Raw genomic sequence first — 115,343 nt, forward strand, 5'->3', positions numbered from 1 at the left:
GATGGCCCGGTGCCGGCGGGTCGGTGAAGGTCGCCGCCGGCGACTCGGCAGCCGGGTGTTCCCCGGGCAGCACCGTGGCCACCCGCCATCCCCGGCCGGACGGCCCGGCGACGAGCGAGCCGCCGAGCACCGCGACCCGCTCCCGCATCCCGGTCAGCCCGTGCCCGCCGCCGGGAACGCTTCCCGCACCGCCGTCGCCCGCCGGGGAGACGGACGGCCCGGACCGGCCGTCACGGGGCGCGGATGGAGACGGCCCGGACCGGCCGTCACCCGGCACGGAAGGAGACGGCCCGGACCGGCCGTCACCCGGCACGGAAGGAGACGGCCCGGAGCCGGCAGCGCCCGTCCGGGAGGCAGACGGCGGGGGCGCGGCGTCCGGTACGCCGCCGCCACGCCCGCCGTCGTCGGTGACCGACCAATGCAGCTCGGTCCCGCTCATCGCCACCCGCAGCTGCGCCCGGGCATCCGGCCCGGCGTGCTTGGCCACGTTCGTCAACGCCTCCTGGGTGAGCCGCAGCAGCGCCAACCCGCGGACCGCGTCCAGCCGCGCCACCGCCGGGTCGATCTCGGCCTCCACGATCACTCCGGCCGTCCGGGCGGTCTCCACCGCCCCGTCCAGGGCGGCCGGCAACGCGGACGGGTCGATCGCGGTCAGGGCGGCGTCCCCGCGTACCGCATCGGGGTCTCGCAGGACCGCGACCAGCCGCCGCAGGTCCGCCAACGCCGCCGTGCCGGTCCGGTGGACGTCGTCGAAGACCTCCGCGGCCCGCGGGTCGAGGTCCGGCAGCACGTGCCGGGCCACCCCGACCCGCAGCACCATCGACGCGACGTGGTGGGCGACGACGTCGTGCAGTTCCCGGGCGATCGCGCCGCGCTCGTCGGCGCGGGCCGCGCGGTGCTCGGACTCGCGCCGGCGTTGTTCCTCCAGCGCCCGCCGCTCGGCCTGCACGCTCACCTCGCGGGTGGTCCGCACGACGAGGCCGAGCAGGACCGGCAGGCCGAGGTTGACCGCCAGCCCGATCAGGCTCGGTGTGATCCGGCCGGGCGAGGTGGGCGGGTCGCAGATCAGGTGGACGGCGGCCACGGCGGCGGTCCCGGCCACCAGGTGGCGTGTCCGGGGCGCCCAGAGGGCCAGTTCGCCGATCGCCCAGGCGGTGCCGACCTGGTTGATCGTCGCGTCGTCGAGCCGGACCGTCGCGACCGCGAAGAGCGTGGTCTGCACCAGCAGGTTGATCGGTTGCCGGCGGTGCAGCAGCAGGGCGGAGGCGAAGGCGAGCGCCGCGAGGGCCCACTGCGGCGGCGTCGGCGGGCGTCCGGTCTGGCCGACCACGAGCAGGTAGCCCAGGCCGCTGAGGTCCAGCAGCAGCGAGCGCGTGCGGGTGTCTCGCGCGTCGAGGAACCGGGACATGGCGCTCAGCGTAGGGCCTGCGGCCGCCGGGACAGGACCGTGGCGATGCCGGCCGCGGTGGCCGCGGCCAGGGCCGCGAACGCGAGGAGGGTGGCGGCGTCCGGTCGCAGCAGCGGTTGCGCCCGCAGGGCCTGCCAGGTCAGCAGGGGCACCAGTACGCCGTACGCCAGTCCGGCCACCAGCACGAGCCGGGCCTGGGTCGCGCGGTCCACCCGGTGCCCGGCCCACCTCGCGAGGGCGTAGGCGAGCACCGGCAGCACCTGCAGCGCGTGCAGCCCGACGAAGTGCCCGATCCGCAGGTCGCCGCCGGTGGTGCTCCACCCGGTGAGCGGCATCCCGGGGCCGCCGTCCGGCACGCCGACGCTGTGCGCCCCGACGATCCCCGCGACGCCGGTCCGCCGCATGGTCATCGGGACCGCGGCCAGCATGCCCAGCAGGCAGATGAGCAGCCCGAGCCGGATGGCGTACGCGGCGGCCCGGTCCGGGATCCGCCGGCGCAGCGCGGTCACCGCGATCAGCAGGTGCGCCACGGACAGCACCATGACGGACATGCCCATGGCCGACCAGAGCGCCGCGTCGAGCGGCGTGGTCTGGTTGTAGTGGCTGGTGGTGCCGCGGGCGGCCTGGACCACGATGATCGCCAGTTCGATCACCGAGGCGCCGACGACGGTCGTCGCGGCCCGGCCGGCGAGCCGGCCCGGGCGCGGCAGCACGGACAGCAGCCAGTCCAGGGTCCAGGCGTAGAGGGCGAACGAGACGGCGAATTTGAACGGCTTGAGCCAAATCGGCGCCCCGGTCAGGACGCGTGGGTCGGTGGCCAGGCCGATGGCGGTGATGCCGGCCAGCGCGAGCGACGCCCAGGTCAGCGCGATCAGCGGCCGGCGCCGGCGAGGCGGTGCGGAGACTTCGACGGTGGTCATGTGGTCAGGTTCGCGGGCCACGGGCTGCGGATCGCCCGTCCGCCGGCCGGAGCGGTGGCCACCGGTCGGGGGCCGTCTCCTCCCGGGGTAGGAGGCGGCGCGGCGCACGGTGGCGGTGGCGCACCGCCCGGCCGCGGCTCGCGGTGACGCGGCGTGGCTAGGCTCGGGCGATGAACACGGCCGGGTTGGTGCTCGCGGCCGGTGCGGGGCGCCGGTTCGGGATGCCGAAGGCGCTGGTCCCGTACCGGAACGGGGTGCTGGTGCAGCATGCGGCCGGGACCCTGCGCCGGGCCGGATGCGCCCGGACCGTGGTGGTTCTCGGCGCGCGCGCCGCGGACGTGGTCGAGGCCGCGCCGGATCTGCCGGAGACCGTGCTGAACCCGGACTGGCCGACCGGTATGGGTTCGTCGCTGCGCGCCGGCCTGGCCGCGCTGGCCGCCGACGACAGCGTGGACGCGGCCGTGGTCCTGCTGGTCGACATGCCCGGGATCAGCGCCGAGGCGGTCCGCCGGATCACCGTGCACGCCGCGCCGGACGCGCTGGTGATGGGCGGCTACGGCGGCCGGCGCGGCCATCCGGTGCTGCTCGGGCGGGCGCACTGGCGCGGCGTCGCCGCGAGCGCGACGGGTGATCGCGGCGCCCGGGATTACCTGCGGTCCCGCGCGGTAATGGTGGTGGATGTCGGCGATGTCGCCGACGACACCGATCTGGACCGCCCGGGGGACCTCGATGCGTGACGTGCTGGCCGATCTGCTGCGCTGGTGGTCGGCCGGCGAGCCGGCCGGTCTGGCCACGGTCACCGCGACCTGGTCGAGCGCGCCCCGCCCGCCCGGCGCGGCGATGGCCGTCGGGCCGGACGGCGTGGCGGTCGGCAGCGTCTCCGGCGGGTGCGTGGAGGCCGCCGTCCACGACCTGTGCCTGGAGGTGGCCGAGACCGGGCGCAGCCGGGTCGCCCGGTTCGGCGTCGCCGACGAGCTGGCCGTCGGGGTCGGGCTGACCTGCGGCGGAACGGTCGAGCTGGCGGTCGCCCGGGTGGACCGCGAGTCGTTTCCGCGGCTGCCGCAGCTGGTGGCGGCGGTGGAGGCGGGCGAGCCGGTCGCGCTCGTGGTGGCCGGCGCGGCCGGGTTCGACGTCGTGACGGCGGCGACCGGGGATCCGGCGGCGCGGCGGATGCTCGCCGAGGGGCGTACCGGGCTGCTGCCGGACGGCCGGATGGTGGTGTCGTTCGGGCCGGCGCCGCGGATGCTGGTGTTCGGCGCCACCGAGCACGCGGCCGCGGTGGCGCGGATCGGCGGGTTCCTCGGTTACCGGGTGACCGTCTGCGACGCGCGGCCGGTGTTCGCCACCGCGCGGCGGCTCCCCGGCGCGGACGAGGTGGTGGTGGACTGGCCGCACCGGTACCTGGCCGCCGAGGCGGAGGCGGGGCGGATCGACGGCCGTACGGTGGTGTGCGTGCTCACCCACGACCCGAAGTTCGACGTGCCGGCGCTGGAGCTGGCGCTGCGCCTGGAGGTGGGTTTCGTCGGCGCGATGGGTTCCCGGCGCACGCACGAGGACCGCCTGCGGCGGCTGCGCGAGGCCGGGCTGGGCGAGGCCGAGCTGGGCCGGCTCAGCTCGCCGATCGGGCTGGACCTGGGCGCGCGCAGTCCCGAGGAGACCGCGGTGAGCATCGCGGCGGAGATCGTCGCGCGGCGGCACGGCGGCTCCGGCGCGCCGCTCTCCGGGCTGTCCGGACCGGTCCACGCCACTCACCGCGAGTAGTCGGACAGTCGCGCAAAAAAATTCTGCGGGCCGGAGCAACCTTTCCGGTCCGGGCACCCACTTGGTCTATGACAGCGTTATTCGTAATTGCATTCCGGGATGCTTTCTTAATTGATTCGGAGAGTTGACAGGAGCCATTTCCGCCAAGCAGGATCACTCCCGTTCCCCCCTCATCCCCACTTCATTTGAGGAAGGCTTCGCGTGTTCAACAATCTGCGGAAGCGGTGGCGTACCGGGCTGGTGGCGATCACGGCGCTCGGGCTGGGTATCGGCGCGATCGTCTACACGCAGGGCGCCTCGGCGGCGACCTGGCCGAGCGCCACCGGCACGGTCAAGCTGACCGCCACCAAGGCGGTCTCCGGCACCCTGGACGGGGGCCTCAAGCGCTACTACGGCAGCGGCGCGCTGGGCGGCGACTCGCAGGACGAGGGCCAGGACCCGCTGTTCACCCTGGCCGACGGCGCCACCCTGAAGAACGTCATCATCGGCTCCCCGGCCGCCGACGGCGTGCACTGCCTCGGCTCGTGCACCCTCACCAACGTGTGGTGGGAGAACGTCGGCGAGGACGCCGCGACCTTCAAGGGCGGCTCGAACGCGACCTACACGGTCAGCGGCGGCGGGGCCAAGGGCGCCGACGACAAGGTCTTCCAGCACAACGGCGGCGGCACGCTGACCATCAAGAACTTCGCGGTGGACGACTTCGGCAAGCTGTACCGCTCGTGCGGCAACTGCAAGACCCAGTACAAGCGCACGGTCGTGGTCAACGGCCTCACCGCCACGTATCCCGGCTCGTCGCTGGTCGGCATCAACGCGAACTTCGGCGACACCGCCACGCTCAGCAACATCACGATCCTGAACGACAGCAGCAGGAAGATCGCCGTCTGCGTCACCTACCGGGGCAACAAGACCGGCGCCGAGCCCACCAAGCTGGCCACCTACAAGGGCAGCACCGGCGGGGACGGCACCTCCTGCAAGTTCACCAAGGCCAACGTCACCTACAAGTGACCGGCCAGCTCACGCAGTGAGCCGATGCGGTGCGGTTCGTCGTACGGCCCGGTCCCCCACCGGTCCAGGTGAACCGCCCGCAGCCCGGCGGCCCGCGCCGCCCGCACGTCGAGATCATGCCTGTCCCCCACACTGAGCGCCTCCCCGGGCCTCAGTCCCCAGCGGGCGAGCGCCCCGCGGAACGCGCCCGGATCGGGCTTGGCCATCCCCAGATCGTCGGGAGTCCACACCGGCCCCAGATCGGCCAGGCCCATCCGGGCCAGTTTCGCTCGCTGCTGCACGGCCGAGCCGTTGGTCAGCACGGCCACCCGCAGACCGGCGCCCGCCACCGCGGCCAGCGCCACGGGCACGTCGTCGAAGGCGCGGTAGGCGTTGCGGTACTCGGTCAGGAAGCCGGCGTGGATCTCGTCGAGCCGTTCCGGGGCGTACCGGAAACCGAAATCGCGCAGCCGCCGCCGGCGCTGTTCCCGGAAATCGATCTCGCGCCGCCGCCAGGCGGCCAGATGCGTTTCGGCGATCTCGTTCCAGCGCGCGATCGTCGCCGGGTCGGCGACCATTCCGACGGTCGGCAGCCAGGCCGTCAGCGCGGCGACCACCGCCCCGTCGTGGTCACCGAGCGTGCCGTCGAGGTCGAAGAGAACGCCGCGCAACATCACGCCGGGAGAGTAGCCGCCCGGGACCGCAGGCGCCGCAGCATTCTCGCGTCGCCGAACCCGACCGCGCGGGCCGCCGCCTCCACCGTGGACCCGTGCCCGATCAGGTACTCCGCCCGCTCCACCCGCAGCAGCTGCTGGTACTGCAGCGGGGTGCGCCCGGTCGCGGCGGTGAACAGCCGGGTCAGGGTACGTTCGCTGACCCCCGCCCCGGCGGCCAGCCCGGCCAGCCGCAACGGGCCGTCGAACGACGCGTCGATCCGATCCTGCACCCGGTGCACCACGTCACTGAGGTGCGCCCGGTGCCGCAGCATCACCCCGGCCTGCTGCTCGTCGCCGTTGCGCCGGGCGTAGACCACCATCTCCCGGGCCACCCGGGCGGCCACCGCCGGGCCGTGCCGCAACGCCACCAGGTGCAACGCCAGATCGATGCCGCTGGCGATGCCCGCCGAGGTGACCACCCGGTCGTCGCTGACGTACAGGACGTCGCGGATCACCGACGACCGCGGATAGCTGCGGGCCAGCAGGTCCTGCAGGTCGTGGTGGGTGGTGCAGCGGCGGCCGTCGAGCAGACCGGCCCGGCCGAGCGCGTCCGCGCCGGCGCAGACGCTGGCCACGGTGCCGCCGGCGGCGTGGTGATCGGCGATCCGGCGCAGCGTGCCGGTCCGGAAGAAGCCGTGGCCCGCACTCCACCCCGGGACGACCACGAGATCGTCCGGGGTCAGCGCGGGCCACTCCAGGTCGGCGTGCAGCACCACGCCCTGCCAGGTGGGCACGGTCGCCGACTCGGCGACGTAGCGCAGGGTGTAGCCGGGCGCGGTGGAGAACACCTGGGCCGGGCCGGCCAGGTCCAGCAGGTGCACCTGCGGGGTGAGGACGAAGACCACCACGCTCACGATCCGCCTCAGCCCTTCTCGACCTCCGCCACGGTACGGATGGTGGCGAACCGGCCGGCCAGGGCGTACTCCGTGCGGGCCACCACGTCCGCGGCGGACAGCGTACGCGGATCGGCCAGCAACTCCTCGACGCTCCGGTCGCGCGGGGCGTCGCGGTGCGGGATCGGGAACGTGGCGGTCGCCTCCGTGACGAAGGTGACGTCGTAGCCGAGGTCGGACGCGAACCGGGCGGTCGTCTCGACGCACTGCTCGGTCCGCAGGCCGCACACCGTCACCCCGCGCACCCCGGCGACGGTCAGGCGGTGCTGCAGATCGGTGGTGGTGAACGCGTTGTGCACGGTCTTGGTCAGCACCGGCTCGCCGGCGGCCGGGGTGAGCTCGTCCATCACCCGGACGAAGCCGCGGGCCGGGTCGAAGGTGTCGCCGGTGCCGGGCTCGGCGTGCAGTACCCAGACGACCAGCCGGCCCGCCGCGCGGGCGGCGTCCACCAGCCGTCGCACGTTCGCGATCACCTCGGGGTTGTCGACGGCCCGCCACAGCGGGCGGGCCCGGAACGACTCCTGGACATCGATGACAAGCAGCGCTTCGGTCATGTCCCCATCGAACGCGTCCCGGGCCGGCCGGAACAGGCATCATCCGGCCCGCTGCCGGAACGATCCGGTCACCGTGGCCCGCCGCCCGGTCGGGGCCGGGAGCGCAGCCGCGGAGCCGGCGTCAGCGCCGGCTCGCGCGCCGCGCCGAACGCCGCAGCGCCCGCTCGACGAGCCGGTCCACCTCGGCCCGCTGCGGCTCGCCCGGAGTCACCATCGATCCCCAGCCCTGCGCCGCGTAGACCGGGTGCGGGAACCAGCGGCCGGCGGCGGCGAAGTCGATGCCGTCGCGGTGGGCCGCGAACTCTTCCGGACCGTACCCGAACAGCTCGCGGAACCCGGCGCGGCCCAGCTCCACGTTGAGCCGGAAGACGCCGGGCCGGTCCAGGCCGGAGCGCTCGTCGAAGCCGGGCACGTCCTGCACGACGATCGTGGCGAACGGGCGCATCCGCTCCGCACCGGCGAAGTAGAACCGGTCGCCCCAGCTTTGCTCCGGCGCCCCGGTGTCCGGGCCGGCGATCAGCTCGGACACCCCGGGCAGGCGCCGGATCCGTTCGGCGAGCGCATCCACCGGGTCCGGCGTCATCGGCGGGACGTGCAGGATCGCGTCGCAGCCGGCCACCGTCTCCGCGTCGAGCGGGGACCGGCCCCGCTCGGCGGGCACGCCGGTGCGCACGCGCGGCGCGCCGCCCAGCACGCGGGGCAGCCGGGCGGCGTCGAACAGCGCCGGCTCGGCGGGCGACGCGGCGGTCAGCCGGCCCTCGAACGTGAAGGCGGCCGCACCGTCGTCGAGACTGCCCAGGATCACCGCGTACCGCCCGGCCAGCACCTCGCCCAGGATCGCGCCGGGGCCGGGGCACCGCAGAGGGGTGCCGGCCGGCGAGCGGCGGCCCGGGTCGCGTCGCAGGCGCCGGTTGTGCGCGAAGACCAGCGTCGGGCCACGGCCGGCCTCGGCGGCGGCGATGTCCACCAGGTTCGCGGCCATCAGGGCGTCCCGGACCCCGACCATCCCCGCGCCGGGCGCCGGATCGGCGGCGGGCGGCGCTGCCGGCGGGGCGAAGCCGTGGAAGGTGAGCCGCTCGGCGGCCGGCAGGCCGGCATTGTGGGTACGCATCCACGCGATCAGCTCGCGGTCGGCCGGCAGCGCGCCCGGGCCGTGACCGAAGCCGTCCCCGGGCGGGGGCGCGCCGCCGGCGACATGGTCGTCGACCGCCAGCGCGGCGGTCCGGTCGGACTCCACGGCGATCGACCGGAAGCCGGCCGCGACCAGCTCCTGGAAGACGCGGTTGCGCAGCAGCCGGAACGCCGGCTCGGCATGGCCGGGCTCACCGAGGGCGAGCAGTCGCGGCGTGCCGTGCGCCGCAAGGAAAGCGGAAAGCATGACCTCGACCGTATCGTTGAACCGCCCTGTGAAAGTTGTGCCGAGGAGTGGCTGGACATACATGCGGAAGTCTCAAACCACTCGATACCGGCCGGTGGACCTCGCCCGGCGGCACTGCCGCTCCGCCCAGGCGATCCGCAACTACGAGCGCGACGGCGTCATCCCACCGGCGTGGCGCACCGCGACGGGCTATCGCGCCTACGGCGAACGGCACATGGTCGCGGTGGGCGCTTTCCTCGCGCTCGCCGACGCGTACGGCCACGCCCCGGCCGGCGTGATCATGCGGGCCGTGCTCGGCGGCGACCCGGACACCGCCTTCGCCACCATCGACGCCGGCCACACCCGCCTGTCCCGGGACCGGGAGACGCTCACCGCCGTCGAGGCCGCCGCGGGTTTCCTGCGCGCGCCCGCCCGGGGCGCCCCGGCGCAGCGCCCGCTCCCGGTCGGCGCGCTCGCCCACCGGCTCGGCGTCACCCCCGCCACGCTGCGCAAGTGGGAACGGGCCGGGATTCTGGTACCGGCCCGCGACCGGGCCACCCACCAGCGCGTCTACACCGCCGACGACATCCGCGACGCCGACCTGGCGCACCTGCTGCGTCGCGGCGGGTACGGTCTGCCGTACATCGCCACGGTGCTCCACCAGGTGCGCGGCGCGGGCGGACCGGAGCCGCTGGCCGCGTCCCTGACCGAGTGGCGGTCCCGCCTGCGGGCCCGGGGGCACGCGATGCTCACCGCGGCGGCCCGCCTCGCCGAGTTCCTGGCCCTCCCCGAGGAGCCGCCGGAGGCCGCACAGGAAGCCGCCCCGCCCGTGGGGGTCCGGGCGGGGCGGCTTGGCATCATCCGCGATCAGTGCGGGTGATCCCGATAGCTGCCGGTGTAGTACGCACCGACCTGCTCCCGGTACATGGCCGTCTCGAAGGTGTCCTTGTCGTACTCCGGGGACGCCTTGATCTGGTCCTTCGTCCGGTCCACATAGACCTTGCGACCGGCCTGGTCGACGTTCTGCACCGTGCCGGCGGGCAGCAGCACCTTGCGGCCGAAGATCCACGGCCCGGTGTCCACCACCAGATATGCGCTACCGACGTCGTAACTGGCCTGGTCCACCGAGCCGATGTGCCCATCGATCGCCTCGACCCGGTAACCGACCAGGTCCACGCCGATGCGCCCGGCCTCGTCGACCACGTCGCCATCGGCCGGCACGACGGTGCCGGTCAGGCTCGCCGGATCGCGCCAGGACCACGGAGTGAACGGCGTAGGTTGCATCACGGCCTCCTCGAAATCGATGAAATCGCCGCTGCCCTCTTCGCTACCCGCTCGCCCGGCAGTCCAACCACGACCGGCACATCCGGGCCGTGACCTGCGTCCGGGCGCGGCACCGGCGGCGGGGGGAAGCCGTCCCGGCCGGGAGGCGGCGGTCAACCGGCGCCGCCGGCCGGGAGGCAGCGGTCAACCGGCGCCGCCGGCCGGGAGGCAGCGGTCAACCAGCGCCGCCGGCCGGGAGGCCGCGGTCAACCGGCGCCGCCGCCCGGGAGCGTGCCGGTCAGCGGTTGATGTCGCCTCCGGTCAGGGCGGCCAGATCGGCGCGGGTCGGGGCCCCCTCGCAGTCGCCCGGCACGGTGACCGCGAAGGCGCCCGCGGCGATCGCGGTCCGCAGGCGCTGGGCGGGCGGCGCGCCGGCCAGCCGCTCGGCGAGGTAGCCCGCGACGAAGGCGTCACCGGCGCCCACCGGGTCGATCGCCGTCACCGGCAGGGCCGGGACGGTCAGCCGCTCGCCGCCGATCGCCGCGACGCAGCCGCGGGCGCCGTCCTTGACGATCACCTCGGCCGGGCCCAGCCCGGCCAGGGCGCCGACCGGGTCGGCGGCGTCCAGGAAGACCGCCGCCTCGTCCGGGCCGGCGAACACGATGTCGGCGCGGGCGACCAGATCCCGCAGCACCGGGGCGGCGTCGAAGCGGGACCACAGCTTGCTGCGGTAGTTGACGTCGACCGAGACCGGCACCCCGGCCGCCCGGGCCGCCTCCACCGCGGCGAAGACGGCCGCCCGGGCCGAGTCGCCCAGCGCCGGCGTGATGCCGGTGACATGCACGATCCCGGCCGACTCCAGTTCGGCCGGCGGCAGGTCGGCCGGGGTCAGCCGGGAACCGGCGCTGCCCGCCCGGTGGTAGTCGGCGTGGATGAACTGGGCGGACCGCCGATAGCGGAGCATCAGGCCGGTCGGGGCCTCGTCCGGGACGGCGATCACCCGTACGCCGCAGGAGCGCAACCGGCCCGCGATCAGCGACCCGGTGGAATCCGGACCGAGGCGGCCCAGCCAGGTGGCGTCCCCACCCAGACGGGCGACGCCGACCGCGACGTTGCTCTCCGCGCCGCCGACGGCCAGGGTGAAACCGCGGGCCCGCTCCAGGGGGCCGATCCCCTCGGCGACGAAGATCCCCATCGCCTCGCCGAAGGTGAAGAGGCCGCCGGAACCGGCGCGCTCCTCCGAGGCGGCAGGCGGTCGCGATCCCGCGGAACCCGCGACGGGCGGCGGGACGGCGGGACCGGCGGTGGCGGGCGCGGTCATGACCGCGCGAAGGCGACCGCGTCGAGCGCCCGCTTCGCCCGTGCCGCCAGGGCGGTGAGGCTGCCGCCGGTGGCGGCGTCGCCGATCAGCGGCCCGCCCAGGCCGACCGCGGCCGCGCCGGCACGGAGCCAGTCGGTGATGTCGTCGAGGCCGATGCCGCCGGTCGGCAGGATGCGGACGTCCGGAAGCGGGCCGCGCAGATCCTTCAGGTACCCCGGCCGGAGCCCTCCGGCCGGGAAGAGCTTCACCAGCGGGGCACCGGCCAGGTGCGCGCGGTACACCTCCGTCGGCGTGTACGCCCCCGGATAGCACGGCACGCTCTGCCCGGCCAGGGTGTCGAGCACCGGCGAGACCAGGAACGCCGCGCCCGCGTCGACGGCGGCCCGGGCGTCGTCCGGGGTGAGCACGGTGCCGGCGCCGATGACCGTGCCGGCCGGGAGTTGCCGGCGCAGGCCGGCGATCGCGTCGATGGCGCCCTTCGAGGTCAGGGTGACCTCCAGGGCGGTGATGCCGGCCGACACGAGCACGTCGGCGACGGCGGAGAACCCGCCCGCGGTGGGGGCGCGCAGGATGGCCACGAGGCCGCTCCCGACGATGGCGGCGGAGACGGGGTCGAGTGGGGCACGATGATCGGTCACGCCTTCGATCCTGCCCGATACGTTGCCGCCGGGACCAGAGCCGGGGATCAGCTCCAGATCCGGGCGGAAAGCGCATTCCTACCGCTCGCGGTCGGCGCCGGTCAGCGCCGCCCCGTTCACTGCCGCTCGCGGTCGGCGTCCGTCACCGCCGCCCCGTTCACTGCCGCTCGCCGTCGGCGCCGGTCAGCGCCGGCCCGTTCACTGCCGCTCGCGGTCGGGGCCGGTCAGCGCGGTCCCGTTCTCCGTGGCGCGGACCGCCCAGCGCGGCAGCCGCCGTGCCCGGCCGTTCGCGTTGTGCGACACCGGCGGCGGGGTGTCCTCGATGCCCAGCTCCTCGCGGATCGCCGCCTCGAACTGCTGCATGACCAGCGGCACCTGGGCCAGCAGCTCGCGGAAGTGGGTCTCCGGGCGGACGCCGGCGACTCCGGCCGGGTTCATCGGGCCGTGCAGGCGTTCCAGCTGCAGGTGCACGGCGAGGGCGGCGCTGCGCACCGGCCCGGAGGCGAGCAGCCGCACCGGCATCAGCGCCGGGCCGACCTCGTCGATGTACGCCAGCACGCTCGGCGGCTTCTCCCCGCTCTCGAAGGTCGCCCGCAGCCGTACGATGGCCCGCTCGAATGCGGACAGCAGCTGCACGTAGGCGCCCCGGCGCTCCTCGTACCACCGGCGGGTGCGCCGCCGGCGGCTCAGCAGATCGCGGCTACGGGCGGCGGCGAACTGCGCGGCCGCAGCGCCGGCCAGGGCGAACACGGCGGCCACGAGGGGCAGGCCCCACCACGGGATCTGAGACACCCGCCTACCGTATCGAGCTTGCGGCGGGCGGTCTGTCAACCACTCCCGCCGCCACCGGTGGTGATCCAGGCGTCGGCCACCCGACCCGATCCGGGGTCGGCGTTCGCCGCGTACCAGCGGAGATGACCGACTCCGTGGCGGCGGGCCTGGAGCTGCCGCCGGGCGGGGTGTCGATGGTCGCGCCGCGATCGCGGCCGATGATCCGGGTCCGGGCGCTGTCCACGTCGATGCCGACCCGCCGGCCCGGCGGATCCTGGCCCGGCAGTGCGGCACGGCGGAGGCGCTCACGCTGCGCGACTACGGGCCGGCCGGGGCCACGCGCCCGGCCGGCCTCCCGGGCCGCTCCTAGGCCGAGCGCAGGCAGAGGTCGAACGGCTGCCCGGCCGGGTCGAGCAGCACCCGCCAGCGCTCCGGGTGCGGCTGCCCGGCCGGCTTGGTGGCGCCCAGGGTCAGCGCCTGCTGCTCGGCCTTGTCCAGGTCGTCGACGTAGAAGTCGAGGTGGTAACGCTTCGGGGCGGCCTCGGCGGGCCAGCCGGGCCCGGCGTACCCGGGCACCCGGCCCCACCCGAGGCTGGTCGCGCCGTCGCCGATCATCGCGTAGTCGCCGTCGGCGTGCAGCACCTCCCAGCCCAGCACGGCCGCGTAGAAGCGGGCCTGCGCCGACGGGTCGGCGGCGTCCATGTTCAGCATCGCGAGAGTGGCGAATCCAGTCATGGACCCCATCCTGCCGCCGGAGACTGACACCTACCGGCAGGAATGAACGGCGTCCACCGGCAGGATCGGATGGCCGCCTACCGGTCGGGATGAACGGCGGGGCGCGCGGCATCCACCGGCCGGCGCTCAGGACAGGTAGGCCAGACCGTCGACGATCACGCCGGAGCGCCCGGCGGTGCCCTCGGGCTGGATCCGTACGGTGTGCCGCCCGGCGTCGGCCCACGCCCGGGTCCAGACGACGCGGCGGTAGAGCGGGCTGGTCGCGCGGGTGTCGGCGTACCCCTGGAAAGCGCCGTCGACGTAGATCCTGATCCGGCCGGAGGTCGCCGTGCGACCCACCACGAGGGCCGCGGAGCGGCCGGTGAAGGTCCAGCTCAGCGCCGAGCGCGTGGAGGTGGCGCGGGCGGCGGCGCCGCCCAGGTGGCCGACCCCCGGCCGGGCCCGCCAGCTCCCGGTCCGCGTTGCCGCGGTCTCCTGCAGGATCCTCGGGGTACGGGTGAACGACGCCGCCCGCCGGTTCCCGGCGTGATCGGTCGCGGCCACCGTCCAGGTGCTGGGCCGGCCCACCGGGACCGGGCCGCCCAGGCTGCGCACGGCGCCGGCGAGCACCGCCCGGCTCGCGCCGGTGACCTCGACGAGGTGCAGACCGGCCGGGTCGGTGGCGGCCCAGCTGAGCCGGACCGGCGCGGTGGAACCGACGGTGCCGGCGGTGAGGGCGGCCCGCGGGAGCGCGGTGAAGTCCGGCGGGGTCACGTCCGCGACCACCGGCACGGTGGTGGTGGCGGTGCGCCGGGACAGGTGCACCGCCCGCACCGCGACGGTGTGCGGGCCGGGGCGCAGCCGGAGCCGGCCGAGCCGGGTCCAGTTGGCCCGGGACAGGACGAGCCGGCCGTCCACGTAGATGTCGAACCGGTCGATCATGCGGGTCGGGGTGGTCAGGTCCCAGAGCGGCACGAGCGGACCCCGGGTCCAGTACCGGCCGGACCACAGCCGGGCACCGGAGATCCGCCGCAGGCGCAGCCCCGCCGGGGCCGCGCCGGCCACCCGGCGGATGACCGCGAGCTGGGCGTAGAAGGTGTCACCGGGGCACTCGGTCAGCCCGGCGTCGCGGTGCCCGGAGATCCGGTTGAGCAGCACCCGGCGGCCGGCCGCGAACCTGGGGCCGCCGCCCGAGGCCAGCACGACGCGCCCGGCGGGCGCCCGGCCGGCGCCGCCGAGCTTGTACGCCGCCAGCTGCGCCACCGACAGCCGGGCCGCCGCGGGGACCGGCGCCGACCGGTAGTCCCCGATCACCGCGACCGAGCTGGCGTTGGTGTTGAAGCCCAGGGTGTGCGCGCCGAGCACGTTGCGGTCCACCCCGCCGCGGCGCCCCTCGAAGATCGTTCCGCACCTGTCGACCAGGAAGTTGTAGCCGACGTCGTTCCAGCCCTTGCTCCGCACCTGGTACGCCTGGATGCCCCGGACGATGCTGGCCGAGCTGCGGCAGCTGTAGTCGTTGCCGGTCGCGGTGTGGTGCACGAAGAACACCTCGGTGGCGCCGGTGTAGCCGGGCGGCCCCGTGACGATGCGCTCGTCGGCGCCCCACGCCGACCGGGTCAGCATCCGCGGCACCGGCCGTACCGGGAGCGGCGCCGCGCCGGCCCGGCCCGGCCGCTGCAGCGCGGCGGGCGCCATCCGCGTGCGCGGCCGCTCCGGCGAGTCCGGGTTGATCAGGTCGACCCGCAGCCCGGCCGGCAGCTCACCGTCCCCGCCGACCACCCGGGCCTGCACGCCGTCCGAGGGCCCGACCCAGAGCGGGTCGCTCGCGCCCCGCACCCGCGCGCCCTCGGCGCCGCCGGACTCGTCCGGCGCGTCGGTCTCCAGGACCCGCCACGGTGTCCAGTCGTGGGTGCCCGCCGCGCGGGTGCGCACCTGGATGGTCCCGGCCGCCGCCGCTGCCGGGTCGTCCCAGGTGACGCCGACCAGGCTGAACCGTGCGGTGTCGCGTTCGGGCAGCTCGACGCGGTGGCCGTCGGCCGCGGCCACGAGCCGCACGCCGCCCGGGGCGGTCAGCGGGAAGGTCTGGAGCAGCGGTTCGTCGTGGGCCGGGGCGAGGCCGATGGCGGCCAGCGTGACCGCCGGGGTGGCGGCGACCATGGCGGTGACGAGACGGTTCCGGCGCATGCACAACTCCCCAGCCGCCGGAGGAAGGGGTCATTTCGGTAGTTAACCGGCGACCTTCTGTCACCTTGCCGGGGCCGGAAGGGACATGTGGGGTGTTTTGTGAAATAAGCTCTGTTTTATTGATTGGTCAGCCAGATCGCGGCGTTCAAGGCGGTGGCGAAGGTGACCCACACCCAGTACGGCAGCAGCAGCGCGGCCGCACCCCGGGACACCGGGCGGAAACGCCACACGGTCATCCCGATCATCACCCAGAGGATCACGATGTCGGCCAGCGCGAGGCCGTATCGCCCGAGTCCGAAGAAGATCGGGGTCCACAGCGCGTTCAGGAGGAGCTGCGCGGCGTACCAGTTGAGCGGGGTGGACCAGCCGGTCCGCCGCCAGACCAGCCAGCCGCTCACCGCGATCATCGCGTAGAGCACCGTCCAGACCGGCCCGAACACCGCCGACGGCGGCGCCCAGGACGGGCGGTCCAGACTCCGGTACTCCCCGGCGGTGCCGGCCACGCCGAGAACGCCGATCAGCGCGGCGGCGGCGACCGCCGCCGCGAACCCGGCCAGTGCCCACCACGGCGCGAGCGGGCGGTGCGGCGCCACATGACTGCTCATCGGCCTCCCTTACCCGCGGCGGCCCCGGCTCAACCCGGCCGGCGTCCGGTCCCACCCGGCGCCGCCGCGGCGTGGTTTGCCGCCGCGAAGCCGTGGGGTACAGGGTCGCCCGCCCCATCCCCACGGTTTCGAGGAGCATCCATGTCCATCCAGGGAGTGTTCTATCTGATCGCGGTGATCCTGCTGGTGCTGGCGGCGCTGCCGATCGCCACCCGCGGGATCAGCCTGGCCCTGCTCGGCGCGGCGTTCGCGCTGCTCGGGTACTCCTGGGACACCATCACCGGCTGAGCCTGCGCCGGTAGACGACGGCCTGCCAGGGGGCGAGCGTCAGCGACTCGGGCGTCGCCCCCGGCAGGTTGGTCAGCAGCAGCTCGGCGCCGGCCCAGGCGGCCGCGTCGTCGATCTGCGCCGGCGCCGTCTCGCCGGAGAAGTTGCCGATCACCAGCAGCTCGGTGTCGCCGAGGCGGCGGGTGAACGCGTAGAGCCGCTCGTCGTGCGGCAGCAGCATGGTGAAATCGCCGTCCACCACGGCCGGCTCGGTGTGCCGCAGCTCGATCAGCCGCCGGTAGTAGTGGAACACCGAGTCCGGGTCGCTCCGCTGCGCGGCCGCGTTGATCTCCCGGTAGTTCGGGTTGACCGCCAGCCACGGGGTGCCGGTGGTGAAACCGGCCTGCGGCGAGTCGTCCCACTGCATCGGGGTACGGGCGTTGTCCCGCCCCCGCGCGCGCAGCACGGTCAACACCTCCTCGGCGGTACGCCCCTCCAGCTCCACCGCCTGCCGGTACTGCCCGAGCGCCTCGATGTCCCGGAAGTCCTCGATGCCGCCGAACGGGTGGTTGGTCATCCCGAGCTCCTCGCCCTGGTACACGTACGGCGTGCCGCGGTGCAGGTGGAGCACGGTGCCGAGCATCGTGGCCGAGGCCACCCGGTGACGCGGGGAGTCGTCGCCGTAGCGGGAGACCACCCGCGGCTGGTCGTGGTTGTTCCAGTAGAGGCTGTTCCACCCGACCTCGGCGAGACCGGCCTGCCAGCGGCCCAGGATCGCCTTGAGGTCGGTCAGCCGCAGCGGCTGCAGGCGCCACGGGTCCGGTCCCCGGTCCACCCAGACGTGGTCGAACTGGAAGACCATGTCGACCTCGCGCCGCCGCGGGTCGGTGTGCCGCCGCGCCTCCTCCACGGTCACGCCGGGCATCTCACCGACGGTCAGCAGCCCCTCCCGGCCGGCGAAGACCTCGCGGTGCATCTCCTGCAGGAACTCGTGCAGGCGCGGGCCGCCGACGAAACCGGCGGAGCCGTCGGCGTACGCGGCGCCGGCCGGCAACCGGCCGTCGACCAGCGGCGTGACCTTGGAGATCATGTTGATCACGTCCATCCGGAAGCCGTCCACGCCGCGGTCCAGCCACCACCGCATCATCGCGTAGACGGCCTGGCGGACCTCCACGTTCTCCCAGTTCAGGTCCGGTTGCTTGCGGGAGAACAGGTGCAGGTAGTACTCGCCGGTCTTCTCGTCGTACTCCCAGGCGGGGCCGCCGAAGACGGAGCCCCAGTTGGTCGGCTCGGCGCCCGGCGTGCCCGGTTCCATGCCCTCGCGGGCCGGCCGCCACCAGTACCAGTCGCGCTTCGGGTCGTCCTTCGACGAGCGGCTCTGGACGAACCACGGGTGCTCGTCCGAGCTGTGGTTCACCACCAGGTCCATGATCAGCTTCATGCCCCGGGCGTGCACCCCGGCGAGCAGCTCGTCGAACGTCTCCAGGGTGCCGAACATCGGCTCGATGTCCTGATAGTCGGTGATGTCGTAACCGTTGTCGTCCTGCGGCGAGGGATAGATCGGCGACAGCCACAGCACGTCCACGCCCAGTTCGGCGAGATGGTCGAGGTGGTCGATGACGCCGCGCAGATCACCCATCCCGTCGCCGTCCGAGTCCGCGAAGCTTCGCGGGTAGATCTGGTAGACGACCGCCTTCTTCCACCACGAATCCGTCATTCCTCTTCTCTAACACGAGAACGCCGTCGGTAACCGGGAGGCATACTGTCCACGTGTTTATTACCGGAAAATGGCTTTTGTCATGAAGGTGGCGCTGCTGGGGCCGATCGCCTGGCGCACCCCGCCGCTGCACTACGGCCCGTGGGAGCTGATCACCAGCCTGCTCGCCGAGGGCCTGACCGCGCGCGGCGTCGACGTCACCCTCTTCGCCACCCTGGACTCGGTCACCACGGCCACCCTCGACGGCGTCGCGGCGACCGGGTACGAGGAGAGCGAGGCCATCGACGGCCGGGTGTGGGAGGCGTTGCACGTCAGTCACGCGCTGGCCCGCGCGAGCGAGTTCGACCTGGTCCACAACCACCTGGACTGGCTGCCGCTGGCCTTCTCCACGCACTGCGCGGCCCCGCTGCTCACCACCGTGCACGGCTTCTCCGGGCCGCACATCCTGCCGGCCTACCGCCGGGCCGACTCGCATTACGTGTCCATCTCCGACAGCGACCGCTCGCCCGATCTGGACTATGTGGCCACCGTGCACCACGGCGTGGACCTCAGCGGCCTGCCGTTCCACCCGGACGGCGGGGACGACCTCGTCCTGTTCGGCCGGATCCACCCGGACAAGGGCACCGACCTGGCCATCGAGATCGCCCGCCGGGCCGGGCGCCGGCTGGTGATGTGCGGCATCGTCCAGGACCGCCGGTTCTTCACCGAGCGGGTGGAGCCGCTCATCGACGGCGACCGGGTGGTCTACCTGGGATCGGTCGGACCGGACGAGCGCGGGACGATCCTCGGCTCGGGCGCCGCGCTGCTGCACCCGATCCGATTCGCCGAGCCCTTCGGACTCTCCGTGGTGGAGTCTATGGCGTGCGGGACGCCGGTTGTGGCGTACCGGAAAGGGTCCATGCCGGAGGTCGTCGACGAGGGGGTGACCGGCCGCCTGGTGGACTCGGTCGACGAGGCGGTGGCCGCGGTCGGACGGATCGCGGACATCGACCGGGCCGCCTGCTCGGCGCGCGCCCGGGAACGCTTCTCCGCGGCGCGGATGGTGGACCAATACCTGGAGATCTACCGAAAAATCGTCAGGTAAACACTAGATCTTGTTAACGTCGCAATGTGAATTGCGCGTTATTCGGGACATTCCCGGAACGCCTTTACGCCCTTCATGCGCGGAGCCCGTCATCACGTCCGCGCGCGGAGTCCGCGCTGCGGAGAGGCAGCCGGCCCAGGAGAGAAAGGCCTGACATGCCCGCGACATACGGGTTTCTGAGTACATATCCACCCACTCAATGCGGTTTGGCGACTTTCAATGCGGCCCTGGCCACCCACCTGAGCGCCGCGACGCCCGGCGCCCGGGGATCGGGCGTGGTGCGCCTGCTCGCCGGGGACGCCGCCGGCGGCGGGATCGCGCTCGACCGGGCCGCCCCGCGGGTGGTGCACACCTGGCACACCGGCGTGCCCGGCGGCTGGCCCGGCGCCGCCGCCGCGCTCAACCGCTTCGACGTGGCGATCATCCAGCACGAGTACGGGATCTACCCGGGCGACGCCGGCGCCGAGGTGCTGCCGGTGCTGCGCACGCTCCAGGTGCCCAGCATCGTGGTCCTGCACACCGTGCTGGCCAACCCGGACCAGCTGCAACGCGCGGTGCTGGAGCAGATCGCCGACCTCGCCGACGCCGTGGTGACCATGACCGACACCGCGCGCCGCCGCCTGACCAAGAACTACGCGGTCGACGCCCGCAAGGTGTCGGTGATCCCGCACGGGGCCGCCAGCCACACCGGGGCCCCGCGCGCCGGCCGCGCCCGGCCGCACCTGCTCACCTGGGGCCTGCTCGGCCCGGGCAAGGGCATCGAGTGGGCGCTGCGCTGCCTGGCGCTGCTCCAGGACCGGCAGCCGGCACCGGTCTACACGGTCGCCGGGCGGACCCACCCGAAGGTCCTCGAACAGCAGGGCGACACCTACCGCGACAGCCTCCAGGCGCTGGCCGCGCAGCTGGGCGTGGCCGACACGGTGCGCTGGCTGGACGCCTACCTGGAGCCGGACGAGCTGTCCCGGCTGATCCGGTCGGCGGACGCGGTGCTGCTGCCGTACGACTCGACCGAGCAGGTCACCTCGGGTGTGCTGATCGAGGCGGTGGCCGCCGGGGTGCCGGTGGTGGCGACCGAGTTCCCGCACGCCGTGGAACTGCTCGCCGACGGGCCGGGACTGCTCGTGCCGCACCAGGACCCGGAGGCGATGGCCCTGGCGCTACGCCACGTGCTGGCCGAGCCGGGCCGGGCGGGGCGGCTGGCCGGGATCACCGGCGGCCCGACCCTGCGCTGGCCGGCGGTGGCCGCCCGGTACCAGGCCTTGGCCGCCCGCCTGCTGGCCGCCCGCGCCGCGGTCACCCCGGTCGCCCCGCTCGCCACGGCCACGATTCCGGCATGAGGGGCGCGATGGACCGCATCGTCGACGGCGCGCCGGGGGCGGCGGCATGAGCCTCTCGCTGCGGCTGATCCCGCCACCGATCCGGCTCGCCGACGTGCCCGAACCGCGCTTCGACCACGTGCTCCGGCTCTCCGACGACACCGGCCTGCTGGAGCACGCCCGGACCGCGATAGCGCGGCGCGAGCACGGCTACTGCGTCGACGACGTCGCCCGGGGCCTGCTGGTCGTCAGCCGGGAGCCGCAGCCGGCGCCGGCGGTGCTGCGGGCCGCCGAGCGGTACCTGGCCTTCCTCACCCATGCGCAGGACGCCGACGGCGCCTTCCGCAACCGGATGAGCTACGACCGGTGCTGGCGCGACGAGCCGTCGCTGGGCGACTGGTGGGGCCGGGCGCTGTGGGGCCTGGGCACCGCCGCCGCCCGCGGCAGCGCCGGCTGGATCCGGCGGGAGGCGGCGTACGCCTTCCGCCTGGGCGCCCGCCGGCGCTCCCCCTGGCCCCGGGCGATGGCCTTCGCCGGCCTGGGCGCGGCCGAGGTGCTGCGGGCCGAGCCACGCGACCGCTGCGCCGCCGACCTGCTCGCCGACGCGGCCACCGTGATCGGGCTGCCCGGCTCGGACCCGGAGTGGGTGTGGCCGGAGCCGGAGCTGACCTACGCCAACCCGGCGCTGGCCGAGGTGGTCATCGCGGCCGGCGACCTGCTCGGCGACGAGGCGCTGCTGGGCGACGGCCTGCGGATGCTCGACTGGCTCTGCGGCATGCAGGAGCACCACGGTCACCTGTCCTGCGTGCCGGTCGGCGGCTGGCGTCCCGGTGTGCCGAAGCACCGGCACGACCAGCAGCCGATCGAGGCGGCGGCCACCGCGGACGCCTGCGCCACGGCCGCGGCGCTCACCGGCGACGAGCGCTGGGACGCCGCGCTGTTCCAGGCGATCACGTGGTTCCTGGGCGACAACGACACCGGAACGGTGATGTACGACAGTGAGTCAGGCGGTTGTTATGACGGGTTGACGGCCGATGGTCCTAATCTGAACCAAGGAGCCGAATCCACTCTCGCGCTCGTCTCCACGCTGCAGCACGCCCGCACGCTGGCGAGCCGGAGCGCGACCCGACCGTCAGGTGGCTTGGCGTGACAGCAACCCTGAGCACCACCGACATCACCCGTCACCACCTCACCATGGCGCCGGACGCCCGGCGCGTGGTGATCAAGCTGTTCGTGCCCGGTGAGGACGCTCTCGCCACCCACAACCGCGCCTCCTGCCTGATCGAACGGGTGCTGCAGCTCGACGAGAGCGACACCGTCGAGCTGCTGGCCGAGGTGGTGGAACGCTTCTCCGGGCGGCACCACGACATCCTGGCCACCTTCCAGCACAACTACGAGCTGGTGCAGCACCGGGTGCCACCGGAGATCGAGCTGTCGCCGTCGGCGCGGACGCTGATCGGGGCGTACTTCAGCCACGAGTTCTCGGTGGAGGCGGCGGCGCTGTGCAACCCGTCGATCGTGCCGCACCCCGACCAGAGCGACCTGGGCCCGGGCGAGCTGCGGGCGGCGCTGAGCCTGCGGCAGATCGGCGAGGGGCACATCTCGTCGATCGGCTTCTGCAGCGTGGTGCTCGGGCCCGGCCCGGCGATCCGGCTGGAGGAGCGGGACGGGCCGCTCGCGATCGGCCACCGGGTCGGCGCCAAGCACATGAAGCACCAGCTGTCCGCCGCGCTCGGCGACGAGGACATCGACAACGAGTGCTCGGCGTACATCCTCAACGCCCTGCCGGACCGCTACGACGACCAGGAGTTCGAGGACATCCTCAGCCAGCTGCCGCGCGAGCTGCTGGGCCGGCCGACCACCCCGCTCACGCTGGACCCGATCCGGCGCATCGTCGGCGACGACTACGCGGTCACCTTCCCGGCCACCATGCCGCTGCACCAGCGGGTGCTGTGGCCGGCCACCCCGAGCGAGAGCCGGGGCATGGAGGACGCCCGGTTCGTGCAGGTGATCGACCCGGACGGGCGGCCGGCGTACCAGGCGACCTACACCGCGTACGACGGGGTCAACATCGCCGGGCGGGTGATCTACAGCCGCGACCTGCGGCACTTCGAGATGACCGCGCTGCACGGGCCGGCCGCCAGGAACAAGGGCATGGCGCTGTTCCCGCGCTACGTCGGGGGCCGGAAGATGGCGCTCTGCCGCTCCGACGGCGAGACGCTGGGCCTGGCCGTCCGCGACGAGCACCACCGCTGGCAGACGGCCGGTCCGCTGCTCGTGCCGCACCGCGGCTGGGACCTGATCCAGGTCGGCAACTGCGGCTCACCGATCGAGACCGAGGCCGGATGGCTGGTGCTCACCCACGGCGTCGGGCCGATGCGGCGGTACGCGATCGGCGCCATGCTGCTCGACCTGGAGCACCCGGAGCGGGTCATCGCCGATCTGCCGCACGGCCTGATCGAGCCGGACGAGATCGAGCGGGAGGGGTACGTCCCGAACGTGCTCTACTCCTGCGGCGCGATGGTGCACGACGGACGGTTCTGGCTGCCGTACGCCTCCAGCGACGTACGGATCGGTTTCGCCAGCGTGCCGCTCGACCGCCTGCTGCAGCGCATGGTCCCGGTCGACCGCTAGACCGGTTCCGGCACGTCGCCCGCCACGACCCAGATGGTCAGCACGGCCAGGAAGTCGCCGCGGGCGCCGGCCGCCTCCACGTGGGCCAGCCACTCGTCACGCAGGCCCGGCGGGGTCCGCCAGGCGTCCTCCGGCACCCGCGGGTTGACCATCGGCAGCACCACGGCGGCCGAGTCCGGGGTGCCGAACAGGCACGTCACCGGGATGGTGGCCAGACCGGTCAGCCCGGCCGCGACGAGGCGGCGCCGCAGGGTCCGCCCCATGTCGCGCTGCGGCGGCGTGAAACGGCTCCCGACGTACGACAGCACCGTGTCGCGCAGCGCGGCCGGCACCCCGTCGAAGGCCAGCGAGTCCCAGTCGGTGTCGATCAGGCAGATCCGCCCGCCCGGCCGGGTCACCCGGCACAGCTCGCCGATCGCCCGGTCCGGGTCGTCCACGTGCTGCAGCACCCGCTCGCACCACACCCCGTCGACACTGCGGTCGGGCAGGTCCAGCGCGCAGACGTCGCCGGTGAGGTAGCGCACGTTGCTGTCGTCGTGCCGCCGGACCGCGTCCGCGGTGACCGCCGCGGAGAGGTCCAGGGCGATCACGTCGCCGCGCGGTCCCACCTCGGCGGCCAGCCGGCGGGCCACCTCCCCGCTGCCGGAGCCCGCGTCGAGCAGCCGCGCCCCGAGCGCCGGGCGCAGGGCGTCGAACCCGGCCCGGCGGACCCGCCGGATCTCCGGGTGCCGGCCCATCTCGGTCAGCGCGGCAAGCACCATCTCGGACATCTGTGTCGGCAGTCCGTCGATGTCGGAGAACGGCGTACGTTCCTTCTGCGCGGGTTCCATGCCGCGATTGTTCTCCTGGCGCACACCGATCCGCCCCGTGCCGGTCATCCATCCGACAGGGGGCTCCACCTGCTTTTCTGGTGATCCGCTCCAGTACCGTGAGGCCCTTGTGAGCAAGGAGCGCGCGTTGACCACACCACATCGGCCGGAGCCGCCCGCCCCCGCGGCGCCGGCCTGGGTCACCTGGCCGATCCGGGCCGTCGCGCTGGTCGTGGTGCTGCCCGTCCAACTGTTGTGGACGGCCGCCGGCGCGGTCGGCCGGCACGTGCTCGTGCCGGTCGGCCGGGCGCTGGGCTGGCTGCTGCGGACCTTCGTGATCGCGCCGCTGCTCTGGCTGCTCCGGCAGGTCCTGCAGTGGGTGGTCTTCCCGCTGCGGCACGCGCTGCGCTGGCTCGGCGGGGCGCTGCTCGCCGCGGCCGCCTGGGTGCTGCGGATGCTGCTGCGCCTGCTGCTGCGGCCGGTCGGGACGGTGGTCGTGGCGGTGCTGGTGTTCCTCGGCCGGTGGGTGCTGCGGCCGGTCGGACAGGCGGTGTACCGGTGGCTGCTGACGCCGCTCGTCGCGGCGATCGGCTGGGCGCTGCACGTGTCGTACCGGTGGATCCTGACCCCGCTGGGACACGCGATCGGATGGTCGCTGCGGGCGGCGTACCGGGCGATCCTGCGGCCGACCGGCCGCGCCGTCGCCGGGGCGGTACGCGCCGTCCACCGCTGGGTCCTCCTCCCCGGCGGCACGGCCCTCGTCTGGGCGTCCCGGGTCGTCCACCGCCACCTGCTACGGCCGGCCGGTCTGGCGCTCGCCGCCGTCTGGCGGCACACGTTCGGCGCGCTGGTGCGCGGCGTCGGCGCCGCCGGCCGCTGGGCGCGCGACGAGGTGCTGCGCCCGGCCGGTCTGCTGGTGCGCGCCGCGCTCGGGCTGCGCCGCTGATACCACAATCGGTGACTCGGCGTCATGCGGTCGTCATCACAAGCGACGACCGGGTGCACCCGCAACAGAGCCGCAATCGATGTGAAAAACTTCCGGCATGATCGAGCAGGTGCGGTTCGGGCTGGTGGGATACGGCGGCGGCGGACGGAACTTCCACGCCCCGCTGATCTCGTCCGCTCCGAACATCGAGTTCGTCGGCGTGGTCACCACCTCCCAGGAGCGCCGCAAACTCCTTGCGGAGCGGCTTCCCGGCGTCGCGAGCTACGACTCGATCGCCGCGCTCGCCGCCGACGGGGTGCGGGCGGTCGCCATCTCCACCCCCGCGTCCACGCACGCCGACCTGGCTCGCGAGGCCATCCGGCTGGGCCTGGCCGTGGTCGTCGACAAGCCGTTCACGCTGGACGCCCCGACCGCCCGGGAACTGGTCAGGACCGCCGAGGCGGCCGGCGTCCCGCTGACCGTCTACCAGAACCGGCGCTGGGACTCCGACTTCCTGACCATCGGCAAGCTGGTCGGGAACGGCTCGCTCGGCACGATCCGCCGCTTCGAGTCGCGCATCGAGCGCTGGGCGCCGGACCGGCTGCCGCCCGCGGCCGGCGGCGGCACCCTGCTGGACTTCGGCGCCCACCTGGTCGACCAGGCGCTGCAGCTGCACGGCCCGGCGCAGCGCGTCTACGCCGAGATGCGCGGCGACGGCGAGCTCGACGACGACTTCTTCCTCGCCATGCACCACCTCAGCGGCGTCGAGTCGCACCTGTGGGGCAGCTGGCGGCAGGCCGGGCCGGGCCCGCGTTTCCGCGTCAGCGGCACCGCCGGCACGTTCATCTCGCCCGAGCTCGACGGCCAGGAGGAGCTGCTCAAGGCCGGCAAGACCCCGGCCCAGCTGGGCGAGCGCTGGGGCATCGAACCCGAGCACCGCTGGGGCCACCTGTTCCGCGGCGCCACCGGCGCGCCGGTGGAGAGCTGCCGCGGCCGCTGGGACTCGTTCTACCCCGCGTTCGCCGACGCCGTCCTCGGCAACGGCCCGCTCCCGGTGGACCCGTGGGACACCGTCCGCGCCATGGAGGTGCTGGACGCCGCCCGGGTCAGCGCCACCACCGGCCGTTCGGTCACCCTCTGAGCCACCCGCGGTCACCGGCACACCGGTCCGCGCGAGCGGGGGGCGGCAGGCGATCTCCCGCCGCCCCAGGCCCGCGGCGCGGGCCGCGCGCCCCACGCGGGGACGCGGCGCGGTGCGCACCTCATGCGGGGACGCGGCGCGGTGCGCGCCCCACGCGGGGACGCGGCGCGCTCCCTCGCACGCCCCGACGTGACCCGTGAGGCGCGGCGCGGGCGCGCGAGATGACGATCCCGGTCAGGGCCGGCGGGGGTGGACCGTCTCGTCCACCACGCGGGCGGTGGCGAGCACGTCGGCGAAGGCGTCCGGGGACAGCTCCAGGCCGCCCGGGATCCAGGTGATCCCGGGGCTGCCGGGCTCGGTCATGGCCAGCAGGATCTCGTCCGGGCCCAGGCCCGCCGAGCGCAAGGCCCGCAGCTCGCGCGGGTTGACGCCGGGCGGCAGCGGGCCGTTGCCCAGATCGGTGCCGTAGCGGACCTTCCCGCCGTGGCCGATGAAGCGGCGCAGGTTGCCGATCGCGACGTCGCGGGCCGGGTCCGGCTCGCCCCAGCCGTGAATGTCCAGGGTGCTGATCCAGGTCATCCGGCCGGCGCACGCGCGGACCAGGGCATCCGGCAGCGGTTCCGTCCACGGGGTGTGCGCCAGCAGGTCGGCTCCGGCCTCGAAGGCCGCGGCCACGGTGCCGGTGCCCTCGGCGTGCACGACCACCGGCAGGCCGGCGGCGTGCGCCGCGTCGACCAGCGCACGCAGCGTCGGCTGCGGCAGCATCGGGCTGCCGGCGTGCGCGGTCACCTTGATCAGGGAGGCGCCGGCGGACCGTGCGGCGGCCACCGCGGCGGCGGCGCCGGCCGCCGAGGTGACCTCCCGCCAGCTGCCGGCCGGCGCCCACGGGCGGTCGCTGGGGTAACCGCCCGGGCTGGTCAGGAACGGACCCGCGTACCGGATCCGGGGCAGCCGCGAATCGGGCTGCGCGGCTCGGGCCGCCAGCTCGGCCAGGGCCTGCGGCACACCCCCGAGATCCCACACCGCGGCGATCCCGCCGGCCCGGACCGCGCCCAGGTCGGCCAGCGCCGCGTGCACGTGCGCGTCGACCAGGCCGGGCAGCAGCGTGCCCGGGAAGCGGCGGGTGCCATCCGCCGGGGCCATCTCCGCCGGAACCGGTTTGGCCAGGCCGTCCACGCCGATCCGGAGGGCCACGCCGGTGCGGAGCCGGCCGCCCCACCAGATCGAGTCGGCCCGCAGCCAGCCGATCCGCCGGTCCGTGCGCGGGTCGGGCACCTCGGTGACGGTCGGACGGGGTTCGCCGTCGCGCGGGGTCCGGGCCGTACGGGCGAAGCAGGTCTCTCCCCCGCAGCCCGCACCGCCGCAGGAACGCGGCGGCAGACCATCCGCCCCGGCCTCCGGCGAGGAGCTCGCACAGGCCCGCGGGTCCGCTTCGCCGCCGGCCTCCGCCGGGGACGACGCGGCGGACTCCCCGACCGGCGAGCACGATGCGGCGGACTCCCCGACCGGCGAGCACGATGCGGCGGACTCCCCGACCGGCGAGCGCGGTGGGGCGGACTCCCCGACCGGCGGGCGCGGTGTGGCGGGCGGGGTCGTCACGGCTGCTTCCCGGCGAGGTCACGGAGGACGGCGAGACCCCGGTAGACCTCGGTGAAGCTGGTGCTCAGCGGCGCCGGGCCGATGCGCAGACCGTCCGGGCGGCGGTAGTCCGGGATCACCCCGCTGTCCCACAGCGGCTCCAGCAGCTGCTCGAAACCGGCCCGGCGCAGCGTCACGTGCCCGCCGCGCCGGCGCGGTTCCCGCGGGCTGACCACCTCGACGCCCAGGGGCGCCAGCCACTCGTCGGCGAGGTCCAGCACGAAGTCGGTGAGCAGCAGCGACTTGGCGCGCACCGCCTCGATCCCGGCCTCGGCGAGCATGTCCAGATTGGCGTGCATGGGCACCATCGCCAGGATCGGCGGGGTGCCGCTGAGCAGCGCCCGCGCGCCGGGGGCCGCCTCGTAGCCGGGGCCCATCTCGAACGCGGCCCGGTGCCCCATCCAGCCCTGGATCGGCTGGCGCAGCTCGCCCTGCAGCTCGCGGCGCAGGTACGCGAACGCCGGCGCGCCGGGCCCGCCGTTGAGATACTTGTACGAGCATCCGACGGCCAGGTCCACGCCCCACTCGTCGAGCCGGATCGGCACCGAGCCGACCGAGTGGCACAGGTCCCACAGGGTCAGCGCCCCGGCGGCGTGCGCGATCCGGTTGATCTCGGGCACGTCGGCTAGCCAGCCGGAGCGATACGCCACGTGCGAGAACAGCACCAGCGCGGTGTCGGAGTCGACCGCCGCGGCGACCTGCTCCGGGTGCACGCCGGTGACCGGGTCGGTCTCGATCCACACCAGGGTGAGGCCGCGTTCGGCGGCGATGCCCTCCAGGACGTACCGGTCGGTGGGGAAGTTGTCGGTGTCCAGGACCACCTTGCGCCGGTCCGGGCGGGCGTCGACGGCGGCCCGGGCCAGTTTGTAGAGCAGCACCGTGGTGGAGTCGGCGACCACCGTCTGGCCGGCCGCCGCACCGAGCGCGACCGCGCCGAGCCGGTCGCCGAGGGTGAGCGGCCAGTCCAGCCAGCCGTCGGTCCAGCCGCGGATCAGCCGGCCGCCCCACTGGCCGCGGACGAAGTCGTCGATCAGCTCGGCGGTCGAGCGCAGCGGGCGGCCCAGCGAGTTGCCGTCCAGGTAGGAGACCGCCGAGGTGGGCACGAACCGGGCACGGAACGGCGCCAGCGGGTCGGCCGCGTCCAGGTCGGTGGCGCGGGCCAGGAGCGCGTCGCTCAACGGGGGACTCCGATCTCGGTGCGTACGGCGTACAGCTCGGGGAAGAATGTCAGATCGAGAGCCGCCTTGAGGAAGCCGACCCCGCTGGAGCCGCCGGTGCCGCGCTTGAAGCCGATGGTCCGTTCCACGGTCTTGAGGTGCCGGAACCGCCAGAGCTGGAAGTTCTCCTCCAGGTCCACCAGCTCCTCACACGCCTCGTAGGCCTCCCAGTGCTGCTCGGCCTGCTCGTAGATGGCCTGGAAGACGCCGACCAGTTCCGGGTGGTACTCGTACGCCTCGGTGATGTCGCGCTGCAGGACGTCGGCCGGCACCGGATGCCCGCGGCGGGCCAGGTAGTGCAGGAACTCGTCGTAGACGCTCGGCGTGCCGAGCAGTTCCTCGAGCAGCCGGCGGGCGGCCGGCTGGTCGTCGAAGATCTGCAGCATCCGGCGGTCCTTGTTGCCGAGCAGGAACTCGACCGCGCGGTACTGGTACGACTGGAATCCCGACGAGGTGCCCAGGAAGCTGCGGAACTGCGCGTACTCGGTCGGGGTGAGGGTGGCCAGCACCGACCACTGCTCGGTCAGGGTGCGCTGGATGTGCTTGACCCGGGCCAGCCCCTTGAGCGCGGGTTTGAGCTCGTCCTTGGCCAGATGGTGCAGCACCGCACGGAGCTCGTGGATGACCAGTTTCAGCCACAGCTCGGATGTCTGGTGCTGCAGGATGAAAAGGAGCTCGTCGTGGTGCTCGGGGACGCTCACCGGGTGCTGAGCGCCGAGGATGTCGTCCAGGCGCAGGTACTCGCCGTAGGAGAGATTGACCTTGAAGTCCCGGACGATGCCGTCCTCCAACGGCCGCTGTGCCGACATTGGTGACCACCCACTCCCTGCGTCGCTTCGTCGCGTCGCTCCCGGCACAGGAGATCACACCGGCTCAGAGGGCCCCCAGTACACCCAACGGCCGTCGTGCCGGACGAATCTGCTGAGCTCGTCCAGCACGCCCGGCGTGCCGCCGTCCCGGTAGTGCGCGCGAAACGCGACGGTACCCTCGGCGTCGAAGAGACCGCCACCGGTGCGCTCCAGCACCTCCAGGCGTACCCAGCGCAGGCCGGGATCACTCGTGATCTCGGCGGGGCGGGTCCGCGGGTGCCAGGTGGCCAGCAGGTAGTCGGAGCGGTCCAGGGCGTACGCGCTGAAGCGCGACCGCATCAGGGCTTCCGGGTCCGGCGCCGGGACGCCGCCGTGCAGGGGTCCGCAACATTGCGCGTACGCCGCCGACCCGCACGGGCACGCCTTCGCGCGGGATGCTTTCTTGCCAGCCATGCCGGACAGTCTTCCTCAGCCGGCCTGCTGCTCCACCACGATCCCGCTGATCACCTTCTGGCAGCGGTCGAGCTCCTCGATCAGCCCCTGCATCTCCTCGATCGCCTCGACCGCGTTCTGCGTGTCGGTGCGGATGCCGCCGACCTGGGCGCCGATCTCGTTGGTCGCGGTGGCGGTCTCGTTCGCCAGGTCCTTGACCTCGCTGGCCACCACGGCGAAGCCGCGGCCCGCCTCGCCGGCCCGGGCCGCCTCGATGGTGGCGTTGAGCGCCAGCAGGTTGGTCTGCTTGGCGATGGTGGCGATCAGCTGGACGACCTTGCCGATCTCGGTGCTGCTCGCCTCCAGCCGCTGGATCACCTGCACCGCGGTCTCCGCGGCGCGGACCGCGGCCTGGGTGGCGGTGGCCATGTCGTTGCTGACGTTGGCCAGCCGGTGCACCGAGTCGCGCTGCCGCTCCTGCGCCGACCGGTCGTCCTGCCCGCCGCCGGGCGACCAGCCGTCGTTCTGCTCCCAGTCGGTCATGTCGCGCCGCGCCCCTTCTTACCGGTAGCTCCCAACATCCCACCCGCTCCACCGGTCGCGGGGCGTTTTGCCTGATCTCGCTCCGCCGCGGCGCCGTGCCGGCGGGCGCCGCGGACCGGCTGGCCACGGACCGCGCGGACGGCCGGAGCCGGTATCGGCGCCGCGGCATCGATCAGCAAATACTGTCATCGCTTCCAGTCCGTACCGCATATTGCAGTTCGGTTTTTGCACAAGCCTGACGTACGCTTCCACCGTGACCAAACGACTTGCCGAGGTGGCGAAGAAGGCCGGGGTCAGTGAGGCGACCGTCAGCCGGGTGCTCAACGGGCGCAGCGGGGTCTCCGAGGCCACCCGCGCCTCGGTGCTCACCGCCCTCGACGTGCTGGGCTACGAGCGCCCGACCAAGCTCCGCGGCGAGCGCGGCCGGCTGGTCGGTCTGGTGCTCCCCGAGCTGCAGAACCCGATCTTCCCGGCGCTCGCCGAGGTGGTGACCGCCTCGCTGGCCCAGCGCGGCTTCACCCCGGCGCTGTGCGCCCGGACCATCGGCGGCGTCCCCGAGTCGGACTATGTCGAGATGCTGCTCGACCACCAGGTGTCCGGGGTGATCTTCGCCGGCGGGGCGTACGCGCTGGCCGACGCCTCGCACGAGCACTACCGCCGGCTCACCGACCGCGGCCTGCCCGTGGTGCTGGTCAACGCCGGCGTCGACGAGCTGGGCTTTCCCCGGGTCTCGACGGACGACGCGGTCGCCGTCGAGCAGGCGTACGGTCATCTGCGCTCGCTCGGCCACGAGCGGATCGGCATGGTGCTCGGCCCGGAGGGGCACATCCCGTCGCGCCGCAAGCTGACCGCGATGATCCAGGCCGCGGGCTGGTCCGACGACGCGCTGGTGGAGCGCTCCAGCTTCTCCATGGAGGGCGCCCGGGTGGCCGCGAGCAAGCTGATCGAGCGCGGCACGACCGGCATCATCTGCGCCAGCGACGTGCTGGCGCTGGGTGCGATCCGCGCCGCGCGCCGGCTGGGCCGCGCCGTGCCGGGCGACGTGTCGGTGGTCGGCTTCGACGACTCGGCGTTCATGACCTGCACCGACCCGCCGCTGACCACGGTCCGGCAGCCGATCGAGACGATGGGCCAGGCGGCGGTGGACCTGCTGGTCAGCCAGATCGAGGAGGCCGGAGTGCTGCGCGACGAGCTGCTCTTCGAGCCGGAGCTGGTGGTCCGGGGATCGACCGGGCCCGCGCCCCGATAACCGGCCCGGAAACGGCCGTCGACCGCGCCCGCGGTCGGCGGCCGTTTTTTCGTGCCCACGGAACGGGTGAAGAACGGCGAACCCGTACGAATCGCTTGCCTGTCGAGATCTGCCGTACTGAAGTCGCGTCTTTTCAAAGAACGATCGCAACCTTGCGCATATGGGTCGCGCTCGATACGGTGACTCCACTCACAGAGCCGGTCACCGCGCGGAGGCTCTGCGACCCCATGCCGAGCACCGCCGGCGACGGACCGGTGACGAATACCCGGATCGGCGAAGGCCTTGGAGAACCGTTCCCGAAGGGAAGGACAGATGTCCGTACCGCAATACCGGAAGGTCGCGGCGGTCGCGCTCGCGGCCGGGCTGGGGCTCAGCCTCGCGGCCTGCTCCACCAAGAGCGACGACCCGGGGGCCGACGCCGGCGGCAAGGTCACCATCACGGTCGACTGCCAGCCGGTCGGCGCCGAGAAGGACCTGCTGAAGAACTGGAACTCCGACGTCGCGGCGTTCCAGCGGGAGAACCCCGACATCACGATCAAGAGCGTCAGCGTCGGCCAGCAGTGCAACAACCCGCCGGACTTCACCGCCCGCCTCGCCGGCGGCACCATGACCGACGTCTTCTACGGCTACATGACCGACCTGCAGCAGGTGCTCGACTCCGGCCGGGCGATGGACATCACCCCCTACGCGACCACGGAGAACGTGCCCACCTGGGACAGCATCGACCCGGCGCTCAAAGAGGTCTTCACCGACGGCGGGAAGGTCTACGGCATCCCGGTGAAGAACTACTCGATGGGCCTGGTCTACAACAGGACGCTGTTCGCGAAGGCCGGCCTCGACGCGGACCGGCCGCCGAAGACCTGGGCCGAGGTCCGCACCGCGGCGAAGAAGATCGCCGCTGCCGGCCCGGGGGTCGCCGGCTACGCGGAGTACAGCGCCGGCAACACCGGCGGCTGGCACTTCACCGCCGAGCTCTACTCGCAGGGCGGCCAGGTGCTGACCGAGGACGGCAGGCGGGCCGACTTCAACAACCCGATGGGCCGGCAGGTCCTGCAGAACCTCAAGGACATGCGGTACACCGACGACAGCATGGGCAGCCGCCAGCTGTTGCAGTGGGGTGACCTGCTGACCAGCGCCGCCGCCGGCAAGGTCGGCATGTTCATCGGCGCGCCGGACACCACCCAGGCGATCGTCAGCCAGTTCAAGGGCAGGTACCAGGACTGGGCGGTGGCCCCGCTGCCCGGTCAGGACGGCCCGGCCAAGGCCACGCTGGGCGGCGGCGAAGGTTACTTCTTCAAGAAGGACCTCACCCCGGAGCAGGTCCGGGCCGGCCTGAAGTGGATCGCCTACGAGAAGCTGACGGTCGGCAAGGGCCAGTTCGACTACGTCCGGGCCAAGCCGCAGAACTACCCGGTCGGCCTGCCCCAGCCGCTGCTGTTCGCGCCCGGCAGCCAGGCGCAGCGGCAGGAGATCGAGTTGCGCAAGGCCAACGCGAACGTGCCGGTCGAGAACTTCGCGCTCTTCGAGGCCAACCAGCTGCCGATCAAGGGCGAGCCGCGCAACGCGCAGGCGATCTACGCGGTGCTCGACGCGGCGATGTCGGGTGTGCTGACCGACCCGAAGGCCGACATCGGCGCGCTGCTGGCGACCGCCGAGAAGAAGGTCAACCAGCTCCTGGCGTCCGGTAGCTGAGCCCACGGGCGGGGGCCGGCGGCCCGGCCCCCGTCCCGTACGACAGTCAGGAGCATTCCTTGGCGATCGTCACCGCCCCCGCCCCGGCCCCGCCGCGGGTCCCTCCGCCGCCGCGCGCGACGCGGCGGGGCCGCAAGGTCCGCGACAACCTCACCGGGCACGCCTTCCTGATCGGCGCGGTCCTCTGCTTCGCCCTGTTCATGTGGTACCCGATGATCCGCGGTGTGGTGATGAGTTTCCAGCGCACCCGCCGTGGCCAGACCACGTGGGTGGGCTGGGACAACTACAGCCGGATCATCGCCGACCCGAGCTTCTGGACGGCCTGGCGCAACACCCTGCTGTTCACCGTCGTCGCGCTCGTCGCGGGCTACGTGGTCCCGTTCCTCGTGGCGATCCTGCTCAACGAGTTCCGGCACGCGCAGGGCTACCTGCGGGCCCTGGTCTACCTGCCGGTGATGCTGCCGCCGGCCTCCGCGCTGTTCCTGTTCAAGTTCTACGCGTACGACCCGAGCGACGCCGGCCTCTTCAACGCGGTCCTGAGCGCGCTGCACCTGCCCACCTCGCAGTGGATGCAGTCACCGGCGATGACCATCCCGGCGATGGTGCTCGCCTCCACCTGGATGAACATGGGCAGCGCGGTGCTGATCTACCTGGCCGCCCTGCAGAACATCCCCGGCGAGCTGTACGAGGCGGCCGAGCTCGACGGCGCGGGCCTGTGGCGCCGGATCATCCACGTGACCATCCCGCAGACCCGGCTGATCCTGGCGCTGCTGGCGATGCTCCAGGTCGTCGCCACCATGCAGCTGTTCATCGAGCCGCTGATCCTGGCCAACGGCGCGGGCACGCAGGACTCGGCCACCTCGGTGGCGTACCTGATCTATCAGCACGGCTTCTTCCAGAACGACCTCAACGGCGCCGCCGCGCTCGGCGTGCTCATGCTGGTGGTGCTGGCCGGCTTCTCCGCCGTTTACGTGCGGCTCACCGCGAGACAGGACTAGGACGGACACCATGGCTGGCGAATCCGGCTCGCGGACCCTCATCTCCCACGCGCAGCTGCGGCGCGGGCGCGGCAGGGTCGTCTACTGGACCCTGCTGTCGCTGGTCGTCGTGGCGTTCACGCTGCTGTTCCTCGGCCCGTTGTACTGGATGGTCACCGGCGCGCTCAAGACCGGCCAGGAGGTCGCGCAGACCCCGCCGACGTGGTACCCGAAGCATCCGGACCCGGCCAGCTACGTCGACGCGTGGCAGCAGCTGAACCTGGCGAAGTTGCTGTTCAACACGTTCTACTACGCCTTCGGGGCGGTGCTGTTCCAGCTCGTCTTCGACACCGCGGCGGCGTACGCGCTGTCCAAGCTGCGTCCGGTCGGCGGCCACGTGATCCTCGGCGCGATGCTGGCCACCCTGATGATCCCGGCGATGGTGCTGATCGTCCCGCAGTACGTGACCGTGATCGATCTGCCGGTGCTGCACTTGAACCTGCTCGACTCGCCGTTCGCGATCTGGCTGCCGCTGGTCGCCAACGCCTTCACCGTCTTCCTGCTCAAGCGGTTCTTCGACGCCATCCCGGAGGAGCTGATGGCGGCCGCGCAGGTGGACGGCGCCACCCCGCTGCGCACGCTCTGGTCGATCATCCTGCCGATGTCCCGGCCGATCCTCGGCGTGGTGTCGATCTTCTCGGTGACCGCGGTGTGGAAGGACTTCCTCTGGCCGAAGCTGGTCATGCCGTCCCCGGAGACCCGGACGGTCAGCGTCGGCATCTACGCCTTCGCCGGCGGCACCCCGCAGAACGTGGTGATCGCCGCCGCGGTGATCTCCGCGATCCCCACCGTGATCATCTTCCTGGTCTTCCAGCGCAACATCATGTCCGGTCTGACCACGGGCAGCCTCAAGGGCTGAGCGCCGCCGCCGCAAACAACGACGCAGAAAGCGAGTACTCGTGTCCGCAGAACAGCAATGGTGGCGCGACGCGGTCATCTACCAGGTGTATCCCCGCAGTTTCGCGGATTCCGACGCCGACGGCGTGGGCGACCTCGACGGCATCCGCGCCCGCCTGGGCCACCTGCGCGACCTCGGGGTGGACGCGATCTGGATGAGCCCGTGGTACCCGTCGCCGATGGCGGACGCCGGTTACGACGTCGCCGACTTCCGCGACATCGACCCGGTCTTCGGCACCCTGGCCGACGCCGAGGCGCTGATCGCCGAGGCGCACGCCGCCGGGATCCGGATGATCGTCGACATCGTGCCGAACCACGTCTCGTCCGAGCACCCCTGGTTCCGGGCCGCGCTGGCCTCCCCGGACGCGGCGGAACGCGACTACTTCTGGTTCCGGGCGCCCGCGGAGCGGATGCCGACCGCCTGGACCGGCGAGTTCGGCGGCCCGACCTGGTCGCGGGCGCCCGACGGCGCGTGGTACCTGCACCTGTTCACCCCGCAGCAGCCCGACCTCAACTGGGACCACCCGCACGTGCGCGCCGAGTTCGAGGACATCCTGCGGTTCTGGTTCGACCGCGGGGTGGACGGCATCCGGATCGACTCGGCCGCGCTGCTGGTCAAGGACCGCGACCTGCCCGAGGTACGCGACGGCGCCCCGCACCCGTTCCACGACCTGGACGCCGTGCACGAGGTGTACCGGTCCTGGCGCCGGATCGCCGACGAGTACCCGCAGCGGGCACTGATCGGCGAGGTGTGGCTGCCCGACGTCGAACGGTTCACCAACTACCTGCGGCCGGACGAGTTGCACGCGGCGTTCAACTTCGACTTCCTCGGGTGCGCGTGGGATCCGTACCGGATGCGGGCCTGCATCGACCGCACCGTGGACGCGCACGCCCGGGTCGGTGCCCCGCCCACCTGGGTGCTGTCCAACCACGACGTCACCCGGCACGTCACCCGGTACGGCCGCGCCGACACCACGTTCAGCTTCGCGAACAACCTCGACGGCACCCCGGTGGATCTGGAGCTGGGCACCCGCCGGGCCCGGGCCGCCGCCCTGCTCTCGCTCTCACTGCCCGGCTCGGTCTACGTCTACCAGGGCGAGGAGCTGGGTCTCTGGGAGAACGAGAACATCGCCGAGGACCAGATCCAGGATCCGATGTACGCCCGGCGCGGGCACACCCGGGACGGCTGCCGGGTGCCGCTGCCCTGGGCCGGCGACGAGCCGCCGTTCGCGTTCACCACCGCCACGCCCTGGCTGCCCCAGCCGGCGGAGTGGAAGGACCGCACCGTGCAGGCGCAGACCGGTGACCCCACCTCCATGCTGGAGCTGTACCGCACCGCGATCCGCCTGCGCCGTGACCACATCACCGGCCCCGCGATGGCCTGGCTCGACTCCTCGCCCGAGGTCCTCGCGTACACCCGAGGACCGGGCTTCGCCTGCGTGCTCAACCTCTCCGGCGCGCCCGTCCCCCTGCCGGAGCACCAGACCCGCCTGCTCGCCAGCGGCCCGATCGACGGTGACCTCCTCCCCCGGGACACCGCGGTCTGGCTGCGTCTCTAGCCGACGAGGGCGCCTGCCGTCCCACCGCCGGGGCGCCCGCCGAGCAGGAAGGGAAACACCGACCGAAACGGGGGCCGGCCACACCAGGGAAGGGACACATGGCCAACCGAACCGCCCCGCTCGCGACCCTCGCCGCCGTCCTCGCGGCAGCCGTCACCACCGTCATCTGGCAGTCGACCCCGGCGCGGGCCGCCGGGCTGTCCCCGTTCGACATCGCCGGGCGCGGCGCCACCGTGCCGTTCACCGAGATCGAGGCCGAGGCAGCGGCCACCAACGGCACCAGCACCGGCACCGACCGCACCTACGGCACGCTCTCCTCGGAGGCGTCCGGCCGGGAGGCGGTCACTCTGGACGCCGCCGGGGAGTACGTCGAGTTCACCCTCACCAAGCCGGCCAACGCGGTGACCTTCCGGTACAGCGTCCCGGACGGCCGCACCGCGAGCCTGGACCTGCGCACCGGCGCGACGCTGATCGCGACGGTGCCGGTCACCTCGAGGTACGCCTGGTACTACGGCTCCTACCCGTTCACCAACAATCCCGGCGACGGCCGGCCGCACCACTTCTACGACGAGACCCGGGCGATGTTCGGCACCACGTACCCGGCCGGCACGAGGATCCGGATCCAGGTGAGCTCGACCGCGCAGTCGCCGAGCTTCACCATCGACCTGGCCGACTTCGAGAACGTCCCGGGGCCGATCGGCAAGCCGTCCGGCGCGATCGACGTGGTCGCCGACCACGGCGCCGACCCGACCGGAGCGACCGACTCCACGGCCAGGTTCCAGGCCGCGGTGGACGCCGGCGCCGCCTCCGGCCGGACCGTCTACGTCCCGCCGGGCAATTTCACCCTGTACAGCCACGTGATCGTGGACCGGGTCACCCTGGCCGGCGCCGGACCGTGGCACACCGTGCTCGGCGGCCGGCACCCCACCCAGCGCCACCTGGCGGCCGGCATCTACGGCCGGTACACCGGCCAGGGCGGGCCCAGCCGGAACGTGACCGTCCGGGACCTCGCGATCATCGGGGACATCCAGGAGCGGGTGGACAGCGACCAGGTCAACGCGTTCGGCGGGGCGATGTCGGACTCGGTGATCGACAACGTCTGGATGCAGCACACCAAGGTCGGCGCGTGGATGGACGGCCCGATGGACCGGTTCACCATCCGCAACAGCCGGATCCTGGACCAGACCGCGGACGGGGTGAACTTCCACACCGGGGTCACCAACTCCACGGTGACCAACACGTTCGTGCGCAACACCGGCGACGACGCTCTGGCGATGTGGGCCGAGAACACGCCGAACGTGGGCAACTCGTTCACCCGCAACACCGTGGTCGCGCCGATCCTGGCCAACAACATCGTCAGCTACGGCGGCCGGGACATCACCATCAGCGACAACGTGGTGGCCGAGACGGTCACCAACGGCGGCGGCCTGCACGTGGCCAACCGGTACCCGGGCGTCACCGGGCCGACCGCGGTGGCCGGCACGTGGACGCTGGCGCGCAACACCCTGATCCGGGCCGGCAACTCCGACTACAACTGGAACTTCGGGGTCGGCGCGCTGTGGTTCTGGCCGGATCAGGGTGCGATCACCGGGGCGACGATCAACGTCACCGACACCGACATCCTGGACAGCTCGTACGCCGCGATCCAGTGGATCGGCAACCAGACCACCGGGCTCAACCTGACCGACGTCACCATCGCCGGGGCCGGCACGTTCGCGTTGCAGGCGCAGGCCCCGGCCACCGCCCGGTTCACCAACGTGCGGGCCGGCGGGATCGCGCAGAACCCACCGGTCTACAACTGCGTCGGCTCCGGCCTGGCGATCACCGACGGGGGCGGGAACTCCGGGTGGCAGGCGGCGAACCCCTACTGCGGGCCGTGGCCGGCGCCGAGGTGGAACAACCCCACCACCGCGCCGACGACCACGCCCCCGACCGGCAACCTCGCCGCGGGCCGTCCCGCCACGGCGACCGGGCAGGCCGACATCTACGCGCCGGGGAACGTGACCGACGGCACCGCGAACACCTACTGGGAGAGCACCAACCACGCGTTCCCCCAGTCGATCACCGTGGATCTGGGCCAGAACCGGCCGGTCGCCCGCCTGGTCCTCAAGCTGCCGCCGGCCGCGGCCTGGGCCACCCGTACCCAGACGCTGTCGGTCCTGGGCAGCACCGACAACGCAACCTGGACCACCGTGAAGGGCAGCGCCGGCTACACGTTCGACCCGGCGAGCGGCAACACCGTCACCGTGCCGCTGACCGCGTCCACCCGGCGTTACCTGCGGCTGACCTTCACCGGCAACACCGGCTGGCCGGCGGGCCAGCTCGCCGAGTTCGAGGTCTACGCCTCCTGATGTCCCGGCGGGCGGCTCCCCACCGGGCCGCCCGCCGTCCCCCGGAAGAAAGGTGCGCTCCCGCATGTCCAGATTCAGGCTGACAGCCGCGGCGGCGGCCGCAAGTGTGGTCGCCGCCCTCCTGCACGCACCGCCCGCCCTGGCCGCCGGACCCGACCTGGCGGCCGGCAAGACCTTCAGCGCCAGCAGCCACACCGACGTCTATCCGGCCGGGAACGCCGGCGACGGCAACGCCAACACCTACTGGGAGAGCGACAACAACGCCTTCCCGCAGTGGCTGCAGGTCGACCTGGGCACGGCCACCCGGATCGACCAGGCCGTCCTCAAGCTCCCGCCGGCCGCCGCGTGGGGCGCCCGCACGCAGACCCTGTCGATCCAGGGCAGCACCGACGGCAGCAGCTTCAGCACGCTCGAGGCGAGCGCCGGGTACACCTTCGACCCGGCCACCGGCAACACGGTGACCGCCGACTTCGGCGCGGCCAGCGCCCGCTTCGTCCGGCTGACCTTCACCGCCAACACCGCCTGGCCCGCCGGTCAGCTCGCCGAGCTGCAGCTCTACGGCCCGGCCGGCGGCGACAGCCAGGCCCCGAGCGCGCCCGGCAACCTCGCCTACACCCAGCCGGCGAGCGGACAGATCCGGCTGACCTGGAGCGCGTCCACCGACAACGTGGGCGTGACCGGCTACGACGTCTACGCCAACGGCCAGCTCCGGACCAGCGTGGCGGGCAACGTGCTGACCTACACCGACAACCAGCCGGACGGGGCGACCGTGGCGTATCACGTGCGCGCCAAGGACGCGGCCGGCAACGTGTCGGCGAACAGCAACACGGTCACCCGCGCCGGCGCGCCGCAGACCGGGACCAACCTGGCCGTCGGCAAGCCGATCGAGGCCAGCTCGACGGTGCACACGTTCGTGGCGGCCAACGCCAACGACGACGACACCGCGACGTACTGGGAGGGCAGCGCGTACCCGGCGAACCTGACGGTGAAGCTGGGCGCGAACGCCACCGTGTCGTCGGTGGTGGTCAAGCTCAACCCGGCGTCCGCCTGGGGCACCCGGCAGCAGACGGTCGCGGTGCTCGGCCGCGAGCAGTCGGCCTCGGCGTTCACCACGATCGCGGGCTCCGCGACGTACACCTTCGATCCGGCCTCCGGGAACACGGTGACCATCCCGGTCTCCGCGACCACCGCGGACGTCCGGCTGGTCTTCACCGCCAACACCGGCGCGCCCAGCGGCCAGGTCGCCGAGTTCCAGGTGATCGGCGCCCCGGCGCCGAACCCGGACCTGACGGTGACCGGCCTGTCCGTCGCGCCGGCCGCGCCGGTCGAGACCGACGCGATCACGCTGTCGGCCACGGTCCGCAACGCGGGCACGGCCGCGTCCGCGGCCTCCTCGGTCACCTTCTACCTGGGTACGGCGAAAGCCGGCACCGCCCCGGTCGGCGCGCTGGCGGCCGGCGCCTCCGCGACCGTCACCGCCTCGATCGGCGCCCGGGACGCGGGCAGCTACCCGCTCTCCGCCCGGGTCGACGAGGCCGGCTCGATCGTCGAGAGCAACGAGGCCAACAACGCCTACACCCACCCGGCGGGCCTGGTCGTCACCCCGGTCAGCAGCTCCGACCTGCTCGCGTCGGCGGTCACCTGGTCGCCGGGCAACCCGTCGGCCGGCGACCCGGTCCGCTTCTCGGTGACGCTGCGCAACCAGGGCAGCGCGGCCAGCGGCAGTGGCGCGCACACCGTGACGGTGACCATCCTCAGCGGCTCGGCCACGGTGCGGACGTTCACCGGCTCGTGGACCGGCACGCTGGCGCCGGGCGCGTCCTCGCCGCCGATCGGCCTGGGCCCCTGGACCGCGGTCGACGGCCGGTACACGGTCCGCACGGTGGTCGCCGACGACCCCAACGAGCTGCCGGTCAAGCGGGTCAACAACACCGGCGAGAAACCGTTCTTCGTCGGTCGCGGTGCCCACATGCCGTACGACATGTACGAGGCCGAGGACGGCGGCACCGGCGGGGGCGCGACGGTCGTCGGGCCCAACCGCACGGTCGGCGACCTGGCCGGCGAGGCGTCCGGGCGCCGGGCGGTCACGCTGAACCAGACCGGGGCGTACGTCCAGTGGACCACCCGCAACCCGACCAACACGGTGGTGGCGCGCTTCTCCATCCCGGACGGCACGACCGGCTCGGTGAACGTGTACGTCAACGGGTCGCTGGCCAAGTCCCTGCCGCTGACCTCGAAGTACGCCTGGTTGTACGGCGACGAGACGGCGCCGCAGAACTCCGGCACCGGCCCGCGGCACATCTACGACGAGGCGAACGTCATGCTGGCCGGCTCGGTCCCGGCCGGCAGCACGATCCGGCTGCAGAAGGACGCGGCGAACCCGGGCCCCATCGCGATCGACTTCATCAACCTGGAGCAGGTCACGCAGATCGCCAACCCGGACCCCGCCCGCTACGTCGTGCCGGCCGGTTTCGATCAGCAGGCCGTGCAGCGGGCCCTGGACGTCGCGCGCCAGGACAGCACCAAGGCCGGGGTGTACCTGCCGCCCGGCGACTACCAGACGTCGAACAAGTTCCAGGTGTACGGCAGGTCGATCCGGGTGGTCGGGGCCGGCCCCTGGTACACCCGGTTCCACACGCCGCAGAACCAGACCGAGACCGACGCCGGCTTCCGCGCCGACGCGACCGCCGACGGCTCGACGTTCGCGGACTTCTCGTTCTGGGGCAACTACACGATCCGGATCGACGGGCCGGGCAAGGTGTTCGACTTCGCGAACGTCTCCGGCATCACCATCGACAACATCTGGGCCGAGCACGTGGTGTGCCTGTACTGGGGCGCGAACACCGACCGCATGGTGATCCGGAACTCGCGGATCCGGAACACCTTCGCCGACGGCGTCAACATGACCAACGGCAGCACCGGCAACCTGGTCGACAACAACGACGCCCGGGCCACCGGCGACGACAGCTTCGCGCTGTTCTCGGCGATCGACGCGGGCGGCTCCGACGAGATCGACAACGTCTACTCGAACCTGACGAGCACGCTCACCTGGCGGGCCGCCGGCATCGCCGTCTACGGCGGGTACGCCAACACCTTCAAGAACATCTACATCGCCGACACGCTGGTCTACTCCGGCATCACGATCAGCTCGCTGGACTTCGGGTACCCGATGAACGGCTTCGGCGCGAGCCCGCCGACCGTCTTCGACAACATCTCGGTGGTCCGGGCCGGCGGCCACTTCTGGGGCGCGCAGGTGTTCCCGGCGATCTGGCTGTTCAGCGCGTCGAAGGTGTTCCAGGGCATCCGGGTCCGCAACGTCGACATCGTCGACCCGACCTACGCCGGGATCATGTTCCAGACGCAGTACATCGGCGGGCAGCCGGTGAACCCGATCAAGGACACGGTGTTCACCGACGTCACCATCACCGGCGCGCGGCGCAGCGGGGACGCCTACGACGCCCGCAGCGGTTACGCCGTCTGGGCCAACCCGATGCCGGAGGCCGGCCAGGGCCCGGCGGTCGGCTCGGCGACCTTCACCAACCTGCGGCTGAGCGACAACTACCGGGACATCGAGAACCCGACCAGCACGTTCACCATCACCCGCAACTGAGCGGGGGCGCCCGCCGCGCAGGACGCGGCGGGCGCCGGAGCGGTCAGGCGGCGTGCACCGGGCGGTGCACGCCGAGGTCCGGGTCCACCTGGTACATGCGGGCCTCGGCGATGTCGAAGTACATCCCGGCCAGCCGCAGCCGGCCGGCCGCCTCCGCGGCCTGCACCACCGGGTAGGTGCGCAGGTTGGCGAGCTGCTGCACCACGTTGTCGGTGCAGCAGCGCTCCTCGTCGTCCGGGTCGGTGAACCGCACCCCGGAGAGGGCGAGCCAGTCGCCGAGCGCCGAGCCGGGCTCGGCGGCCCCGGACATCAGGGCGCGGACCGCGCCGCAGCCGGAGTGGCCGCAGATGGTGATGGTGGTGACGCCGAGCACCTCGACCGCGTACTCGATGGCGGCGCCGACCGAGGCGTCCGCGCCTCCCGGCGGCGCGGAGGCGGCCAGCGGCCGGGGCGTGCCGGCCGAGGCGTGCGGCGGCACCAGGTTGCCGACGTTGCGTACGCAGAACAGGTCGCCCGGCCCGCTGGCGGTGATCAGGTTGGGCACCAGCCGGGAGTCCGCGCAGGTGATGAAGAGCTGTTCCGGGCGCTGGCCGTCGCGGGCCAGCTCGGCCAGCTGCGGCCGGACCAGCGGGGCGACGTTGCGCTCGAACTCGGCGATACCGGCCGCCATCGCGTCCTGGCGCTCCTGGTCGGTGGCCTGCCAGCGCGACCACGAGCCGATCAGGCGTGGTGTGCTCTTGCTGCCGCCGAGCCGGCCGGAGGTGGCCCGGCTGAACCAGGAGTCGTGCACCTCGCGGATGCGTACCCGGCCACCGGTCTTGGTGTACGCGTCCCGCCAGTTGCGGATGGTCTCGAACGCCCCGTGGTCCAGGTAGTCCAGGTGCAGCTCGATGTCGACGTCGCCACCGGGCGGCACCGCGCCGAGCTCCCGGGTGAGCCGGGCCGACTCGATGAACGCCAGGGTGCCGGTGATGGTGACCAGCCATTCGCCGGGCGCGCGCTGCACGGTGCGCATCTCACACCGGGTGAGCCGCCAGAGCACCAGCACCGCGGCGGTGGCCATGCCCAGCGCGACCCCGGTGAGCAGGTCGATGACGGCCACTCCGAGCGCCGTGACCGCATACGCCGCCAGCTCGCCGTGGCGCGCGTAGGTGCGGATCTGGGCCAGGCTGATCAGCCGCACCCCGACCACGATCAGCACCGCGGCCAGTACGGCCATCGGGATGGTCTCCAGCAGCCCGGCGCAGAGCAGCACGAACACCGCGATCCAGACGCCGTGCAGGATCGCCGAGGCGCGGGTGCGCGCGCCGGCCGCGACGTTGGTCGAGCTGCGCACGATCACGCCGGTGACCGGCAGGCCACCGAGCAGGCCGGAGACGGTGTTCGCGGTGCCCTGGGCGACCAGCTCCCGGTTGAGCTGGGCGCGCGGGCCGTCGTGCATCCGGTCCACGGCCACCGCGGACAGCAGCGACTCCACGCTGGCGACCAGGGCGATGGTGAACACCGCGACGGTGATCTGGTGCAGCGGCGCGTCCGGCCAGACCGGCGTGACGAGTTCGGCGAGCGGCTCGTCGGGCAGGTCCACCCGGGTCACGTCGGCGCCGGTGAACCAGGCCAGCGCGGTCACCGTGACCACCGCCACCAGGGCGGCCGGCAGCAGCGAGATCTTCACGTAGCGGGGCCAGAGCAGCAGGATCGCGACGGTGAGCAGGCCGAGCAGGGTGGAGACGCCGTGGTGCTCGACGATCTGGCCGGGCAGCTCCCGCAGGTTCCGCCAGGCCGAGCTCTGTGGCGCGCCGCCGAGCAGCACGTGCACCTGACTCAGTGCGATGACCAGGCCGATACCGGCCAGCATGCCGTGCACGACGGCGGGTGAGAGGGCGAGCGCGGCGCGTCCCAGGCGGGACACACCGAGCAGGATTTGGACGACTCCGGCGACCGCCACGATCGCTGCGGTGCCGGCGAACCCGAAGTCCGCCACGGCACCGGCCACGATCACGGTAAGTCCGGCGGCCGGTCCGCTGACCTGCAGCGGGGCGCCTCCGATGGCGCCCGCCACGATGCCACCGACAACGGCGGCGACCAACCCCGCCAGCAGCGGGGCCCCGGACGCCGCGGCGATGCCGAGCGACAGCGGGATGGCGATCAGGAACACGACGATGGACGCCGGCAAGTCCCGGCGCAACAACTGCGTCAAGTAGGACATACGCCCAAAATACCGAAATTTAGTTACTCAGTGATTATTAGACGCGCACTCTCAGGTAAAACACAGCAATCTCTACGGCCACTCTCTCAGCTCGCGGCCAACATCGCACACCGTGTGCGGCACCGGCACGAAAATGCTCCAGAAATGACGAAAGGGGTCGCGCAGCTCTTTCCCCGAAAATAGGGAAAAAGCCACGCGACCCCGATGGGTCACCGACCGGCCGTCAGGCCTTCCAGACGTCCTTGTTCGATTCGTACATGTCGCGCAGGATCATCGGCACGTCGTACGTCACCTTCCAGTCCGGGTAGTGCTCCTCGAACCGGGCGGTGCTGCTGATCCACCACTGGTGGTCGCCGGTCCGGTTCTCCGGCACGTACTCGGTGTCGGCGGGCCGGCCGGCGATCTCCGAGGCCAGCGCGAACGCCTCCAGCACGCTGCAGTTCGAGGTGCGGCCGCCGCCCATGTTGTACACCTCGGCGACGCGCGGCGCGGCGTGGAACGCCTCGAACGCCGCCACCAGGTCGTGCGAGTGGATCGCGTCGCGGACCTGCTTGCCCTGGTAGCCGAAGATCCGGTACTTGCGCTGCTCCATCACGCAGCGCATCACGTACGCCAGGAACCCGTGCAGCTCGGCCGCCGAGTGACCGGGACCGGTCAGCGTGCCGCCGCGGAACACCGCGGTCGGCATGTCGAAGTAGCGGCCGTACTCCTGCACCATCACGTCGGCGGCGACCTTGCTGGCCCCGAAGATCGAGTGCAGGCTGCTGTCGATGGTCATCGTCTCGTCGATGCCGCCGTACCACTTGTGGTCCTCCGGCAGCTCCCAGCGGGTCTCCTTCTCGACCAGCGGCAACGAGTTCGGCGTGTCGCCGTACACCTTGTTGGTCGAGGTGAAGATGAACGGCGCGTCGATCGCGTGCCGGCGGGTCGCCTCGAGCATGTTGATCGTGCCGACCGCGTTCACGTCGAAGTCGGTGAACGGCTCGCGGGCCGCCCAGTCGTGGCTCGGCTGCGCGGCGGCGTGGATCACCAGGCCGATGTTCTTCCCCAGCTTGGCGAAGAGCGCGTCCAGCCCGTCCCGGTCCCGGATGTCCAGCGAGTGGTGGGTGTAGCGGCTGCCGATCTCCCTGGTCAGCCGCTCCAGGTTCCACTTGGTGGAGCCGTCGGCGCCGAAGAAGTAGCCCCGCATGTCGTTGTCGACACCGACCACGTCCATGCCGAGCGCGGCGAAGTGCCGGACCGACTCGGATCCGATCAGACCGGCCGAGCCGGTGATGACGACGACGCTGCCCATCAGGACCTCCGCGGGATGTGGGTGCCGACGCCCGAGGTTACCGGTAGGCCGGAAGTCCCGGAGCCACCGCCCGGGCTTCAACGATCACCATGCTTGGCGAGAGCTCGAAATGGGCACGTCACAGATCTGCCACATCCGATGGGAAGGCTCCGGCGATACGCACGCTATGCCGGAACTAGTACAGCAGAGGCGGTCGTGATGACGGAGTCCCTTCCGGCACTTGATCCCCCCATGTCCGAGACGGACGCTCTGACCCTGGGCGTGGAGGAGGAGCTCCACGTCGTCGACCTGGCCACCCGGGAGCTGGTCCCGCGGGCCCCCGAGGTGCTCGACCAGCTCGACCCGCAACACTTCTCGGCCGAGCTGCACCGCACCGTCGTGGAGACGAACACCCCGGTCAGCGCCACCCTGGACGGCCTGCGCGAGGGCATCGCGGCCCGCCGCCGGGCGGCCATCGGCGTCGCCGAGTCGCTCGGGCTGGGCCTGGTCGCGGCGGGCACGGTGCCGCTGGTCGACCTGGACGCGCTGTCGGTCACCCCGACCAGCCGTTACCGCCGGATGCTGCACGAGTACCAGATGCTGGTCCGTGAGCAGCTGATCTGCGGTGCGCAGGTGCACGTCGGGGTGCCGGACGCCGACGAGGCGGTCGCGGTGGCCCAGCGCGTCACGCCGGCGCTGCCGGTGCTGCTGGCCCTCTCCACCAGCTCGCCGTACTGGATGGGCGAGGACTCCGGGTACGCCAGCGCCCGCTCCCTGGTCTGGACCCGCTGGCCGACCGCCGGCGACAGCGGCGTGCTGCACTCCGCCCAGGAGCACGACATGCTGGTCAACGACCTGATCGCGTCCGGGACGATCAGCGACCCGAAGATGGTCTACTTCGACGTCCGGCCGTCCGCGCACGTGCCCACCGTGGAGCTGCGGGTCACCGACGCCTGCCCGGACGTGGACACCGTCGTGCTGCTCGCCGGGCTGTTCCGGGCCCTGGTCCGGCGCGCCCGGCTGGAGCACCGGGCCGGCCTTCCGCTGCCGGCCGCCCGGCCACCGCTGCACCGGGCGGCGATGTGGCGGGCGGCCCGCTCCGGTCTGGAGGGCGACCTGCTCGACCTGCCCCGCTCCCCGATCCCGGTGCCGGCCGCCGTCGCCGTCGAGCGCCTGGTCGGCGACCTGCGGCCGCATCTGGAGGCGCTGGGCGACTGGGAGCAGGTCTTCGACCTGTCCGCGCGGGCGCTCAGCCGGGGCAGTTCGGCGTCGCGGCAGCGGCGCGCGCTGGCCCGCCGCGGCCGGATCGCCGACGTGGTCGATCTGCTGGTGACCGACACCCGGGGCGGCGCGACCGGGCCGCTGCGGGACGGGATGCTGGCGCCGGCCCGGCTCAGCCCGTACGCGGCCGCCGGGGACGAGGCCTTCCCGGGCGAGATCGCCGCGGAGTACGCCGGGATCGTGCCGGTGCTCACCGCGCTCGGCGCGACCGGGCTGCGGCAGCGCGAGGACGCCCGGGACGAGCAGCAGCGGGCCAACGGGGTGACGTTCAGCGTGGCCGGCGAGGCGGCCACCCGGCTGTTCCCGTTCGACCTGGTGCCCCGGGTGGTCCCGGCGGCCGACTGGAGCGCGTTGCGGGCCGGGCTGGCCCAGCGGGTCCGGGCCCTGAACGCGTTCCTCGCCGACGTCTACGACGACCGGCAGATCGTGGCCGACGGGATCGTGCCGGGGTGGGTCGTCGACGGCTCCCCCGAGTTGCGGGCCAGCGGAGCGCTGGTCGGCGCGCCCGGGGTGCGCGCCCAGGTGGCCGGAGTGGACCTGGTCCGGGACGCGGACGGCCGGTGGTGCGTGCTGGAGGACAACCTGCGGGTGCCGTCCGGGATCGCCTACGCCATGCAGAACCGCCGCCTCACCGAGAGCATCCTGCCCGAGCTGCCCCGGCCCCGGAACCTGATCCCGGTCGAGGACACGCCGCGGCTGCTCCGGCAGGCGCTGCTGGCCGCGGCCGGCCCGGCCGCCGGCGACGACCCGGCGCTGGTCGTGCTCAGCCAGGGACCGGACGACTCGGCCTGGTTCGAGCACCGGATGCTGGCCGAGGCGATGGACGTGCCGGTGGTGCGCAGCATCGAGCTGTTCGTCGACGACGGCCGGGTGTACCGGCTGCGCGACGGCAAGCGGTATCCGGTGGACGTGATCTACCTGCGGATGGGCGAGGACAGTCTGGTGCACTCGCCCGGCGCGGACGGGATGCCGCTCGGGCCGAGCCTGGTCTCGGCGGTGCACGCGCGGACCGTCACGCTGGCCAACGCGCTGGGCAACGGGATCGGCGACGACAAGGCGGTCTACGCGTACGTCCCCCGCATGATCGAGTACTACCTGGGCGAGAAACCGCTGCTGGCCGATGTGCCGACGTATCTGTGCGGGCTCGCCGACCAGCGCGCCGAGGTGCTGTCCCGGCTGGACGAACTGGTCTGCAAGCCGGTCGACGGGTACGGCGGGGACCGGATCGTGATCGGCCCGCACGCGACCGCCGGCGAGCTGGACGCGCTGCGCCGGCAGATCCGTGCCGCTCCGCACCGCTGGGTGGCGCAGGAGCTGGTCCGGCTCTCCACCCACCCGGTCTTCGACGGCCACCAGTTCGCGCCCCGGCACGTGGACCTGCGCGCGTTCGTGTTCACCGGCGACCGCCCGGTGGTCGCGCCGGCCGCGCTGACCCGGGTGGCCCCGGCCGGCAGCATGATCGTCAATTCGTCGCGGGGCGGCGGCTCGAAGGACACCTGGTTGATCGCAGAGGGAGGCATGTGATGTGTGGCATCGCCGGTGAGATCCGGTACGGCGAGCGGCCCGCGGACGCCGAGGCGGTCCGCCGGATGCTGCCCTGCCTGCAGTCGCGGGGCCCGGACGGGGAGGGGCTGTGGGAACACGGGCGGCTGGCCTTCGGGCACCGCCGTCTGCGGATCATCGACCTGAGCGACAACGGCCGCCAGCCGATGACCGACGACGAGCTCGGCCTGACCGTGGTCTTCAACGGCTGCGTCTACAACTACCGGCAGCTGCGCGAGGAGTTGCAGGGGCACGGCTACCGGTTCTTCTCCACCTCGGACACCGAGGTGATCCTGAAGGCGTACCACCGGTGGGGCGCGGACTGTGTCTCCCGCCTGTTCGGGATGTTCGCCTTCGCGGTGGCCGAGCACGCCAGCGGGACGGTCACCCTGGCCCGCGACCGGCTCGGGATCAAGCCGATGTACCTGGCCGAGGCGCCGGGGCGGCTGCGGTTCGCCTCGACGCTGCCGGCGCTACTGGCCGCCGGCGGAGTGGAGACCACGATCGACAAGGTGGCGTTGCAGCACTACATGACGTTCCACTCGGTGGTGCCGGCGCCGCGGACGATCCTCTCCGGGATCCGCAAGCTGCCGCCCGCCACGGTCCGGGTGATCAAGGCGGACGGCACGGCCTCGGAGCGCGTCTACTGGACCGCGTCGTTCGAACGGACCCGCGAGATGGGCCGCGACGAGTGGGCGCACGCGGTGCGGGAGAAACTCGACCTCGCCGTGCAGCGGCGGATGGTCGCCGACGTGCCGGTGGGCGTGCTGCTCTCCGGCGGGCTCGACTCCAGCCTCATCGTGGCGCTGCTGGCGCGGCGGGGCCAGCCCGGGCTGACCACGTTCAGCATCGGGTTCGAGCCGGCCGGCGGCGAGAGCGGTGACGAGTTCGTCTACTCGGACCTGATCGCCAAGCGGTTCGGCACCGAGCACCACCAGATCCGGATCGGACACGACCGGTTCCTGCCGGCCGTGGACCGTACCGTCGCGGCGATGAGCGAGCCGATGGTCAGCCACGACTGCATCGCGTTCCACCTGCTCAGTGAGGACGTGGCGAAGCATGTCAAGGTCGTACAATCTGGCCAGGGCGCGGACGAGATCTTCGCCGGTTACAGCTGGTATCCACCCCTCGCCGGCGTGCCCCGGGAGCAGGCCGTCGAGGCGTACGCGAAGGAGTTCTTCGACCGGTCGCACGCGGCCCTCGCCGGGCAGCTCAACCCGGCCTGGCACCTGGACCGCGACGAGGCCCTCCAGTTCGTGGCGGACAGTTTCGGTCGTCCCGGCGCGACCACCGCGGTCGATGCGGCGCTGCGGCTCGACTCGCAGGTGATGCTGGTCGACGATCCGGTCAAACGGGTGGACAACATGACTATGGCGTGGGGGCTGGAGGCGCGCGTACCCTTCCTCGATCACGAACTGGTGGAGCTCGCCGCGGCCTGCCCGCCCGAGCTGAAACTCGCCTCGGACGGCAAGGGGGTGCTCAAGGACGCGGCGCGCGGTCTGGTGCCGGACGAGGTGATCGACCGCACCAAGGGCTACTTCCCGGTGCCGGGCATCCGGCACCTGCAGGGCCCGATGCTGGCGAAGGTCCGCGACGCGCTGCACGCGCCGGCGGCCCGCGACCGCGGGCTGTTCCGGCCGGAGTACGTCGAGGCGCTGCTCGCCGACCCGAACACCCCGCGCACCACGCTCGGGGCCAACCAGCTGTGGCAGCTCGCGCTGCTGGAGATGTGGTTGCAGGACAAACAGATCTAGGGGGACGTCGTGACCGGTCAGTTCAGGCGCGCCGACGTGACCGTACTGCCGGCCTTCCGCCCGCGGGCCGCCGACCTGGCGTCGGAGATCGCCGGGAACTGGTCACCGGCGCTGTCGCCGGACGGGCGGCACGCGGCGTACGTCTCCGACCGCGGCGGGATCCCGGCCGTGTGGGTGCAGCCGATCGGCAGCGAGCTGGCCTTCCAGATCCCCTTCGAGCACCCGGTGTCCGAGGTGGCCTGGTCCTCCGGCGGTGGCTGGCTGGCCTGCCAGGTCGCTCCGGGCGGCGCGCCCCGGCACGAGGTGTGGCTGGTGCGGCCGGACGGCTCCGACCCGCACCAGGTGGGCGGGTTCGGCGCGGACACCGCCGACAACATGCGCTGGCTGCCCGGATGGCCGGTGCTCGCCCTCACCGAGAACCTGACCACCGCGGTGCTCGTCGACGTGGTGGCCGGGACCCGGACGGTGGTCGTCGAGGACGAGCTGGTCGCGCTCTGCGACGTGGACCCGTCCGGGCGCGCCGCGCTGCTGCGCTACGGCCCGCGCGGCGCGCGGCGCATCGTGCTGCGCGACCTGGCCGCCGGCACCGAGACCACGATCGCCCGGGGCGAGCAGGCGGTCTTCAGCCCGGGCGGCGGCTGCGTGTACGCGCGCAGCGAGGACGGCGAGTTCCCGGCCCTGATCCGGGTCGCCGGCGGCGCGACCGAGGTGCTGGCGTCCGGACCCGCCGAGGTGGAGTCGTTCGCGGTGACCGCGGACGGGCGGACCGCCGCGGTGCTGTGGAACGTCCGGGGCGGGGAGTCCGCCCTGGAGCTGCTCGACCTCGACCATGCCGCGCCGTCCGCCGGGCGGTCGGTCACCGTGCCGCTGCCCGGGACCGTGATCTCCGGACTGAGCTGGAGCTTCGACGGGTCCACACTGGCCTTCACCGCGGAGGGGCCGGGCCAGCCGCACGGGGTCTGGGCCTGCGACCGGGACGGCTCCGGGCTACGGGCGATCTCCGCCGAGCCGGCCGCGGCCGACGCGGTGCACCCGAGCCTGGAGAAGATCACCGCGCACGACGGGCTCACCCTGACCGGGTGGCTGTTCAGCCCGCCCGGCGACGGTCCGCACCCGACGGTGGTCTGGCTGCACGGCGGGCCGGAGGCGCAGGAACGCCCGGGGCACGGGCCGCTGTTCCAGACGCTGGTGCGGCACGGGATCGCGGTCCTCGCGCCGAACGTACGCGGGTCGTCCGGGTTCGGCCGCACGTTCGTGAACGCGGACAACGGCGCGCTGCGGTACGCCGCGATCGAGGACGTCCGCTCCTGCGTGCGGTACCTGCGAGAGGCCGGGATCGCCGGGCGCGTCGGTGTGATGGGCCGCTCCTACGGGGGCTATCTGACGCTGGCGGCGCTGTGCGCGTACCCGGAGCTGTTCGACGTCGGCATCGACGTCTGCGGCATGTCGAACTTCGCGACCTTCTACGAGCACACCGAACCGTGGATCGCGGCCGCCGCGATCAGCAAGTACGGCGACCCGGAGAAGGACGCGGAGCTGCTGCGCGACCTGTCGCCGATCCACCGGATCGACCGGCTACGGGCGCCGCTGATGGTGGTGCACGGCGAGAACGACAGCAACGTGCCGGTGATCGAGGCGGAGCAGGTGGTGGCCGCGCTGGCCGCGCGCGGCGTCGGGCACCGGTACCTGCTGTTCCCCGGCGAGGGGCACGAGCTGCTGCACCGCTCGTCGCGGGCCACGTACCTGCGGGAGACGACCGCCTGGCTCACCACCCACCTGCGCTCCTGACCGCCACCGCCTCACCGGAGTCCGAGCACCAGCACGCCGCCACCGCCTCACAGCATCAGGCCCAGCACCAGCACGAGCAGGAGACCGCACGCGGCGACGGCCGCGCCCGCCGACCGCATCTCACTGCCCGGCGGGCCGGTCGAGGCGCTGCTCCAGTCGTTCGATCCGCTCGATCAGCGGCTGGAGCGCGGTGGCCAGCAGCGCGGCCGGGTCCCCGGACGGCGGGGCGCCGGCGGCGCCCGGCTGCGCGGCACCGGCGGCGGTGTTCGCCCGCAGGTGGCGGTAGCCGGCCAGGGCGGAGGCGACCGCCCGGCGGGTCAGGCGCGGCTCGGCGCCGGCCGCGCGCAGCACCCGGCCGGCCGCCCCGTCCGGCTCGGTGACCAGGCCGAGCAGCAGATGCTCGCAACCCACGTAGTTGTGCCCGAGGCCGACCGCCTCACCGACCGCGAGCTCCAGCGCGCCGGCCGCCGGGCTGCTGAAGCGCACGCCCGGACCCGGGCCGGCAGGCTCGTCGCCCGGCTCCCGCTCCAGCTCACGGGCCAGCCGCGCCGGCTCGATGTCGAGCGCCTCGAGCACGTGCAGGGCCAGGTTGGTGCCCTCCTCGATCATGGCGCCGAGCAGGTGCCCGGTGCCCACGCAGGACAGCGACACGGCGCGGGCGCGCTCGACGGCCAGCCCGAGCACGGTGCGGCCGCGGCCGGTCATCAGCGGGAAGCGCTCCTCCAGGTCGGCGCCGGACAGTTCGCTCAGTGAGGTCTCCCGGATCGCGGTGACCCGGCGCACCGCCTGCTCCAGAGCCCGCTGGCAGATCGCGGAGACCGGCAGGCCGGTCTCGCGGACCGCCTCGGCCAGCTCGTCCGGCAGATACACGTTGATCTTGGGCATCCCGCATCCCTCCGCCATCTTGGGGTTATGATGCTATACCCCCCTTGGGGTTACACACAATGGCGGCAGTGGCAAAGGGCACGTTGCCGCGCGCCGAGCTGCGGAGAAGGCTGGAAACGCAACTGCTGACGCGCGAGTGGAAGGCAGCACCACATGTCCCTGCGACCCGGAGCCCGGGCCTGGGCGGTGTGGGCCGCGGGCCTCGCCGCGTACGTCATCGCCGTCCTGCACCGCACCTCGCTGGGCGTCGCCGGGCTGGACGCGCAGCACCGCTTCGACGTCGGCGCGGGCGCACTCGCCAGCTTCGCGGTGCTGCAACTGCTCGTCTACGCCGCCCTGCAGATCCCGGTCGGCGTGCTGCTGGACCGATTCGGATCACTGCGAATGGTGGCCGGCGGGGCGCTCGCCATGACGGCCGGGCAGACCCTGATGGCCTTCGCCGACGACATCACCGGCGCGGTCGTGGCCCGGATCCTGGTCGGCGCCGGCGACGCGATGACCTTCATCAGCGTGCTGCGCCTGGTCCCGTACTGGTTCCCGGCGCGGCGGGTGCCGGTGATCAGCCAGCTGACCGGGCTGGTCGGGCAGCTCGGGCAGGTCATCTCCGCCGTGCCGCTGGCCGCCCTGCTGGCCGGGGCCGGCTGGTCCGCCGCCTTCCTCGGCGCCGCCGGCGCGGGGCTGTTCGTCGCGCTGGTGGCGCTGGCCACCCTGCGCGACACCCCGGAGCACCGGATCAGCAGCGGCAACCCGATCAGCATCCGGCGGCTCGGCGCCGACCTGAGCGGCGCCTGGCAGCACCCGGGCACCCGGCTCGGGCTCTGGACGCACTTCACCACCCAGTTCACCGGCACGGTGTTCGCCCTGATGTGGGGTATCCCGTTCCTGATCGCCGGAGAGGGGCTGACCCGCGGGCAGGCCGGCACGCTGCTCACCGTCTTCGTGATCACCGGCATGGCCGCCGGGCCGCTGCTCGGCACCCTCGTCCAGCGGTACCCGCTGCGCCGGTCGCTGCTGGTGTTCGGCATCGTCGGGATCAACCTGGGCGCCTGGGCGCTGGTGCTGCTGTGGCCCGGACGGGCCCCGCTGCCGGTGCTGACGCTGCTGGTGGTCGCGCTCGGCTCGGGCGGCCCCGGCTCGATGATCGGCTTCGACTACGCCCGTACCTTCAACCCGCCGCACCGCCTGGGCACCGCGACCGGCGTGGTCAACATCGGCGGGTTCGTCGCCTCGCTGCTGACCATCGAGCTGATCGGGCTGATCCTGGACGCCCGCACCGGCGGCCGTGCCGACTATCACATCGCCGACTTCCGGATCGCGATGTCGGTGCAGTTCGCGGTCGCCGCGGTCGGCCTGGCCGGCATCCTGCGGACCCGCAGACTCACCCGCCACCACCTCGCGCGGGAGGAGGGACTCGTGGTCCGGCCGCTGCGGGCGGCGCTGGCCGAGCGGCGGGGTTTAGCGACCGGCCGAGCGGTAAAGGCGGAAAGCTGGCGCGATTGAGAGGGGGCACATGACCGAGCACGCGCAACCCCGGCCCTGGGCCGGCATCGACATCCCGAAGACCATCGCCGGCACCCTGGCCGCGGTCTCCGCCGCGGTGGTGGGCTCGTTCCTCGGCGTGGCCGGCACCCTGATCGGCGCCGCGGTGGCCAGCCTGGTCAGCTCGATCGGCACCGAGGTCTACCACCGCTACCTGGAGCGGGGCACGAAGAAGCTGCAGGCCGCGTTCGTCACCGCGCCGGCCGCGGTCGGCACGCCCGAGGTGGCCGCCGCCCCACAACCACCGTCCGAGGAGCCGCAACCGGCCGCCGCGCCCCGGCGGATCCGCTGGAAGCGGGTCGCCCTGGTGGCCGGTGGGCTGTTCGTGCTCGCGATGGGCACCCTCACCGCGGCGGAACTGCTGGCCGGCCGGTCCGCCGCGGATGCCACCGGCGGCCGCGGCAGCGGGGCGCCCACGGTGCTGAACTGGACCGGCGACCACCGCGCCGACGAGGACCGGCAGGACCGCGCGCCGGCGCCGTCGAGCACGCCGACCGTCACGCGGACGACCGGGAGCACCCCGGACGCGCCGGCCGGCAGCGGCACGCCGGCCACCACCGGGCCGGCCCCGCAGCAGACCACCGAGGCCCCGGCCGAGCCGACGCCGACCGGCGGCACGGAGCCCGGCGGCACCGAGCCCGACGGACAGACCGGGGACACCGGGGACACCGGGGACACCGGGGACACCGGGGACGGCGACACCGGGACCGGTGACGGCGGCTCCGGCGACACCGGCACCGACCCGGGCTCCGGCACGGATCAGCAGGGAACCGCCGACCAACCGCAGCAGTAGGAGGGAGCACGGGGATGGACGCGAAGGGCGTTCTCCGGGACGCGTACGGCCGCCTGCCCGACCTGGTCGGCGGCGCGGTCGACGGCCTCACACCGCAGCAGCTGCGCTGGGCGCCCCGACCCGGCGCGAACTCGATCGGCTGGCTGGTCTGGCACCTCACCCGGGTGCAGGACAGCCACCTCGCCGAACTGCTCGGCGCCGATCAGGTCTACACCGGCGCCGACTGGGCCGGCCGCTTCGGCCGCAAACCGGACCCGTCCGACACCGGCTACGGGCACACCGCCGCCGACGTGGCCGCGGTCGTCCCGGAGAGCGCGCGGGCACTGACCGATTACTACCAGGCTGTACACGACCGGACCATGACGTACCTGGACGGCCTCACCGACGCCGACCTGGACCGGGTCGTCGACCGGAACTGGGACCCGCCGGTCACCCTCGGCGTCCGCCTGGTCAGCGTGTACGACGACGACGCGCAGCACGTGGCCCAGGCCGCCTACCTGCGCGGGCTGCTGCCCGGCGACGTGTGACGGCCAGGCGCCGCCCGGCGGGCGGGCGGCGCCGACACCGCACTTCCTGCCGGCGCGACATCCCCCGCGCCACCCCTACCGCACTTCCTGCCGGCGCGACGTCCTACAGCGGCGCCGCTCAGGACGCCTCCAGGACCGTCCTGATCTCGGCGATGCCGCGTTCCACCCGGGCCCGGACCGCGCCCGCCAGCGCGTGCGGAAGCACGTCGGTGGTCCACACCACCCGGGTGACGCCGCCGGACTCGACCACCTGGAAACTCGCGTGGTGACGGGTCAGCGGGAGCGCCGACCCGTCGATCACCGAGTACGCCAGGCGGCGCAGCCCGTGATCGACCGCGATGATCAGCTCCCGGATGCGCGACCCGTCCGGCATGGTCAGGATCCGGATGTCACCGTCCATCTCGACGGCGGACACCCGGCCCGGGAGCAGCCGCTCGTGCACCGCCGCGACGTCGGCGATCGCCGCCCACGCCTGTGCCGCCGGAACACCGACGACCGTCTCCACCGCAACCGTGGCCATCCCCCACCCCTCCTGTCCGCCGGAACGCTACCGCGGGCCGAGCGCGCCGAGCAGCTCGGCCGCGTCGGCCGCCTGCCACGGCTCGTCCGGCCGGCCGGTCACGGTGAGCGCGAGCGAGCCCTCGGCGGGGTGGCCGGGGACGTAGCCGCCGAGCGTGTCCGCGTCGACGACCGCGGCCAGCACGGTCCGCCCGGTGGCGTCGCGCGGCCCGTGGTCGCGCGGCGCGTCGGCCAGCGCCCGGATCGCCGCCGCGGTGGGCGCCACGCCGTCCGGCAGGGTGGCGTAGCCGCCGTCCGGGAAGGCCAGCACGATCCGCTCGGCGCGCCCGGCGGCGTGCCAGGCGGCCAGGTCGAGCAGGGTCGGCCGGGGCCGCGCGGCGAAGTACTCCCACTGGTCGGCGGCGGCCCGGGCCAGCTGGACGGCGTGGCCGTCGACGTCGTGGCCCGCGCCGCGGGCGGAGAGGCTGACGTCCGTCCAGACCAGCCGCCGGTCGGCCGCGTCGATCACCATCGGCAGCAGCGCCCGTGCGTTGCCGCGCAGGTCGAAACGCTGCACCACGCGGGAGGCGTCGAACAGCCGACCCTTCGGCCAGGGCACGGCGAACCCGGCGAACGCCTCGGTGAGCAGCTCGAACGACACGTCGTTGTAGCTGAACACGACCGGCGCCAGGTAGCGGGCCCCGGCCCCGCGCAGCGCCGGAAGGTTCAGGTCGAGGTACTCGGTGGCGCCGGCCGGCGGCGGCGCCGAGGTGAAGTCGCCGGAGTGCACCGCGGCGTCGCCGGCGAAGCGCAGCCGGGTGTAGTCGCAGTGCCCCACCTTGCGCCAGTGCTCGTCGAAGAACACACACGACAGGTCCAGGTCGACCCGGTGCCCCGCGACGTCCGTCCAGTGCAGGTAGAACCGCATCCGGTCGCCGGCCGGGAGGTCGCGCCGGCTGCCCCGGGGCCAGCCGGCCAGGGCACCGGAGGAGACCCGGGCCCGCAGCGGCGTCGGCACGTCGATCAGGGTGGCGTCGATGACGGCCAGGTCGAACCGGCCGAGCCGGGCGGCGCGTCCGGCCAGCTCGGCGTCGGCGACGCCGCGGATCGCGGTGATCGCCCCGCCCGGCAGCGGGGCACGCCGCTCCGCCGCCGTCCAGGTGCGCCCGACGTCACCGGCCGGGAAGAACAGCCGGCGCGGAGTGCCCGGGGCCGGGGCGGTCCAGGACGGGTCGGCCGCCGGGGCCGTCGTGCCGGCGAGCCGCGAAGCCGCCTCGCGCAGCAGCCGCGCGGCGAGACTCCGCGGCGGCTCGGCGGCCACCGCGGCGCTGATCGCCTGACCGACGGCGCCGACCGGCACAGCCGGCGCGCTCACGCGGACCGTCCGGTCGCGGCCGGCCAGCTCGGCGCTCGCGGTGGCGATCAGGCCGGGCGCGGCCGCGTGCGCGGTGGCCCGGGCGGCGGCCGTCACCGCGGCCAGCGCGGCGGCGTCGCGCCCGGCGGAGCGCAACAGGTGGTCGAGCCGGCGCCAGAGCAGGCCGGGGCGCTCGGTGAGCAGCCGCGCCGCGCCCGGCACGTCGTTGCGCGCCAGCGCCGCCTCCACCTCGGCGGCGTGGGTGCGGATCCGGGCGCCGATCCGGCCGTCCGGATGCTCGGTCACGGTCAGCCGGCGGGGATGCCGGCGCGCCGCGGCGACGATCGCCCGGCCGAGCGCGCTGTCCGGCCCGGTGCGGGTGCCGCGCAGCACGGCGAACGCGACAGCCGCCTCCGGGTGGGCCGCCACCTGCTCGAACGGGTGCAGCCGCTCGCCGAGCCGCTTCCAGACCGTGGGGTGCCGACGGAGGTCCTCGGCGGCGGACGCGGCGCCGCAGCCGTCGAGGTGGGCGAGGACCGCCCGGCGCAGCGGGCGGGGCAGCGCGCGCACCCGGGCCACCGGCATGACCGGCGGACCGGGCCGGCCGGCGTCCGGCCCGGCGGGACGCCACCCGCTCGGCTCGACGGCCGCCCGGCCTGCCCGGTCCGCGGGCGCGGCGAAGCCGAGGCCGGCACGACCCGCCGGCCCGCCGAGCGTCCGGCCGCGCCGGTCCGCGACGGGCGGCAGGATCAGGCCGGGGTCGCCACCCGAGTACGCCCACAGCGTGCGCGCCACGTCGGTGGCGGTGCCCCAGCGTCGCCGGGCCTGCTCGATCACCGTGGACTGCGCCGGTGACCCGGCGGTGGCGTGCAGCGCCCAGGCGATCAGCACGGCGAGGGTCTCCCGGGCCGGGGCGGCGGGCAGCCAGCTGAGATCGTCCGGGGCGGTGGCGGCCACCAGCGTACGCAGATCGTCCCGCTCGGCCGCGCTCAACGCGTGCGGCCGCGCCGCGATCCGGTCCCGCGCCTCGATCGCGCTGGCCGCCGGATCGGCGTCCAGGCGCAGCACCTGCACCCGCAGCGCGGGCCCCGGCACGCCGGGGTCGGGTTCCGGGCTCAGCGGCAGGTAACCGGAGCCGGCGGCCAGCCGGAGCCCGCAGATCGGGCAGCCGCTGAACTCGGCCGGCGGGAAGCAGTCCCGGCAGACCAGGTGGCCGCACGGGTCGAGCGGGGCGCCGACCCCGTCCCGCCCGCAGAGCACGCACGGCGCGCCCTCGGTGGCGAACAGGTGGGTGAGCAGCCGCTTGACGAACATCGTGGCGATGTCCGGAGTGTCGGGAAAGGAGCGGTAGAGCGGGGTCAGGTCGCGGTCCGCGCCGACCAGCGCGTCCAGCGTGGCCAGCAGCCACCCGGCCCAGCGGTCCCGTTCCCCGGGCAGCGCGCGGCTCATCGCGGCGCGCAGGTCCCGGTGCGGCACCCAGCCACGGGCGGCGAGATCGGCCTCCACCGTGGCGGCCCAGGCCGCGCCGTCCGGCGCCGCGCCCGCGACCGCGCCGGGCAGGTCAGCCCCGCCCGGCGCGGTATCCGGGCCCGGCGGCGCCACCACGCGCGCCGCCCCCGGGCCCGGCATCCCCGCCGCGCCGGGCGGCGGGAACGCGCGGCCGAGCCGGCGCAGCAGAACCGTAGCGACCGGGTCCATCGCAGAACTCCCCCATGCGAGCGAAAGAGCGATGGGCGGGGAGAAGCGGCGCTGGTCAGTCGATTTTCAGTCGATTTTTGAAGGAAGCACCGCGGAGAGCCGCCCATCGCTGCGCCCGATCCTAGAGATCGACGACGGACGGCCCCAACCGGTTTACGCCGACGCCGGCTCGCTCAGCGGCAACCGGACCAGGAACCGGGTGTCCCCCGGGCTGGACTGCAGCGAGATGTCGCCGCCGTGGCCGTTGACCACGATCCGGTACGAGATGTCCAGCCCCAGCCCGGTCCCCTCGCCCACCGGCTTGGTGGTGAAGAACGGCTCGAACACCCGCTTCCTGATCTCGTCCGGCACGCCCGGCCCGGAGTCGCCGACCGAGACCACCACCCGGTCGTCCTCCCGGTACGTCCGGATGGTCAGCGTGCCCGCGCCGGCCATCGCCTGGGCGGCGTTGTCGATCAGGTTGGTCCACACCTGGTTCAGCTCGGCCGGGTGGGCGGGCACCTGCGGCAGCGTACGGTCGTAGTCCTTGACCACCCGGATCCGGTCGCCGATCTTGTGGGCGAGCATGACCAGTGTGCTGTCCAGTCCGGTGTGCACGTCGATCCACTGGTGCGCCGAACGGTCCAGGTGCGAGTACTGCTTGGCGGCGTTGACCAGTGACGACACCCGGCCGGTGGCGTCCTCGATGTCGCTCATCAGCTGCTCGGTCTCCAGCGCGTACCCGATCCAGTGGATCGCCTGGTCCAGCAGCTCGGGGGAGGCCAGCCGGGACTGGACCTCGGTGAGGCAGTCCACGTCGATGCCGCCCTGGGCGAAGACCGGGGCGACGTCCCAGGCGCCGGTGACCCCGTGCTCGTCCATCCAGTCGCCGAGCTCGTCCTCCAGGTCGGCGATCTGCATCGCGGTCCGGGCGGGCGCCTTGGCGGCCCGCTCGATCACCTCCTCCTGCAGGTTCAGCAGGGCGATCAGGCGGTCCGGCGGCACCTTGCCCTTGGCCAGCTTGCCGAGCTTCATCCGCATCCCGGCGACCCGCTCGCGCAGCGCCCCGGTGGCCCGGGAGGCGGCCGCGGCCGGATTGTTCAGCTCGTGCATCAGGCCGGCGGAGAGCGCCCCGAGCGCCTGCAGCCGCTGCCGCTCCCCGATCGCCGCCTGCGAGCTGCGCATCCCCAGGGACAGGCCCTCCAGCAGGTGGATCGCCATCGGGAACCAATCGCGCATCAGAGCGCCGAAGTCGGCGGCGGACAGCACGAAGAACTCGCTGTCGGAGAGCGCCCGCATGGACGCCATGTACTTCTGCGGCACGCCGTCGTCGCGCAGGTAGGCGTTGGTCGCGCCCATGTACACGCCGCGCTGCTCGGTGCGGGAGGTCTGCACGTCGTCCCGACCGACCCGGCGGCTCAGCGCGACCGTGCCGCTGAGCAGCACGAAGAACGACTCCGCCGGATCGCCCTCACGCAACACCAGGCTGCCGGCCGGCGCGCGCAGGGTGCAGCCGTGCGCGGCGATCCAGGCCAGCTGGTCGTCGGTGAGCTTCTCGAAGAGGAACAGGGTGCGCAACTCGTCCGGGGTGAGCGCGCCGGGCTCACACGGCTGGAGCCGGATCTCGTCGGTCTCGGTGGTCATCTGCTACTGCGCCTCCAGGTAACGATGGACCAGCGCGACGGCCATCGCGCCCTCACCGACCGCCGAGGCCACCCGTTTGATCGAGTTGGCCCGGACGTCGCCGGCGGCGAAGATGCCGGGGACACTGCTCTCCAGATAGAACGGATCGCGGTCGCGATCCCATCCCCGTGGGCGTTCGCCGTTGGTGAGCAGGTCGGATCCGGTACGGACGAAGCCCTTCCCGTCCCGCTCCACGGTGGCGCCGAGCCAGTCGGTGCGCGGCTCGGCGCCGATGAACACGAAGAGGTACCCGCATTCGACGGTGGTCCTCGTCCCGTTCTTGCTGTCGCAGATGGTGATCGCCTGCAGGTGCCCGTCGCCGTGCGCCCCGACCACCTCGCACCGGGTCCGCACCTCGATGTTGCCGACCTGCGCGAGCTGCTGGATCAGGTAGTACGACATGGAGCTCTCCAGCGAGTCCCCGCGCACCAGCAGCGTGACCCGCCGGGCGTACCGGGCGAAGAACAGCGCCGCCTGCCCGGCCGAGTTGGCGCCGCCGACGATGTAGACGTCGGTGCCGGCGCAGGCCGGCCCCTCGGTGGCGGCGGAACCGTAGAAAACGCCGGAGCCGGTCAGCTCCGCGACGCCGTCGGCCAGCAGCGGCCGGTACGAGACGCCGGTGGCGAGCAGCACCGCGTGCGCGGAGATCTCCCCGCCGTCGGCGAAGGTCAGGGTGCGGGCCGAGCCGTCCGCCCGCAGCCCGACGACCTCGCGGGTGTTGAGCGTCTCGGCGGCGAACTTGTCGGCCTGCCGGCGCGCCCGGTCGGTGAGCTGGGCCCCGGAGATGCCGTCCGGGAAGCCGAGGTAGTTCTCGATGCGGGAGCTCTGCCCGGCCTGCCCGCCGACCGCCTGCCGCTCGATCAGCAGGGTCTTGAGCCCCTCCGAGCCGCCGTAGACGGCCGCGCCCAGCCCGGCCGGGCCACCACCCACGATGATCAGGTCGTAGAAGTCGCGGCCCGCCCGGGTGGACAGCCCGGCCGCCTCGGCGACCTCCTGCACGCTGGGCCGGGGCAGCGCACGCCCGTCCGCGGTGACCACCAGCGGCACCGCCTCCGGCCCGGCGTCGGCGGCCTCCAGCAGGCGGCGGCCCTCCGGCTCGTCCGCGCCGAAGTAGCGGTACGGCACCAGGTTGCGCGCCAGGAAGTCGCGGATCTGGAACGACGGCTCGCTCCACCGGTGCCCGACCACCCGGATGTCCGGCAGCTCCTGGTCGCCGGTCGCCTGCCAGGCGTCCAGCAGCGCGTCCACCACCGGGTAGAGCTTCTCCTCCGGCGGATCCCAGGGCTTGAGCAGGTAGTGGTCGACGTCGACCACGTTGATCGCCTGGATCGCGGCGTCGGTGTCGGCGTACGCGGTCAGCAGCGCCCGCCGCGCGTGCGGGAACAGGTCCATCGCCTGCTCCAGGAACTCGATGCCGTTCATCTGCGGCATCCGGTAGTCGGCGAGCACCACGGCGACCCGGCCGCCGCGCAGCTTCAGCTCCTTGAGCACGTCGAGCGCCTCGGTGGCGGAGCCGGCCCGGATGATCCGATGGTGATCGCCGTAGCGGCGGCGCAGGTCACGCGCGATGGCGCGGGAGACCGAGGGGTCGTCGTCGACGGTGAGGATCGCGGGTTGGCCCATGTCTGGTTACCTCAGCTCCACATCGTTGTACTCGGGGTGACGCTTCAGATAGCCGGCCACGAACGGGCAGGTGGCGGTGACCGGGCTGGTCCGGGAGCGGGCATCGGCGAGGGCCGCGGCGGCCAGCCGCCCGGCCAGTCCGCGGCCGGAGAAGGCCTGGTCGACCTCGGTGTGCAGCAGTTCGATCCGGTCGCCGTGCCGGCGGTAGTGCAGCACCCCGGCGACCTCGCCGCCGAGCAGGATCTCGTAGCGGTCCCGCTCGAAGCTGTCCACCACGACCGCGTCGCCGGCGTCCCAGTCACCGGCCTGCGCGCTGCCCTCGACCCGCAGCTTGCGGCGGGCCCGCTCGTAGAACGAGGTACGACCGAACCGGATCACCTGGGCGGCGGCCGGCATCGGCTCGATCTCGATCGCGGCGCCCGGCTCGGCGTGGCCCTCGATGATCCCGTCCACCTCGATGGCCAGGCGGCCGCTGGTCGGCAGCACGTCCAGGCCGAGGTGCTCGGAGGTGTCCAGCACCAGCGAGCGGTTGAACGACGAGTGCGCGGCGGCGGCGCTGACGATCAGACCCTCCACGTTGGGCGAGACGATCGGGCCGCCGGCCGAGAAGCTGTACGCCGTCGACCCGGTCGGTGTGGAGACCAGCACGGCGTCGGCCGCGTAGTTGACGAACCGGCGCCCCTCGACCCGGATCCCGACCGCGGCCAGCCCGTGGCCCGGCACCCGGACCAGGGCGATGTCGTTGAACGCGGTCACCGCCCGGCCGTCCGGCAGGGTGGTGCGCACCGCGGTGCGCGACTCCACCGTGTACCGGTGGTCGTCGATCGCGGACAGCGCGTCCTTGAGATCCGGCAGGTCCACCTCGGCGAGGAAGCCGAGCCGGCCGACGTTGACCCCGAGCACCGGCGTCTTGCGACCCTCGACGAGTCGCATGGTGCGCAGCATGGTGCCGTCGCCGCCCAGGCTGACCAGCAGACCGGCCCGCTCCACCATCTCCTCGGCGGAGACCGGGACCGCGCTGCAGTCGATGCGGGTGATCTCGTCGGGCAGGCCCAGCACGGTCACCCCGCGGGCGGCCGCCCAGCCGATGATCGTGTCCACCGCCGACCCGCAGTCACGGCGCGGGTGCAGCACCAGACCGACGACCTTGACCATGCCCATCCGTGTGCCCCTCTCCCGATCGCCCCGTCAGCCTCGCACGCCGGGCCCGGGATCGGCGACCGTCACCGCAGTGGCGGGGAGCACGAAACTTCCGGGGCGGCGAAGCCCGTACGCATGAGGTTCAATGCGGGTCATGGCCAGTCCCGCTATCGTCGCGCCGCAGCGGACCGCCGAGTCGCCGTGGCGGGCGGTGGTCACCGGCCTGGACGGCGCCGTGTTGGCCCCGGGCGCCACGATCACCCCGGCCACCCTCAACGCCGCCGCCCAGCTGCGCCACCGCGGCGTGCCGCTGCTGGCCGCGACCGCCCGGACCCGCCACGGGGTGCTGCGGCTGGACGCCTTCGCCCGGCACCTGGCGGTCGCGGTGTGCCACAACGGCGCCCTGGGCTGGGTGCCGCAGAGCGGCCGCACGCTGTGGCGGCGCACCCTGCCGGTGGGTGAGCTGCGGGACCTGGCCGCCTTCGTGCGCGCGCTGCCCGGCGCCGGGCTGGCCGTGTTCGGCGTGCGGTCCTGGGACATCACCCCGGAATACCTCGCGCTGCGCGGCCGGGCGCCGGCCGAGCCGTGGCGGGCGGCCGCGCTCGGCGACGTCACCGACCAGCCGGCGTACGGTGCGGCGATCCGGCACGGCTCCCTCGGCGCGGACGAGCTGATCGACCGGCTCACCGCCGCCGGTTTCGCCGCCCGCACCAGCCTGAGCTGGTCGACGCCCGGGGTGGTCGACGTCGCTGCGCCCGGGGTGGACCGGGGCGCCGGGGTGGCCCGGGCGCTGGACTGGCTCGGTGTGCCGCCCGGGCGCACCGTCGCCTTCGGCGGCGTGCCCACCGACCTGAGCGTGTTCGCGCTGGTCGGCCACTCGGTCGCGGTCGGGCGGGCGCACCCGGCGGTGCTGGCCGCGGCGACCGCGCACACGCCGGAGGTCACCGCCGACGGTTTCGCCCGCCATCTCGCCGCGCTCGGCCTGATCGCCTGAGCCCGGTGCACATCGCCGCCCGGCCACCGCCGGCCGCGGCCGGTGAACCCCGGCAGCCCGCGGCACCGCGCGATCCCGGCAGGGCGCGGCGAGACCGGCCCGAGCCGCATCGGCGGCGCTGCGTGCGGATCTGCTCCACGCCGGTCATGGGAGGCGGGTGGCCAGGGTCAGGAAGCGGTCGTCGCCGTCCTCGTGATGGGTCGTCTCCCAGCCTGCGCCGGCCAGCAGCGGGATCAGCCGGGCGCGGCTGAGCGGCTCGTCCGGGCGCAGGGTGCGCCCGTGCCGGGCGGCCAGGGCGGCGCGGCCGACCGGGTGGAAGATCGCCAGCCGGCCGCCGGGGCGGGTGACCCGGGCCAGCTCGGTCAGCCCGGCCACCGGGTCGGGCAGGTGGTTGACCAGGCCGGCCGCGAAGATCACGTCGGCGGTGCGGTCGGCCACCGGCAGCCGCCGGGCGTCCGCGACGATCAGGGCCGCGACGGCGTCCCGGCCGGCCCGGCGCGCCTCGGCCAGCATGTCCGGGGTGAAGTCCAGGCCGATCACCCGGCCCGCCGGGCCGACCGCGCCGGCCAGCGCCGGCAGCGCCCGCCCGGTGCCGCATCCGACGTCGAGCGCGACGTCGCCGGGACGGACCCCGGCCTCCCGGACGGCTTTCGCGTACGCCGGCAGGTCGTCGCCGAACGTGACGTCCCAGTTCGCCGCCCGGGCGGTGAAGAAGGCGCGGCTCTCCGACAGGTACCACCGATCGGGATCGGCCAGCGACGGGTGCACGTGCCGGATCACCGGCCAGTCCGGATCCCGGTGGTCGATCACCACCTGGGCGCGCCGCTCGCCGTCCCCGGCGATGAACCTGTTCCGCGGTCCGCCGCGCAGGTACACCAGGATCTGGTCGGTGGCCGGTTCGAGCACGTTGAGCGCCGAGTCGAACCCGCCCGCGCCCGGTCCGCTCAGCCCCAGCACCGCGTCGATGTTCCAGGCCCGGGAGCCGGCCGGGAAGGCGGCGGCGAGCCGGGACGCGAAGGCGGCGGCCGCACCCGGATCCCCGCCGTCGACGATCACCGTCAGCGGGGCCCGCGGCGCCAGGACCTCGGCCAGCAGGGCGGTGACTTCGGCAATCCGTTCCGGCACGTCCCCCAGGATGCAGGGCGCCTGTGACCGACGCAACGTTTCATTCACCCCGGTACGCCGGGTGAGCTGGCCGGATCCGGCCGTCAGCGGGCGCCCGCCAGGTCGGACCAGGAGCGGCCGGTCGCCAGGTTCACCGCGCCGCCGTCGCGGACCGCCGCGCAGACCGCCCGGGCCAGCGGCGTGCCCCAGTGCGACCGGGGGCCGCCGTAGGCCGCCGCCGCGCCGCCCGCGGGGCACAGCACGCACACCGCGTCGGTCGCGGTGCCGGTGGCGGCGAGTCCGAGCTCGGCCAGCGCCTGGGCCTTCGCCTCGGTGGCCGTGGCGACCGCGTTGATCAGCGCGCCGTCGCCGAGCCGCTGCGGCACCCAGACGACGATGTTGATGGTGCCCGGGCGGTGGGCGAAACCGGTCACGCCGGGTTCGGCGGCACGGATCGGCGCGCCCAGGCCGACGGTGGCGTGGACGTGCACGCCGTCCTCCGACGCGGACACCACGTCGTGCACGTCGACCCCGGTGAGCAGGCCGATCCCGGGGCCGGTCAGGTGCAGCCCGGCGGCCAGCCCGGCCAGGTGCGCCTCCGGGTCGGGGCGGGCGTAGGACATCGGGACGCTGGCGTTGATCAGCCACTCGCGCAGGCCGACGCCGCCGCCGAGGACCGCGCTGGAGGCGGCCAGCAGCGGCTCGGGGAATCGCCAGAGCAGCAGCGGGACATCGCGCCCGTCCTCCCGGCGATGCGTCAGCGAGGGCTCGGCGAACATCCCACAAATCCTACGGTGACCAGCATCAACCGGACCTTCGACCTTACCCGCCCCCGGTCGGCACGGCACCATTGACATATGAGCGAGGTCAAGCAGGCACTGGCGCAAGCGGCGGACGCCGCCCGGTTCGCCCCGTCAATCCACAACACCCAGCCGTGGCGGTGGGTGGTCCGGCCGGACCGCCTGGAGCTGTTCGCGGTGGCCGAACGGCAGCTGCGGGCGCAGGACCCGGACGCTCGGATGCTGCTGCTCAGCTGCGGCGCGGCGCTGCACCACGCGCAGGTGGCGCTGGATGCCGAGGGCTGGGCGTACACGGTCGACCGGCCGGCTTCGCTGGCACCGGACCGGCCGCTGGCCGTCGTCACCCCGAGTGAGCGCCGGCCGGCCGAGCCGGAGGCCACCCGGCACCTGCAGATGCTGCAGGTGCGGCGCACCGACCGGCGCACGGTCAGCGACGAGGCGGTCCCCGAGACGGTGCTGGACGAGCTGGTCAAGGACACCGAAGAGGTGGGCGGGCGGCTGCACGTGCTGAGCCGGGACCAGGTGATCGACCTGGCGGTGGCGGTGGAGCGGGCACAGGCGGCGGAGGCCGCCGACGACCGGGCCCGGGCGGAGCTTCTCACCTGGGTCGGCGGCGAGCGGCCGGAGGGCACCGGCATCCCGTCCTCGGCGCTGCCCACCGAGGTGCCGCTGACCACGGTCGCGGAGCGGGATTTCCAGACCGCCGGGACGGTCCAGGCCGGCGGTGGGCACGACCGCGCCGCGACGTACGCCGTCCTCTACGGCTCCGGTGACGCGGAGGCGGACTGGCTGCGGGCCGGGGAGTCGCTGAGCCGGCTGTGGCTGTCGGCGACCGAGCACGCGGTGAGCCTGCTGCCGTTCAGCGGGCCGGTCGAGGTGCCGTTCACCCGGGAGGCGCTGCGCCGGATGCTGGGCGGGGCCGGCCTGCCGTACCTGGCGCTCCGTCTCGGTCTGCAGGACCCCGCGCACACCGCGCCCCCGCACACCCCGCGCCTCCCCGCCACCCAGGTGATCGAGATCACCGGCTAGGAAGCCGGGCCGCCGTCGAAGGCCGCCAGGAAGCGGTCGCGGAAGGTGTCCATCCGCCACACCGGCGCGTCCGGGGCCGGTGTGACGCCGCGGCTCCAGCCCCAGTCGGCGATCCGGTCGAAGATCCGGGGGTCCTTGGCGACGATCGTGATCGGCACGTCGTGGCCGGCGTTCTGCCCGACCACGACGGAGGCCGGCTGGTGGTCGCCGAGGAACACCATCACCAGGTCGTCGTCGCCGTACTCGGCGGCCCAGCCGAGCAGGCTGTCGATCGAGTAGGCGACCGAGCGGGCGTACTCGGTACGGATCCGGGCGCCGTCGCTCCACACCTGGTCGGGCGTGGCGGCGGCGCGCACCATCGGGCCGTAGACGCTGCCGTCGCCGAGCCGGTCCCAGTCCAGCATGGCGGGGACCGGCGCCCACGGGGTGTGGCTGGAGGTCAGGGTGATCTCGGCGAGCAGCCGGGCGCGGCCGGGCCGGGCGTACTCCTGCGTCTGGAACTGCGACATGACGTACTGGTCGGGCATCGGTGACCAGCTCAGCTGCGGGCCGTGGTAGTTCAGCGCCGACTTGTCCCACACCCGGTCGTACCCGTAGAAGTCGCCTTCCGGCCAGGCGAAGATCACGCCCGGCTCGATGCCGACGGTGCGGTGCCCGGCGTTCTTGAACGCCCTGGTCAGGGTGAGCCGGTCGGTCGAGACCAGGCTGCGGTAGCGGGATTCGCTGTCGACCCACATCCCGGACAGCAGGGTGGAGTGGGCGAGCCAGCTGCCGCCGCCGGCGGTGGACGAGGTGAGGTAGCCGCTGCGGGCGGCGAAGCCCGCAGCGGCCAGCTTCCGGTCGCCGTCGCGCAGCGCGGTCAGCACGGCGCCGTTGAACGCCGGGTTCTCCACCGCGTCCCGGCCGTAGCTCTCGATGAACGAGATCACCACATCGTTGTCGCGCAGCGCGCCGAGCAGCTGGTCGCCCGGCCGGTTCCGGTATGCGTCGTTGTGCGCTTCCTGCCGGAACCGCCGCTTGTCGGCCAGGTCCTCGGGCAGCGCCAGCGCGGTGTCCCGGGCCAGGTCGGCGGCGGCGTGCGAGGCCACCGGGATGCCGCCGATCAACTGGTAGCCCATCGCGAACAGGGCGGCCCAGGCCGCCCCGCTCGCGCCCACGCCCCACCAGGCGAGCGTGCGGCGCCCGGCCGCGACCGCGGTCAGCCGCAGCACGGCCCAGGTCGTCCCGGCGATCGTCAGCCCGGACAGCAGGAGCAGGCCGGCCGCCACGGCGGTCGCGGACGCCCGGCCGATCGCGTCGATCAGGAAGTGGAACCCGTCGTCGAAGAGCGTCCAGTCCAGGACCGGGTCGAAGCGCCGGGCCAGGACCGCGAAGAAGCCGATGTCCACCAGTTTGAGCACGGTGAGCAGGCCGAGCAGCAGGCCCAGGCCGGCGGCGGTCCGGCGGCGCCAGCGAGCCGGCAGCATCAGCAGCACGGCGCCGGCCACCAGCGCCTCGACCGGAATCCGCAGCAGCGCGGTCGGCCAGTGGTTGCCCGGTGGCAGCCGGGTGATCTGGTCCGGCAGGATCAGCGCGACGAAGACCAGGAGCGCGGCGAAACCCGTGGTCAGGTGGCGGACGGCCCGGCGGTACGACTGGGGTTGGGTCACGGTTTCTTGATACGCCGGCAGGCCGGTCGCGGTTCGAGGGGCGCCGAAAAACCCAGTGGATGAGTGAGTACTCGCTCATTAAGGTGGGTCGCGTGGAAACCCGACGCAGACGTCAGCCGGCCCTCGCGCCGGACGAACGGCGGGCCGCGCTGATCGCGGCGACCATCCCGCTGCTCCACGAGCACGGCACCGAGGTGAGCACCAGGCAGATCGCGCAGGCCGCCGGGGTGGCCGAGGGCACCATCTTCGGCGTCTTCCAGCACAAGAGCGAGCTGGTGATCTGCTCGGTAGTCAAGGCGCTGGACCCGCGGCCGACCCTGGACGCGATCGCCGCCATCGACCCCGCGGCGGACCTGCGGACCCGGCTGACCCGGGCGGCCGAGATCGTCCACTCGCGGTTCGCCACGAACGCGGACCTCATGCACATCGCCCGGCGGCTGATCATCGCGAACGAGCTCGACCCGCAGACCCGGGAGCGGATGACCGAGACGCGCGGTCAGCTGTTGCGGGCGGTGACCGCGCTGCTGGAGCCGGACGCCGGCAGGCTGCGCATCCCGCCCGGCGAAGCCGCCCGCCTGCTGCTGCTCTACTGCGGCGCGAACTCCTTCGGGCCGTACGGCGACACCGACGCGTTCGACGGCGCCGAGCTGGCCTCGCTGCTGCTCGACGGCATCCTTCAATCCGACTCGGGGGGACCAGCGAAGTGTTGATCAAACTGCTTCGCGTGCATCTGCGGCCGTACCGGAAGACGATCGCCGTGGTCGTGCTCTTCCAGTTCCTGCAGACGCTCGCGACGCTCTACCTGCCCACCCTGAACGCCGACATCATCGACCACGGCGTGGTCGAGGGCGACACCGGCTACGTGCTCCGGCTCGGCGGCGGGATGCTCGGCATCACCGTGCTGCAGATCGCCGCGCAGATCGTGGCGGTCTACTTCGGCGCGCGCACCGCGATGGCGGTCGGCCGGGACCTGCGCGCCGCGATCTTCACCCGGGTGCAGACCTTCTCCGCGCGCGAGGTCGGCCAGTTCGGCGCGCCGTCGCTGATCACCCGGACCACCAACGACGTGCAGCAGGTGCAGATGCTGGTGCTGCTCACCCTCACGCTGATGGTGTCCGCCCCGATCATGTGCGTCGGCGGCATCGTGCTGGCGCTGCGCCAGGACGTGCCGCTCTCCGCGCTGCTCCTGGTGATCATTCCGATCCTGATCGGCGTGGTCGCCGTGATCATCACCCGGATGCGGCCGCTCTTCCGCGGCCTGCAGGTCAAGCTGGACCGGGTCAACCAGGTGATGCGCGAGCAGATCACCGGCATCCGGGTGATCCGGGCGTTCGTCCGGGACGAGCGGGAGCGGGCCCGCTACGAGGTGGCCAACGACGAGCTGACCCAGATCTCGCTGAAGGCCGGCAAGATCATGGCGCTGATGTTCCCGACCGTGCTGCTGATCGTGAACATCTCCAGCGTCGCGGTGCTCTGGTTCGGCGGGCACCGGATCGACGAGGGGGCCATGCTGGTCGGCGCGCTCACCGCCTTCCTCAGCTACCTGATGCAGATCCTCATGTCGATCATGATGGCCACCTTCATGTTCATCATGATCCCGCGAGCGGAGGTGTGCGCCGAGCGGATCCAGGAGGTGCTCACGACCGGGACCAGCGTGACGCCGCCCGCGGCGCCGGTCACCGAGGTCACCCGGCACGGCGAGCTGGAGCTGCGCGATGTCGGCTTCCGGTATCCGGGGGCCGAGGCCGCGGTGCTCGCCGACGTACGGCTGGTCGCCCGGCCGCGCGAGGTCACCGCGATCATCGGTTCCACCGGCAGCGGCAAGACCACGCTGCTCAACCTGATCCCCCGGCTGTTCGACGCCTCCGCGGGCACCGTGCTGATCGACGGCGTGGACGTCCGCGAGCTCGATCCCGCTCTGCTGTCCCGGCTCGTCGGGATCGTCCCGCAGCGGCCGTACCTGTTCACCGGCACGATCGCGTCCAACCTGCGGTACGGCAATCCGGACGCGACCGACGAGGAGCTCTGGCAGGCGCTGGAGGTCGCCCAGGCCCGCGATTTCGTCGAACGGATGGACGGGCGGCTCCAGGCCCCGATCGCGCAGGGCGGCACCAACGTGTCCGGCGGGCAGCGGCAGCGGCTGGCCATCGCCCGCGCGCTGGTGCACCGGCCGGAGATCTACCTCTTCGACGACTCGTTCTCGGCCCTCGACTACGCCACCGACGCCGCGCTGCGGGCCGCGCTCACCGAGCACATCGCGGACGCGACCGTGGTGATCGTGGCGCAGCGGGTCAGCACCATCCGGGACGCCGACCGGATCGTCGTGCTCGACGACGGCCGGGTGGTCGGCACCGGCACCCACGACGAGCTCATGGGCGGCAACCCGACGTACCGGGAGATCGTCCTCTCGCAGCTGACCGAGCAGGAGGCCACCGCGTGATCTACCGCACCGCGGCGAAGCAAGGGCCAGGAGAGCACGCGATCGGAGGCACCGCGTGATCGACCGCACCGCAGCGAAGCAAGGGCCAGGAGAGCACGCGATCGGAGGCACCGCGTGATCGACCGCACCGCAGCGAAGCAAGGGCCAGGAGAGCACGCGATCGGAGGCACCGCGTGATCGACCGCACCGCAGCGAAGCAAGGGCCAGGAGAGCACGCGATCGGAGGCACCGCGTGATCGACCGCACCGCAGCGAAGCAAGGGCCAGGAGAGCACGCGATCGGAGGCACCGCATGACCGCGCCCAGCAGGCCGCCGGCCGCTCGGCCGATGGGCGGCCCGCCGGCCGCCCGGATGATGATGGCCGCCGGGCCGCCGGAGAAACTGCAGGACTTCAAGGGCTCCACCAAGCGCCTGCTGGGCCTGCTGAAACCGCAGCGCGCGCTGGTCGCCCTGGTGCTGCTGTTCGGGGTGGCCTCGGTCTTCCTGTCGGTGCTCGGCCCGCGCCTGCTGGGCCACGCCACCGACGTGATCTTCAACGGTGTGGTCGGCCGGATGCTGCCCGCCGGCGTCACCCGGGAAGAGGCGGTCGCGGGGCTGCGCGCGAGGGGCGACGGCAAGATCGCCGACATGCTCGCGGCGATGGACGACGTGGTGCCCGGCCGGGGCATCGACTTCGACCGGCTGCTGCACGTGCTGGCCTGGGTGGTCGTGGTCTACCTGTTCGCCTGGATGTTCGGCGTGCTGCAGGGCCGGATCACCGCGCGGGTGGTGCAGATGGCCGTCTTCGATCTGCGCAACCAGGTCGAGGCGAAGCTGTCCCGGCTGCCGCTGGCGTACTTCGACAAGCAGCCGCGCGGCGAGGTGCTCAGCCGGGCCACCAACGACACCGACAACATCGCGCAGTCCCTGCAGCAGACGTTCGCGCAGCTCGTCACCGCGCTGCTGACCGTCGTCGGGGTGCTCGGCATGATGTTCTGGATCTCCCCGTTGCTGGCGCTGATCGCGCTGGTCACCATCCCGGTGTCGTTCTGGCTGACCACCTTCGTCGGCAAGCGCGCGCAGCCGCAGTTCGTCGCCCAGTGGAAGACCACCGGTCAGCTCAACGGGCACATCGAGGAGATGTTCACCGGCCACTCGCTGATCAAGGTCTTCGGCCGGCAGCACGAGGCCGAGGAGACGTTCCGGGACCACAACGAGAAGCTGTTCGCGTCCAGCTTCCGCGCGCAGTTCATCTCCGGCCTCATCCAGCCCGTCATGATGTTCCTCAGCAACGTGAACTACGTGCTGGTCGCGGTGGTCGGTGGCCTGCGGGTGGCGTCCGGCTCGCTGTCGCTGGGCGAGGTGCAGGCGTTCATCCAGTACTCGCGGCAGTTCAGTCAGCCACTGACCCAGGTGGCCAGCATGGCGAATCTGGTGCAGTCCGGGGTGGCCTCGGCCGAACGGGTGTTCGCCGTGCTCGACGCGCCGGAGCAGACACCCGAGCCGGCGCCGGTCACGATGCCCGCGGTGCAGGGCCGGATCGCGTTCGAGAACGTGTCGTTCCGCTACCTGCCGGACCAGCCGCTGATCGAGAACCTGTCGCTGTCGGTCGAGCCGGGCCAGACCGTGGCGATCGTCGGCCCCACCGGAGCCGGCAAGACCACCCTGGTCAACCTGCTGATGCGGTTCTACGACGTGACCGGCGGGCGGATCACCCTGGACGGCGTGGACATCGCCACCATGCCCCGCGAGCAGCTGCGCGAGCAGATCGGGATGGTCCTGCAGGACACCTGGCTGTTCGGCGGCACGATCGCGGAGAACCTGGCGTACGGGGCGGACTCCGGCGACCGGGCGGCGATCGTCCGGGCGGCCGAGGCGGCGCACGTCGACGGCTTCGTCCGGACGCTGCCGGAGGGGTACGACACCCCGATCGACGAGGAGGGCTCCAGCGTCAGCGCGGGCCAGAAACAGCTGATCACGATCGCGCGGGCGTTCCTCGCCGAGCCCAGCATCCTGATCCTGGACGAGGCGACCAGCTCGGTCGACACCCGTACGGAGGTGCTCATCCAACGCGCGATGGCGTCGCTGCGCACCGGCCGGACCAGCTTCGTGATCGCGCACCGGCTGTCCACCATCCGCGACGCCGACGTGATCCTGGTGATGGCGAACGGCGCGATCGTCGAGCAGGGCACGCACGACGAGCTGATCGCGGCGGACGGGGCGTACGCCCGGTTGTACTCGGCGCAGTTCGCCCAGGCGGTGGCCGAGGTCGACTGATCCGGGCGGACGGGAACGGGGGCGGCCGTCCGGCCACCCCCGTTCATGTCCTGCTCGCTCAGATGGTGCTCACCGGACCCGGAGCCGCACCGTGGCCGAGGTGCCGGCCAGCACGCCGCGGGCGGCGTACGCGGCGCTCACGGCCCGGAACGACTGGGTCGAGCCGGCGCCGAGCTGGGTCACCGTGGCGGTGTAGACACCGGACGCGTTCGTGGTGCCGCTCGCGGCCCGGACCCACCTGCCGCCCACCAGCCGCTGGATGGTCACCGCCTGCCCGGCGAACCTCGGGTTGCCGGTGACCGTCACGGTCGCCGCGCCGGTGGCCCGGGAGGTGGCGGTGATGGCCAGCGCCGGAACGACCTGGATCAGCCGGGTGCCGGAGACCCGGGCGCCGGCCCGGACCTGGAACCGGTAGCCGGTGTTGAGGGTCTGGACGAACGAGTAGTTGCCGGCGTTGTTCGGCGTCGCCGTGGCGACCCGGGTGAAGCTGCCGCCGGTGGCGGGCGCCCGCCACAGCTCCACCGTGGCGTTGTTGCCGGCCGAACCGGTGATCGTCGCGGTCCTGCCGACGGCCACGCTCGCCGGAGCGGAGGTGATGGTCGGCGCGGTCGGCGCGGGTGCCACGTCCTCGGACCGGATGGTCACGACGGCCGTGCCCTGGGTCACCGTGGCGCCGGTCGGGCCGGGCGTGCCGAGCCGCACCTCGAACGTCTCGTCACCCTCGGCCGTCCGGTCGTTGATGATCGGGACGCTGACGTTCGCCGTCGTGGTGCCCGGTTGCAGCGACAGCGTGCCGCGGGTGGCGACGTAGTCGCTGCCGGCCGTGGCCGTGCGGTCCACCGTGTAGTACGGGACGGTGACGGTCTGCTGCGTCGACGTGGTCTCGCCGTTGAAGGTCAGCGTCACCGGCACGCTGACCGTGCTGGCCGGCTCGTCGACCGACGCCGTCTCGGCGATGGAGGCGGACGGCGGCAGGTCGCCCGGATCGTCGTTGATCCGGAACACGCCTGTCGTGCTGCCGATACCGATCGGCGAACCGGTCGTCTCGGTCACCACGACCCCGAAGGTCTCCGTCGGCTCGTCGACGTTGTCCGGTTCCAGGTAGACCTCGGCCAGCGGCACGTTGAGGGTCGGCGCGGCGGCGCCGGCGGTGGCGGTGACCGTGGTCTGCGGCGTCGGCGACGTGCTGACGGTGAAGTCCTGGGTCGCGGTGGCCGCGTTGGCGCCGGTACCGACGTAGGTCAGGCCCAGGGTGTAGGCGGCTTCGGCCACGCCCACCACCGTGCCGTTGAGGCGCAGCGTGGTGCCCTCCGAGCCGGAGGTCTGGTTGAACGTGATCGTCGGGGCCGCGTCGTCGTTGCGCACGGTCAGCGTCGCGGTGTGCTGGCCGCCCGGCGCCACGGCGGACGCGACGTTCGAGCCGCCGACCGAGACCGTCGGGGCGACGGTCGCCGTCTCGTCCGTCTCGAACACCGTGTCCGCGTTGATCGGCACGTCCAGGTAGCCGACCGTGCTGCCCGCGGTGATCGTGACGTCGTTGCTGGCCGGGTTGTTGTAGTCGTCCTGGCCGTACGTCCCGGGCGCGTTGGTGCCGGTCTCCTCCAGGGTGACCGGCGTGAGCGGCATGCTGAACGTGACGTCGGCGTTGGTCGGCCCGCTCAGCCGGATCGGGATACGTGCCGTGGTGGTGCCGGTGCTGCCCTCGGCGATCGACACGTCCTCCACGGTCCACGCGGGCGCCACGTCGTCGCCCGCCTCGGTGATCGTGAAGGTCTGCGGGGTGAACGTGCCGATGGAGCCGTTCGGGCTGGTCAGCGCGAGGGTGAAGGTCTCACCGCCGGGTTCGTAGACGGTGTCGCCGATGATCGTCACCGGGATCGTCGCGGTGGTCTGACCGGGCGCGATCGTGAGGCTGCTGTTCGTGGCCCGGTAGTCGACGCCCGCCGTCGCGGTGCCCCCGGTGATGGCGTAGTCGATCCGGACCGGAACCGTCTGCGCCGCGGGCAGCGTGATGGTGATCGCCGCGTTCGTCTCCCCGCTCGCCCCCTCGGCGAAGGTGTAGACGGCGGGTGTCTGGGCCGAGGCCGACACCGTCGGGATCGGCGCGCTCTGGGCGTCGGTGATCCGGCCGGTGGCGGTGGTCGGGGTGCCCAGGGTGGCGCCCAGCGGGCCGGAGATGGTGGCGGAGACCGTCTCGGTGCCTTCGAACACCGAGTCGGCCAGCGTCGTGACCAGGGCCAGGCCGTTCAGGCTGCGGGCCGGGATGTTGACCGCGCTGGCGTTGAGCGGGGTGTAGTCGCTGCCGGCGGTGGCCGGATTCGCGTTCGCGCTGGCCGGCCCGTTCGCCGTGGTCACGCTGACGGTCACCGCGGTCTCGGACCGGCCGGAGAGGGTGAGCGGGAACGCGAGCACCGAGTTCTCCGAGGCGGGGGACGCGTCGCCGATGCTCACCGTCGGCACCGGGTCGTTGTCGGCGATGGAGACGCGCGCCGAGCGCGCGGCGGTCGACACCGGCTGGAGGGCGGTGTACGAGACCGGCACCTGGACGTCGAAGTACTGCGGGGTGGTCCCCTCGTACAGGGGATCGTCGAGAATGGTGATCTGGATGGGGGCGGTGGCGCTGGTCTCCCCTTCGGGGATGGTCACCGAACCGGTGGCGGCCGTGTAGTCCTGGTACGCCAGCACGCCGGTGGAGATCGCCGTCCGGTCGACCGTCTCCCATGGAATCGTCACGCCGCCGGAACCGGCCGGCTCGGTGAGGGTCACCGAGACGGTCGCCGTCGCGTAGTTGTGCACCGGGCTGGAGGGGGTGCCGGTGATGACATCGGTCTCCGGGATCGGAGTGGCGGACGTGGTGAGATAGAACTGCGGTGTGACCTGGGCGAGGGCTGGTGAGGCCACGAACGCGGGGGCGAGGCCGATGATGCCGGCTACCGCAGCCGACAGGACCGTCCGCACCGACTTGGGGCCACGCAGCACCAGCGGCACGGAGCCGCCCGGGGCCGCATGGCGGTTGTGATCGTGCATGTCTTTCTGTCTCCTTCGGCGGCTGGGCTGCCTCCATCGGGGAGGCCCCTGGCTTTGCGACCCCGCCTCGCGACGGGTTTGCCTGTTCGGGTACAGCACCTTCAGGCGGTTGCGGAAACCGGCTGTACCGGCGATGAGCAGCTCAGCCACCGGACGGAATCCAGCGCTAGCTGCGCCTTCCGTAATCTAATCGGCGTACTGCACGCTTACCGGCGGAACGCATTTTTCCGGCGTAAATCCCCCGCAATGCTCCGGGGTCGCTTTCGGTCCGACATAGGACCCGCGGGCTACAGCAGGCCGTGGCGCATGGCGGTGGTGACCGCTGCCGTACGGTCGGCGACGTCCAGCTTGTTGAAGACCCGCAACAGATGCGTCTTCACGGTGGCCTCCGAGATGAACAGACGCCTGCCGATGTCGGCGTTGGTCAGACCGGCCGCCACCAGGTTCAGCACCTCGGTCTCGCGCGCCGACAGGGCCGGTGGGGCGGGCCTGCGCACCTGCCGGATCAAGGTGGACGCCACGCTGGGCGCGAGCACCGTCTCGCCACGGGCCGCCGCGCGCACCGCGCCCGCCAGCTCGGCCGGTGACGCGTCCTTGAGCAGGTACCCGCTGGCGCCGGCCTCGATCGCGCGCAGGATGTCGCGGTCGGACTCGTAGGTGGTCAGCACCATCACCCGGATGCCCGGGTCGGCGGCCAGGATCCGGCCGGTGGCCTCCACCCCGTCCCCGCCGGGCATCCGCAGGTCCATCAGCACGAGGTCGGGGCGTGCGCGCAGGGCGAGCTCGGCGCCTTCCGCGCCGGAGGACGCCTCGCCGATCACGGTCAGGTCCGGCTCGGCGTCGAGCATCCCGCGCAACCCCATCCGTACGACCGGATGGTCGTCGACGAGCAGCAGGCGGATCACGCGCGCACCTCCGTAGTGGCCGGTGGAGGAGCGGGAACCTCCAGCTCGATCGTCGTACCGGTGTCCGGGTCACTGCGCACGGTCAGCACGCCGCCCACCTGCTCGGCCCGCGACCGCATCCCGGGCAGCCCGAACCCGCCCGTCGAAGCCGGGGCGAAGCCACAGCCGTCGTCCCGGATCACCACCCGCACCGCCGCCGGAGAATACGCCAGCAGCACCGCGGCCTCCCGGGCCCGGGCGTGCCGCCGCACATTGGCCAGCGCCTCCTGGGTCGCGCGCAGCAGCACCACCTCGACGGCGGTCGGCAGCTCACGGGGCTCCCCGGTGACCCGGAACCCGGCCGGCACGCCGGTCTCCTCGGTGAACCGGGCGGCTTGACGGCGTACCGCATCGAGCAGACCGGACGCCAACGCGGACGGTGCGAGGGCCGCGACGATGGCCCGGCTCTCCGCCAGGTTCTCCCGCGCGGTGCGGACCGCGAGCGCGAGGCGCTCGTCACGCAACCCCGGATCGGCCGCCTGGATGAGCGTGATGATGCTGGTGAAGCCCTGCGCCAGGGTGTCGTGGATCTCGCCGGCCAGGCGGGTCCGCTCGGCGGTGACGCCGGCCTCGTGGGAGAGCCGGGCCACCTCCGCGCGGCTGGCCTCCAGTTCGGCGATCAGGTGCGCCCGCCCGGTGCTCTGCTCGATCACCTTGATGATCCACAGGCCGAGCCAGATGCCGGACGCCGCGGACACCGCGGCGATCACCAGATCCATCCGCACGTCGCCGTGCCCGGTGACCACGTCGGCCACCACCGGCACCGCGTTGACCAGCAGCACCGCGGCGATGGCGACGCCGGTCGGCGCCATCCGGAAGATCAGCGGAATCACCGCGAAGAGCAGCCAGGCGGCGGCCGGGAGCGCGACGATCGCCACCGCGAACAGGGCGATGTGCACGAACAGCACGACGATCGAGATGATCCCGTCGCCCACGCGCCGGCTCAGCCGCCGCCCGACCGCCGCGTGCAACCCGGCCATCGCGGCCAACGCGACCAGGGCCACCACGCGGCGGACCGGAGTGGCGTCCAGGACGGTGATCGTGGCGCCGACGACGACCGCGATCACCGCGAAGTAGGTGTCCCACCACAGTGAGTAACTGCTGTGGACGGCCACCGGGTGGCTCAGCGGTCCTTGTCGTTCCACCGGAAGCTCGCCAGGCACAGCACCGATCCGATCACACACCACGCGCCCAGCACCATCGCCGTCCGGCCCGGCTCCCACGCCCCGGCCGCCTCCAGCGACTTCATGCCATCCGGCAGAAAGACGTACCGGAAACCCTGGGCCATCCACTTGACCGGGAAGAACGAGGCGACCGTGATCAGCCAGCCGGGCAGCTGGGTGATCGGGTGGATGAACACCCCGGAGACGAACTGGAGCGCCACCACCGGCACGTTGAGGATCGCTCCGGCGGTACGGGCGTGCTTGACGATCCCGCTGACCGCGACGCCGAGCAGCGTGCAGGCGATCACCGACAGCGTGAACAGCCAGGCGAAGGTGAGCCATCGGCCCGCGTCCGGCAACGGCATGTCGAAGACCAGCGTGCCGACCAGGATCAGCAGCGCCGCCTCGGCCACCGCCAAGGCCGACACCAGGATCACCTTCCCGGCCAGGTACGACACCACCGGCAGTGGCGTGCCCCGCAGCCGCTTGAGCGTGCCGTCCTCCCGGTCCTGCGCCAGTCCCGCGCCCATGGTCACGAAGCCGGTGGTGAGGATGCCGTACGCCAGCATGCTCGCCGCGTACACCTGGCCGGCGCCGACCCCGTCCCGGTCGTAGGAGTCGCCGAAGATCGTGCCGAACAGCAGCAGGAGCATCGCCGGGAACAGGAACGTGAACACCACGGCGGTCCGGTCCCGGAGGAACTGGAGGACCTCCACGTGGCCGCGGCTCAGGCTCATGGACGTCATCGCCCGGCTCCGATCAGGTTCAGGTAGGTGTCCTCGAGGGTGGGCCGGGTGACCGTGAGGGTGCGCAGGTCGATCCCGTCGGCGACCAGCTTGCGCAGCAGATCGCCGGGGTCGGCGAGCTGCTCGGTCCGGGTACGGCCGTGCTCCCGCCAGGAGACCCGGGCATCGGCCGCGGCCCGGCCGCCCAGCGTGGCGGGGGTGCCTTCGGCCACGATCCGCCCACCGGCCAGTACCGCCAGCCGGTCCGCGAGCGCCTCCGCCTCGTCCAGGTAGTGCGTGGTGAGCAGGATGGTGGTGCCGTCCCCGGCCAGGGTGCGGATCAGATCCCAGAACCGGCGGCGCGCCTCCGGGTCGAAGCCGGTGGTCGGCTCGTCCAGGAAGAGCAGCTCCGGACGGCCGACGATGCCCAGCGCCACGTCGACGCGACGGCGCTGGCCGCCGGAGAGCGTGCGGATCCGGCTGTCCCGTTTCGCCGTCAGGCCGACCAGCTCGATCACCTCGCCGGGCCGGCGCGGGCGCGGGTAGAACCCGGCGACGTGCCGCACCATCTCGGCCACCGTGAGGTCCGCCGCGTCGGCGGCGTCCTGCAGGACGATGCCGATCCGGGCGCGCCAGCCCTGCCCGGCGGTGGCCGGGTCCGCCCCGAGCACCCGCACGTCGCCGCTGTCCCGGCGGCGGTGGCCCGCCAGGATCTCCACGGTGGTGGTCTTGCCGGCGCCGTTCGGGCCGAGCAGCGCGAAGATCTCGCCCCGGGCGACCGCGAGGTCGATCCCGCCGACCGCCGCCCGCCCCCGATACGTCTTACGCAGGTCCCTTGCCTCGATGACTTCCATGCCGACGATCGTGCCGGTCCCCGGGTTCCCGCCGGGACGACCGCGCGACGGTCAACGGTTGTCCATCGACCGGTGGACGGTCACTCCCAGCGGAAGTTGCGGGCGGCCGCGGCCGGCCAGACCACCGCCCACGTCACCAGCGCCAGCCAGATCGACAGCGGGACGCCGTGCCCGGTCAGCGTGTCCCGCAGCGCCTCGGCGTGCGCGGCCAGCGGCAGCAGGAACCAGCCGGCCGTGCCCAGATCCGGCGCGGCGAACATGATCCCGCCGACCGACAGCATCAGCACGTAGATCAGGGTGGCCGCGCCCGTGGTCGTCTCCGGCTTCAGCACACTGGCCAGCAGCAGCGCCAGACCGCTGTACCCGGCCGCGGCCAGCACGGTCACCCCGGCGGCGGGCAGGAGCTCGCCGAGCTGCGGCCGCCAGCCGACCAGCACGCCGACCAGCGCCAGGAACAGCACCTGCAGCACGATCTGCACGAGCACCGCGGCGGTCTTGGCGAGCAGCAGCCCCGGCCGGGTCAGCGGCGACGCGCCGAGACGTTTCAGGACGCCGTAGCTGCGCTCGTACCCGGTGGTGATCGCCTGCCCGGTGAAGGCGGTGGACATCACGGTCAGCGCCAGCACGCCGGGAACCACGAAACCCAGACGGTCGTCGGTGGGGAGGTTGGTGACCCGGGTCAGGCCCGCGCCGAGAAGGACCAGCAACGGTACGCCCATGGCCAGCACCACCGCCTCGCCGCGGCGGGCGGTCAGGAGCAGCTCCATGCGGATCTGCCGGCCGATGATCGTACGCATCGGGGCCCGGCCGGGCGCCGGGGCGAAGGTTCCGGCGCTCACTTGGCGACTCCTACCGTGGTGGTCGTGCTCTGGCTGGTCAGCGAGAGGTAGACGTCCTCAAGGGTGCGCCGGCGGCTGCTGACCGCGGTGACGTGCGCGTCCACGCCGGCGAACCAGCCCAGCACGTCGGCCAGCGCCCGGGTGTCCAGCGCGCCGGTGATCGCATACTCCCCCGGGGACGTCTCGGCGACCCGGTGGCGCGCCTGCAGGGCGGTCAGGTCCAGGGCCGGGTCGGCGCGGACCTCCAGCAGGTCGATGCCGGCCGCCGCGGTCAGCTCGGCCGGGGTGCCGGTCGCGGCGACCCGGCCGGACCGCATGATCACCACGTCGTCGGCGAGCCGCTCGGCCTCGTCCAGCAGGTGGGTGGTGAGCAGCACGGATACCCCGTCGGCGCGCAGCTCCTCGATGAGCTGCCAGGTGGTGTGCCGGGCCTCGGTGTCCATGCCGGCCGTCGGCTCGTCCAGGAAGACCAGCTCCGGCCGGCCCACCAGGGCCACCGCCAGGCTCAGCCGCTGCTGCTCGCCCCCGGACAACCGGCGGAACCGGGTCTTCTCCACCCGGCGCAGCCCGAGCCGGTCGAGCAGCATGTCCGGGTCCAGCGGGTGCGCGGCGAACGAGGCGAACAACCGCAGGATCTCCCCCGCGGCGGCCCACGGGTAGACCCCGCCGGACTGCAGCATGATGCCCAGCCGTGGCATCAGCGCGTCGTGCTCGGCGACCGGATCCATGCCGAGGATCCGGGCGGTGCCGGCGTCCGGCCGGCGGAAGCCCTCACAGACCTGCAGCAGGCTGGTCTTGCCGGCGCCGTTGTGGCCCAGCAGGGCGAGCACCCGCCCGCGCGCGGCGTCCAGGGACACCCCCGCGACGGCCGTCGTGTCGCCGTAGCGCACGACGACGTCTCGTATCTCCACCGCGGCCACGTCGCCACCCACCATGAGCTCCGCCCATCCGATCCGCCTCCGGCCACCATACGGCGGCCCGGCCGGAGCCCCGCCCGGGGCGGCGGCCGGGATGGTCTCTCTCACTGCCGGCCGCCCTTCTCCCGGCCGGGGCGGGCCGCGGGGTTGGGTAGGGTGCCCGGCATGAGTGAGCAGACCCGCGTCGTGCAGATCTACACCGACGGGGCCTGCGTGCCGAATCCCGGCCCCGGCGGCTGGGGAGCGGTGCTGCGGTGGGGCCGGGCGGAGAAGGATCTGTGCGGGGGTGAGGCCACCGTGACCACCAACAACCGGATGGAGCTGATGGCCCCGATCCGCGCGCTGGAGACGCTGACCCGGGCACCGCTGGTGGTCGACATCTACACCGACAGCGTCTACGTCCGCGACGGCATCACCAAGTGGCTGCCCCGCTGGCGGGCCAACGGCTGGCAGACCGCGGCCCGCCAGCCGGTCAAGAACGTCGACCTCTGGCAGCGCCTCGACGCCGCGGTGCGCCGGCACGAGGTGCGCTGGCACTGGGTGAAGGGCCACGCCGGACACCCGGAGAACGAGCGCGCCGACCGGCTCGCCGCGCGCGGCCTCCAGGAGGCCGTGGCCGCGGCCCGCTGACCGGCGGCGGCGCTCAACCCGCGCCGGGCGCGGCAGCACTCGACCTCCGCCCGGCGCGGCAGCACTCCACCCCCGCCCGGCGCGGCGCGGCAGTGCCGACCACCCGGGGCGGATCCTCGCCTCGCTCAGCCGCCGCATCCGAAGCGGCGCGGGCCGTCCGGATCGCCGGCGTCCGCGGCCGGCGGCCCGGGTTGCACCGGCGACGTCGGTCCCGCGGGCGGCCGCCCCACCCTGGCCCGGGCCACCCGGTCGGCGGCGAGCCGGTAGGTGGCCGCGCGCACCAGTTCGTCCGGCACGGTGTGCCGGCCCGCACGCTCCGGCTCGGAGAGCGGGTCCGGATCGAGGCGGGCCCTCGGCACGCATGGCTCCCGTGGCGCGCGGAGCGGCGTTCCGGCGGGTGGCCCGGCACCCGCCCCGGACGATTCTCCGGTGCTCCGATCCGGGTGCCGGGACCAGCGCGGATCGGGCAGCACGGAGTAGCGCACCCCGCCCTCCGCGGCCGGGGCGGGCAGGCTGGGCACCACGTACGGCGCCGGCGCCGGGAACCCGTCCACCGGGATCGCCGCGCCACCCGCCGGAGCAGCTCCCGGGACCGGTCCCGCCGGAGCAGCTCCCGGGACCGGTCCCGCCGGAGCAGCTCCCGGGACCGGTCCCGCCGGAGCAGCTCCCGGGACCGTTCCCGCCGGAGCGGTCGCGCCCTCCGCCGCGGAACCCGGCGACCGACCGATCCCGGCACCCGCCCCCGACAGGTCCGGAGACCGACCGGTGGCGCCCTCCGCCGCGGAACCCGGCGACCGACCGATCCCGGCACCCGCCGCCGACAGGTCCGGAGACCGACCGGCCGGGACGGGCGCGGACGGGGCGTCCGCCGCGGGCGGTCCCCCCGGACGTGACCGGCGCCCGCGGTCCCCGACGACGGCCGACGCCCGCACCGCCCCGCGCCGCCGCGGCACGGCCGCCCGGACCGCGAGGCTGAACACGCTGCGGGCCGCGTGGTCGTAGCCGTGCAGGTACGCCTCCTCCCGCTCCGCCCCGCCCTGGCGTCGCTCGTGCAGCCGCCCGAGCGCGTAGCCGGCGCAGCCGACGAAGCCGGTGAGCAGGAGCAGCAGGATGGCGGAGTTGCCCGGGGCGGTCATGCCTGGAGATTGTGCCGAGGTGGATAGACCGCGAGCTATGGCCCGTTCGACGTACCCCGATGGGCTTATCCCGGCGGACCGGCCGGACCCCGGTAGCGCAGGGGTGCGCGACGCATGGCCGGAAGGGGCGGTGAGCCGGGTGGCCCCAAGAATCGCGGCGCGCCGTGGAAATCGACCCGGCGCTTTCTCCCCGTCGGTAATAGTCTGGGCGACATGCGCATGGTGGCCGTTCTCGCCGTGGCCGCCCTGTTGGGCGTCTCCGCCTGCGACGCCGGTGACGACGACCGGCCCACGCCGAGCACCGTCGAGGTCTTCACCTGGTGGGCCGAGGGCGGTGAGAAGGCCGGGCTGGACGCGTTGGTCAGCCGGTTCGGCGCGGACTGCCCCGGCCAGCGCTTCGAGAACGGCGCGGTGGCCGGCGGCGCCGGGGTGAACGCCAAGCAGGAGCTGACCCGGCGGATGACCCGCAAGGACCCGCCGGACACCTTCCAGGCCCACGCCGGCGCCGAGCTCAGCGACTACATCGACGCCGGCCAGGTGCGGGACCTGACCGCCTACTACGACGCCTGGGGGTTGCGCGGCGTGCTCCCGGCCGGCCTGGTCGACGACCTGACCGTACGCGGCAAGATCTACTCGATCCCGGTCAACATCCACCGCGCCAACGTGGTCTGGACGAACCCGGCCGTGCTGGCCCGCGCCGGGATCACCGCAACGCCGAAGGACCTCGGCGCCTTCCTCGGCGACCTGGCGAAGCTCAAGGCCGCCGGGGTGGAGGCCCCGCTCGCCGTCGGCCGCGACTGGACCCAGCTGATGCTGCTGGAAGCGGTGCTGATCAGCGATCTGGGCCCGGCCCGGTTCGCCGGCCTGTTCACCGGCGACACCGACTGGTCCGGCGCCGCGGTGACCCGGGCGGTCGCCGACTTCGTGCGGCTGCTGAGCTACGCCAACTCCGACCGCGACACCCTCGACTGGCCGCAGGCGGAACGCCTGCTCATCGACGGCAAGTCCGGTTACCAGCTGATGGGCGACTGGGCGGCCGCCGACCTGACGGCGAAGGGCTTCCCGGACTACGGCTGGTTCACCTTCCCCGGCAACGGCGCGACCTTCCAGTGGCTCGCCGACTCGTTCACCCTGGCCACCGACGCGCCGAACGTCTCCGGCACCGAGTGCTGGCTGCGCACCGTCGGCTCGGCGGCCGGCCAGCAGGTCTTCAACGCCGCGAAGGGTTCGATCCCGGCCCGCACCGACGTCGCGCCCGCCGGTTTCGCGCCGTACCAGCAGTCGGCCATGTCCGACTGGAGATCGGCCACGCCGGTGCCGTCCTGCGCGCACGGCTCGGCGTGCGCACAGCCCTGGCAGGACGCGCTGAACGCGGCGCTGACCGCGTACTCCACCCGGCGCGACGCGCGCGCCCTGCAGGCCGACCTGGCCCTGGCCGCCGACCGGTTCATCCGGCGGTAGGCCCGGCCGGCGCCGCGCCGGGCGTGGCGCGGGACGCCCCCGGCGGCTCAGGCCGGGATGTCGGCCCCCTCCAGGAAGAGCCGCCCGGCCTCGGCGGCCGGCACCGGGCGCGAGAAGTAGTACCCCTGGGCGAACCCGCAGCCCATCTCGCGCAGCGCCGCGAGCTGACCGAACTCCTCGATCCCCTCGGCGACGGTGGCCATGCCCAGGCTCTTGCCCAGGCGGACGATCGTGTCGGTGAGGGCGGTGTCGCCGGCCGGCACGCCGAGGCGCTCGACGAACGAGCGGTCGATCTTGAGGGTGTCGACCGGGAAGCGGCGCAGGTAGGCCAGCGAGGAGTACCCGGTGCCGAAGTCGTCGATGGCCAGGGTCAGGCCGAGGGCCTTGAGCCGGACCAGCTGCTCCAGGTTGGCCTCGGTGTCGGTCATCAGCACCGACTCGGTCATCTCCAGGCACAGCCGGTCGGCCGGCATACCGGTCTCGGCCAGCACGGCGGCCACCGTCTCGGCGAAGTCCGGCTGGTCGAACTGGCGGACCGACACGTTGACCGACATCTTCAGCGGGCGGCCGCCGGCCGCGTCGCTCCACTGGACCGCCTGCTGGCACGCCTCGTGCAGGACCCAGCGGCCGAGCGGCACGATCAGGCCGGTGGCCTCGGCGATCGGGATGAAGTCCAGCGGGTTGATCATGCCGCGGGTCGGGTGCGGCCAGCGGACCAGCGCCTCGAAGCCGACGACCCGGCTGGTGTCCAGGTCGACGGTGGGCTGGTAGTGCAGGCGCAACTGGTGGTTCTCCAGCGCGGCGCGCAGGTCGTTCTCCAGTTCCAGGCGCTCGACCAGACCCTCCCGCATCCGCGCGTGGTAGCTGGTGAAGACGCTGCCACCGGCCGCCTTGGCGTGGTGCATGGCCAGGTCCGCGTTGCGCAGCAGCTGCTCCGCGCCGTCCTCGGCCGCGTCCAGCAGCGCCGCCTGCGCCAGGCCGATGCTGGCCCGTACGTGGATGTGCCGCGCGCCCACCACGATCGGCGCGTCCAGGTCGTCGAGGATGCGGCGGGCCACGTTCTCCGCCTCCTCGCCGGCGGTCGCCTCGATCAGCACCGCGAACTCGTCGGCGCCGAACCGGGCGACCACGTCCTCGGTCCGCACGCAGGCCCGGATCCGATCGGCGACCTGCACCAGCAGCTGATCGCCGGCCAGGTGCCCGAGGCTGTCGTTGACCCGCTTGAAGCCGTCCAGGTCGAGGTGCAGCACGGTCAGGTCGGTGGTACGCCGCAGCGCGGCATCCGCCCGGTCCCGGAACAGCGCGCGGTTGGCGAGCTGGGTGAGCGAGTCGTGGTACGCCTCGTGCACCAGCTGGTCCTGCAGCTCCTTGCGGTCGCTGATGTCCCGGGTGTTCAGCACGAAGCCGGACACGTGCGGGTCGTCCACCAGGTTCGTGATGATCACCTCGGCGGGGCGCGTCCGGCCGTCGGCGTGGGTGTGCACGACCTCGACGGTGGCCGTGCCGTACGGCCGGGCCGCCACCTGCCGCATCGCCACGGCCAGCCGCGTCGCCACCTCGGCGGCCACGACGTCGGCGTAGTGCCGGCCGACGAACTGCTCGGGCTGGTAGCCGAACACCCGCTGCACCGACTCGCTCTGATACGTCATCACGCCGTCGGCGCCGATCACCGTGATCACGTCCGAGCTGTGCCGGATCAGCGCGTGGAACTGCTGCTGCCGGGCGTAGAGCTCGGCGGTGCGCTCCTCGACCCGGATCTCCAGGGTGCGGGTCAGCTCGCGGTTCTCCAGCAGGGTGAGCATCTGCCGGCCGACCAGCAGCAGGATCAGCAGTGACACGGTGTACGCGACGAACGGGCTGCTGTGCCCGGTGGAGACGTGGAACAGCACGCTGGCGAACAGGGCCGCGACCACCGCCGCGTACGGCAGCATCATCCCGGTGATCCGCAGCCGAGGGCTGAACTCGCTGGTGAGCGGCTCCGCGTCGCGGGGCCGGGCGGCCCCGACGGTGATCAGCCCGAAGCCGATGATCCAGCCCAGGTCGATCGGGCTGCCGCCCCGGTAGTCGTGGACCATGCGCAGGTACGCGTACCCGATGTCGGACACCAGGAAGGCCGCCATCCCGAGCCCGAAGAAGGTCAGGTCCGCCGAGCAGCGGTAGAGCGACCGTCGCCGGGGCAGCATGTACCCGATCATGGTGGCGATCACGATGTCCCCGAGCGGGTAGAGCAGGGTGAGGTAGAACCCGGTCCCGGCGTCGCCCGGCTGGATCCGCGGGGCCACCACGAACACCCAGCCGACCAGGACCAGCGACGCGGCGACCAGCAGGCCGTCGCAGACGCTGCGGGCCCGGTTGGCCAGCGGCTGGGACTCGCTCGGCAGGATCAGCAGGCCGACCGGGATGAGCGCCAGCATCGCCACGTACCCGAGGTCGGCCGGCGACGGCAGGGGCGCGTCCAGGCCGTACGGCCAGTACCGGACCAGGCAGTACGCCTCACCGGCGCCCCAGCCGAGCAGGCCGGCGGCGAGGGTGGCCCAGCCCCAGCGGGCCCGGCCGGTGAAGAGCCGGCTGCGCCACACGCACGCGCCGGTGGCCACGAGCGCGCCGACGACCAGCGCCCAGGACGAGATGTCGTCGGCGACCTGCGGACCGCCGGTGTCGGCCCCGATCAGCACGCCGAGCACGGCGAGAACGGCGGCGACGGCGATGCAGACCCGGACCCACCGGCTGATGTCGACCGGCCCTTCCGCGTTGTTGAGAGTCATCCGGCGCCTCCGCCCGCAAAGTTGTGATCAACCGGGGCTATCGGGCCCGGCGCGGACGGTATGAGGAAGGGCACGGGAGCAAAGCGGTTGTACGTGGCGGTCGCGGTCGGCGGCCTCGCGCGTACGAGCTACACCGTTCGATGTGTGCCGTCCCGCTGGTTAAGGTAATCGGGTGACCGCCGCGGAACTGCTCGCCGCCTCCGGCCGCTTCACCATCGCGCCCGGCCTGACCGACCGTGAGCTCACCGACCTGGAGGCCGAATTCGCCTTCACGTTCGCCCCCGACCACCGCGAATTCCTCGCCGCCGGTATGCCCACCGGCATCGGGTGGCCGGACTGGCGCGGCCGCGACCGCGCCGCCCTGCGCGCGGCGCTGACCGCGCCGGTGGAGGGCGTGCTGTTCGACGTGGCCGAAAACGATTTCTGGTACGAAGGGTGGGGCGCCCGGGTCGGCGACCGGCTCGCCATCGCGCGGGCCGGCCTGATGATCGCCCCCCGGATGATCCCGCTGTACGCCCACCGCTACCTGCCGGCGGCCATCCCGGGTCACCCGGTGCTCTCCATCTACCAGAGCGACGTGCTGTGCTACGGCGCCGACCTGGACGACTGGGTGCACCGCGAGTTCGGTCTCGGCCGGCCGGCGAACCGGCGGGTACGCCCGACCGTGCCGTTCTGGAGCGCCCTGGCCTCCTGACCCGGCGGCCGCCCGCCGCGCCCGGTCCCGCTACCCGGCGGCCTCCCGGCGCGCTCTGGCCCGGCGTTTCCCCTCGTGCATGGCCTGCACGCGGGCCACCGGAATGGTGTGCCCCTCGGCCACCAGCCCGGCGTCGAGCGTCTGCGACGCCGGCATCGCGGCGGCCCACGGGTCCGCGCCGTCCAGCAGGTCCGGCACGTTGCCGATGGTGAAGTCGTCCGGCGACACGTCGTCCAGCTCCTCCCAGGCGATCGGGAACGACACCGGCAGACCGGGCCGGATCCGCGGGCTGTACGCGGCCGCGACCGTCGCCCCGCCGGCCCGGGTGGCGTCCAGGAACACCCGGCCGTGCCGGTCCTCGCGGATGAACGCGGTGGTGGCCAGCGCCGGGTCGAGTCGCTCGGCGCGTGCCGCGACGGCGCGCTGGGCGGCCGCCACGTCCTCCGGCGCCGGATCGCCGGCGAGCGGGACGAAGACGTGCACGCCCTTGGATCCGCTGGTCTTCACCGCGCCGCTCATCCCGGCCCCGGCCAGCGCGGCCCGGACGAGCCGGGCCGCCGCCACGGCGGCCCGGAAGCCGCCGCCCTCCGGGGGATCCAGATCCATGATCAGGTGGGTCTGCCGGTGCGGCGCGTCGGTCCGGGCCAGCGCCGGGTGGTACTCGACGGCCCGCTGGTTGCCGAACCACAGCAGGGTGCGCCGGTCGTTGCCGAGCGCGTAGGTCACCTCGCGGTGCGACGCCTCCGCCCAGACCGCGGTGCGCGGCACCCACTCCGGGGTGTATTTCGGCAGGTTCTTCTGCATGAACCGGTCCTGGCCGCGGAGCACCCGGATCACCGACAGCGGCCGGTCCCGCAGCACCGGGACGAGCCGGTCGGCCATCGCGTCCAGGTAGTCGATCAGGTCCCGCTTCGTCGCCCCGGCGCCCGGGAAGATCTCCTGATCCAGATTGGTCAGCGGCACACCGTCGCGCTCGTCCTGCGGCTGCGCCCGGCGCCGGCCCTGTTCCGATTGCACCCCACGGTCCTCGGCCATGCCGTCCATCATCCACCGCGGCCACCGGCGCCGCCGGGTATGCCGCGTCGATCGGCCGGCGCGTCCGCTTAGCCGGCGTCGTCGAACCGGTCCGCGAGATCCCGGTGCCAGGCGACGACCCGGGCCGCGTCCTCGGCGCCGATCGCCAGGCCGGGCATCCCGGACATGCTCGCCAGCTGCTCGGCGAGCGCCCGGTGCCGCCGGCTGGCGAACTCCCGGCAGGCCAGACACGTCACGCTGCGCGGATGCGGCGAGGTCCGGGCCCTCGGCACCCGCTGTCCGCACCCGGTCTCCACCGTGGCGGGCAGGTCCGCCACCAGGCCGAAGGTGGACGCCAGCACGTTGCGGACCTCCGCGCCGGCGCGCCCGAGACCGATCTCGACGTGCACATGCGGATCGCTCACCGTCGCAGCTTCGCACGGCCGGAAGATCAAGACCATTCCCGGTACGACCGGCGCCCCCCGTGGCCGGTCACGAGCCCCGTGCGGAGTCGCCGCCGCTGCCCGTCCCGCGCCACGCCGCCGTCCCGCACCAGCTCGCGGCTACGGGTACAGGCGGGTCGGGGTGACCAGGACGGCGGCCCGGCGCTCCTGCGCCATCGCCCGGTCGTAGGCCGCCCAGTCGTCGTGGACGCCACCGGCCGCGGTGAAGATCTCGCGGAGCAGCACGCGCAGGCGCTCCGGGTCGAGCCAGGGCTGCGGGTCGTCCGGGCCGGCCAGCTGGGCGCGCCCCTCCACGGTCGCGTAGCGCCAGCCGCTGCGGAAGGTCACCGCCAGATCCGGTCGCTGCCGCAGGTTGCGCAGCTTGACCCGGCCGTACGTGACGAAGGCCAGCACCCGCGAGGCGTCCCCCGGATGGTCGATCAGCGCGGTGTTGACCAGTGTGGACTGCACCGTCCGGTCGGCCCGGACGGTGGACACGACGGCCAGCCCGGTCTCGTCCCGGCTCAGCTCCCAGGCATCCTCGAGTGTGGTCACGGGCCCACGCTACCCGCCGGCCGGGCCCGCGCGCGGTGTCCTCGTCGCCCGGTCGGGGCATCGGCGTTCCCCGGCGTACCCCGGCATCATGAGGTGTCGCCGAAAGGAGCCAGCCATGACCGATCCGACACCGGCCGCAGCGGAGCGCACCGAGCGCGGGCCGGCCCCGGCGGTCCCGGCACAGGCCCGGGCCGTGGAGAAGGCCGCGGGACGGCACGATCCGGGGCCCGAGGAGCAGTACGCCGGGGCCGCGGTCGTCGACCCGTGGGACGAGCAGCCCGGCGTCGCGGACTCCGCCGGCGCCGGGGACCCGCACTAGCCCCACCGTCGTCGCGTCCGGCGATCCGGGTCGCCGACGCGCCACCCCGGCTCACCGTTCGAGCCGGTGCCCCCGGCCGGTCGGCGTCTGCCGCCGGCCGCGTCGCCAGGATCGCCTTAGCCCGAATGATCATTTCATAACGGACTAACCCGCAAAATACTCTCCATACATACCAGCACGGGACATTCTCGGACCACCAAGAAGGTGAAATCAGCACAAAGTTGCCCTAGGTTTCCCAGGCATTTGTCAGCACAGCCTGGGAGGGCACGTGTTTCGATTCTCTGCGCAGCCGCGCGGAGCCACGGCGCTGTGGCGCAAGCCGCTGGCGCCGTGGACACGGCGACTTGCCGTTGGCCTGCCCCTGGTGGTGACGTCCACGCTGATCGGCGTGCCGTCGCTGCCGGCCTCGGCGGACAGCAGGACCACGACGGCGCCGAACTGCCCGGCGTCCGTCGCGGATGAGTCCGCCGCCCTGATCACCGCCCGGCTCTGTGGCGGCCGGGTCGGCATCGACGACGCGACGTCGGAGACGACGACGGCCGTCGCGACGCCCTCGGGTGAAGTGGAGCGCACCATCAGCGCGGCGCCGGTCCGGGTCGAGCGCGACGGCGAATGGGTGCCGATCGACCTGACCCTGACGCGTAACGCCGACGGCACGGTGTCACCCCGGGCGTCGGCGTCCGACCTGGTGATCTCCGGAGCGCAGGCGGGCACGGGCGAGCATGCTCTGGTCACGGCCGGCACCGGCAGGCACCGCGTGGCGATGGGGTGGACGGGAAAGCTCGCCGAGCCGGTGCTCGACGGCGACCGCGCCACGTACCCGAACGCGCTGCCCGGCGTGGACCTGGTCGTGCAGGCGACCCGCGGGGGCGCGGAGACGTTCCTGGTCGTCAAGTCGAAGGCCGCGGCCGCGCAGGTCGCCGACGTGAACATGCCCATCACCGGGGCTGACGTCGCCTCCTACCGGGCGGACGCGACCGGCAACCTCACCTTCCTGGACGCCGACGCCAAGCCGCTGGCCACCTCCCCGCAGCCGCTGATGTGGGATGCGAGGACGATGCCGGGGACCCGGCAGCCCGCGCACACCCGCAAGGTCACCGCGAAGGTCACCAAGCGGGCGGCCAAGGTCGCCAAGGCCAAGGCGAAGAAGGCGACCGACGGCGCGGGCGTGGACATCACCCTGACCCCCGACCAGGCCTACCTGGCCGACTCCAGCACGCAGTACCCGGTCACGATCGACCCGCAGATCAACCCGTTGTCGACCACGTTCGACACCTACGTCAAGCAGAACGACACCGTCGACCGCGGCGGCGCCAACGATCTTCAGCTGGGCATCGTCTCCGGCAACGTGGCCCGCTCGTTCGTGCACTGGGACACCAGCGCGATCCGCGGCAAGCAGATCACCTCGGCGCAGGTGTACTTCTGGAACTGGTGGTCGCCGACGTGCACCGCGTCCAGCTGGGAGATCTGGACCACCGGGGCGGCCAGCACGGACACCCGCTGGACCAACCAGCCGGCGTGGACGACCAAGGAAGCCACCTCCACGGCCACCAAGGGATACAGCAGCTCCTGTGACGACGCCTGGGCGAGCATCGACGGGCGGGCCTTCTTCCAGCGAGCCGCCAACAACGCACAGGCGTCCCGGGCCTACATGGGTATCCGGGCCACCAACGAGGCCGACGGAAACTCGTTCAAGCAGTTCCGCTCCCGCAACGCGGCCGACAGCGCGCAGGTGCCGTACGCGGTCGTCAACTACAACTCCTACCCGGTGGTCGGTACCAGGTCGACCAGCCCGACCAGCGTCTGCGGCACCGGCACCGGTCGTCCGTTCGTCAACTCCGTCACGCCGACGCTGAAGGCCGTCATCACCGACGGCGAGGCCAGCCCCGTCAAGGGGGTGTTCGAGTGGTACGCCGCCGGTGGAGCCAAGATCGGCGGCAGCACCACGGCCAGCGCCGCGTCCGGCTCGACGCTGAGCGCCACCGTCCCGGCGGGCGCGTTCGCCAACGGGTCGTCCTACTCCTGGCGGGTGGCCGGCAACGACGGCACCGTGGGTGGCGCGTGGTCGTCGCTGTGCGAGTTCACCGTCGACACCACCGCGCCGACCGCGGCGCCGACGGTCTCCTCCGCCACGTACCCGGCCGGCGCCACCAGCGGCGCGGCGGGCGCCGCGGGAACGTTCACCTTCGCCGCCAACGGCGTGACGGACGCCGCCGCGTTCCTGTACGGCCTGAACACCAACCCCCCGACCACCGCCGTCAACGCCAGCACGGTCGGCGGAAGCGCTTCGGTGAGCATCACCCCCACCACGACGGGGAGCCACACGCTTTACGTACGGTCCCGTGACCGTGCCGGCAACCTGTCGCCCGTCGCGGCGTACGCCTTCACGGTGGGTTCCACCGTCGGCAGCATGTCGTCGCCTGCGAGCGGAAGCCTGAGCCCCGGCAAGGTGGTCCTGAGCGGGGCCGGCGCCTCCACCTCCACCGGCGTGACCTACCAGTGGCGGCGCGGAGAGACGGACGCCTGGACGACCGTTCCGGCGGCCGACGTCGCCCAGAGCTCCGGTGCCGCGGTCACGTGGCCGGTGCCGAGCACCGGCAGTGGCAGGTTCGGCGACCTGACCTGGAACGTCGAGAACACCGTCAACGCCGCCGAGGCCGGCCCCGATGCCTTGGACGGTCCGGTCCAGGTGCGCGCATCGTTCACCGGCGGTGCCGCCGGCACGAGCCAGCCCGTGCAGTTCGCGCTCGACCGGGACCGGGCCGAGGCACCCACCGCGGCCATCGGCCCCGGCGAGGTGAACCTGCTCACCGGCAACTTCACGGTGTCGGCGAAGGACGCGACCGACGCGGGCGGGCTCGGCGTCGGCCGTAGCTTCAACACGCGGCGGGCGGCCACGACCGACCCGCTGTTCGGACGCGGCTGGATCTCCAGCACCGACGTGCCGACCGGAAGCGACTACCGGACGCTGGGCGTCACCGGCAGCCTGGTGCAGATCGGCACCCCCGACGGTGACACGCTGGACTTCGTCAAGAAGGCCACCACCTCGACGGGTGTGGTTTTCGCCGCCAAGCCCGGCGCTGACAGCCTGACGCTCGAGTACCGCAGCGCCGACAACACGTACCTGCTGGCCGACGCGGGCGGCAACGTCACGACCTTCGCGCGTGCCAGCACCGACCCGGCGAACGTCTACAGCCCCGTCAAGTTCGTCGCGGCGGGCACCGGCGACACGACCGCCATCTCGTGGGAGCAGGCAACCGTCGACGGCGCGACGATCGTCCGGCCCACCCGGGCGGTGGCGCCCGCTCCCGCCGGCGTCACCTGTTCGGCCGCCCCGCTCACCACGGTCGGTTGCAAGACCCTGACGTACACGTACGCCACCGCCACGACGGCGACGGCGACCGCCGCGGGTGACTACGCCGGGCGGGTCAAGCAGGTGTCCTTCACCGCCTACGATCCCGCCAAGTCGGCGATGAGCACCGTTGTGTTGCAGCGCTACAGCTACACCGGCGACGGGCTGCTCGCCGCGGCGTGGGACCCGCGCCGTGACTACACCAACCTCAACGGCGCGGCACAGCAGGCCACGACGTACGCCTACGACGCCAACGGGGTGCTGAACAGCGTCACCCCGCCGGGCGAGCAGCCGTGGCGGCTCTCCTACACCACCCTTCCCGGCGATGCGGGGGCCGGCCGCCTCAGCAAGGTGACCCGGTCGGCGCTCGACGCCGGGACGGCCGTCACGACCCTCGTCTACCGCGTTCCGGTCACGGGCGCCAACGCGCCGGTGGACCTGGCCGGCGGCCAGACGGCACGGTGGGGACAGACGGTGCAGCCGGTGGACGCCACCGCGGTCTTCCCGCCCACGCAGGTGCCCGGGGGCGATCCCGCGACCGGGGTGCTGCCCTCATCCTGGGCGCAGGCCACCGTCACGTACCTCGACGGCAACGCCCGCGAACTGAACACCCGCGAGCCCGGCCAGCACATCACCACCCGGTGGTACAACGCCAACGGCGATGTGACGCGGGAACTCTCCGCGCGCAACCGCCAGCGTGCACTGGACGCGTCGGCCACGGACGGCAGCGCCGCCGAGGCGACGCTGGCAGCCGCGCTGTCGACCCAGTACGAGTACAGCCCGGACGGGCAGCGCATCACCGACGTCATCGGTCCGGAGCACGACGTGGTGCTGGGCGACTGGACCACGGTACGAGGCCGCACCCACACCGCCCTGCGTTACGACGAGGGCGCTCCGGCCGCGGACAGCCCCTACAACCTGGTGACCACTCGCGTCGAGTCGGTGCGCTACTGGAACGCCTCGGGGGTGGCCGCCGACGCGGACGCCCGTACCACCCGCACCGAGTACGACTGGAAGCTGCGGCGGCCGACGGCCGAGATCGTCGACCCGTCGGGTCTGGCCTTGACGACCCGGACGGCCTACGACCCCGTCACCGGACTCGTCGCCAGCACCACGCTGCCGGGCGGGGACGAGACGACCGCCGCGACCCGGACGACGGTCTATTACCAGGCGGGAACCGGTTCCGGTGACAGCCGCTGCGACTCGCGTCCCGAATGGGCCGGCCTCACCTGCCGTGTCGGCGCCGCCGCACAGCCGGCCACCGACCCCGAACTGCCCGATACCTACTACTCCTACACCATGTACGGCCAGCCCACGACGGCGGTCGAAACCAACAGCGCGGGAACCCTGCGCACCGTCACCACCGGCTACGACGCGGCCAACCGTCCGAGCACGGTGACCGTCACCGCCGGCGCGTCGCTCGGCACCCCGGTGGAGCAGCGCCGCAACGTCTACGACGCCGCGACGGACAAGCCGGTGCGCGGCGAGCAGCTGGACGCCTCCGGCACCGTCATCGCCAAGATCGTGCGCGGATACGACAGCCTCGGCCGGACCGTCTCCTACACCGACGCCGACGGGGTCACCTCCACCACGACGTACGACGTGGCGTCGCGTCCCCGGGCCGTCAACGACGGCAAGGGCACGAGGACGCTCGGCTACGACGACGCCGCCGAGGGGCGGGGCCTGGTGAGCCAGCTGGTCGACAGCCAGGTGGGTTCGTTCACGAACGTCGGCTACGACGCCGACGGGCAGCTGATCACCGAGACGCGGCCCGACGGTCTGACGGTCAACCACTTCTACGACGAGACCGGGACGCCGACGGGTGTCGAGTACGTGTCGAACGGCTCGACGGTCTACGCCGACTGGGCCGGCTACCAGGCGCAGAACCAGCGACGGTGGTACTCGGACACCCTCACCCACGGTGGAATGGAGTACGACGGCGCCGGCCGCCTCACCTCGGTGAGCCAGACCGTCGGCACCGGCAGCTGCACCATGCGTGGCTACGCCTACGACAAGAACAGCAACCGGACGGCGATGACCACCTACAACGCCGCGGCGGACGGGAGCTGCCAGAGCGTGACCCCGGCGACGACCCAGGGTCTCTTCTACGACGCGGCCGACCGGGTCTCCAAGACCGGGTACGCCTACGACGATCTCGGCCGCAGCGTCAGCATCCCGGGCAACGACACCATCGCCGGCGCCGGTGACATGGCGGTGACGTACTACGTCAACGACATGGCTCGCACGATCACGCAGGGCACCGACACGACCGTCAACACGCTGGACGTTCAGGCCAACCGTTTCCGCGGTTACCGCACGACGACCGGCGGCGCCACGATCGACTCGGTGAACCACTACGGTGACGACTCCGACAACCCCACCTGGACCTCCAGCGGATCGTCGTACTGGCGCGTCGCGGTCGGCGTCTCCGGCGTCGCGGCACTCGTCAGCGACAGCGTCGTCCAGTGGCAGATCGTCAACCTGCACGGCGACATCGTCGCCACCCGGCTGCCCAACACCGCGGGGTTGGCGGCCACCTACATCACCGACGAGAGCGGGCGGCCCACCACGGCCGGCACCAAACCCCGCTACGGCTACCTGGGCGCCTACCAGCGCTCCGGCGACAACGCGGGCGGGCTGATCACCATGGGTGTCCGGCTCTACAACCCGTCCACCGGGCGCTTCCTGTCCACCGACCCCGTCTACGGCGGGAACGCGAACGCGTACGAATACTGCAACGGTGACGTGGTGAACTGCACGGACACCACGGGTCTGTGGTCGGTCAAGCGCGAGAAGAAGTGGCCGTTCACCATCGTGGCCACGTTCAACGCCAAGGATCAGCGGATCATGGTCAGCACGTACGGTGCCGGATTGGGCTTCGCGGTCGGTGCGGCGGTCTGTGCACTGTTCACGGGCTTCGGCGCGCTGGCCTGTGGCGGGGTGGGCGCGGTCGTGGTGACCGGGCTCGTGGAGTACTACAAGGAGTACCAGATCAAGGACGGTTGCGACTGGAAGATGCGCTGGGCATTCCCCGGCGGCGTCAAGAAGCGGTGGCGGGAAGGCCGCTGCTGAACTGGTGAGTCGGCGTGCCGGCCGCGTCTGCGGCCGGCACGCCGGTCAAGAAGTCTCTCCGATCTCAGGGATGACCTATGTCCGCTTTTCCACGCCGAGCGCACTGGCTGATCTGCGCAGGCGGAATTTCGTTGTTCATGGTCGGCATCATGGTCTCGTCGGGTCTCCTGCCGGGGGCTGACGTACCGTTCCTCGGTTCCGGACTCAGCGTGGCCGGGGGCGTGGCGACCGGGGCGGCAGCCCATCGGCTGATGAGCGGCCGGCGCGCGCCGGGGAGCTGACGCCGGCGCCGTTCGGTCCGGCGAGGACACTTTCTGATCACCACCTCGGCGGCGATCCGGATCGAGCGACCGAACGAGCACTAGCCTGCACCCATGCTGATCAGTTTCGGATGCCCGGTGTCCGGCGCGTGGGCGCGCCCGCAGACCCTCACGTCGATCGCCCGGCGCGCCGAGGAGCTCGGCTATCACGGGCTCTGGGCGTTCCAGCGGCTGCTCGCCGGCCGCGACCAGGAGCTGGCCGCGCCGTATCGCAGCGTGCTCGATCCGATCGTGGCGCTGACCTGGGCCGGGGCGGCGACCTCCCGGATCCGGCTGGGCGTGTCGGTGATCAACCTGCCGTACCTGGCGCCGGCGTACCTGGCCAAGCAGGTCAGCACCCTGGACCAGCTCACCGGCGGCCGGTTCGACCTGGGGCTGGGCACCGGGTGGTCGGAGCCGGAGTTCGTGGCCACCGGCGCCGACCCGCGTCCCCGGGGCCGCCGCACCGAGGAGTACCTGGCGGCGCTGCGCACCCTGTTCACCGGCGCGGAGGCGGAGTTCACCGGGGAGTTCTACCGGATCCCGCCGAGCCGGATGGCGCCGCCGCCGGTGCAGGCCGGCGGCCCACCGATCCTGCTCGGCGGGACCGCCGAGGTGGCCCTGCGGCGGGCCGGGCGGCTCGCCGCCGGGTGGGTGAGCAGCAGCCGCGCCAGCCTTACCGACATCGAGCGCGGGGCCCGGGTGGTCCGGGCCGCGGCGGCCGCAGCCGGGCGCGACCCCGGCGACGTACGGGTGGTGGTCCGCGCCGTGGTCCAGCCGGGCGAACGGGATCCGGCGGTTCCGCTCTCCGGCTCGTGGGCGCAGATCCGGGCGGGTGCGCAGCGGTACGCCGAGGCCGGCGCCACCGAGCTGTTCTACGAGCCGAACTGGGACCCGCGCATCGGCGGACCGGACGCCGACCCGGCCGAGGCGGCCCGGCTGGGCGCCGAGATGCTGGAGTCGCTGGCCCCCTGACCTCCCGGCCGCGACGCTGGTCACCAGCGGCGGGACGCCTGCGGCCGCGACGATCGGGCGGGCCTGACTACCCTTGCCGGGTGGATCAGCGCACCCCGACCGTCTACCGGACCCGCGCCTGGACGACCCGGAACCGGGCCCTGGCCGCCGTGGCGGCTCTCGGCCTGCTCCTGGCCGGCTACCTGCTGGGCCGCTGGCAGGACACGCCGGCCTCCAGCGCGGCCCCGGCCGCCCCGGCCACCTCCACGAGCCCGTCGCCCGCGGTGCCGGAGAGCGCCTCGGCCGCTCCGGCGCCGACCCCGGTGGAGTACGGCCCGCTGCAGGCCGAGGCGGCGAACGAGCTGACCGGCGTGCAGCCGCAGGACACCGGGGACGAGGGTGGCGGGCAGAACGTCGGCTGGATCAACCGGGGTGACCGCCTGCGCTTCGACAACTTCGTGTTCGGCGACGTGCCGGCCACCAAGGCGAGGATCCGGCTGGCGTCCGGGGCCGGGGTGTCCGGCCGGGTGCAGATCCGGCTGGACAGCCCGGACGCCGAACCCGCCGGTGAGCTGTCGGTGAGCAACACCGGCGGGTGGCAGAGCTGGCGTACCGCGGTCGCGGCGCTGACCCCGGTGACCGGGACGCACACCGTCTACGTCACCTTCACCGCGAACCACGACAGCGAGTTCATGAACGTCAACTGGATCCGGTTCGACCACTGATCAGCGGCCGGCGGCGACCAGCTCGATCTTGCGGGGCCGGCGCTCCTGGAGGACCGGGATGCTCAGGGTGAGCACGCCGTTGTCGTAACGCGCCTCCAGCCGGTCGGTGTCCAGTTTCTCGGACAGCCGGACCTGCCGGCTGAACGTGCCCACCGGGCGCTCGGCGATCAGGTAACGGACGTTCTCCCGGTCGGCGCGCCCGCGCTCGGCGCGGACGGTGAGCATCTTGCCGTCGACCGTGATGTCGATCGACGCCGGATCGACGCCGGGCAGATCGATGTCGATGTAGAAGGTGTCGTCCTCCCGGTACGCGTCGAGACGCGCGCCCGCGGTCCGGGTCGAGCTCTCCAGGACCCGGGCGGTGAGACGCTCGAGGTCGCGCACGGTCGGGGTGCTGAGCAACATGGGTGGTTCCTCGTTTCGTTGTTGAGCGTGGGTGACTCAACCCCAAGAACCGGGACGCCCGCCGGGCGATTCCCCTCCGGGATGTGACCGCTGTCGCCACGGTTCTCCACGGGTCACCGCCGCCACCCCGGCTCCCCGCCGCCCCGCCACGGACGGCGAGGGTGTGCACGGGGCCGCCGGGCCGGTGAGGCAGACTGCATGGCGTGCGGAAGATCTACGTGATCGGGATCGGCGCGGGCGACCCGGACCATCTGACCCTGCAGGCGGCCAAGGCGATCGGCCGGACCGACGTGTTCTTCCTGCTCGACAAGGGCGAGACGAAGCAGAGCCTGATCGATCTGCGGGAGCGGCTGATCCGCGGCTACTCGCACCCGCGCAAGCGGATCGTCGAGGGCCGCGACCCGGACCGGGACCGGACCCCGGCCGACTACACCGGGACGATCGCGGACTGGCGGACCCGGCGCTCCCAGGTGATCGAGGGCCTGATCGACGAGCACCTCGGCGACGGCGAGATCGGGGCGATCCTGGTCTGGGGCGATCCGTCGCTGTACGACTCGACCATCGCCATCCTGGAGGAGATCCTGGCCCGCGGCGCGACCACCTTCGAGTACGAGGTGATCCCCGGCATCAGCAGCGTCTCCGCCCTGGCCGCGAAGCACCGGATCGCTCTGAACCGGGTCGGCCGGCCGTTCCAGGTGACGACCGGGCGGCGGCTGGCCGAGGGCTGGCCGGACGGTGTCGACGACGTGGTCGTCATGCTGGACGCGCAGCAGGCGTTCACGGCGTACCCGGACGCGGAGATCTACTGGGGCGCCTACGTGAGCACCGAGGACGAGATCCTGGCGTCCGGGCGGGTCGCGGACGTGGCCGACGAGATCGTCACGACCCGTACCGCGGCCCGCGAACGCCACGGCTGGATCATGGACACCTACCTGCTGCGCCGGAGCGCCCCGCCGCAGGCGTGAGCACGGCCGGCGGGCCGTGCTCACGCGCTCCGCCCCGGCGTCGTCGGGGCGGATCAGCCGACCGGCTCGATCACGATCGACTCGCCCGGATCCATGATCGCCTCGATGGCGATGATGCGGTCGCCGGCCACCGTGAAGCTGAGCGCGATCCGCGCGCCCTGGGGCGTGTGCACCAGGGCTCCGGCCGTACCGTCGACGGTCGCCGGCATCGCGCCGTGCGCGCGCCCGACGAAGAACCGGGCCGCGTCGCCGGCGCCGCGCACCGGGGCGGCCGGGTCGGCGGCCCGCATGACCACGTCCGGTCGAGCAGGGCGAGCAGGCCGGTGAGGTCGCCGCCGCGGGCGGCGGCGAGGAACGCGTCGACGATCTCCCGCTGCCGCAGGACGTCCGCGGCGCCGGCCGGCGAGCCGCCCTGCACCCGGCGCCGGGCCCGGCTGGCCGACCGGCCCGACCCGGTGCCGGACGCGGTCTGGGACGAGGCCACGAAGCACTACTGCGAGAAGCAGCTGGCGGCGATCGTGCTGTGGATCGCCACCAGCAACCTCTTCAACCGGATCAACGTGACCACCCGGCAGCAGGCCCCGCAGCACTGGGGCTGAGCCGGGCGTGCTCGACCGGCCCGGCCCCGGGCACATGGCACGTGCCCGGCGGCCGGCAGCCGGCTCTCAGGCCGGCCCGTCCTCGAGGTCGCCCTCGGTCTCCAGGTAGAGCTGCTGGAGAGCGGTCAGCGTCGCGGGCTCCGGCGAGTCCCACAGCTTGCGCTCGGCCGCCTCCAGCAGGCGCTCGGTGATGCCGTGCAGCGCCCACGGGTTGGACCGCTTCATGAACTCCTGGTTCTCCGCGTCCAGGGCGTAGGTCGCGGCGAGCTGCTCGTACATCCAGTCGGTCACCACGCCGGCGGTCGCGTCGTAGCCGAACAGGTAGTCGACCGTGGCGGCCAGCTCGAAGGCGCCCTTGTAGCCGTGCCGCCGCATGGCCGCGACCCAGCGCGGATTGACCACCCGGGCGCGGAAGATCCGCGCGGTCTCCTCGGTCAGGCTGCGGGTCCGCGTCGCGTCCGGGTTGGTGGAGTCCCCGATGTACGCCGCGGGCGCCCGGCCGGTCAGCGCACGCACCGTGGCGATCATGCCGCCGTGGTACTGGAAGTAGTCGTCGGAGTCGGCGATGTCGTGCTCGCGGGTGTCGATGTTCTTGGCCGCGACGTCGATCCGGCGGTACGCGTTCTCCATGTCGCCGCGGGCCGGCACCCCGTCCAGGTCCCGGCCGTACGCGAAGCCGCCCCAGACCGCGTACACCTCGGCCAGGTCGGCGTCGTCGCGCCAGTTGCGGCTGTCGATCAGCGGCAGGATGCCGGCGCCGTACGCCCCCGGCCGGGACCCGAAGATGCGCATGGTGGCCCGCCGCCAGTCGCCGTGCCCGCCCTGGTCGCGCAACGCGTGCTCGCGGACGAAGTTGTCCGGCTCGTCCAGTTCGGCGATCATCCGGAAGGCGTCGTCGAGCAGCGCCACCACGTGCGGGAACGCGTCCCGGAAGAAGCCGGAGATGCGGACCGTCACGTCGATCCGCGGGCGGCCCAGCTCGGCGCGGGGAATCGGCTCCAGGCCGGTGACCCGGCGCGAGGCCGGGTCCCAGATCGGGCGTACGCCGATGAGCGCCAGCACCTCGGCGATGTCGTCCCCGGCGGTGCGCATCGCGCTGGTGCCCCAGGCGGAGAGGCCGACCGACCGGGGCCACTCGCCGTAGTCCTGGCGGTAGCGCGTCAGCAGCGACTCGGCCATCGCCTGGCCGGTCTCCCAGGCCAGGGCGCTGGGGATCGCCTTCGGGTCGACCGAGTAGAAGTTGCGGCCGGTGGGCAGCACGTTGATCAGGCCGCGCAGCGGGGAGCCGCTGGGCCCGGCCGGGACGTAGCCGCCGTCGAGGGCGTGCAGCACGTTGGCCAGCTCGTCGGTGGTCCGGCTCAGCCGGGGCACCACCTCGGTCGCCGCGAACGCCAGCACCCGGCGTACGTCCGGATCGTCGGTCAGGCCGGCCGGGACCTCGGTCGGCCAGCCGGCCTCCTCCATCGCGGTGACCAGGGCGCGCGCCTTCTCCTCGATCGCGTCGGTCTCCGCGGTGGACGCGTCCTCGCGCAGGCCCAGCGCCTCCCGCAGCCCCGGCAGGGCGGCCACCTGCCCGGCCCACATCTGCCGGGCCCGCAGCATCGCCAGCACCAGGTTGATCCGGGCCTCACCGACCGGCGCCGAGCCGAGCACGTGCAGGCCGTCGCGGATCTGCACGTCCTTGACCTCACACAGCCATCCGTCGATGTGCATGATGAAGTCGTCGAACTGCTCGTCGTCCGGCCTGTGCTCCTGGCCCAGGTCGTGGTCCATCTTGGCGGCCTGGATGAGGGTCCAGATCTGCGCCCGGATGGCCGGCAGCTTCGCCGGGTCCAGCGCCGCGATGGTGGCGTGCTCGTCCAGCAGCTGCTCCAGACGCGCGATGTCCCCGTACGACTCGGCCCGCGCCATCGGCGGGATCAGGTGGTCGACCAGGGTGGCGTGCGCGCGCCGCTTGGCCTGCGTGCCCTCCCCCGGGTCGTTGACCAGGAACGGGTAGATCAGCGGCAGGTCGCCGAGCGCCGCGTCGGTCCCGTCGGACGCGGACATGCCCACGTTCTTGCCGGGCAGCCACTCCAGGTTGCCGTGCTTGCCCACGTGCACCACGGCGTGCGCGCCGAACTCGTCGGCGAGCCAGCGGTAGGCGGCCAGGTAGTGGTGGCTCGGCGGCAGGTCCGGGTCGTGGTAGATGGCGACCGGGTTGGCCCCGAAGCCCCGCGGCGGCTGCACCATCACCACGATGTTCTCGTCGCGCAGCGCGGCCAGCACGATGTCGCCGCCGTCGGTGTAGAGCTCGCCGGGCGGCGGGCCCCAGTGCTCCTCCACGCTCTCCCGGAAGTCCGCCGGCAGGGTGTCGAACCACTGCTTGTAGACCGCGCCGGGAATGCGCACCGGGTTGGCGGCGAGCTGCTCCTGCGTGAGCCAGTCCGGGTCCTGCCCGCCGGCCGCGATCAGGGTGTGCATCAGGCCGTCGCCGTCGTAGGAGCCGAACTCGCCGATCCGGTAGCCGCGCTCCTTCAGCGCGGCCAGCAGGGCCACCGTGGAGGCCGGCGTGTCCAGGCCGACCGCGTTGCCGATCCGCGCGTGCTTGGTCGGGTAGGCCGACAGCATCAGCGCGATCCGCCGCTCGGCCGGCGGGACGTGCCGCAGCCGCGCGTGCGCGACCGCGATCCCGGCCACCCGGGACGCGCGTTCCGGGTCGGCGACGTAGACCGACAGGCCGTCCGGGTCGATCTCCTTGAACGAGAACGGCACCGTGATGATCCGCCCGTCGAACTCCGGGATCGCCACCTGGGTCGCCGCGTCCAGCGGGGTCAGCCCGTCGTCGCTGGCCTCCCACGCGGCCCGGGAGCTGGTCAGGCACAGTCCCTGCAGGATCGGCACGTCCAGGTCCGCCAGCACGCCGACGTCCCACGCCTCGTCGTCGCCGCCCGCGCCGGCCGTCGCCGGGCGGGTGCCGCCGGCCGCCAGCACCGTCACCACCAGCGCGTCCGCCTTGCGCAGCTCGGCCAGCAGCTCCGGCGGCGCGGTCCGCAGCGAGGCCGTGAAGATCGGCAGCGCCCGCGCGCCCTTGGCCTCGATCGCCTGGCAGAGCGCCTCGACGAACCCGGTGTTGCCGGCCATGTGGTGGGCGCGGTAGTAGAGCACCGCGACGGTCGCCTCGCCGGCGCCGGACGCGGGCCGCTCCAGCCGGCCCCACTGCGGGCTCTGCACGGCGGGCGCGAAGCCGTTGCCGGTGAGCAGCACCGTGTCGGAGAGGAAGTCGTGCAGCGCGGCCAGGTTCTCCCGGCCGCCCTGGGCGAGGTAGGTGTGCGCGTCCGCGGCGATGCCCGCCGGGACCGTGGAGAGTTTCATCAGCTCGGCGTCCGGCGCCATCTCGCCGCCGAGGACCACCACCGGGACGTCCCCGGCCAGCAGCGCGTCCAGCCCCTCCTCCCAGGCCCGGCGGCCGCCGAGGATGCGCACCACGACCAGCTCGACCCCGTCGAGCAGGGCCGGCAGGTCGGTGACCTGGGTGCGGGCCGGGTTGCCCAGCCGCCACGCCGAGCCGCTGGCCCGGGCGCTGAGCAGGTCCGTGTCGGACGTCGACAGCAGCAGAAACACGCGTGCGCTCCCCCTCGGGGTCCGCGCCCCGGGTCGTAGAGATCACGGCGACCGGAGTTCCTGGCTGCCGGGCAAGCCCGGTCACAGTGGCGGGACCGCGCCGGACTCGCACCGGCTTCCTCCGCGGCGTCGCCGCTGAAATTCACTTGGTCCGCTACACGCTACTGGACGCCGCCGGGCCGCCGCGGGGTGACACTGCCGACGAGCGTGGTCGGGCTGCGCCGACGGCCCCCGGTGTGACGCTGCCGACCCGAGGATGCGGCGCTGTCGGAGGCCGCCCGTAGTATCCGGGCCGTGACACGCCTGAGACGGTCCGACACCGACGCCTGCCCCGGCGCGCTGCGGCTGCACCCCGCCGCCGACGGCCTGCTGGCCCGGGTCCGGCTGCCCGGCGGCGCGCTGAGCGGCGCCCAGCTGCGCTCGCTGGGCGAGCTCGCCGAGGAGTTCGGCGACGGCCGGCTGGAGCTGACCTCCCGGGCGAACCTGCAGCTGAGAGCCCTGCGGGCGGAGGATGCGCAGGCGTTGGCGGCACGCTTGCGCGCCGCCGGTCTGCTGCCCTCGGCGACCCACGACGCGGTCCGCAACATCGCCGCCCCGCCGCTCGCCGACGATGGCGTACGCGGCCTGGTGGCCGGCCTGGACGCCGCCGTCCGCGCCGATCCGCGGCTGGCCGCGCTGCCCGGCAAATTCCTGTTCGCTATCGGTCACGTGCCGCTCACCGCGGATGTCGCAGCGGTCCCCGCGGCGGACCCGGCCGGCCGGGCGGGCGAGCACTACGCGCTGCGCTTCGGCGGGCACGACACCGGGCTGCGGGTGAGCCCCACGGCGGTGGTGCCGGCGCTGCTCGCGGGCGCGCACGCGTTCCTGGCCGAGCGCGCGGCGCAGCGGACCGGCGCGGCGGCCGCGTGGCGGCTGCGCGAGCTGGCCGACGGCCCGGCGCGGGTGTCCGCCCGGGTGGCGGAGGCGCTCGGGCTGGCGCCGGCCGGCGTGCCGGCGGCGGCCGTGGTGGAGGTTCTGGAGCCGGGTGAGCTGGTCGGCGTGGTGATCCGGAACGGTCAGGTCGCGGCGGGTGCGCTGGTGCCGCTGGGGCGGCTTGAGAGCGTACAGACGAGGGTGTTGCAGGACGCGGAGCGTCTGGTCGTCACGCCCTGGCGCGGCGTCCTGGCGACGGATCTCACCGCGGACGGCGCGGCGGCCTGGACCGCGCGGATGGCCGCGGCCGGGCTGGTGGTGACCGCGACGTCACGGTGGACCGGCGTCACCGCGTGCGCCGGGCGGCCGGGGTGCGCGCGCTCCCTCGCCGACGTGCGGGCCGACGCCGAGGCGGCGACCCGGTTCGTCGACGGGCTGCCGGCGCACTGGGTGGGCTGTGGGCGCGCCTGCGGGAGTCCGGCGGGCCGGCACGTGCGCGTCGAGGCGACGGCCGCCGGTTACCGGATCGTCGGCCACCCCGGCGACAGCGCGCCGGCGGGCGGCGATCCCGGCGGGACCGCGGCGGACCCGGGCGGGGCCGAGGTGGTGGCGGTGGGCTCGGCGGGAGCGCTGGGCGACGTGGTGGCGGAGGCGAGGAGGGCCTGATGGAGTACGAACGGGACGGCGCACAGATCTACCGGCGGTCGTTCGCCACCATCCGGGCCGAGGCCGATCTGACCGGGCTGCCGGCTGACGTGGCCCGCGTGGTGGTGCGGATGATCCACGCGTGCGGCATGGTCGACCTGGTGCGCGACGTGCGGTTCAGCCCGGGTGTGGCGACCGCGGCGCGGGAGGCGCTGCTGCGCGGCGCCCCGATCCTGTGCGACGCGGAGATGGTGGCCTCCGGCGTGACCCGGTCCCGGCTGCCCGCCGACAACGAGGTGATCTGCACGCTGCGGGATCCGGCCGTACCGGAGATCGCGGCCCGGATCGGCAACACCCGCAGCGCCGCCGCCCTCGATCTCTGGGGGGACCGCCTCGGCGGCGCCGTCGTCGCCGTCGGCAACGCGCCGACCGCGCTGTTCCGCCTCCTGGAGATGGTCGCGGCGGGCGCGCCGCGCCCGGCCGCGGTGCTCGGCATCCCGGTCGGTTTCATCGGCGCGGCCGAGTCCAAGGAGGCGCTCGCCGAGTCCGGACTGGAATACCTGATCGTGCGCGGGCGGCGGGGCGGCAGCGCGATGACCGCGGCCGCGGTGAACGCCCTCGCCTCGGAAGCGGAATGAGGACATGACGAACGACGTGGCACCCGGGCGGCTCTACGGCGTCGGGCTCGGCCCCGGCGACCCCGAGCTGATCACGATCAAGGCGGCCCGGCTGATCGAGGCGGCCGACGTGGTCGCCTATCACGCGGCCCGGCACGGGCGCAGCAACGCGCGCGCCATCGCGGCCGGTCACCTGCGCGAGGGGCAGATCGAGGAGGCCCTGATCTACCCGGTGACCACCGGGACCACCGATCATCCGGGCGGATATCAGGGCGCCATCGACGAGTTCTACGAGCAGGCCGCGGCCCGGCTCGCCGCGCACCTGGACGCCGGCCGGGACGTGGTGGTGCTGGCCGAGGGCGACCCGTTCTTCTACGGGTCCTACATGCACATGCACAAGCGACTGGCGCACCGCTACGAGACCGCCGTCGTGCCCGGTGTGACCTCGGTGAGCGCGGCCTCGGCGGTGCTCGGCCGGCCGCTGATGGAACGCGACGAGGTGCTCACCGTGCTGCCCGGCACGCTGCCGCCGGACGAGCTGGCGCGGCGGCTGGCGGCCACCGACTCGGCCGCCGTGATGAAGCTGGGCCGCACCTTCACCGGGGTGCGCACCGCGTTGCGGCAGGCCGGGCGGCTGGACGACGCGTTCTACGTGGAGCGCGCGACGATGGCGCAGGAGCGGGCCGGACGGCTGGCCGACGTGGACCCGGCGACCGTGCCGTACTTCTCGCTGGCTCTGCTGCCGAGCCCGGCGGCGGCGGCGTTCGCCGCGACCACCGACGGCGCCGCCCCCTCCGCCCCGCCCACGGCGGCGGGCGCCGGAACCACCCCGCCCACGGCGGCGGGCGCCGGAACCACCCCGCCCACGGCGGCGGGCGCCGGAACCACTGCCGTGGGCGCCGGATCCGCCGCGGCGGGCGGCGGCGCCATGCTCACGGCGGCGGGCGGCGGGGGTACTGCCGTGGGCGCCGGGGCCGCGCCGATGGGTGGCGTCACCGTGGTGGGGCTCGGGCCCGGCGCCCGGGAGTGGCTCACCCCGGAGGCGCGGGCCGCGCTCGACGAGGCCGACGACCTGGTCGGCTATCGGACGTACGTGGACCGGGTGCCGGTCAACCCGCGGCAGCGGCGGCACGCCTCGGACAACCGGGTGGAGGCCGAGCGGGCCGCGTTCGCGCTGGACCTGGCCAAACGGGGCCGCCGGGTGGTGGTGGTCTCGTCCGGCGACCCGGGCGTGTTCGCGATGGCCGCCGCCGTGCTGGAGGTCGCCGAGGATCCGCAGTGGAAGGACGTGCCGGTGCGGATCGTGCCGGGGTTGACCGCGGCGCAGGCGGTGGCGAGCCGGGCGGGCGCGCCGCTCGGGCACGACTTCTGCATCATGTCGCTCTCCGACCGGCTCAAACCGTGGTCGATCATCGAGACCCGGCTGGCCGGCGCGGCCGCCGCCGACCTGGTGATCGCGCTCTACAACCCGGCCTCGCAGAGTCGCAAGGAGCAGCTGGTCCGGGCTCGGGAGCTGCTGCTGGAGCACCGCGCGGCGAGCACCCCGGTGGTGATCGGGCGGGACGTCGGCGGCCCGGAGGAGTCGGTGCGGATCACCACGCTCGGCGGGCTCGACCCGGCCGCTGTCGACATGCGCTGCCTGCTGATCGTCGGCTCGTCCCAGACCAGGGTGGTGAGCAGGGCGAACGGCGACGTCGTCGCGTACACCCCGCGGCACTACCCGGCCACCTAGCGTCCGCGTCTCGTCCGGGTGACCCCGCCGCTGGGCGGCGGTGACACCGGCGAGGACGAACCGCGGCCCGACCGCCGGGCGGCGACCGGCAGGCGTGGGCGGCGGGCGGCAGGCATGGACGCCGGGCGGCAGGCGTGGACGCCGGGCGGCGGCCGGTCCGGCGGCGCCGGGCATCCGGCGGCGCCGCCCGCCCGGCGAACGGGTTTCCTGCTACCGACAAGCAACGGAGGGCAACCGCACTGCATCGACGGGTTACCTGATGGCAACGCGACGCGCGCCGATCGAGGGAGGCACGACGAAGGAACCCCAGTAAGGACTCCCCCGTGAACTCTGCCGCTCGACGCGCCGCAATCGTGGCGTCCTCCCTGCTGCTGTCCGTGCTCGGCCCGGCCGGCCTCGCGTCGGCGGTCACCAAGGGCACCCCGGCGCCGACCCGGAGCACCGCGCCGGCGAGGACCGCGCTGCCGAAGACCACCCCGGCGACGAAGACCCCGGCGAAGAGCATCCCGGCGAGGACGGCCCCGGCGAAGGCCACCCCGACCCGGACCGCCACTCCCACCCGGACCGCCACCCCGGCGAAGACCGTGCGGAAGGCGACCGTGCCCACCCGGGCGAGCCGGCTGACCGCCGTGCGGGCCGCCAAGACGATCAACTACTACCCGTCGGATGCCGGCTGGTCGGCGATGTGGACCCGGTTCGACGCCGGCAGGATCGAGGCGGACCTGGCCCGGGCGGCGGCACTCGGGGCGGACAACGTCCGGGTGATCGTCTTCCCGACCACGTTCGGCTATCCCACGCCGAAGGCCGACTACTCCGCCAAGCTGAACCGGTTCCTCAGCATCGCGCAGGGCCGGGGCCTGACCGTCAAGCTCACCCTGTTCGACTGGTGGAACGCCTACTACGACCCGGCGGGCAGCGCGGTGTGGGCGAAGGCGATCCTCGCGCCGTACGCGAACGACCCGCGGGTGCTCTCGGTCGAGCTGCAGAACGAGTTCGACCCGACGAACGCGAAGGCGGTGACCTGGGTCAAGAAGATCATCCCCGCGGTCCGGGCGGCCGTGCCGACCATGCCGCTGACCCTGTCGGTCTCCGGCACCACCGGCTTCACCGGGCTGGCGAAGATCCGCACCGCGCTCACCGCCACCCCCCTGGACTTCCTCGACTTCCACTTCTACGGCGACTCGGAGCGGGCGCTCACCGAGATCCGCCGGGCGCAGGCCGCGGCCGGCAGCTACCCCATCGTGATCGGCGAGACCGGGCTGAGCACGGCCGCCAGCAGCGAGGGTGAGCAGGCGGCGTACCTGGCCCGGGTGTTCGCGGCGGCCCGGGTGGCTGGCGTCGCCTCGGTCGCCCCGTGGACGCTGTCCGACTTCAGCCCCGGCGCGATCCCGTCCAACTCGGCGGTCTCCAGGATCCCGGCGCAGTACCGGTTCGGCCTGTACCGCACGGACGGCTCGGCGAAGGCCGCCGCGGGTGTGGTGAAGGCCTGGTGGGCCGGTCAGCCGATCACCGACAGCGTCCTGGACCTCGGCTTCGAGGCGACCAGCGGCAACTCGCCGTGGCGTCCGTTCCTGGCCGAGGCGGGCACCGCGACGCGGGTCCGGGACGTCGCCCGCACCGGCACGTGGTCGGCGAAGTTCAGCAACACCGGGCGCGCCGGCGGCGGCCTGCCGTCGATCCGCATCGCGCCGATCACCCCGGTGCAGCCGGGCCAGCGGTGGCACGCCGAGGCGTGGGCCCGGGGCCAGAACGCGACCGGCGCCAGCGAGATCGCGCTGAGCTGGTTCGACGCGAACGACCGATGGCTGGGCCAGACGACGTCGAATCGGGTGGCCATCGGCACCAGCGGCTGGACGAGGCTGACCGTGGACGTCACCGCCCCGGCCGGGGCCGCCGGGGTCCAGCTTCACCTCAAGTCGGGTGACAACCGCGGCTCGGTGTGGTTCGACGACGTGACGTTCTCCTGAGAAATCCCGATCCGGGCCAGGAGGCGCTGGTAGGCCTCCACGGTCCGGTCCCACGACGACGGATCCGGGTGCCGCCGGCCGATCAGGCCGGCGGCGCCCTTGATGCCCGCGGCGAGCCCGCCCGGGTCGGCCGGCCGGACGAACACCGTGCCGGAGTACGACCCGGCCGCCTCGACCAGCCCGCCCACCGAGGTGACCACGACCGGCAGCCCGTGGCTCATCGCGATGTGCAGCGGCCCGCTGGCCGAGCTGCGCCGGTACGGCAGCACCACCGCGTCGGCCGCCGCGAAGTACCCGTTCACCTCGGCGTCCGGCACGTACCGGTTGACGAAGGTGATCCGGTCCCGCGCCGGGGAGCGGGCGATCAGCTCGGCCGGGCGGGTCCAGCCCTCCCAGGTCTCGCCCACCACGGTCAGGCGGTACTGCGGCCCGAGCGTCCCGAACGCCTCGATCAGATCCTCCAGGCCCTTGTACGGCCGGATCGTCCCGAAGTACAGCAGCCGGCACACCCCCTCCGGGCCGGGCGTGCGCGCGGCGCCGGCGGCGTGGTGGTCGAACGGCCCGTGCAGCGCGATCTCGCACGGCACCGCGCCCAGGTCGTACGCCGCGGCCAGCGCGTCCCGGTCGAACGCCGAGTGCACGACCACCCCGCAGGTGCGCGCCAGCAGCGGCCGGATCGCCGCCCGCACGTACCGGGCCGCCCACCGGTGGCGCAGTTCGCCGGTGTCCTGCACCTCGTGGAACTCCACCACCACCCGGATGCCGAGGCGCCGGGCGGCCACCGCCAGTACCAGGTAGGAGTGCAGCACCGCGCCGGTCCACCACTGCAGCACCAGCACGTCCGGCCGCTGGGCGCGCAGGAAGGCCACGGCCCGGGGCAGGCTCGGCACCGCCCACCAGTCGACACCGTCGAAGACCGGTATCCCGTCGGCGTACCGCAGGTCGCTGAGCGCCCGGCCGACCCGGTCCCGGCCCGGGTAGAGCCGGGCGGGCAGCAGCTGCCGCATCAGGATCGCGCCGACGTCGTAGCGCTCCCGCAGCGCGTTGCTCAGGCGGCAGGTGTAGTAGCTGATCCCGGACAGGAACCGCCAGCCGGAGCCGACCACCACGATCCGCGGGCGCCGGTCAGCAGGACGCGATGCAGGCACGGTAGACCTCCTCGATCTGCGGGACGACGCGGGCCGCGGTGAAGTCCAGCCCGCGCCGCCGGCCGGCCCGGCGCAGCCGGTCCGCCAGCTCCGGTTCGGTGAGCACCCGCACCAGCGCGGCGTGCAGCGCGCCCGCGTCGCCGGGCGGCACGAGCAGCCCGCTGTCGCCGTCGCGGACCACGTCGGTCAGCCCACCGGCGGCGGAGGCGACCAGCGGCACGCCGGCCAGCATCGCCTCCACCGCGACCTGGCCCATGCCCTCGTTGAGCGACGGCACCGCGCCGGCGGCGGCGCCCCGCCAGGCGGCCATCACCTGCGGGTGCGGTACGTCGTGGCGGATCAGCACGCCGGGCGGCGCCGGTGGGGTGTCGTCGCGACGGGTGCCCAGACAGACCAGGGCCGGCGCGGGCGCCGGCCCGGCCCACCCGGCGACCAGCCGCCGGTACGCCTCGAACAGCACGTCGAGGCCCTTGTGCGGGCCCAGCGCGCCGACGAAGAGCAGGTAGTCGCGGTCGGGCAGCCAGTCCGGGCGGGGCGTGTCGCGGGCCAAGTCGTCCAGGCCGTCCGGGACCAGGCTGGAGAGCACCCGCACGGGCAGTCCGGTGGGCAGCCGCGCCCGGGTCAGGGCGTCCGCCACGGAGGTGGAGATCGCGGTCAGGGCGTCGATGCCGCGGTGCCGCTGGGCGTGCAGGCCGGCGGTCAGGGCCACCGAGCGGGGGCCGCCGTACTGGGCGGACGCGCAGCTCACGCACCGGGCCAGGCCGGGACCGGAGCAGCGGCGGCCGTCCCGGGCGTACGTCTTGCGCACGCACGTCAGCCCGAAGTCGTGCGCGGTGTGCACGTGCGGCCGGCCGAGCCGGGACCGCCGCAGCGGCAGGTAGCTGTACATCAGCCAGTCGTGGCTGTGCACCACGTCGTAGTGCTCGGCGCGCAGCAGCCGGGCGATGGCCGCGGTGGTCAGCGGGTCCGGCGCGGTCGGGTGGAACGGCTTGCCCGGATCCCCGTTCATGCCCGGGAGCAGGGTGGTGGCCACGCTGCGGACCCGGTGCACCCGTACCCCGTTGATCGTCTCGTGGTGCGCCGCGGCCGGGGTCGCCAGGGTCAGCACGGTGACCTGGTGGCCGCGCCGGACCAGCTCCTCGCTGCTGGTCGCGATGCTGCGCTCCAGGCCGCCGATCACCGGCGCGTACAGGTTGGACAGGTGCAGGATCTTCATCGGCTCGGGGACCTCTCCCGGGTGTAGAAGGCCGCGCCGGCGAGCACCGCTCCCGCGGTCTGGCCGGCCAGCCAGGCGATGCCCGCGCCGGTGACCCCGGTGCTCGGCAGCAGCAGCCAGGTCAGGCACACGCAACTGACCGCGCGGACCACGTTGAGCCGGCGGCAGAGCCGGAACGCGCGCCGGGACCGCCAGTGCGCGACGGCCAGGTTGGTGACCGCGTCCGGCAGCGCCGCCAGCACCAGGATCTGCAGCAGCAGGCCGCCCTCGGCGGCGTATCCGGCGCTGAACAGGCCGAGGATCCGGTCTCCGGCGGCGAGCAGCAGCACGGCCGGCGCGCCCACCATGGACAGGGTCACCAGGGCGGCCCGGCGCAGGCGGGCCCGGGCGGCGTTGGCGCGTTCGGCGTAGAGCGCCGAGGCGACCGCCGGGGAGACCATGAACAGCATCGACGCGGTCATCCAGGCCAGGTAGAAGTGCGCGGTGGCGCCGGCGCCGAGCCGGGCGGTGACCAGTACCGGCAGCAGCGCGGCCGGGCCGGCCTGGGTCAGGTTGATCAGGTGGTGGCCGGTCAGCGCGGCACGCAGGTGCGGCAGTTCGGCGGTCAGCCCGGTCAGCCGCAGCCGGACGCCGGGCCGCAGGCGGCCCAGCCCGGCCACGGTGGCGGCGCTGACCACCAGGATCGGCAGGCTCCAGGACAGCACCACGGCCCCGGCCGAGTGCGCCCCGCACGCCAGGATCGCCAGCAGGGTGAGGATCTTGCCGGAGGCCAGGGCCAGATTGCGTACGAACATG

The 115,343-nt window shown here is 73.4% G+C and carries 91 protein-coding genes and 2 riboswitches (2 of these 93 only partly in view); of the genes, 42 read left to right on the plus strand and 49 right to left on the minus strand.

Annotated elements, in window-relative coordinates; genetic code table 11:
• Both ACTEI_RS38695 and ACTEI_RS28775 read right to left on the minus strand, forming a co-directional pair.
• Nucleotides 1–1,408, minus strand: partial view of a sensor histidine kinase gene (locus tag ACTEI_RS38695; RefSeq protein ID WP_239082063.1) — the 5' portion only. Its footprint begins 221 nt before the window's first position; only the first 1,408 of its 1,629 coding nucleotides appear in the window; it begins with the start codon at nt 1,406–1,408; the stop codon falls past the left edge of the window.
• A 5-nt stretch (nt 1,409–1,413) separates the two neighbouring features.
• Nucleotides 1,414–2,328, minus strand: coding sequence for a hypothetical protein (locus ACTEI_RS28775; protein ID WP_122980514.1), 915 nt, complete (start codon nt 2,326–2,328; stop codon nt 1,414–1,416).
• 170 nt (nt 2,329–2,498) lie between these two features.
• On the opposite strand from ACTEI_RS28775, the gene ACTEI_RS28780 reads away from it, so the two are divergent.
• The 3 genes from ACTEI_RS28780 to ACTEI_RS28790 all read left to right on the plus strand — a co-directional run bounded on the left by ACTEI_RS28780 (nt 2,499) and on the right by ACTEI_RS28790 (nt 5,094).
• Nucleotides 2,499–3,065, plus strand: coding sequence for a nucleotidyltransferase family protein (locus ACTEI_RS28780; protein ID WP_122980515.1), 567 nt, complete (start codon nt 2,499–2,501; stop codon nt 3,063–3,065).
• Nucleotides 3,016–4,089, plus strand: a complete 1,074-nt coding sequence (locus ACTEI_RS28785) for an XdhC family protein (RefSeq protein ID WP_307837860.1) — start codon at nt 3,016–3,018, stop codon at nt 4,087–4,089. The genes ACTEI_RS28780 and ACTEI_RS28785 overlap by 50 nt, the downstream gene beginning before the upstream one ends.
• Nucleotides 4,090–4,290: 201 nt before the next feature.
• On the plus strand, nt 4,291–5,094 hold the full coding sequence (locus ACTEI_RS28790) for a pectate lyase (protein ID WP_122980517.1): 804 nt from the start codon (nt 4,291–4,293) through the stop codon (nt 5,092–5,094).
• Here the strand turns inward: ACTEI_RS28790 and ACTEI_RS28795 are convergent.
• The 4 genes from ACTEI_RS28795 to ACTEI_RS28810 all read right to left on the minus strand — a co-directional run bounded on the left by ACTEI_RS28795 (nt 5,085) and on the right by ACTEI_RS28810 (nt 8,614).
• Nucleotides 5,085–5,747 (minus strand): HAD family hydrolase, encoded by a 663-nt coding sequence (locus ACTEI_RS28795; RefSeq protein WP_164466303.1) that lies wholly within the window; start codon nt 5,745–5,747, stop codon nt 5,085–5,087. The genes ACTEI_RS28790 and ACTEI_RS28795 overlap by 10 nt on opposite strands.
• Entirely contained in the window at nt 5,747–6,643 is an 897-nt protein-coding gene (locus tag ACTEI_RS28800; protein ID WP_122980519.1) for a GlxA family transcriptional regulator, read from the minus strand. Before ACTEI_RS28800 ends, ACTEI_RS28795 begins: the two co-directional genes overlap by 1 nt.
• 8 nt (nt 6,644–6,651) lie before the next feature.
• Nucleotides 6,652–7,236, minus strand: a complete 585-nt coding sequence (locus tag ACTEI_RS28805) for a cysteine hydrolase family protein (protein WP_122980520.1) — start codon at nt 7,234–7,236, stop codon at nt 6,652–6,654.
• Between the two features lie 121 nt (nt 7,237–7,357).
• Nucleotides 7,358–8,614, minus strand: a complete 1,257-nt coding sequence (locus ACTEI_RS28810) for a DUF6194 family protein (protein WP_122980521.1) — start codon at nt 8,612–8,614, stop codon at nt 7,358–7,360.
• Between the two features lie 61 nt (nt 8,615–8,675).
• Between ACTEI_RS28810 and ACTEI_RS28815 the strand changes: the two genes are divergently transcribed.
• Nucleotides 8,676–9,473: a TioE family transcriptional regulator gene (locus ACTEI_RS28815; protein WP_122980522.1), complete on the plus strand. Its 798-nt coding sequence runs from the start codon at nt 8,676–8,678 to the stop codon at nt 9,471–9,473.
• Here the strand turns inward: ACTEI_RS28815 and ACTEI_RS28820 are convergent.
• The 7 genes from ACTEI_RS28820 to ACTEI_RS28850 form a co-directional block, all read right to left on the minus strand.
• Nucleotides 9,461–9,877 (minus strand): PRC-barrel domain-containing protein, encoded by a 417-nt coding sequence (locus ACTEI_RS28820; RefSeq protein ID WP_122980523.1) that lies wholly within the window; start codon nt 9,875–9,877, stop codon nt 9,461–9,463. The genes ACTEI_RS28815 and ACTEI_RS28820 overlap by 13 nt on opposite strands.
• 277 nt (nt 9,878–10,154) lie before the next feature.
• Complete coding sequence (locus ACTEI_RS28825; protein WP_122980524.1) at nt 10,155–11,177, minus strand: sugar kinase; 1,023 nt, start codon at nt 11,175–11,177, stop codon at nt 10,155–10,157.
• A complete protein-coding gene (locus ACTEI_RS28830; protein WP_122980525.1) occupies nt 11,174–11,815 on the minus strand; it encodes a bifunctional 4-hydroxy-2-oxoglutarate aldolase/2-dehydro-3-deoxy-phosphogluconate aldolase in 642 nt (213 codons plus the stop codon). Before ACTEI_RS28830 ends, ACTEI_RS28825 begins: the two co-directional genes overlap by 4 nt.
• A 198-nt stretch (nt 11,816–12,013) precedes the next feature.
• Nucleotides 12,014–12,607, minus strand: a complete 594-nt coding sequence (locus ACTEI_RS28835) for a hypothetical protein (protein ID WP_239082065.1) — start codon at nt 12,605–12,607, stop codon at nt 12,014–12,016.
• A 345-nt stretch (nt 12,608–12,952) separates the two neighbouring features.
• A complete protein-coding gene (locus ACTEI_RS28840) occupies nt 12,953–13,321 on the minus strand; it encodes a VOC family protein (protein ID WP_122980526.1) in 369 nt (122 codons plus the stop codon).
• Nucleotides 13,322–13,447: 126 nt separating this feature from the next.
• On the minus strand, nt 13,448–15,484 hold the full coding sequence (locus tag ACTEI_RS28845; protein ID WP_122980527.1) for an N-acetylmuramoyl-L-alanine amidase: 2,037 nt from the start codon (nt 15,482–15,484) through the stop codon (nt 13,448–13,450).
• A 116-nt stretch (nt 15,485–15,600) separates the two neighbouring features.
• A complete protein-coding gene (locus ACTEI_RS28850; protein WP_122980528.1) occupies nt 15,601–16,089 on the minus strand; it encodes a TspO/MBR family protein in 489 nt (162 codons plus the stop codon).
• 141 nt (nt 16,090–16,230) lie between these two features.
• Between ACTEI_RS28850 and ACTEI_RS37480 the strand changes: the two genes are divergently transcribed.
• Nucleotides 16,231–16,377 carry a hypothetical protein gene (locus ACTEI_RS37480; protein ID WP_164466170.1) on the plus strand — a complete coding sequence of 49 codons (147 nt, stop codon included), beginning with the start codon at nt 16,231–16,233 and terminating at the stop codon, nt 16,375–16,377.
• Here the strand turns inward: ACTEI_RS37480 and ACTEI_RS28855 are convergent.
• A complete protein-coding gene (locus ACTEI_RS28855) occupies nt 16,367–18,073 on the minus strand; it encodes an alpha-glucosidase (protein ID WP_122980529.1) in 1,707 nt (568 codons plus the stop codon). The genes ACTEI_RS37480 and ACTEI_RS28855 overlap by 11 nt on opposite strands.
• 82 nt (nt 18,074–18,155) lie before the next feature.
• Between ACTEI_RS28855 and ACTEI_RS28860 the strand changes: the two genes are divergently transcribed.
• The 4 genes from ACTEI_RS28860 (at nt 18,156) to ACTEI_RS28875 (ending at nt 23,107) form a co-directional block, all read left to right on the plus strand.
• Complete coding sequence (locus tag ACTEI_RS28860) at nt 18,156–19,157, plus strand: glycosyltransferase family 4 protein (protein ID WP_122980530.1); 1,002 nt, start codon at nt 18,156–18,158, stop codon at nt 19,155–19,157.
• Nucleotides 19,158–19,312: 155 nt separating this feature from the next.
• The gene (locus ACTEI_RS28865) at nt 19,313–20,494 is read left to right on the plus strand and encodes a glycosyltransferase (RefSeq protein ID WP_122980531.1); all 1,182 of its coding nucleotides are present in this window, start codon (nt 19,313–19,315) and stop codon (nt 20,492–20,494) included.
• A gap of 46 nt (nt 20,495–20,540) precedes the next feature.
• On the plus strand, nt 20,541–21,623 hold the full coding sequence (locus tag ACTEI_RS28870; protein WP_122980532.1) for a glycosyltransferase: 1,083 nt from the start codon (nt 20,541–20,543) through the stop codon (nt 21,621–21,623).
• Nucleotides 21,620–23,107: a glycoside hydrolase family 130 protein gene (locus tag ACTEI_RS28875; protein WP_122980533.1), complete on the plus strand. Its 1,488-nt coding sequence runs from the start codon at nt 21,620–21,622 to the stop codon at nt 23,105–23,107. The genes ACTEI_RS28870 and ACTEI_RS28875 overlap by 4 nt, the downstream gene beginning before the upstream one ends.
• On the opposite strand, the gene ACTEI_RS28880 is transcribed toward ACTEI_RS28875, so the two are convergent.
• Nucleotides 23,104–23,937, minus strand: coding sequence for a methyltransferase domain-containing protein (locus ACTEI_RS28880; protein ID WP_122982470.1), 834 nt, complete (start codon nt 23,935–23,937; stop codon nt 23,104–23,106). The two genes, ACTEI_RS28875 and ACTEI_RS28880, sit on opposite strands and share 4 nt — an antisense overlap.
• A gap of 127 nt (nt 23,938–24,064) precedes the next feature.
• Between ACTEI_RS28880 and ACTEI_RS28885 the strand changes: the two genes are divergently transcribed.
• Both ACTEI_RS28885 and ACTEI_RS28890 read left to right on the plus strand, forming a co-directional pair.
• Nucleotides 24,065–24,862 (plus strand): hypothetical protein, encoded by a 798-nt coding sequence (locus ACTEI_RS28885; RefSeq protein WP_145830989.1) that lies wholly within the window; start codon nt 24,065–24,067, stop codon nt 24,860–24,862.
• 97 nt (nt 24,863–24,959) lie between these two features.
• Entirely contained in the window at nt 24,960–25,982 is a 1,023-nt protein-coding gene (locus tag ACTEI_RS28890; protein WP_122980535.1) for a Gfo/Idh/MocA family oxidoreductase, read from the plus strand.
• Nucleotides 25,983–26,216: 234 nt separating this feature from the next.
• On the opposite strand, the gene ACTEI_RS28895 is transcribed toward ACTEI_RS28890, so the two are convergent.
• The 5 genes from ACTEI_RS28895 to ACTEI_RS39080 form a co-directional block, all read right to left on the minus strand.
• Nucleotides 26,217–27,257 (minus strand): amidohydrolase family protein, encoded by a 1,041-nt coding sequence (locus ACTEI_RS28895; protein WP_239082066.1) that lies wholly within the window; start codon nt 27,255–27,257, stop codon nt 26,217–26,219.
• Nucleotides 27,258–27,577: 320 nt separating this feature from the next.
• Complete coding sequence (gene kynU / locus ACTEI_RS28900) at nt 27,578–28,798, minus strand: kynureninase (protein WP_122980536.1); 1,221 nt, start codon at nt 28,796–28,798, stop codon at nt 27,578–27,580.
• On the minus strand, nt 28,795–29,646 hold the full coding sequence (kynA, locus tag ACTEI_RS28905; protein ID WP_122980537.1) for a tryptophan 2,3-dioxygenase: 852 nt from the start codon (nt 29,644–29,646) through the stop codon (nt 28,795–28,797). The genes kynU and kynA overlap by 4 nt, the downstream gene beginning before the upstream one ends.
• A 54-nt stretch (nt 29,647–29,700) precedes the next feature.
• Nucleotides 29,701–30,099 carry a YchJ family protein gene (locus ACTEI_RS28910; protein WP_122980538.1) on the minus strand — a complete coding sequence of 133 codons (399 nt, stop codon included), beginning with the start codon at nt 30,097–30,099 and terminating at the stop codon, nt 29,701–29,703.
• Between the two features lie 15 nt (nt 30,100–30,114).
• The gene (locus ACTEI_RS39080) at nt 30,115–30,621 is read right to left on the minus strand and encodes a methyl-accepting chemotaxis protein (protein WP_122980539.1); all 507 of its coding nucleotides are present in this window, start codon (nt 30,619–30,621) and stop codon (nt 30,115–30,117) included.
• A gap of 253 nt (nt 30,622–30,874) precedes the next feature.
• Between ACTEI_RS39080 and ACTEI_RS28920 the strand changes: the two genes are divergently transcribed.
• The 7 genes from ACTEI_RS28920 (at nt 30,875) to ACTEI_RS28950 (ending at nt 43,016) form a co-directional block, all read left to right on the plus strand.
• On the plus strand, nt 30,875–31,870 hold the full coding sequence (locus ACTEI_RS28920) for a LacI family DNA-binding transcriptional regulator (protein ID WP_122980540.1): 996 nt from the start codon (nt 30,875–30,877) through the stop codon (nt 31,868–31,870).
• Between the two features lie 312 nt (nt 31,871–32,182).
• Nucleotides 32,183–33,562: an ABC transporter substrate-binding protein gene (locus ACTEI_RS28925; protein WP_122980541.1), complete on the plus strand. Its 1,380-nt coding sequence runs from the start codon at nt 32,183–32,185 to the stop codon at nt 33,560–33,562.
• 59 nt (nt 33,563–33,621) lie between these two features.
• Complete coding sequence (locus ACTEI_RS28930; protein WP_122980542.1) at nt 33,622–34,560, plus strand: carbohydrate ABC transporter permease; 939 nt, start codon at nt 33,622–33,624, stop codon at nt 34,558–34,560.
• 10 nt (nt 34,561–34,570) lie between these two features.
• Nucleotides 34,571–35,458 (plus strand): carbohydrate ABC transporter permease, encoded by an 888-nt coding sequence (locus ACTEI_RS28935; protein WP_122980543.1) that lies wholly within the window; start codon nt 34,571–34,573, stop codon nt 35,456–35,458.
• Between the two features lie 40 nt (nt 35,459–35,498).
• Nucleotides 35,499–37,055, plus strand: coding sequence for a glycoside hydrolase family 13 protein (locus ACTEI_RS28940; RefSeq protein WP_122980544.1), 1,557 nt, complete (start codon nt 35,499–35,501; stop codon nt 37,053–37,055).
• A 98-nt stretch (nt 37,056–37,153) separates the two neighbouring features.
• Nucleotides 37,154–39,406 (plus strand): galactose-binding domain-containing protein, encoded by a 2,253-nt coding sequence (locus ACTEI_RS28945; RefSeq protein WP_122980545.1) that lies wholly within the window; start codon nt 37,154–37,156, stop codon nt 39,404–39,406.
• A 64-nt stretch (nt 39,407–39,470) separates the two neighbouring features.
• Nucleotides 39,471–43,016 carry a discoidin domain-containing protein gene (locus ACTEI_RS28950; protein ID WP_122980546.1) on the plus strand — a complete coding sequence of 1,182 codons (3,546 nt, stop codon included), beginning with the start codon at nt 39,471–39,473 and terminating at the stop codon, nt 43,014–43,016.
• Nucleotides 43,017–43,059: 43 nt separating this feature from the next.
• Here the strand turns inward: ACTEI_RS28950 and ACTEI_RS28955 are convergent, their stop codons facing one another.
• Both ACTEI_RS28955 and ACTEI_RS28960 read right to left on the minus strand, forming a co-directional pair.
• Nucleotides 43,060–45,222, minus strand: a complete 2,163-nt coding sequence (locus ACTEI_RS28955; protein ID WP_122980547.1) for a bifunctional SulP family inorganic anion transporter/carbonic anhydrase — start codon at nt 45,220–45,222, stop codon at nt 43,060–43,062.
• 223 nt (nt 45,223–45,445) lie between these two features.
• Nucleotides 45,446–46,516 carry an NAD-dependent epimerase/dehydratase family protein gene (locus ACTEI_RS28960; RefSeq protein WP_122980548.1) on the minus strand — a complete coding sequence of 357 codons (1,071 nt, stop codon included), beginning with the start codon at nt 46,514–46,516 and terminating at the stop codon, nt 45,446–45,448.
• A gap of 231 nt (nt 46,517–46,747) precedes the next feature.
• Here ACTEI_RS28960 and ACTEI_RS28965 point away from each other — a divergent pair, with 231 nt between their 5' ends.
• The 3 genes from ACTEI_RS28965 to ACTEI_RS28975 are packed head-to-tail and all read left to right on the plus strand — an operon-like array spanning nt 46,748 to nt 52,860.
• The gene (locus ACTEI_RS28965; RefSeq protein WP_122980549.1) at nt 46,748–49,300 is read left to right on the plus strand and encodes a carboxylate--amine ligase/circularly permuted type 2 ATP-grasp protein; all 2,553 of its coding nucleotides are present in this window, start codon (nt 46,748–46,750) and stop codon (nt 49,298–49,300) included.
• The gene (locus ACTEI_RS28970; RefSeq protein WP_122980550.1) at nt 49,300–51,072 is read left to right on the plus strand and encodes an N-acetylglutaminylglutamine amidotransferase; all 1,773 of its coding nucleotides are present in this window, start codon (nt 49,300–49,302) and stop codon (nt 51,070–51,072) included. The genes ACTEI_RS28965 and ACTEI_RS28970 overlap by 1 nt, the downstream gene beginning before the upstream one ends.
• 9 nt (nt 51,073–51,081) lie before the next feature.
• On the plus strand, nt 51,082–52,860 hold the full coding sequence (locus tag ACTEI_RS28975; RefSeq protein ID WP_122980551.1) for a S9 family peptidase: 1,779 nt from the start codon (nt 51,082–51,084) through the stop codon (nt 52,858–52,860).
• Between the two features lie 120 nt (nt 52,861–52,980).
• Here the strand turns inward: ACTEI_RS28975 and ACTEI_RS28980 are convergent, their stop codons facing one another.
• A complete protein-coding gene (locus ACTEI_RS28980) occupies nt 52,981–53,745 on the minus strand; it encodes a Clp protease N-terminal domain-containing protein (RefSeq protein ID WP_122980552.1) in 765 nt (254 codons plus the stop codon).
• A gap of 153 nt (nt 53,746–53,898) precedes the next feature.
• Between ACTEI_RS28980 and ACTEI_RS28985 the strand changes: the two genes are divergently transcribed.
• The 3 genes from ACTEI_RS28985 to ACTEI_RS28995 are packed head-to-tail and all read left to right on the plus strand — an operon-like array spanning nt 53,899 to nt 56,604.
• On the plus strand, nt 53,899–55,245 hold the full coding sequence (locus ACTEI_RS28985; protein WP_122980553.1) for an MFS transporter: 1,347 nt from the start codon (nt 53,899–53,901) through the stop codon (nt 55,243–55,245).
• 10 nt (nt 55,246–55,255) lie between these two features.
• Complete coding sequence (locus tag ACTEI_RS28990) at nt 55,256–56,077, plus strand: hypothetical protein (RefSeq protein WP_122980554.1); 822 nt, start codon at nt 55,256–55,258, stop codon at nt 56,075–56,077.
• 14 nt (nt 56,078–56,091) lie between these two features.
• A complete protein-coding gene (locus ACTEI_RS28995) occupies nt 56,092–56,604 on the plus strand; it encodes a mycothiol transferase (RefSeq protein WP_122980555.1) in 513 nt (170 codons plus the stop codon).
• A gap of 118 nt (nt 56,605–56,722) precedes the next feature.
• On the opposite strand, the gene ACTEI_RS29000 is transcribed toward ACTEI_RS28995, so the two are convergent.
• From ACTEI_RS29000 to ACTEI_RS29020, 5 genes are all read right to left on the minus strand, one after another.
• Nucleotides 56,723–57,124 carry an SRPBCC family protein gene (locus ACTEI_RS29000; protein ID WP_122980556.1) on the minus strand — a complete coding sequence of 134 codons (402 nt, stop codon included), beginning with the start codon at nt 57,122–57,124 and terminating at the stop codon, nt 56,723–56,725.
• Between the two features lie 27 nt (nt 57,125–57,151).
• Nucleotides 57,152–60,154, minus strand: a complete 3,003-nt coding sequence (locus ACTEI_RS29005; RefSeq protein ID WP_122980557.1) for an MXAN_6230/SCO0854 family RING domain-containing protein — start codon at nt 60,152–60,154, stop codon at nt 57,152–57,154.
• A gap of 153 nt (nt 60,155–60,307) precedes the next feature.
• Nucleotides 60,308–61,777, minus strand: coding sequence for an ATP-binding protein (locus ACTEI_RS29010; protein WP_122980558.1), 1,470 nt, complete (start codon nt 61,775–61,777; stop codon nt 60,308–60,310).
• Between the two features lie 3 nt (nt 61,778–61,780).
• Nucleotides 61,781–63,439, minus strand: a complete 1,659-nt coding sequence (locus tag ACTEI_RS29015; protein ID WP_122980559.1) for an NAD(P)/FAD-dependent oxidoreductase — start codon at nt 63,437–63,439, stop codon at nt 61,781–61,783.
• A 6-nt stretch (nt 63,440–63,445) separates the two neighbouring features.
• Nucleotides 63,446–64,600, minus strand: a complete 1,155-nt coding sequence (locus tag ACTEI_RS29020) for an NAD(+)/NADH kinase (protein ID WP_122980560.1) — start codon at nt 64,598–64,600, stop codon at nt 63,446–63,448.
• Between the two features lie 133 nt (nt 64,601–64,733).
• Here ACTEI_RS29020 and ACTEI_RS29025 point away from each other — a divergent pair, with 133 nt between their 5' ends.
• On the plus strand, nt 64,734–65,573 hold the full coding sequence (locus tag ACTEI_RS29025; RefSeq protein ID WP_164466171.1) for an HAD family hydrolase: 840 nt from the start codon (nt 64,734–64,736) through the stop codon (nt 65,571–65,573).
• Between the two features lie 144 nt (nt 65,574–65,717).
• On the opposite strand, the gene ACTEI_RS37915 is transcribed toward ACTEI_RS29025, so the two are convergent.
• Both ACTEI_RS37915 and ACTEI_RS29035 read right to left on the minus strand, forming a co-directional pair.
• Nucleotides 65,718–66,698 carry a class I SAM-dependent methyltransferase gene (locus tag ACTEI_RS37915; RefSeq protein WP_187645839.1) on the minus strand — a complete coding sequence of 327 codons (981 nt, stop codon included), beginning with the start codon at nt 66,696–66,698 and terminating at the stop codon, nt 65,718–65,720.
• A gap of 83 nt (nt 66,699–66,781) precedes the next feature.
• Entirely contained in the window at nt 66,782–67,456 is a 675-nt protein-coding gene (locus tag ACTEI_RS29035; RefSeq protein ID WP_122980562.1) for an adenosylcobinamide amidohydrolase, read from the minus strand.
• A 78-nt stretch (nt 67,457–67,534) separates the two neighbouring features.
• Here ACTEI_RS29035 and ACTEI_RS29040 point away from each other — a divergent pair, with 78 nt between their 5' ends.
• Entirely contained in the window at nt 67,535–68,506 is a 972-nt protein-coding gene (locus ACTEI_RS29040) for an Acg family FMN-binding oxidoreductase (RefSeq protein ID WP_122980563.1), read from the plus strand.
• Here the strand turns inward: ACTEI_RS29040 and ACTEI_RS29045 are convergent.
• Nucleotides 68,503–70,155 carry an alkaline phosphatase family protein gene (locus tag ACTEI_RS29045; protein WP_122980564.1) on the minus strand — a complete coding sequence of 551 codons (1,653 nt, stop codon included), beginning with the start codon at nt 70,153–70,155 and terminating at the stop codon, nt 68,503–68,505. The two genes, ACTEI_RS29040 and ACTEI_RS29045, sit on opposite strands and share 4 nt — an antisense overlap.
• 92 nt (nt 70,156–70,247) lie before the next feature.
• Between ACTEI_RS29045 and ACTEI_RS29050 the strand changes: the two genes are divergently transcribed.
• The 3 genes from ACTEI_RS29050 (at nt 70,248) to ACTEI_RS29060 (ending at nt 74,851) form a co-directional block, all read left to right on the plus strand.
• Complete coding sequence (locus ACTEI_RS29050) at nt 70,248–70,865, plus strand: TetR/AcrR family transcriptional regulator (RefSeq protein WP_122980565.1); 618 nt, start codon at nt 70,248–70,250, stop codon at nt 70,863–70,865.
• Nucleotides 70,859–72,595, plus strand: a complete 1,737-nt coding sequence (locus ACTEI_RS29055) for an ABC transporter ATP-binding protein (protein WP_122980566.1) — start codon at nt 70,859–70,861, stop codon at nt 72,593–72,595. Before ACTEI_RS29050 ends, ACTEI_RS29055 begins: the two co-directional genes overlap by 7 nt.
• Before the next feature lie 291 nt (nt 72,596–72,886).
• The gene (locus ACTEI_RS29060) at nt 72,887–74,851 is read left to right on the plus strand and encodes an ABC transporter ATP-binding protein (protein ID WP_122980567.1); all 1,965 of its coding nucleotides are present in this window, start codon (nt 72,887–72,889) and stop codon (nt 74,849–74,851) included.
• Nucleotides 74,852–74,920: 69 nt separating this feature from the next.
• Here ACTEI_RS29060 and ACTEI_RS29065 read toward each other — a convergent pair whose 3' ends face one another.
• The 7 genes from ACTEI_RS29065 to ACTEI_RS29095 form a co-directional block, all read right to left on the minus strand.
• Nucleotides 74,921–77,878, minus strand: a complete 2,958-nt coding sequence (locus ACTEI_RS29065) for a Calx-beta domain-containing protein (protein ID WP_122980568.1) — start codon at nt 77,876–77,878, stop codon at nt 74,921–74,923.
• Between the two features lie 14 nt (nt 77,879–77,892).
• A riboswitch (cyclic di-GMP riboswitch) is annotated at nt 77,893–77,971 on the minus strand.
• A 194-nt stretch (nt 77,972–78,165) separates the two neighbouring features.
• Nucleotides 78,166–78,783, minus strand: coding sequence for a response regulator (locus tag ACTEI_RS29070; protein ID WP_122980569.1), 618 nt, complete (start codon nt 78,781–78,783; stop codon nt 78,166–78,168).
• Nucleotides 78,780–79,967: a sensor histidine kinase gene (locus tag ACTEI_RS29075; protein ID WP_239082068.1), complete on the minus strand. Its 1,188-nt coding sequence runs from the start codon at nt 79,965–79,967 to the stop codon at nt 78,780–78,782. Before ACTEI_RS29075 ends, ACTEI_RS29070 begins: the two co-directional genes overlap by 4 nt.
• A complete protein-coding gene (locus ACTEI_RS29080) occupies nt 79,946–80,731 on the minus strand; it encodes an ABC transporter permease (protein ID WP_122980570.1) in 786 nt (261 codons plus the stop codon). Before ACTEI_RS29080 ends, ACTEI_RS29075 begins: the two co-directional genes overlap by 22 nt.
• Entirely contained in the window at nt 80,728–81,564 is an 837-nt protein-coding gene (locus ACTEI_RS29085; protein WP_122980571.1) for an ABC transporter ATP-binding protein, read from the minus strand. The genes ACTEI_RS29080 and ACTEI_RS29085 overlap by 4 nt, the downstream gene beginning before the upstream one ends.
• An 80-nt stretch (nt 81,565–81,644) precedes the next feature.
• Complete coding sequence (locus ACTEI_RS29090; RefSeq protein WP_239082069.1) at nt 81,645–82,403, minus strand: ABC transporter permease; 759 nt, start codon at nt 82,401–82,403, stop codon at nt 81,645–81,647.
• Nucleotides 82,400–83,338 (minus strand): ABC transporter ATP-binding protein, encoded by a 939-nt coding sequence (locus ACTEI_RS29095; RefSeq protein WP_122980572.1) that lies wholly within the window; start codon nt 83,336–83,338, stop codon nt 82,400–82,402. Before ACTEI_RS29095 ends, ACTEI_RS29090 begins: the two co-directional genes overlap by 4 nt.
• A gap of 147 nt (nt 83,339–83,485) precedes the next feature.
• On the opposite strand from ACTEI_RS29095, the gene rnhA reads away from it, so the two are divergent.
• Nucleotides 83,486–83,950, plus strand: a complete 465-nt coding sequence (rnhA, locus tag ACTEI_RS29100) for a ribonuclease HI (RefSeq protein ID WP_122980573.1) — start codon at nt 83,486–83,488, stop codon at nt 83,948–83,950.
• A gap of 125 nt (nt 83,951–84,075) precedes the next feature.
• On the opposite strand, the gene ACTEI_RS37485 is transcribed toward rnhA, so the two are convergent.
• Entirely contained in the window at nt 84,076–84,309 is a 234-nt protein-coding gene (locus ACTEI_RS37485; RefSeq protein WP_145830990.1) for a hypothetical protein, read from the minus strand.
• Nucleotides 84,310–85,299: 990 nt separating this feature from the next.
• On the opposite strand from ACTEI_RS37485, the gene ACTEI_RS29110 reads away from it, so the two are divergent.
• The gene (locus ACTEI_RS29110; RefSeq protein WP_122980575.1) at nt 85,300–86,547 is read left to right on the plus strand and encodes an ABC transporter substrate-binding protein; all 1,248 of its coding nucleotides are present in this window, start codon (nt 85,300–85,302) and stop codon (nt 86,545–86,547) included.
• A gap of 47 nt (nt 86,548–86,594) precedes the next feature.
• Here ACTEI_RS29110 and ACTEI_RS29115 read toward each other — a convergent pair whose 3' ends face one another.
• On the minus strand, nt 86,595–89,312 hold the full coding sequence (locus tag ACTEI_RS29115) for an EAL domain-containing protein (protein WP_122980576.1): 2,718 nt from the start codon (nt 89,310–89,312) through the stop codon (nt 86,595–86,597).
• 172 nt (nt 89,313–89,484) lie between these two features.
• On the opposite strand from ACTEI_RS29115, the gene ACTEI_RS29120 reads away from it, so the two are divergent.
• Nucleotides 89,485–90,006 carry a hypothetical protein gene (locus ACTEI_RS29120; protein WP_122980577.1) on the plus strand — a complete coding sequence of 174 codons (522 nt, stop codon included), beginning with the start codon at nt 89,485–89,487 and terminating at the stop codon, nt 90,004–90,006.
• A gap of 30 nt (nt 90,007–90,036) precedes the next feature.
• On the opposite strand, the gene ACTEI_RS29125 is transcribed toward ACTEI_RS29120, so the two are convergent.
• The 3 genes from ACTEI_RS29125 to ACTEI_RS29135 form a co-directional block, all read right to left on the minus strand.
• A complete protein-coding gene (locus ACTEI_RS29125; protein ID WP_122982475.1) occupies nt 90,037–91,041 on the minus strand; it encodes a DNA polymerase domain-containing protein in 1,005 nt (334 codons plus the stop codon).
• A 68-nt stretch (nt 91,042–91,109) separates the two neighbouring features.
• Complete coding sequence (locus tag ACTEI_RS29130) at nt 91,110–91,445, minus strand: hypothetical protein (RefSeq protein WP_239082070.1); 336 nt, start codon at nt 91,443–91,445, stop codon at nt 91,110–91,112.
• Between the two features lie 138 nt (nt 91,446–91,583).
• Entirely contained in the window at nt 91,584–92,018 is a 435-nt protein-coding gene (locus ACTEI_RS29135) for a TIGR03618 family F420-dependent PPOX class oxidoreductase (RefSeq protein WP_122980579.1), read from the minus strand.
• Nucleotides 92,019–92,133: 115 nt separating this feature from the next.
• Between ACTEI_RS29135 and ACTEI_RS29140 the strand changes: the two genes are divergently transcribed.
• From ACTEI_RS29140 to ACTEI_RS29155, 4 genes are all read left to right on the plus strand, one after another.
• Nucleotides 92,134–92,337 carry a hypothetical protein gene (locus ACTEI_RS29140; RefSeq protein WP_122980580.1) on the plus strand — a complete coding sequence of 68 codons (204 nt, stop codon included), beginning with the start codon at nt 92,134–92,136 and terminating at the stop codon, nt 92,335–92,337.
• A 268-nt stretch (nt 92,338–92,605) separates the two neighbouring features.
• Nucleotides 92,606–98,761 carry an RHS repeat-associated core domain-containing protein gene (locus tag ACTEI_RS29145; protein ID WP_145830991.1) on the plus strand — a complete coding sequence of 2,052 codons (6,156 nt, stop codon included), beginning with the start codon at nt 92,606–92,608 and terminating at the stop codon, nt 98,759–98,761.
• 374 nt (nt 98,762–99,135) lie between these two features.
• The gene (locus ACTEI_RS29150) at nt 99,136–100,035 is read left to right on the plus strand and encodes a TIGR03619 family F420-dependent LLM class oxidoreductase (RefSeq protein WP_122980582.1); all 900 of its coding nucleotides are present in this window, start codon (nt 99,136–99,138) and stop codon (nt 100,033–100,035) included.
• Nucleotides 100,036–100,115: 80 nt separating this feature from the next.
• Nucleotides 100,116–100,739 carry a carbohydrate-binding protein gene (locus tag ACTEI_RS29155; RefSeq protein WP_122980583.1) on the plus strand — a complete coding sequence of 208 codons (624 nt, stop codon included), beginning with the start codon at nt 100,116–100,118 and terminating at the stop codon, nt 100,737–100,739.
• Here ACTEI_RS29155 and ACTEI_RS29160 read toward each other — a convergent pair whose 3' ends face one another.
• Complete coding sequence (locus tag ACTEI_RS29160; protein ID WP_122980584.1) at nt 100,740–101,144, minus strand: Hsp20/alpha crystallin family protein; 405 nt, start codon at nt 101,142–101,144, stop codon at nt 100,740–100,742.
• 203 nt (nt 101,145–101,347) lie between these two features.
• Between ACTEI_RS29160 and cobF the strand changes: the two genes are divergently transcribed.
• Nucleotides 101,348–102,109, plus strand: coding sequence for a precorrin-6A synthase (deacetylating) (gene cobF / locus ACTEI_RS29165; RefSeq protein ID WP_122980585.1), 762 nt, complete (start codon nt 101,348–101,350; stop codon nt 102,107–102,109).
• A 53-nt stretch (nt 102,110–102,162) separates the two neighbouring features.
• Here cobF and ACTEI_RS29170 read toward each other — a convergent pair whose 3' ends face one another.
• Nucleotides 102,163–102,399: a hypothetical protein gene (locus ACTEI_RS29170; protein ID WP_145830992.1), complete on the minus strand. Its 237-nt coding sequence runs from the start codon at nt 102,397–102,399 to the stop codon at nt 102,163–102,165.
• A 33-nt stretch (nt 102,400–102,432) separates the two neighbouring features.
• Between ACTEI_RS29170 and ACTEI_RS38705 the strand changes: the two genes are divergently transcribed.
• Complete coding sequence (locus ACTEI_RS38705) at nt 102,433–102,708, plus strand: carboxymuconolactone decarboxylase family protein (RefSeq protein ID WP_239082071.1); 276 nt, start codon at nt 102,433–102,435, stop codon at nt 102,706–102,708.
• Nucleotides 102,709–102,774: 66 nt separating this feature from the next.
• Here ACTEI_RS38705 and cobN read toward each other — a convergent pair whose 3' ends face one another.
• A complete protein-coding gene (gene cobN, locus ACTEI_RS29180; RefSeq protein ID WP_122980587.1) occupies nt 102,775–106,311 on the minus strand; it encodes a cobaltochelatase subunit CobN in 3,537 nt (1,178 codons plus the stop codon).
• 54 nt (nt 106,312–106,365) lie between these two features.
• Nucleotides 106,366–106,433: riboswitch (cobalamin riboswitch) on the minus strand.
• 172 nt (nt 106,434–106,605) lie between these two features.
• On the opposite strand from cobN, the gene ACTEI_RS29185 reads away from it, so the two are divergent.
• From ACTEI_RS29185 to ACTEI_RS29200, 4 genes are all read left to right on the plus strand, one after another.
• Entirely contained in the window at nt 106,606–107,889 is a 1,284-nt protein-coding gene (locus ACTEI_RS29185) for a precorrin-3B synthase (RefSeq protein ID WP_122980588.1), read from the plus strand.
• Complete coding sequence (locus ACTEI_RS29190) at nt 107,889–108,506, plus strand: precorrin-8X methylmutase (RefSeq protein WP_122980589.1); 618 nt, start codon at nt 107,889–107,891, stop codon at nt 108,504–108,506. Before ACTEI_RS29185 ends, ACTEI_RS29190 begins: the two co-directional genes overlap by 1 nt.
• 4 nt (nt 108,507–108,510) lie before the next feature.
• Nucleotides 108,511–110,217: a precorrin-2 C(20)-methyltransferase gene (locus ACTEI_RS29195; protein ID WP_122980590.1), complete on the plus strand. Its 1,707-nt coding sequence runs from the start codon at nt 108,511–108,513 to the stop codon at nt 110,215–110,217.
• A gap of 323 nt (nt 110,218–110,540) precedes the next feature.
• Entirely contained in the window at nt 110,541–112,184 is a 1,644-nt protein-coding gene (locus ACTEI_RS29200; protein WP_122980591.1) for a cellulase family glycosylhydrolase, read from the plus strand.
• On the opposite strand, the gene ACTEI_RS29205 is transcribed toward ACTEI_RS29200, so the two are convergent.
• The 3 genes in view from ACTEI_RS29205 to ACTEI_RS29215 are tightly spaced (each overlapping or abutting the next) and all read right to left on the minus strand, a layout consistent with a single transcriptional unit that may run on beyond the window.
• Nucleotides 112,124–113,332: a glycosyltransferase gene (locus ACTEI_RS29205; RefSeq protein WP_239082074.1), complete on the minus strand. Its 1,209-nt coding sequence runs from the start codon at nt 113,330–113,332 to the stop codon at nt 112,124–112,126. The two genes, ACTEI_RS29200 and ACTEI_RS29205, sit on opposite strands and share 61 nt — an antisense overlap.
• On the minus strand, nt 113,310–114,548 hold the full coding sequence (locus tag ACTEI_RS29210; protein WP_122980592.1) for a glycosyltransferase family 4 protein: 1,239 nt from the start codon (nt 114,546–114,548) through the stop codon (nt 113,310–113,312). Before ACTEI_RS29210 ends, ACTEI_RS29205 begins: the two co-directional genes overlap by 23 nt.
• Nucleotides 114,545–115,343, minus strand: partial view of a lipopolysaccharide biosynthesis protein gene (locus ACTEI_RS29215; protein ID WP_122980593.1) — the 3' portion only. The gene runs 464 nt beyond the window's last position; 799 of the gene's 1,263 nt are visible here — the last part of the coding sequence; its start codon lies beyond the right edge, outside the window; the stop codon is at nt 114,545–114,547. The genes ACTEI_RS29210 and ACTEI_RS29215 overlap by 4 nt, the downstream gene beginning before the upstream one ends.

This window comes from Actinoplanes teichomyceticus ATCC 31121 (genome assembly GCF_003711105.1).
Taxonomy (GTDB): Bacteria; Actinomycetota; Actinomycetes; order Mycobacteriales; family Micromonosporaceae; genus Actinoplanes; species Actinoplanes teichomyceticus.

Bases quoted from the DNA above. Each gene is read 5' to 3' on its own strand.
- ACTEI_RS28960 (WP_122980548.1), bottom strand. From the start codon at position 46,516: ATGGGCAGCGTCGTCGTCATCACCGGCTCGGCCGGTCTGATCGGATCC.
- ACTEI_RS28820 (WP_122980523.1), bottom strand. From the start codon at position 9,877: ATGCAACCTACGCCGTTCACTCCGTGGTCCTGGCGCGATCCGGCGAGC.
- ACTEI_RS28795 (WP_164466303.1), bottom strand. From the start codon at position 5,747: ATGTTGCGCGGCGTTCTCTTCGACCTCGACGGCACGCTCGGTGACCAC.
- ACTEI_RS28995 (WP_122980555.1), top strand. From the start codon at position 56,092: ATGGACGCGAAGGGCGTTCTCCGGGACGCGTACGGCCGCCTGCCCGAC.
- ACTEI_RS28955 (WP_122980547.1), bottom strand. From the start codon at position 45,222: ATGTCCTACTTGACGCAGTTGTTGCGCCGGGACTTGCCGGCGTCCATC.
- ACTEI_RS29110 (WP_122980575.1), top strand. From the start codon at position 85,300: ATGCGCATGGTGGCCGTTCTCGCCGTGGCCGCCCTGTTGGGCGTCTCC.
- ACTEI_RS29010 (WP_122980558.1), bottom strand. From the start codon at position 61,777: ATGACCACCGAGACCGACGAGATCCGGCTCCAGCCGTGTGAGCCCGGC.
- kynA (WP_122980537.1), bottom strand. From the start codon at position 29,646: ATGTCGGCACAGCGGCCGTTGGAGGACGGCATCGTCCGGGACTTCAAG.
- ACTEI_RS29060 (WP_122980567.1), top strand. From the start codon at position 72,887: ATGACCGCGCCCAGCAGGCCGCCGGCCGCTCGGCCGATGGGCGGCCCG.
- ACTEI_RS29065 (WP_122980568.1), bottom strand. From the start codon at position 77,878: ATGCACGATCACAACCGCCATGCGGCCCCGGGCGGCTCCGTGCCGCTG.
- ACTEI_RS29025 (WP_164466171.1), top strand. From the start codon at position 64,734: ATGGCCAGTCCCGCTATCGTCGCGCCGCAGCGGACCGCCGAGTCGCCG.
- ACTEI_RS29140 (WP_122980580.1), top strand. From the start codon at position 92,134: ATGACCGATCCGACACCGGCCGCAGCGGAGCGCACCGAGCGCGGGCCG.
- ACTEI_RS28785 (WP_307837860.1), top strand. From the start codon at position 3,016: ATGTCGCCGACGACACCGATCTGGACCGCCCGGGGGACCTCGATGCGT.
- ACTEI_RS28845 (WP_122980527.1), bottom strand. From the start codon at position 15,484: ATGCGCCGGAACCGTCTCGTCACCGCCATGGTCGCCGCCACCCCGGCG.
- ACTEI_RS29005 (WP_122980557.1), bottom strand. From the start codon at position 60,154: ATGGACCCGGTCGCTACGGTTCTGCTGCGCCGGCTCGGCCGCGCGTTC.
- ACTEI_RS29210 (WP_122980592.1), bottom strand. From the start codon at position 114,548: ATGAAGATCCTGCACCTGTCCAACCTGTACGCGCCGGTGATCGGCGGC.
- ACTEI_RS28925 (WP_122980541.1), top strand. From the start codon at position 32,183: ATGTCCGTACCGCAATACCGGAAGGTCGCGGCGGTCGCGCTCGCGGCC.
- ACTEI_RS28825 (WP_122980524.1), bottom strand. From the start codon at position 11,177: ATGACCGCGCCCGCCACCGCCGGTCCCGCCGTCCCGCCGCCCGTCGCG.
- ACTEI_RS29095 (WP_122980572.1), bottom strand. From the start codon at position 83,338: ATGGTGGGTGGCGACGTGGCCGCGGTGGAGATACGAGACGTCGTCGTG.
- ACTEI_RS29125 (WP_122982475.1), bottom strand. From the start codon at position 91,041: ATGGCCGAGGACCGTGGGGTGCAATCGGAACAGGGCCGGCGCCGGGCG.
- ACTEI_RS28890 (WP_122980535.1), top strand. From the start codon at position 24,960: ATGATCGAGCAGGTGCGGTTCGGGCTGGTGGGATACGGCGGCGGCGGA.
- ACTEI_RS28815 (WP_122980522.1), top strand. From the start codon at position 8,676: ATGCGGAAGTCTCAAACCACTCGATACCGGCCGGTGGACCTCGCCCGG.
- ACTEI_RS29170 (WP_145830992.1), bottom strand. From the start codon at position 102,399: ATGCGGGCCGCCGACCCGGCCGCCCCGGTGCGCGGCGCCGGCGACGCG.
- ACTEI_RS28805 (WP_122980520.1), bottom strand. From the start codon at position 7,236: ATGACCGAAGCGCTGCTTGTCATCGATGTCCAGGAGTCGTTCCGGGCC.
- ACTEI_RS29015 (WP_122980559.1), bottom strand. From the start codon at position 63,439: ATGGGCCAACCCGCGATCCTCACCGTCGACGACGACCCCTCGGTCTCC.
- ACTEI_RS28985 (WP_122980553.1), top strand. From the start codon at position 53,899: ATGTCCCTGCGACCCGGAGCCCGGGCCTGGGCGGTGTGGGCCGCGGGC.
- ACTEI_RS28855 (WP_122980529.1), bottom strand. From the start codon at position 18,073: ATGACGGATTCGTGGTGGAAGAAGGCGGTCGTCTACCAGATCTACCCG.
- ACTEI_RS28950 (WP_122980546.1), top strand. From the start codon at position 39,471: ATGTCCAGATTCAGGCTGACAGCCGCGGCGGCGGCCGCAAGTGTGGTC.
- ACTEI_RS28860 (WP_122980530.1), top strand. From the start codon at position 18,156: ATGAAGGTGGCGCTGCTGGGGCCGATCGCCTGGCGCACCCCGCCGCTG.
- ACTEI_RS29040 (WP_122980563.1), top strand. From the start codon at position 67,535: ATGAGCGAGGTCAAGCAGGCACTGGCGCAAGCGGCGGACGCCGCCCGG.
- ACTEI_RS28965 (WP_122980549.1), top strand. From the start codon at position 46,748: ATGTCCGAGACGGACGCTCTGACCCTGGGCGTGGAGGAGGAGCTCCAC.
- ACTEI_RS29020 (WP_122980560.1), bottom strand. From the start codon at position 64,600: ATGGGCATGGTCAAGGTCGTCGGTCTGGTGCTGCACCCGCGCCGTGAC.
- ACTEI_RS28945 (WP_122980545.1), top strand. From the start codon at position 37,154: ATGGCCAACCGAACCGCCCCGCTCGCGACCCTCGCCGCCGTCCTCGCG.
- ACTEI_RS28935 (WP_122980543.1), top strand. From the start codon at position 34,571: ATGGCTGGCGAATCCGGCTCGCGGACCCTCATCTCCCACGCGCAGCTG.
- ACTEI_RS28990 (WP_122980554.1), top strand. From the start codon at position 55,256: ATGACCGAGCACGCGCAACCCCGGCCCTGGGCCGGCATCGACATCCCG.
- ACTEI_RS28880 (WP_122982470.1), bottom strand. From the start codon at position 23,937: ATGGAACCCGCGCAGAAGGAACGTACGCCGTTCTCCGACATCGACGGA.
- ACTEI_RS28980 (WP_122980552.1), bottom strand. From the start codon at position 53,745: ATGCCCAAGATCAACGTGTATCTGCCGGACGAGCTGGCCGAGGCGGTC.
- ACTEI_RS29000 (WP_122980556.1), bottom strand. From the start codon at position 57,124: ATGGCCACGGTTGCGGTGGAGACGGTCGTCGGTGTTCCGGCGGCACAG.
- ACTEI_RS29195 (WP_122980590.1), top strand. From the start codon at position 108,511: ATGACGAACGACGTGGCACCCGGGCGGCTCTACGGCGTCGGGCTCGGC.
- ACTEI_RS28775 (WP_122980514.1), bottom strand. From the start codon at position 2,328: ATGACCACCGTCGAAGTCTCCGCACCGCCTCGCCGGCGCCGGCCGCTG.
- ACTEI_RS28870 (WP_122980532.1), top strand. From the start codon at position 20,541: ATGAGCCTCTCGCTGCGGCTGATCCCGCCACCGATCCGGCTCGCCGAC.
- ACTEI_RS29035 (WP_122980562.1), bottom strand. From the start codon at position 67,456: ATGTTCGCCGAGCCCTCGCTGACGCATCGCCGGGAGGACGGGCGCGAT.
- ACTEI_RS37480 (WP_164466170.1), top strand. From the start codon at position 16,231: ATGTCCATCCAGGGAGTGTTCTATCTGATCGCGGTGATCCTGCTGGTG.
- ACTEI_RS29115 (WP_122980576.1), bottom strand. From the start codon at position 89,312: ATGACTCTCAACAACGCGGAAGGGCCGGTCGACATCAGCCGGTGGGTC.
- ACTEI_RS28840 (WP_122980526.1), bottom strand. From the start codon at position 13,321: ATGACTGGATTCGCCACTCTCGCGATGCTGAACATGGACGCCGCCGAC.
- ACTEI_RS29160 (WP_122980584.1), bottom strand. From the start codon at position 101,144: ATGTTGCTCAGCACCCCGACCGTGCGCGACCTCGAGCGTCTCACCGCC.
- ACTEI_RS28780 (WP_122980515.1), top strand. From the start codon at position 2,499: ATGAACACGGCCGGGTTGGTGCTCGCGGCCGGTGCGGGGCGCCGGTTC.
- ACTEI_RS28970 (WP_122980550.1), top strand. From the start codon at position 49,300: ATGTGTGGCATCGCCGGTGAGATCCGGTACGGCGAGCGGCCCGCGGAC.
- ACTEI_RS28850 (WP_122980528.1), bottom strand. From the start codon at position 16,089: ATGAGCAGTCATGTGGCGCCGCACCGCCCGCTCGCGCCGTGGTGGGCA.
- ACTEI_RS28810 (WP_122980521.1), bottom strand. From the start codon at position 8,614: ATGCTTTCCGCTTTCCTTGCGGCGCACGGCACGCCGCGACTGCTCGCC.
- ACTEI_RS29190 (WP_122980589.1), top strand. From the start codon at position 107,889: ATGGAGTACGAACGGGACGGCGCACAGATCTACCGGCGGTCGTTCGCC.
- ACTEI_RS29080 (WP_122980570.1), bottom strand. From the start codon at position 80,731: ATGACGTCCATGAGCCTGAGCCGCGGCCACGTGGAGGTCCTCCAGTTC.
- ACTEI_RS28865 (WP_122980531.1), top strand. From the start codon at position 19,313: ATGCCCGCGACATACGGGTTTCTGAGTACATATCCACCCACTCAATGC.
- rnhA (WP_122980573.1), top strand. From the start codon at position 83,486: ATGAGTGAGCAGACCCGCGTCGTGCAGATCTACACCGACGGGGCCTGC.
- ACTEI_RS29085 (WP_122980571.1), bottom strand. From the start codon at position 81,564: ATGGAAGTCATCGAGGCAAGGGACCTGCGTAAGACGTATCGGGGGCGG.
- ACTEI_RS29150 (WP_122980582.1), top strand. From the start codon at position 99,136: ATGCTGATCAGTTTCGGATGCCCGGTGTCCGGCGCGTGGGCGCGCCCG.
- ACTEI_RS39080 (WP_122980539.1), bottom strand. From the start codon at position 30,621: ATGACCGACTGGGAGCAGAACGACGGCTGGTCGCCCGGCGGCGGGCAG.
- ACTEI_RS28910 (WP_122980538.1), bottom strand. From the start codon at position 30,099: ATGGCTGGCAAGAAAGCATCCCGCGCGAAGGCGTGCCCGTGCGGGTCG.